Annotated in this window: 112 protein-coding genes (2 of these 112 running past the window's edge); 53 read left to right on the top strand and 59 right to left on the bottom strand. The window is 62.6% G+C overall.

Features of this window, described 5'->3' with window-relative positions; translation table 11 throughout:
* Together tcuA and NY023_RS11895 are read right to left on the bottom strand one after the other, a co-directional pair.
* A protein-coding gene (tcuA, locus tag NY023_RS11900) for an FAD-dependent tricarballylate dehydrogenase TcuA (RefSeq protein ID WP_044046969.1) crosses the window boundary here: on the bottom strand, positions 1-574 show its 5' portion. 881 nt of this gene lie to the left of the window's left edge; the window shows 574 of its 1,455 coding nt (coding positions 1-574); the start codon lies at positions 572-574; its stop codon lies beyond the left edge, outside the window.
* Positions 575-722: 148 nt separating this feature from the next.
* Positions 723-1,643 (bottom strand): LysR family transcriptional regulator, encoded by a 921-nt coding sequence (locus tag NY023_RS11895; protein WP_013972228.1) that lies wholly within the window; start codon positions 1,641-1,643, stop codon positions 723-725.
* Positions 1,644-2,027: 384 nt separating this feature from the next.
* On the opposite strand from NY023_RS11895, the gene NY023_RS11890 reads away from it, so the two are divergent.
* From NY023_RS11890 to arsJ, 5 genes are all read left to right on the top strand, one after another.
* A complete protein-coding gene (locus NY023_RS11890) occupies positions 2,028-2,384 on the top strand; it encodes a metalloregulator ArsR/SmtB family transcription factor (protein WP_013972227.1) in 357 nt (118 codons plus the stop codon).
* 114 nt (positions 2,385-2,498) lie between these two features.
* Positions 2,499-3,560 carry an ACR3 family arsenite efflux transporter gene (gene arsB, locus NY023_RS11885; RefSeq protein ID WP_013972226.1) on the top strand — a complete coding sequence of 354 codons (1,062 nt, stop codon included), beginning with the start codon at positions 2,499-2,501 and terminating at the stop codon, positions 3,558-3,560.
* A gap of 4 nt (positions 3,561-3,564) precedes the next feature.
* The gene (gene arsH / locus NY023_RS11880; protein ID WP_013972225.1) at positions 3,565-4,281 is read left to right on the top strand and encodes an arsenical resistance protein ArsH; all 717 of its coding nucleotides are present in this window, start codon (positions 3,565-3,567) and stop codon (positions 4,279-4,281) included.
* Between the two features lie 23 nt (positions 4,282-4,304).
* The gene (locus NY023_RS11875) at positions 4,305-5,309 is read left to right on the top strand and encodes an ArsJ-associated glyceraldehyde-3-phosphate dehydrogenase (RefSeq protein ID WP_013972224.1); all 1,005 of its coding nucleotides are present in this window, start codon (positions 4,305-4,307) and stop codon (positions 5,307-5,309) included.
* A 9-nt stretch (positions 5,310-5,318) separates the two neighbouring features.
* Positions 5,319-6,542, top strand: coding sequence for an organoarsenical effux MFS transporter ArsJ (arsJ, locus tag NY023_RS11870; RefSeq protein ID WP_013972223.1), 1,224 nt, complete (start codon positions 5,319-5,321; stop codon positions 6,540-6,542).
* A 123-nt stretch (positions 6,543-6,665) separates the two neighbouring features.
* Here arsJ and NY023_RS11865 read toward each other — a convergent pair whose 3' ends face one another.
* Positions 6,666-7,667 (bottom strand): zinc-dependent alcohol dehydrogenase family protein, encoded by a 1,002-nt coding sequence (locus NY023_RS11865; protein WP_024086847.1) that lies wholly within the window; start codon positions 7,665-7,667, stop codon positions 6,666-6,668.
* Positions 7,668-7,773: 106 nt separating this feature from the next.
* Here NY023_RS11865 and NY023_RS11860 point away from each other — a divergent pair, with 106 nt between their 5' ends.
* Positions 7,774-8,673: a LysR family transcriptional regulator gene (locus NY023_RS11860; protein WP_024086846.1), complete on the top strand. Its 900-nt coding sequence runs from the start codon at positions 7,774-7,776 to the stop codon at positions 8,671-8,673.
* A 99-nt stretch (positions 8,674-8,772) separates the two neighbouring features.
* On the opposite strand, the gene NY023_RS11855 is transcribed toward NY023_RS11860, so the two are convergent.
* Positions 8,773-9,624 carry a LysR family transcriptional regulator gene (locus NY023_RS11855; protein WP_013972220.1) on the bottom strand — a complete coding sequence of 284 codons (852 nt, stop codon included), beginning with the start codon at positions 9,622-9,624 and terminating at the stop codon, positions 8,773-8,775.
* Positions 9,625-9,734: 110 nt separating this feature from the next.
* Here NY023_RS11855 and NY023_RS11850 point away from each other — a divergent pair, with 110 nt between their 5' ends.
* Entirely contained in the window at positions 9,735-10,115 is a 381-nt protein-coding gene (locus NY023_RS11850) for a cupin domain-containing protein (RefSeq protein WP_013972219.1), read from the top strand.
* Between the two features lie 92 nt (positions 10,116-10,207).
* Here NY023_RS11850 and NY023_RS11845 read toward each other — a convergent pair whose 3' ends face one another.
* Both NY023_RS11845 and NY023_RS11840 read right to left on the bottom strand, forming a co-directional pair.
* Entirely contained in the window at positions 10,208-11,419 is a 1,212-nt protein-coding gene (locus tag NY023_RS11845; protein WP_013972218.1) for a M24 family metallopeptidase, read from the bottom strand.
* A gap of 199 nt (positions 11,420-11,618) precedes the next feature.
* Entirely contained in the window at positions 11,619-12,164 is a 546-nt protein-coding gene (locus NY023_RS11840; RefSeq protein ID WP_169775148.1) for a hypothetical protein, read from the bottom strand.
* 349 nt (positions 12,165-12,513) lie between these two features.
* Here NY023_RS11840 and NY023_RS11835 point away from each other — a divergent pair, with 349 nt between their 5' ends.
* The 3 genes from NY023_RS11835 to NY023_RS11825 all read left to right on the top strand — a co-directional run bounded on the left by NY023_RS11835 (position 12,514) and on the right by NY023_RS11825 (position 15,996).
* A complete protein-coding gene (locus NY023_RS11835) occupies positions 12,514-13,287 on the top strand; it encodes a creatininase (protein WP_013972216.1) in 774 nt (257 codons plus the stop codon).
* Positions 13,288-13,370: 83 nt separating this feature from the next.
* Positions 13,371-14,756, top strand: coding sequence for a GABA permease (gene gabP, locus NY023_RS11830; RefSeq protein WP_013972215.1), 1,386 nt, complete (start codon positions 13,371-13,373; stop codon positions 14,754-14,756).
* Between the two features lie 223 nt (positions 14,757-14,979).
* A complete protein-coding gene (locus tag NY023_RS11825) occupies positions 14,980-15,996 on the top strand; it encodes a GlxA family transcriptional regulator (protein ID WP_023660545.1) in 1,017 nt (338 codons plus the stop codon).
* 120 nt (positions 15,997-16,116) lie between these two features.
* On the opposite strand, the gene grxC is transcribed toward NY023_RS11825, so the two are convergent.
* The gene (grxC, locus tag NY023_RS11820; RefSeq protein ID WP_024086844.1) at positions 16,117-16,371 is read right to left on the bottom strand and encodes a glutaredoxin 3; all 255 of its coding nucleotides are present in this window, start codon (positions 16,369-16,371) and stop codon (positions 16,117-16,119) included.
* Between the two features lie 13 nt (positions 16,372-16,384).
* Positions 16,385-16,903, bottom strand: a complete 519-nt coding sequence (locus tag NY023_RS11815; RefSeq protein WP_013972212.1) for a carboxymuconolactone decarboxylase family protein — start codon at positions 16,901-16,903, stop codon at positions 16,385-16,387.
* Between the two features lie 130 nt (positions 16,904-17,033).
* Between NY023_RS11815 and NY023_RS11810 the strand changes: the two genes are divergently transcribed.
* Positions 17,034-17,864 carry an AraC family transcriptional regulator gene (locus NY023_RS11810; protein ID WP_013972211.1) on the top strand — a complete coding sequence of 277 codons (831 nt, stop codon included), beginning with the start codon at positions 17,034-17,036 and terminating at the stop codon, positions 17,862-17,864.
* Positions 17,865-17,912: 48 nt separating this feature from the next.
* Here the strand turns inward: NY023_RS11810 and NY023_RS11805 are convergent, their stop codons facing one another.
* Both NY023_RS11805 and NY023_RS11800 read right to left on the bottom strand, forming a co-directional pair.
* Entirely contained in the window at positions 17,913-18,398 is a 486-nt protein-coding gene (locus NY023_RS11805) for a glycine zipper domain-containing protein (RefSeq protein ID WP_013972210.1), read from the bottom strand.
* Positions 18,399-18,598: 200 nt separating this feature from the next.
* On the bottom strand, positions 18,599-19,294 hold the full coding sequence (locus NY023_RS11800; protein ID WP_013972209.1) for a DUF2238 domain-containing protein: 696 nt from the start codon (positions 19,292-19,294) through the stop codon (positions 18,599-18,601).
* 218 nt (positions 19,295-19,512) lie between these two features.
* Between NY023_RS11800 and NY023_RS11795 the strand changes: the two genes are divergently transcribed.
* Positions 19,513-20,712, top strand: coding sequence for a zinc-dependent alcohol dehydrogenase (locus NY023_RS11795; RefSeq protein WP_013972208.1), 1,200 nt, complete (start codon positions 19,513-19,515; stop codon positions 20,710-20,712).
* 297 nt (positions 20,713-21,009) lie between these two features.
* On the opposite strand, the gene NY023_RS11790 is transcribed toward NY023_RS11795, so the two are convergent.
* A complete protein-coding gene (locus NY023_RS11790; protein WP_004376302.1) occupies positions 21,010-21,243 on the bottom strand; it encodes a PLDc N-terminal domain-containing protein in 234 nt (77 codons plus the stop codon).
* A gap of 186 nt (positions 21,244-21,429) precedes the next feature.
* On the opposite strand from NY023_RS11790, the gene NY023_RS11785 reads away from it, so the two are divergent.
* From NY023_RS11785 to NY023_RS11750, 8 genes are all read left to right on the top strand, one after another.
* Positions 21,430-21,933 carry a CinA family protein gene (locus NY023_RS11785; protein ID WP_013972207.1) on the top strand — a complete coding sequence of 168 codons (504 nt, stop codon included), beginning with the start codon at positions 21,430-21,432 and terminating at the stop codon, positions 21,931-21,933.
* Positions 21,934-21,955: 22 nt separating this feature from the next.
* Entirely contained in the window at positions 21,956-22,462 is a 507-nt protein-coding gene (locus tag NY023_RS11780) for a hypothetical protein (protein ID WP_013972206.1), read from the top strand.
* A 9-nt stretch (positions 22,463-22,471) separates the two neighbouring features.
* Entirely contained in the window at positions 22,472-22,915 is a 444-nt protein-coding gene (locus tag NY023_RS11775; RefSeq protein WP_004376294.1) for a DUF421 domain-containing protein, read from the top strand.
* A gap of 148 nt (positions 22,916-23,063) precedes the next feature.
* Positions 23,064-23,528, top strand: coding sequence for a hemerythrin domain-containing protein (locus NY023_RS11770; protein WP_004376291.1), 465 nt, complete (start codon positions 23,064-23,066; stop codon positions 23,526-23,528).
* Complete coding sequence (locus NY023_RS11765; protein ID WP_013972204.1) at positions 23,528-23,773, top strand: hypothetical protein; 246 nt, start codon at positions 23,528-23,530, stop codon at positions 23,771-23,773. Before NY023_RS11770 ends, NY023_RS11765 begins: the two co-directional genes overlap by 1 nt.
* Positions 23,774-23,818: 45 nt before the next feature.
* On the top strand, positions 23,819-23,962 hold the full coding sequence (locus NY023_RS11760; protein WP_024086842.1) for a hypothetical protein: 144 nt from the start codon (positions 23,819-23,821) through the stop codon (positions 23,960-23,962).
* 86 nt (positions 23,963-24,048) lie between these two features.
* The gene (locus NY023_RS11755) at positions 24,049-25,158 is read left to right on the top strand and encodes a mechanosensitive ion channel family protein (protein WP_013972203.1); all 1,110 of its coding nucleotides are present in this window, start codon (positions 24,049-24,051) and stop codon (positions 25,156-25,158) included.
* A 26-nt stretch (positions 25,159-25,184) separates the two neighbouring features.
* Positions 25,185-25,613 carry a hypothetical protein gene (locus NY023_RS11750; RefSeq protein WP_013972202.1) on the top strand — a complete coding sequence of 143 codons (429 nt, stop codon included), beginning with the start codon at positions 25,185-25,187 and terminating at the stop codon, positions 25,611-25,613.
* Between the two features lie 18 nt (positions 25,614-25,631).
* On the opposite strand, the gene xth is transcribed toward NY023_RS11750, so the two are convergent.
* Together xth and NY023_RS11740 are read right to left on the bottom strand one after the other, a co-directional pair.
* Positions 25,632-26,426: an exodeoxyribonuclease III gene (xth, locus tag NY023_RS11745; RefSeq protein ID WP_013972201.1), complete on the bottom strand. Its 795-nt coding sequence runs from the start codon at positions 26,424-26,426 to the stop codon at positions 25,632-25,634.
* Complete coding sequence (locus NY023_RS11740) at positions 26,423-26,665, bottom strand: hypothetical protein (RefSeq protein WP_003257678.1); 243 nt, start codon at positions 26,663-26,665, stop codon at positions 26,423-26,425. The genes xth and NY023_RS11740 overlap by 4 nt, the downstream gene beginning before the upstream one ends.
* Positions 26,666-26,957: 292 nt before the next feature.
* On the opposite strand from NY023_RS11740, the gene NY023_RS11735 reads away from it, so the two are divergent.
* Positions 26,958-27,188: a hypothetical protein gene (locus NY023_RS11735; protein WP_003257675.1), complete on the top strand. Its 231-nt coding sequence runs from the start codon at positions 26,958-26,960 to the stop codon at positions 27,186-27,188.
* 472 nt (positions 27,189-27,660) lie between these two features.
* Here NY023_RS11735 and NY023_RS11730 read toward each other — a convergent pair whose 3' ends face one another.
* Complete coding sequence (locus NY023_RS11730; protein WP_038409376.1) at positions 27,661-28,275, bottom strand: hypothetical protein; 615 nt, start codon at positions 28,273-28,275, stop codon at positions 27,661-27,663.
* A 912-nt stretch (positions 28,276-29,187) separates the two neighbouring features.
* Here NY023_RS11730 and NY023_RS11725 point away from each other — a divergent pair.
* The gene (locus tag NY023_RS11725; protein ID WP_013972199.1) at positions 29,188-29,976 is read left to right on the top strand and encodes a formate/nitrite transporter family protein; all 789 of its coding nucleotides are present in this window, start codon (positions 29,188-29,190) and stop codon (positions 29,974-29,976) included.
* 171 nt (positions 29,977-30,147) lie between these two features.
* On the opposite strand, the gene NY023_RS11720 is transcribed toward NY023_RS11725, so the two are convergent.
* From NY023_RS11720 to NY023_RS11685, 8 genes are all read right to left on the bottom strand, one after another.
* Positions 30,148-30,825, bottom strand: coding sequence for a GntR family transcriptional regulator (locus NY023_RS11720; RefSeq protein WP_013972198.1), 678 nt, complete (start codon positions 30,823-30,825; stop codon positions 30,148-30,150).
* A gap of 118 nt (positions 30,826-30,943) precedes the next feature.
* On the bottom strand, positions 30,944-31,984 hold the full coding sequence (locus tag NY023_RS11715; RefSeq protein ID WP_013972197.1) for an ABC transporter permease: 1,041 nt from the start codon (positions 31,982-31,984) through the stop codon (positions 30,944-30,946).
* Positions 31,977-33,488: a sugar ABC transporter ATP-binding protein gene (locus NY023_RS11710; RefSeq protein WP_013972196.1), complete on the bottom strand. Its 1,512-nt coding sequence runs from the start codon at positions 33,486-33,488 to the stop codon at positions 31,977-31,979. The genes NY023_RS11715 and NY023_RS11710 overlap by 8 nt, the downstream gene beginning before the upstream one ends.
* 53 nt (positions 33,489-33,541) lie before the next feature.
* On the bottom strand, positions 33,542-34,783 hold the full coding sequence (locus NY023_RS11705) for a sugar ABC transporter substrate-binding protein (protein WP_038410395.1): 1,242 nt from the start codon (positions 34,781-34,783) through the stop codon (positions 33,542-33,544).
* A 32-nt stretch (positions 34,784-34,815) separates the two neighbouring features.
* Positions 34,816-36,324: an aldehyde dehydrogenase gene (locus NY023_RS11700; protein WP_128637201.1), complete on the bottom strand. Its 1,509-nt coding sequence runs from the start codon at positions 36,322-36,324 to the stop codon at positions 34,816-34,818.
* 68 nt (positions 36,325-36,392) lie between these two features.
* Positions 36,393-37,667: a carbohydrate porin gene (locus NY023_RS11695; RefSeq protein ID WP_013972193.1), complete on the bottom strand. Its 1,275-nt coding sequence runs from the start codon at positions 37,665-37,667 to the stop codon at positions 36,393-36,395.
* Between the two features lie 121 nt (positions 37,668-37,788).
* Positions 37,789-38,961: an iron-containing alcohol dehydrogenase gene (locus NY023_RS11690; protein WP_013972192.1), complete on the bottom strand. Its 1,173-nt coding sequence runs from the start codon at positions 38,959-38,961 to the stop codon at positions 37,789-37,791.
* A 4-nt stretch (positions 38,962-38,965) separates the two neighbouring features.
* On the bottom strand, positions 38,966-40,162 hold the full coding sequence (locus tag NY023_RS11685) for a glycerol dehydrogenase (protein WP_003257662.1): 1,197 nt from the start codon (positions 40,160-40,162) through the stop codon (positions 38,966-38,968).
* A gap of 306 nt (positions 40,163-40,468) precedes the next feature.
* Here NY023_RS11685 and NY023_RS11680 point away from each other — a divergent pair, with 306 nt between their 5' ends.
* The 6 genes from NY023_RS11680 to NY023_RS11655 all read left to right on the top strand — a co-directional run bounded on the left by NY023_RS11680 (position 40,469) and on the right by NY023_RS11655 (position 46,578).
* On the top strand, positions 40,469-41,272 hold the full coding sequence (locus tag NY023_RS11680) for a shikimate dehydrogenase family protein (RefSeq protein ID WP_013972191.1): 804 nt from the start codon (positions 40,469-40,471) through the stop codon (positions 41,270-41,272).
* Positions 41,273-41,356: 84 nt separating this feature from the next.
* Complete coding sequence (locus NY023_RS11675) at positions 41,357-42,049, top strand: SDR family NAD(P)-dependent oxidoreductase (RefSeq protein ID WP_013972190.1); 693 nt, start codon at positions 41,357-41,359, stop codon at positions 42,047-42,049.
* A 142-nt stretch (positions 42,050-42,191) separates the two neighbouring features.
* The gene (locus NY023_RS11670) at positions 42,192-43,283 is read left to right on the top strand and encodes a glycerol dehydrogenase (RefSeq protein WP_013972189.1); all 1,092 of its coding nucleotides are present in this window, start codon (positions 42,192-42,194) and stop codon (positions 43,281-43,283) included.
* 48 nt (positions 43,284-43,331) lie between these two features.
* Positions 43,332-44,219 carry a transketolase gene (locus NY023_RS11665; RefSeq protein ID WP_003257657.1) on the top strand — a complete coding sequence of 296 codons (888 nt, stop codon included), beginning with the start codon at positions 43,332-43,334 and terminating at the stop codon, positions 44,217-44,219.
* Positions 44,220-44,222: 3 nt separating this feature from the next.
* Positions 44,223-45,203 (top strand): transketolase family protein, encoded by a 981-nt coding sequence (locus NY023_RS11660; protein WP_003257656.1) that lies wholly within the window; start codon positions 44,223-44,225, stop codon positions 45,201-45,203.
* A 64-nt stretch (positions 45,204-45,267) separates the two neighbouring features.
* Positions 45,268-46,578: an MFS transporter gene (locus NY023_RS11655; protein WP_013972187.1), complete on the top strand. Its 1,311-nt coding sequence runs from the start codon at positions 45,268-45,270 to the stop codon at positions 46,576-46,578.
* 39 nt (positions 46,579-46,617) lie between these two features.
* Here the strand turns inward: NY023_RS11655 and NY023_RS11650 are convergent, their stop codons facing one another.
* From NY023_RS11650 to NY023_RS11635, 4 genes are read right to left on the bottom strand one after another with little or no spacing between them, the layout of a single operon-like run.
* The gene (locus NY023_RS11650; RefSeq protein WP_013972186.1) at positions 46,618-48,000 is read right to left on the bottom strand and encodes an efflux transporter outer membrane subunit; all 1,383 of its coding nucleotides are present in this window, start codon (positions 47,998-48,000) and stop codon (positions 46,618-46,620) included.
* Positions 47,997-51,170, bottom strand: coding sequence for an efflux RND transporter permease subunit (locus NY023_RS11645; protein ID WP_013972185.1), 3,174 nt, complete (start codon positions 51,168-51,170; stop codon positions 47,997-47,999). Before NY023_RS11645 ends, NY023_RS11650 begins: the two co-directional genes overlap by 4 nt.
* Positions 51,167-52,336: an efflux RND transporter periplasmic adaptor subunit gene (locus tag NY023_RS11640; RefSeq protein WP_038410393.1), complete on the bottom strand. Its 1,170-nt coding sequence runs from the start codon at positions 52,334-52,336 to the stop codon at positions 51,167-51,169. Before NY023_RS11640 ends, NY023_RS11645 begins: the two co-directional genes overlap by 4 nt.
* Before the next feature lie 17 nt (positions 52,337-52,353).
* A complete protein-coding gene (locus NY023_RS11635) occupies positions 52,354-52,491 on the bottom strand; it encodes a hypothetical protein (RefSeq protein ID WP_023662445.1) in 138 nt (45 codons plus the stop codon).
* A gap of 234 nt (positions 52,492-52,725) precedes the next feature.
* On the opposite strand from NY023_RS11635, the gene NY023_RS11630 reads away from it, so the two are divergent.
* Positions 52,726-54,378 carry a SulP family inorganic anion transporter gene (locus NY023_RS11630; protein WP_024086836.1) on the top strand — a complete coding sequence of 551 codons (1,653 nt, stop codon included), beginning with the start codon at positions 52,726-52,728 and terminating at the stop codon, positions 54,376-54,378.
* A gap of 211 nt (positions 54,379-54,589) precedes the next feature.
* On the opposite strand, the gene NY023_RS11625 is transcribed toward NY023_RS11630, so the two are convergent.
* The 10 genes from NY023_RS11625 to pedF all read right to left on the bottom strand — a co-directional run bounded on the left by NY023_RS11625 (position 54,590) and on the right by pedF (position 65,118).
* A complete protein-coding gene (locus tag NY023_RS11625) occupies positions 54,590-56,317 on the bottom strand; it encodes a NahK/ErcS family hybrid sensor histidine kinase/response regulator (protein ID WP_013972182.1) in 1,728 nt (575 codons plus the stop codon).
* On the bottom strand, positions 56,301-57,464 hold the full coding sequence (gene ercA, locus NY023_RS11620) for an alcohol dehydrogenase-like regulatory protein ErcA (RefSeq protein ID WP_013972181.1): 1,164 nt from the start codon (positions 57,462-57,464) through the stop codon (positions 56,301-56,303). The genes NY023_RS11625 and ercA overlap by 17 nt, the downstream gene beginning before the upstream one ends.
* Before the next feature lie 89 nt (positions 57,465-57,553).
* Positions 57,554-57,826 (bottom strand): pyrroloquinoline quinone biosynthesis peptide chaperone PqqD, encoded by a 273-nt coding sequence (gene pqqD / locus NY023_RS11615; protein ID WP_003257646.1) that lies wholly within the window; start codon positions 57,824-57,826, stop codon positions 57,554-57,556.
* Between the two features lie 52 nt (positions 57,827-57,878).
* The gene (gene pqqA, locus NY023_RS11610) at positions 57,879-57,950 is read right to left on the bottom strand and encodes a pyrroloquinoline quinone precursor peptide PqqA (protein ID WP_003253598.1); all 72 of its coding nucleotides are present in this window, start codon (positions 57,948-57,950) and stop codon (positions 57,879-57,881) included.
* 271 nt (positions 57,951-58,221) lie between these two features.
* Positions 58,222-59,742: an aldehyde dehydrogenase family protein gene (locus NY023_RS11605; RefSeq protein WP_024086835.1), complete on the bottom strand. Its 1,521-nt coding sequence runs from the start codon at positions 59,740-59,742 to the stop codon at positions 58,222-58,224.
* 162 nt (positions 59,743-59,904) lie between these two features.
* On the bottom strand, positions 59,905-61,689 hold the full coding sequence (gene pedH / locus NY023_RS11600) for a PQQ-dependent alcohol dehydrogenase PedH (RefSeq protein ID WP_024086834.1): 1,785 nt from the start codon (positions 61,687-61,689) through the stop codon (positions 59,905-59,907).
* A gap of 162 nt (positions 61,690-61,851) precedes the next feature.
* Positions 61,852-62,790 (bottom strand): quinoprotein relay system zinc metallohydrolase 1, encoded by a 939-nt coding sequence (locus NY023_RS11595; RefSeq protein WP_013972178.1) that lies wholly within the window; start codon positions 62,788-62,790, stop codon positions 61,852-61,854.
* Positions 62,791-62,829: 39 nt separating this feature from the next.
* Positions 62,830-63,597, bottom strand: a complete 768-nt coding sequence (locus tag NY023_RS11590; RefSeq protein WP_024086833.1) for a quinoprotein dehydrogenase-associated SoxYZ-like carrier — start codon at positions 63,595-63,597, stop codon at positions 62,830-62,832.
* A gap of 178 nt (positions 63,598-63,775) precedes the next feature.
* Positions 63,776-64,651, bottom strand: a complete 876-nt coding sequence (locus NY023_RS11585; protein WP_015270051.1) for a substrate-binding periplasmic protein — start codon at positions 64,649-64,651, stop codon at positions 63,776-63,778.
* Positions 64,652-64,656: 5 nt separating this feature from the next.
* Positions 64,657-65,118 (bottom strand): cytochrome c-550 PedF, encoded by a 462-nt coding sequence (gene pedF, locus NY023_RS11580; protein WP_013972175.1) that lies wholly within the window; start codon positions 65,116-65,118, stop codon positions 64,657-64,659.
* Positions 65,119-65,372: 254 nt separating this feature from the next.
* On the opposite strand from pedF, the gene exaA reads away from it, so the two are divergent.
* Together exaA and NY023_RS11570 are read left to right on the top strand one after the other, a co-directional pair.
* On the top strand, positions 65,373-67,268 hold the full coding sequence (gene exaA / locus NY023_RS11575; protein WP_013972174.1) for a quinoprotein ethanol dehydrogenase: 1,896 nt from the start codon (positions 65,373-65,375) through the stop codon (positions 67,266-67,268).
* Positions 67,269-67,335: 67 nt separating this feature from the next.
* Positions 67,336-67,995 (top strand): pentapeptide repeat-containing protein, encoded by a 660-nt coding sequence (locus NY023_RS11570; RefSeq protein WP_013972173.1) that lies wholly within the window; start codon positions 67,336-67,338, stop codon positions 67,993-67,995.
* Between the two features lie 161 nt (positions 67,996-68,156).
* Here the strand turns inward: NY023_RS11570 and NY023_RS11565 are convergent, their stop codons facing one another.
* Both NY023_RS11565 and NY023_RS11560 read right to left on the bottom strand, forming a co-directional pair.
* On the bottom strand, positions 68,157-68,795 hold the full coding sequence (locus NY023_RS11565) for a response regulator transcription factor (protein WP_003257635.1): 639 nt from the start codon (positions 68,793-68,795) through the stop codon (positions 68,157-68,159).
* A complete protein-coding gene (locus NY023_RS11560; protein WP_015270048.1) occupies positions 68,795-70,069 on the bottom strand; it encodes a histidine kinase in 1,275 nt (424 codons plus the stop codon). The genes NY023_RS11565 and NY023_RS11560 overlap by 1 nt, the downstream gene beginning before the upstream one ends.
* Before the next feature lie 151 nt (positions 70,070-70,220).
* Between NY023_RS11560 and NY023_RS11555 the strand changes: the two genes are divergently transcribed.
* The 6 genes from NY023_RS11555 (at position 70,221) to NY023_RS11530 (ending at position 75,536) form a co-directional block, all read left to right on the top strand.
* Positions 70,221-71,414, top strand: coding sequence for an ABC transporter substrate-binding protein (locus tag NY023_RS11555; protein ID WP_013972170.1), 1,194 nt, complete (start codon positions 70,221-70,223; stop codon positions 71,412-71,414).
* A 31-nt stretch (positions 71,415-71,445) separates the two neighbouring features.
* On the top strand, positions 71,446-72,435 hold the full coding sequence (locus tag NY023_RS11550; RefSeq protein WP_013972169.1) for a YVTN family beta-propeller repeat protein: 990 nt from the start codon (positions 71,446-71,448) through the stop codon (positions 72,433-72,435).
* Positions 72,432-73,172, top strand: a complete 741-nt coding sequence (locus NY023_RS11545; protein ID WP_013972168.1) for an ABC transporter ATP-binding protein — start codon at positions 72,432-72,434, stop codon at positions 73,170-73,172. The genes NY023_RS11550 and NY023_RS11545 overlap by 4 nt, the downstream gene beginning before the upstream one ends.
* Complete coding sequence (locus NY023_RS11540; protein ID WP_013972167.1) at positions 73,169-73,960, top strand: ABC transporter permease; 792 nt, start codon at positions 73,169-73,171, stop codon at positions 73,958-73,960. Before NY023_RS11545 ends, NY023_RS11540 begins: the two co-directional genes overlap by 4 nt.
* Positions 73,961-74,252: 292 nt before the next feature.
* Complete coding sequence (locus NY023_RS11535; protein ID WP_013972166.1) at positions 74,253-74,813, top strand: PQQ-dependent catabolism-associated CXXCW motif protein; 561 nt, start codon at positions 74,253-74,255, stop codon at positions 74,811-74,813.
* Positions 74,814-74,870: 57 nt separating this feature from the next.
* On the top strand, positions 74,871-75,536 hold the full coding sequence (locus NY023_RS11530; protein ID WP_013972165.1) for a response regulator transcription factor: 666 nt from the start codon (positions 74,871-74,873) through the stop codon (positions 75,534-75,536).
* A gap of 45 nt (positions 75,537-75,581) precedes the next feature.
* Here the strand turns inward: NY023_RS11530 and NY023_RS11525 are convergent, their stop codons facing one another.
* From NY023_RS11525 to NY023_RS11510, 4 genes are all read right to left on the bottom strand, one after another.
* The gene (locus NY023_RS11525) at positions 75,582-77,480 is read right to left on the bottom strand and encodes a NahK/ErcS family hybrid sensor histidine kinase/response regulator (RefSeq protein ID WP_003257629.1); all 1,899 of its coding nucleotides are present in this window, start codon (positions 77,478-77,480) and stop codon (positions 75,582-75,584) included.
* Complete coding sequence (gene nosP, locus NY023_RS11520) at positions 77,449-78,612, bottom strand: nitric oxide-sensing protein NosP (protein WP_013972164.1); 1,164 nt, start codon at positions 78,610-78,612, stop codon at positions 77,449-77,451. Before nosP ends, NY023_RS11525 begins: the two co-directional genes overlap by 32 nt.
* A gap of 252 nt (positions 78,613-78,864) precedes the next feature.
* A complete protein-coding gene (locus NY023_RS11515) occupies positions 78,865-80,049 on the bottom strand; it encodes a porin (protein WP_003257627.1) in 1,185 nt (394 codons plus the stop codon).
* 217 nt (positions 80,050-80,266) lie between these two features.
* Positions 80,267-81,154, bottom strand: a complete 888-nt coding sequence (locus tag NY023_RS11510; protein ID WP_013972163.1) for a MerR family transcriptional regulator — start codon at positions 81,152-81,154, stop codon at positions 80,267-80,269.
* A 154-nt stretch (positions 81,155-81,308) separates the two neighbouring features.
* Here NY023_RS11510 and NY023_RS11505 point away from each other — a divergent pair, with 154 nt between their 5' ends.
* The 7 genes from NY023_RS11505 to NY023_RS11475 all read left to right on the top strand — a co-directional run bounded on the left by NY023_RS11505 (position 81,309) and on the right by NY023_RS11475 (position 86,814).
* Positions 81,309-81,755, top strand: coding sequence for a PAS domain S-box protein (locus tag NY023_RS11505; RefSeq protein ID WP_013972162.1), 447 nt, complete (start codon positions 81,309-81,311; stop codon positions 81,753-81,755).
* Positions 81,756-81,857: 102 nt separating this feature from the next.
* On the top strand, positions 81,858-82,280 hold the full coding sequence (locus tag NY023_RS11500; protein WP_013972161.1) for a nuclear transport factor 2 family protein: 423 nt from the start codon (positions 81,858-81,860) through the stop codon (positions 82,278-82,280).
* On the top strand, positions 82,277-83,029 hold the full coding sequence (locus tag NY023_RS11495) for an SDR family NAD(P)-dependent oxidoreductase (RefSeq protein ID WP_013972160.1): 753 nt from the start codon (positions 82,277-82,279) through the stop codon (positions 83,027-83,029). The genes NY023_RS11500 and NY023_RS11495 overlap by 4 nt, the downstream gene beginning before the upstream one ends.
* 6 nt (positions 83,030-83,035) lie before the next feature.
* On the top strand, positions 83,036-84,283 hold the full coding sequence (locus NY023_RS11490; RefSeq protein WP_013972159.1) for an NAD(P)/FAD-dependent oxidoreductase: 1,248 nt from the start codon (positions 83,036-83,038) through the stop codon (positions 84,281-84,283).
* A complete protein-coding gene (locus NY023_RS11485; protein WP_013972158.1) occupies positions 84,280-85,089 on the top strand; it encodes a DUF1365 domain-containing protein in 810 nt (269 codons plus the stop codon). Before NY023_RS11490 ends, NY023_RS11485 begins: the two co-directional genes overlap by 4 nt.
* Positions 85,064-86,326: an SAM-dependent methyltransferase gene (locus tag NY023_RS11480; RefSeq protein ID WP_024086828.1), complete on the top strand. Its 1,263-nt coding sequence runs from the start codon at positions 85,064-85,066 to the stop codon at positions 86,324-86,326. The genes NY023_RS11485 and NY023_RS11480 overlap by 26 nt, the downstream gene beginning before the upstream one ends.
* Positions 86,326-86,814, top strand: coding sequence for a DUF2878 domain-containing protein (locus NY023_RS11475; protein WP_013972156.1), 489 nt, complete (start codon positions 86,326-86,328; stop codon positions 86,812-86,814). Before NY023_RS11480 ends, NY023_RS11475 begins: the two co-directional genes overlap by 1 nt.
* On the opposite strand, the gene NY023_RS11470 is transcribed toward NY023_RS11475, so the two are convergent.
* From NY023_RS11470 to NY023_RS11460, 3 genes are read right to left on the bottom strand one after another with little or no spacing between them, the layout of a single operon-like run.
* Positions 86,752-86,934 (bottom strand): DUF2256 domain-containing protein, encoded by a 183-nt coding sequence (locus tag NY023_RS11470; protein ID WP_003257620.1) that lies wholly within the window; start codon positions 86,932-86,934, stop codon positions 86,752-86,754. The genes NY023_RS11475 and NY023_RS11470 overlap by 63 nt on opposite strands.
* Positions 86,931-88,457, bottom strand: coding sequence for a cryptochrome/photolyase family protein (locus NY023_RS11465; protein WP_013972155.1), 1,527 nt, complete (start codon positions 88,455-88,457; stop codon positions 86,931-86,933). The genes NY023_RS11470 and NY023_RS11465 overlap by 4 nt, the downstream gene beginning before the upstream one ends.
* A 43-nt stretch (positions 88,458-88,500) precedes the next feature.
* Positions 88,501-89,022, bottom strand: coding sequence for a chalcone isomerase family protein (locus tag NY023_RS11460; protein ID WP_023661871.1), 522 nt, complete (start codon positions 89,020-89,022; stop codon positions 88,501-88,503).
* Between the two features lie 159 nt (positions 89,023-89,181).
* Between NY023_RS11460 and NY023_RS11455 the strand changes: the two genes are divergently transcribed.
* The gene (locus NY023_RS11455; protein ID WP_013972153.1) at positions 89,182-89,952 is read left to right on the top strand and encodes an SDR family NAD(P)-dependent oxidoreductase; all 771 of its coding nucleotides are present in this window, start codon (positions 89,182-89,184) and stop codon (positions 89,950-89,952) included.
* A gap of 26 nt (positions 89,953-89,978) precedes the next feature.
* Here NY023_RS11455 and NY023_RS11450 read toward each other — a convergent pair whose 3' ends face one another.
* The 11 genes from NY023_RS11450 to pstS form a co-directional block, all read right to left on the bottom strand.
* Positions 89,979-90,533 carry a helix-turn-helix domain-containing protein gene (locus tag NY023_RS11450; RefSeq protein ID WP_013972152.1) on the bottom strand — a complete coding sequence of 185 codons (555 nt, stop codon included), beginning with the start codon at positions 90,531-90,533 and terminating at the stop codon, positions 89,979-89,981.
* A gap of 253 nt (positions 90,534-90,786) precedes the next feature.
* On the bottom strand, positions 90,787-92,145 hold the full coding sequence (locus NY023_RS11445; RefSeq protein ID WP_023661869.1) for an aspartate aminotransferase family protein: 1,359 nt from the start codon (positions 92,143-92,145) through the stop codon (positions 90,787-90,789).
* Between the two features lie 70 nt (positions 92,146-92,215).
* Positions 92,216-92,989, bottom strand: a complete 774-nt coding sequence (locus NY023_RS11440; protein WP_015270028.1) for a gamma-glutamyl-gamma-aminobutyrate hydrolase family protein — start codon at positions 92,987-92,989, stop codon at positions 92,216-92,218.
* An 84-nt stretch (positions 92,990-93,073) separates the two neighbouring features.
* Positions 93,074-94,420 (bottom strand): glutamine synthetase family protein, encoded by a 1,347-nt coding sequence (locus NY023_RS11435; RefSeq protein WP_013972149.1) that lies wholly within the window; start codon positions 94,418-94,420, stop codon positions 93,074-93,076.
* Between the two features lie 27 nt (positions 94,421-94,447).
* Positions 94,448-95,002 (bottom strand): helix-turn-helix domain-containing protein, encoded by a 555-nt coding sequence (locus tag NY023_RS11430; RefSeq protein ID WP_013972148.1) that lies wholly within the window; start codon positions 95,000-95,002, stop codon positions 94,448-94,450.
* Positions 95,003-95,161: 159 nt separating this feature from the next.
* A complete protein-coding gene (locus NY023_RS11425; RefSeq protein WP_039613292.1) occupies positions 95,162-95,761 on the bottom strand; it encodes a hypothetical protein in 600 nt (199 codons plus the stop codon).
* A complete protein-coding gene (locus NY023_RS11420) occupies positions 95,761-96,459 on the bottom strand; it encodes a hypothetical protein (protein ID WP_013972147.1) in 699 nt (232 codons plus the stop codon). The genes NY023_RS11425 and NY023_RS11420 overlap by 1 nt, the downstream gene beginning before the upstream one ends.
* 93 nt (positions 96,460-96,552) lie before the next feature.
* Positions 96,553-97,314 carry a phosphate ABC transporter ATP-binding protein PstB gene (pstB, locus tag NY023_RS11415; protein WP_031324478.1) on the bottom strand — a complete coding sequence of 254 codons (762 nt, stop codon included), beginning with the start codon at positions 97,312-97,314 and terminating at the stop codon, positions 96,553-96,555.
* Positions 97,315-97,389: 75 nt separating this feature from the next.
* Positions 97,390-98,283, bottom strand: coding sequence for a phosphate ABC transporter permease PstA (gene pstA, locus NY023_RS11410; RefSeq protein WP_023661149.1), 894 nt, complete (start codon positions 98,281-98,283; stop codon positions 97,390-97,392).
* Complete coding sequence (gene pstC, locus NY023_RS11405) at positions 98,283-99,248, bottom strand: phosphate ABC transporter permease subunit PstC (RefSeq protein WP_013972145.1); 966 nt, start codon at positions 99,246-99,248, stop codon at positions 98,283-98,285. Before pstC ends, pstA begins: the two co-directional genes overlap by 1 nt.
* A 72-nt stretch (positions 99,249-99,320) precedes the next feature.
* Entirely contained in the window at positions 99,321-100,352 is a 1,032-nt protein-coding gene (gene pstS / locus NY023_RS11400; RefSeq protein ID WP_003259756.1) for a phosphate ABC transporter substrate-binding protein PstS, read from the bottom strand.
* Positions 100,353-100,641: 289 nt separating this feature from the next.
* Here pstS and NY023_RS11395 point away from each other — a divergent pair, with 289 nt between their 5' ends.
* Positions 100,642-101,019, top strand: coding sequence for a hypothetical protein (locus tag NY023_RS11395; RefSeq protein WP_024086821.1), 378 nt, complete (start codon positions 100,642-100,644; stop codon positions 101,017-101,019).
* Between the two features lie 101 nt (positions 101,020-101,120).
* Here the strand turns inward: NY023_RS11395 and NY023_RS11390 are convergent, their stop codons facing one another.
* Positions 101,121-101,354 carry a hypothetical protein gene (locus NY023_RS11390; protein ID WP_013972143.1) on the bottom strand — a complete coding sequence of 78 codons (234 nt, stop codon included), beginning with the start codon at positions 101,352-101,354 and terminating at the stop codon, positions 101,121-101,123.
* Positions 101,355-101,599: 245 nt separating this feature from the next.
* Between NY023_RS11390 and NY023_RS11385 the strand changes: the two genes are divergently transcribed.
* From NY023_RS11385 to NY023_RS11360, 6 genes are all read left to right on the top strand, one after another.
* Positions 101,600-102,475, top strand: coding sequence for a universal stress protein (locus NY023_RS11385; RefSeq protein WP_044046968.1), 876 nt, complete (start codon positions 101,600-101,602; stop codon positions 102,473-102,475).
* 343 nt (positions 102,476-102,818) lie between these two features.
* Positions 102,819-104,045 (top strand): MFS transporter, encoded by a 1,227-nt coding sequence (locus tag NY023_RS11380; RefSeq protein ID WP_013972141.1) that lies wholly within the window; start codon positions 102,819-102,821, stop codon positions 104,043-104,045.
* 230 nt (positions 104,046-104,275) lie between these two features.
* Positions 104,276-105,223 carry an IS110 family transposase gene (locus tag NY023_RS11375; protein ID WP_038408539.1) on the top strand — a complete coding sequence of 316 codons (948 nt, stop codon included), beginning with the start codon at positions 104,276-104,278 and terminating at the stop codon, positions 105,221-105,223.
* Between the two features lie 304 nt (positions 105,224-105,527).
* Positions 105,528-107,369, top strand: coding sequence for a potassium transporter Kup (locus NY023_RS11370; RefSeq protein WP_049798440.1), 1,842 nt, complete (start codon positions 105,528-105,530; stop codon positions 107,367-107,369).
* A 105-nt stretch (positions 107,370-107,474) separates the two neighbouring features.
* Positions 107,475-107,930 carry a hypothetical protein gene (locus NY023_RS11365; protein WP_238531273.1) on the top strand — a complete coding sequence of 152 codons (456 nt, stop codon included), beginning with the start codon at positions 107,475-107,477 and terminating at the stop codon, positions 107,928-107,930.
* Between the two features lie 135 nt (positions 107,931-108,065).
* On the top strand, positions 108,066-108,386 hold the full coding sequence (locus NY023_RS11360) for a hypothetical protein (RefSeq protein ID WP_013972138.1): 321 nt from the start codon (positions 108,066-108,068) through the stop codon (positions 108,384-108,386).
* A 344-nt stretch (positions 108,387-108,730) separates the two neighbouring features.
* Here NY023_RS11360 and NY023_RS11355 read toward each other — a convergent pair whose 3' ends face one another.
* A complete protein-coding gene (locus NY023_RS11355; RefSeq protein ID WP_024088018.1) occupies positions 108,731-110,356 on the bottom strand; it encodes a methyl-accepting chemotaxis protein in 1,626 nt (541 codons plus the stop codon).
* Positions 110,357-110,608: 252 nt separating this feature from the next.
* Here NY023_RS11355 and NY023_RS11350 point away from each other — a divergent pair, with 252 nt between their 5' ends.
* Positions 110,609-111,007 carry a tetratricopeptide repeat protein gene (locus NY023_RS11350; RefSeq protein ID WP_024086815.1) on the top strand — a complete coding sequence of 133 codons (399 nt, stop codon included), beginning with the start codon at positions 110,609-110,611 and terminating at the stop codon, positions 111,005-111,007.
* A 95-nt stretch (positions 111,008-111,102) separates the two neighbouring features.
* On the opposite strand, the gene NY023_RS11345 is transcribed toward NY023_RS11350, so the two are convergent.
* Positions 111,103-111,578, bottom strand: the end of a protein-coding gene (locus NY023_RS11345; RefSeq protein WP_013972135.1) for a PLP-dependent aminotransferase family protein. Its footprint extends 1,015 nt past the window's final position; 476 of the gene's 1,491 nt are visible here — the last part of the coding sequence; its start codon lies beyond the right edge, outside the window — the gene reads right to left on this strand; it ends in the stop codon at positions 111,103-111,105.

Below are 111,578 nucleotides of genomic sequence, written 5' to 3'. Positions count from 1 at the left end.
CGCCGGCGGCAAGCACACAGGTACGCGCCTCGATGCGCTCGGCAGGCAGGTGTCGCCCCTGAACCTCACGCGCCGGCACATGGGCCGCGACGAAGCGTCCGCCCTGCAGTTCGATGTCGGCTACTGGCGTGTCGTAGCGTATCTGTACGCCAAGGTTTTCGGCGCTGCGAAAGTAGGCATTGACCAGTGCCTTGCCGCCGCCCATGAAGAAGGCGTTGGTCCTTGCTGTGTGCAGCGCACCCGACAACGAGGGCTGAAAATGCACGCCATGGCGGCGCATCCACCCGCGACAACTGGAGGACGCGCGAATCACCAGCCGCGCAAGCTTTTCGTCGGTCTGGCCACCGGTTACCTTCAGCAGGTCCTGCCAGAATTCTTCTTCCGGGTACGCCTCGACCAGCACATCCTGCGGTGCATCATGCATGCACCTCAAGTTGCGCGTGTGTTGTGAGTTGCCACCACGCCAGGCGCGGGGTGCGGCCTCGAGCAGCAGCACGCTGGCTCCGGCCTCTCGCGCCATCAGCGCGGCACAGAGGGCGGCATTGCCCCCTCCGATGACTAGCACATCGATCATTTCGCCTCCAGATCACGAAGAGCCGAATGTTCGGCTGCTCCTCGTGACCGGGGACTTTAATGAGCGCCCGCAGACCGCGAAACGCGATGGTCGGGGGGAGGCATTCAGTTTTTCTAAAGGGTCGGAACAAGCGCACCCGGCGCCTGGGTCAAAGCAGCCGTGCGCCTGGCCATCGGCCCTGCTCCACCAGCTCCCGGGCAACGTCCTGCAGTACGATCCGCGTAGCCAGCGCCGCCGGTGAGAGCTCGTCATCAGTCAGGCTGACAATCACATTGCGACGCTGCGCCAGGGCTTCGTCGACAGCAAACACGCGCAGGCCCGCCTGATGCGCCCGGGCCACTGTCGCGCCAGGTTGGATGGTGGCGGCATGGCCCGCACAGACGCAATCCATCAACAGCGACAGGCCATCGACTTCCATGACGATGCTGGCCTCCAGCCCTGCCCGCTCGAAAATCGAGCGCAACGTCGTGCGCAATCCATGCTGGTTGCTGGGCATCACCAACGGCAACGTCGCGATCTGTTGCAACGTGAGCGACTCGCCCCAGCCGTCCTTGACCAGCGGTGCGGGAACCAGCACGAACAGCCGCTCCGTCAGCAGCCCCCGCACCTCCAGGCGCGGCCCCGTCTCTGCCTGGAACAGCACCGCCAGGTCAAGGTGCCTGGCATTGAGTTGGTTCATCAGATAACCAGACAGCATCTCCACCAGGTGCAGCCGGATGTCGGGATAGCGTTCGCGCATCCTGTCGATCAACGCCAAGCCAAGGATCGATGCAGTGGTCGGTGCCAGCCCCACACTGGCATAGCCGCTCATGCGGCCACTTTGAGCTGCCAGCACAGCATGTTCCGCCTGACGAAGCGCAAGACGCGCATGGTATTCGAAGGCCAGCCCGGCCGCGGTCGGCGCTACGCCGGTGCTCGAACGCGTCAAAAGCCGGGTACTCACCTCGCTCTCCAGCTTCGACAACTGCTGGCTCAAAGCCGAGGCGCCAACCCCTAGCTCGACCGCAGCCCTGCCAAGGCTGCCGTACTCCAGAACACTCAGGAAATAGCGAAGCTGACGTAACTCCATACAACTCTCTTTCAACGATGAGGGCGGGCCTGGAGCATGTTAAACGTATTTGCACAGCCTGGATCGACAGAACGCCACTGTGCCTCATCAAGTTGACAGGGACCTTGTGGGAGCGGCCTTGTGTCGCGAAAGGGCTGCATAGCAGCCCCAGCAATTTCAACTGTTGCACATCAAACCTGGGGCCGCTTTGCGGCCCTTTCGCGACACAAGGCCGCTCCCACAGGGATCGCGCCAGCTTTGGGAATTGAGCAAGGCCGTTGCTTTCACATGGTGCGCAGAACAGATCCGGCGGCCTTGCAATACATTCGAAAATCCGTATATTCGAAAAAACATATACATTGAATACCCCGCCATAGGCACCAGCTGCCCGCCCCGAGAACGCCCATGACTGACTCGCTGACCCCGACCCAGGTCTTCAAATGCCTCGCCGACGAGAACCGCATTCGGATGATGCTGCTGATCGCTCGCGAGGAAGAGCTGTGCGTCTGTGAACTGATCTGTGCCCTGGAAGAAAGCCAACCCAAGGTTTCCCGCCACCTCGCACAATTGCGCACCTGCGGCCTGCTTGAAGACCGCAGGCAGGGCCAATGGGTTTACTACCGCCTGCATCCAGAGCTTCCCGCCTGGGTACGCGATGTTCTGGTAACCACACTGGAAGCCAATCGCGAATGGTTGAGCACCAGCGCCAAACGACTGGACACCATGGGTGACCGCCCTCAGCGCGTCGCTGCCTGCTGCTGACCACTGCCGAGAAAAAAGGCATTTCTCGCATTGCCTTTCGAACAACTGGATGCCGCCGGGCTCAAGGCCGAGCTGGCGATCATCGGAACGCACTGACGTTCAGGGAGATACACCATGAGCAAAAGCCGGCTTTCCTTCCTCGACCGCTACCTGACGGTCTGGATCTTCCTGGCCATGGGCCTGGGGATCGCTCTCGGCAGCCTGTTCCAGGGGTTGCCAGCGTGGCTGAACGGGCTGTCGGTGGGCTCGACGAACATCCCCATCGCAATCGGCCTGATCGTCATGATGTACCCGCCATTGGCGAAGGTGAAATACGAGGAGTTGCCACAGGTCTTCAAGGACAAGCGCATCCTCGCCCTGTCGCTGATCCAGAACTGGGTGATCGGCCCGGTGCTGATGTTCGGGCTGGCAGTAGTGTTCCTTTCCGACAAGCCCGAGTACATGACCGGCCTGATACTCATCGGCCTGGCGCGTTGCATCGCCATGGTGCTGGTATGGAACCAGATCGCCGGCGGCAATAACCAGTACGTGGCCGGACTGGTCGCCTTCAACAGCATTTTCCAGATCCTGTTCTTCAGCGTGTACGCCTGGATCTTCCTGGGCCTGCTACCGCCACTGTTCGGCCTGGAAGGTAGCGTCATCGAGACCAGCTTCCTCGATATAGCCCAATCGGTGTTGATCTACCTGGGCATCCCGTTCCTGGCCGGTTTCCTGACCCGCAAGACCCTGATCAGCCGGAAAGGTGCCACCTGGTACCAGGAGCACTTCATTCCGAAAATCAGCCCGCTGACGCTCGTGGCGTTGCTGCTGACCATCGTTGCCATGTTCAGCCTGAAAGGCGACATGGTGCTGCAACTGCCGCTGGACGTGCTGCGCATCGCCATCCCGCTGACCATCTATTTCGTGGTGATGTTCTTCTTCAGCTTCTGGATGGGCAAGCTGCTGGAGGCCGACTACCCCCGCACCACTGCGCTGGCCTTCACCGCGGCAAGCAACAATTTCGAACTGGCCATTGCTGTGGCCATCGCCACCTTCGGCCTCGCCTCGCCGGTCGCGTTTGCCACCGTCATCGGGCCCTTGGTGGAAGTGCCGGTACTGATCTCGCTGGTTGGCGTGGCCTGGTGGCTCAAGCGTCGCTGGTTCGATCAGCCATCTGGCGCCTTGTCTCAGGAGTGAAACCATGACCGAACACCACATTCCCAACATCGACAACGACTTGGTCGATGTGCCGACAGCCGAGAAACTGGCGATCGCGCAGCAGTCCACCCACAAGCCTCGCATCCTGCTGCTGTACGGATCGACCCGCGAACGCTCGTTCAGCCGCCTGCTGACGGAAGAAGCGGCGCGCCTGCTGGAGCACTTCGGTGCCGAGACGCGCATCTTCAATCCGACCGGGCTGCCACTGGCGGATGACGTGCCCGATGACCACCCCATGGTCAAGGAACTGCGCGATCTGGTGTTGTGGTCCGAAGGCATGGTCTGGTGCTCGCCGGAACGCCACGGTGCAATGACCGGCGTGTTCAAGTCGCAGATCGACTGGATCCCCCTGAGCATGGGCGCCGTACGGCCGACCCAGGGCAAGACCCTTGCGGTCATGCAGGTATGTGGCGGTTCGCAGTCGTTCAACGTGGTCAACCAGTTGCGCGTGCTTGGCCGCTGGATGCGCATGTTCACCATCCCTAACCAGTCGTCCGTGCCCAAGGCCTACCTGGAGTTCGACGAAACGGGCCGCATGAAACCGTCCCCGTACTACGACCGTGTCGTCGATGTCATGGAGGAGCTGGTGAAGTTCACCCTGCTGTTACGCGACCGCGCCGACTACCTCGTCGACCGCTACTCCGAGCGCAAGGAGTCGGCCGAGGAATTATCCAGGCGTGTCAATCAACGATCCATCTGAAGTCACAACTCGAGAACAAGACCATGGCAATCAAAGTAGGCATCAATGGGTTTGGCCGTATCGGTCGCCTGGCGCTACGCGCGTCCTGGGGCTGGCCGGAATTCGAATTCGTCCAGATCAATGACCCGGCTGGCGACGCCGAAACCCACGCCCACCTGATCAATTTCGATTCGGTCCACGGCCGCTGGGATCGTGAAGCCGGGGCAGATGGCGACTCGGTGGTGATCGAGGGCAAGCGCATCAAGGTCACTGCGAACAAGACGATCGCCGACACCGACTGGTCGGGCTGTGACCTGGTCATCGAAGCCAGCGGCAAGATGAAGTCGGTGGCCGTGCTCCAGGCCTACCTGGACCAGGGCGTCAAACGCGTGGTGGTCTGCGCGCCAGTGAAGGAGAAAGGCGCGCTGAACGTGGTGATGGGCGTCAACCAGCACCTGTTCGACCCGACGCAGCACCGTATCGTCACCGCCGCTTCCTGCACCACCAACTGCCTGGCCCCGGTGATCAAGGTGATTCACGAGAACCTGGGCATCCGCCACGGCTCGATCACCACCATCCACGACCTGACCAATACCCAGAGCATCCTCGATACACCGCACAAGGACCTGCGTCGCGCCCGCGCCTCGGGCATGAGCCTGATCCCGACCACCACGGGCTCGGCTACCGCAATCGCCGAGATCTTTCCTGAACTGCGCGGCAAACTGAATGGGCACGCCGTACGTGTACCGCTGGCCAACGCCTCGCTGACCGACTGCGTGTTCGAAGTGGCACGCGAGACCACGGCCGAAGAGGTAAATGCGTTGTTGAAGGCGGCTGCCGAAGGCCCGTTGAAGGGTATTCTGGGCTACGAACAGCGACCGCTGGTGTCCATCGACTACCGCACCGACCCGCGGTCCTCCATCATCGATGCGCTATCGACCCTGGTGGTCAATGGTACCCAGGTGAAGATCTACGCCTGGTACGACAACGAGTGGGGCTACGCCAACCGCGCAGCGGAACTGGCCCGAATGGTCGGCACGGCGGAGTAACCGGCAATCATGAAGGCGTTGTCAGCCCTGCCTGCACACGTGCGTCAGTACCTGCTGGTTACCGGCAACTACTGGGCCTTCACCCTCACCGACGGTGCGTTGCGCATGTTGGTGGTACTGCATTTCCATACGCTGGGCTACACGCCGCTGCAGATCGCGGCGCTGTTCCTGTTCTATGAAGTGTTCGGCGTGATCACCAACCTGGTGGGCGGCTACCTCGGAGCCCGCCTGGGGCTCAACCGCACCATGAACATCGGCCTGGGCATGCAGGTGCTGGCCTTGCTGATGCTCACGGTACCAGCAGCCTGGCTGACAGTGCCCTGGGTGATGGCGGCACAGGCGCTGTCCGGCATCGCAAAGGACCTGAACAAGATGAGTGCCAAGAGCTCCATCAAGCTCCTGGTGCCGGATAGCCAGCAAGGCACCCTCTACAAGTGGGTAGCCATCCTCACGGGCTCGAAAAATGCACTCAAGGGAGTGGGCTTCTTCCTCGGCGGAGCACTGCTCGCACTGCTCGGGTTTACCTTGGCGGTGCTGGCCATGGCGACGGTACTGGCATTGATCTGGGTCGGCAGCCTGATCCTGCTGAAGAAGGACCTCGGCAAGGCCAAGGCCAAGCCGAAGTTCCGCGACATGCTGTCCAAGAGCCGGGCCATCAACATTCTTTCGGCCGCACGGCTGTTTCTCTTTGGCGCCCGTGACGTCTGGTTCGTCGTGGCATTGCCGGTGTACCTGACCACGGCTTTTGGCTGGGACTTCTGGCTGGTCGGCGGCTTCCTGGCTGCATGGATAATCGGCTACGGCATCGTCCAGTCGCTTGCCCCCCACATCACTGGCAAGAAACGCGGCCAGGTGCCCGACGGTCGCGCGGCTTTCATCTGGGCGATCGCCCTTGCCGGGCTGCCGGCGCTCATCGCCGTGGGCCTGTCGGCGGGCTGGTCGGCCCAGGTGATGGTGCTTGGCGGGCTGATGCTGTTCGGCGTGCTGTTCGCCGTTAATTCGTCACTGCATAGCTACCTGATCGTCAGCTATGCCAAGGAAGACGGGGTATCGCTGGATGTGGGCTTCTACTACATGTCCAACGCGCTAGGGCGGCTGGTCGGTACGCTGCTTTCCGGCTGGGTATTCCAGGCTTACGGGTTGGAGGCCTGCCTGTGGATCTCCACAGTATTTGTTCTGCTGGCAGCACTGATATCGAGTGCATTGCCAAGGCATGCCAGCGATTGCAATTGACCCACTCAGTGTGTGCCATAGAATCGCGTCCCCCGAAACCTGCTCTCCAGCACGACAAAGTCAGGGGGCCGCTCGGTAAAGCGGCCCCATCGGCGGATGCCTTGGCGTTCAACGTTCTCGGTTCTATTCGCTCAACAACTGGATGATTGTCTTGCCCTTGGCGCGGCCTTCTGCGACCTGGCGGAAGGCGTCGTTTACCTCGTCCAGTGCGAACCGTTGCCGATCCACCCGGATCGTCAGTTGCCCCGCATCTGCCAGCTCGGCCGCCTCGCGCAGGATTGCGCCATGGTGTTCGCGGCCCTGGCCCGTGAGCAACGGGGCCAGGGTGAACACCCCCGAATAAGTGGCGCTTCTGAACGAGAGCGGCGCAAGACTGTGCTCGCCCCAACCAAGGCAGCTCACCACGTGACCGGTATAGGGCTTCACCGCCTTGAATGACGCATCCAGCGTGCTACCGCCCACAGTGTCATAAACAATGTCGAAACCTGCCCCTGCGGTATGTTGCTCGACGTAGGACTCTACGCTCTGCGCCTGGTAGTCGATCGCCGTAGCACCCAGTGAACGTATGAAATCGAGGCTGCTGGCCGAACCGGTGGCACAGACTTTGGCCCCGCGAGCTTTCGCCAGCTGGATGGCCATCTGGCCTACCCCACCTGCACCACCGTGAACAAGCACGGTGTGGCCAGCCCGGACATTGGCTCGATCAACCAGACCTTCCCAGGCGGTGATGAACACCAAAGGCAAGGCTGCTGCCTCATGCATGCCCAGAGTGTGCGGTTTTGCTGCGATAAGCCGGGCATCCACGGCAATGTATTCGGCCATGGTGCCCTGGGCCCCGCCGATTCCGCCGGCCATGCCGAAAACCTCCTGGCCGAGCGTGAAGCCCTCTACCGCCTCGCCCAGTTCGACGACCGTACCGGCCAGATCCAGACCAAGCACCGCTGGCAGCGCCTGACGGGCGTGCGCCCCTGCACCAGAGGCAATCTTGGTATCGAGCGGGTTTACTCCAGCGGCGTGAACGCTGACAAGGACCTGGCCTCTAGCGGGAACCGGGCGAGGAATGCGGCGAACGACCAGTGGGGCTTGGGCGGACTCGGCGATGGCGGCAAGCATGGTCTGACTCATGACGGATACCTCTGTTCAGTGGATGCATACAGGTTGCGCCCCCTCACCCATTCCGATAAGAAGCTGAATTTGCATATTACTCATTCCCAGTAGAGGCCAGGTGGCAATGGATCTGTTCGACAGCATGCGCATCTTCGTACGCGTCGTGGAGCGTGGGTCTTTCTCGGCAGTGGCCCGGGAGCTGAACATGGGGCAGCCGGCAATCAGCAAGCAGGTCCGTGCGCTGGAGCAATACCTGGGCGGGCCAGTATTCGCCCGCAGCACCCGCCACCTGGCGCTGACCGACCAAGGGCAACGTTTCTACCGCCACTGCCAGGAAATTCTCGGTCAACTCGAAAGTGCCACACGCAGCTTTGCCAGTGGCCAGGAGCAGATAGCGGGGCCCCTGCGCGTCGCCGCACCGGTCAGCTACGGACGCTTGTGCATAGCGCCTCTGATCGGGACTTTTCTGCAGCGCTATCCCGATGTGCGGCTTGACCTCCGGCTGAACGATCACAACGAAGACCTGCTCATGGAGGACATAGATGTGGCGATCCGGATAGGCGTAGTGAAAAACGAGGGCCTGGTGGCGGTACCGCTCGGCAACACCCTGCGGCAGGTATACGCCTCGCCTGCCTATCTGGAACGCCACGGCCTGCCACTGGAGCCTGGCGAACTGGCAAACCACAACTGCATCGGCTTCACGTTGCTGGAGCAATACGATCGCTGGCGCTTCACACGGGGGTCGGACGCGTTCGATATCGCCATCACAGGCAACGTCACCAGCAACAGCAGCGAGGCCATTCGGGAAATGGTGCTGTGCGGTTTGGGCATCTCCCTCTCCCCACAATGGCTTTTCAAAGCAGACGTTGAACGCGGCAGCGTGCTAAGCGTGCTTGACGATTACAAAGCCACGGCACTGCCCGTCAGCGCGGTGTTCAGCCGCGAGCGGCGACATTCGGCACGGGCGATGGCCTTCATCGACTTTCTGCGCGAGCACCTGCACGGTCTTGCGCAAGAGCCGTAGGCCTGCGTCAGTCGGGTGCACAGGCGTGGAGCAACGTCAACAAACAATCTGGCACTGCTCATTTGGACCGGCTTCGCAGTGATGAGAAACGCAGCCGTCTCAGCGCTTGAAATGTTCCCGGATAATGTCCGCGAGGCCAGAAACGGAACGACTGGCATCCTCGACCGTCTGCAACCGCACGGCGAACGCGGGCAGTGTCGGTAACCCACATTCAGGTGCAGCCAGGCTGATATCTTCAGGAACGAGACTTTGCAGCCATGGCGTAACCGCCAGCCCGTTGCGAACCATGGTCAACGTGGTATCGACCGACGCATTTTCAAATACCACCTTTGCCACGATACCTGCTTCGCCAAGACACCGGAAAACGGTGTCGCGAAAGGCGCAATTCGCCGTCAGGAAGCACAGAGCCAATGGGCGCCGTGCCGATGCAGTCTCGTTGCCCAGCCACACCAGCTGATCAACAGCCAGGCGTTCGCCCAACTCGACATCAACCGGGCCTTGGCTGAGCACCAGATCGAGTTCGCCCGTGGCGAACACCTGGTCGAGGTCCACGGACGAAGCACTGAAGATCTTTACCTCGGCCTTGGGGAAGGCATCACCGAACGCCTTCAGCACGGGAGCAAGCGGCGCGCCGGCCATATCGAACGGGAGCCCGAGACGCACCGGGGCGTCTGATTCCCTGGCCCCGACACTGGCGCAAAATGCATCATGCATCCGCAGCAGGCGACGAGCGTCGGGCAACAACGACCTCCCCTGCCAGGTCAGGCTACTGCCTTGAGTGTCACGCATCAGCAATGGGCAGCCGAGGAATGCCTCCAGCCGCTTGATTCGCTGGCTGACAGCCCCTTGTGTCAGGTGCAGCCCTACCGATGCAACACTCATGCTTCCGGTATCCGCCACTTCGACAAAGGCCCTGAGCAGCGCCAGATCAAGGGTGTGGTTCTTGTTCATGCCAGGCCATTAGCAGTGTTAATACCGGTATTGTAATTCGTCGCTACGCAAAAGCCACGCGCCGCTCTAGATTGCAAGCCTCAGACTGAGTTGCAGAAGGAAGTACGCGCATGATCAACACGGTGGACAGCATCAACCTGCAACATGAACTGGATACGCTGACCGGATACTGGAAGCCCAAGGTCATCGGCCGCGTCAACAACCAATTCATCAAGATTGCGAAATTGAAAGGCGCGTTCGTCTGGCATGCCCATGAACATGAAGACGAAATGTTTACGGTGGTCTCTGGCACGCTTCGCATCGAGCTCGAAAGCCGCACCATTGTCCTGAACGCAGGAGAATTCTGCGTGATTCCAAAGCAAATGCGACACCGGCCGATTGCCGAGGAAGAATGTGCGGTCATGCTGATCGAAACGGATACCACCCTCCACACCGGCGCAGAGACTTCATCACTCACGGTTTCGATAGAGGAGCAGTTATATCCGGCGTAATTCAGTCAACCGCGGTTCACGCCTTCAGGCGCACCGCGCAAATCGCCGGTGCAGGGAGAAAGCCGCACAGGGTGACTGTGCGGCGGGTTCAATCACTTTTTGATGATGTTGTGTTCCGGACCGTACGGGAACTTGGTGATGTTTTCACTGCCGTGCTCATTGACGATCAGGATGTCGTGTTCACGGTAACCGCCAGCTCCCGGCAGGCCTTCGGGCAGCATGATCATCGGCTCGATCGACACCACCATACCCGGCTCGAGTACGGTGTCGATGTCCTCACGCAACTCCAGGCCTGCCTCGCGACCATAGTAATGGCTAAGCGTACCGAACGAGTGGCCGTAACCGAACGTACGGTATTGCAGCAGATCGTGCTCCAGGAAGATCTCGTTCAGCTGCAGCGCGATGTCGCTGCAACGCATGCCGGGCTTGACCAGTTCAAGGCCAGCCTCATGCACCTTGACGTTGACCTCCCACAGGCGCAGGTGCTCATCGGAACAGTGGTCCAGGAAAAGCGTACGCTCCAGTGCGGTGTAATAACCCGCGATCATTGGGAAGCAGTTGAGGCTGAGGATGTCGCCCTTGTTGACCTTGCGCGAGGTCACCGGGTTGTGGGCGCCGTCGGTATTGATGCCCGACTGGAACCAGGTCCAGGTATCCATCAGCTCGGAGTCCGGGTAGGTGCGGGCGATCTCACGCACCATCGCCTGGGTAGCGTGCAATGCCACTTCGTACTCAGGTACCTGGTCACGCAGGGCCTCCACCACTGCAGCGCCACCGATGTCGGCTACCCGGGCGCCCTGGCGGATGATCGCGTGTTCTTCAGCCGACTTGATCATGCGCATGCGCATGCACGGCGCGGCGATGTCCACCAGCTCGGCCTGCGGGTAACGGCTGGCCAGTTTGTCCCGGTTCATCAGGTTCAGGTGGTCGAACTCGATGCCGATGCGCCCGGCCTTGGGCAGTGCCTGCTGAATCGCGACAAAATAGTTATCACGCTGCCAGTCGGTGTAGATGATGTTGTCGGTACCGACCGTACGGCGCCATGGCTGGCCACCATCGATGTTGGCACTGATCGACACGACGGCTTCCTGAGTGACAACCAGTGCATAGGGGCGGCCAAACGAGCAGTACAGGAAGTCGCTGTAGTAGTTGATATTGTGGTAGGAGGTAAAGACCGCAGCATCGATATTGTTTTGTGCCAGGTAAGTGCGCAACTTGGACTGACGGTTGGCATATTCCTGTTGCGAGAACGTCGGTTTGACTTTTTCGCCGTTCTTGATCTGAATGGTTTTTGGCATTTGCATGTTTTTTATTCCTTGTAGTTAACAGCGGAGAAACTTGTTTATCGGTGCCACTGGTGACCATTCGACCAGATAAGCCGAATGCTTTTTTGCGCGAATCCGACCCGTAAATGACCAGATCCGTCGCCGTGCAAACGAGGCCAAACACCGCAAAGGCGACGCAGAATCCGAGGCACCAGCGCAATCAACCGATAGTGAGGATTCAGTGGGGTCGGTGCGCGAACAAGCGCTCGAGAAGCTGCCGCGAAACGCCGATCAGCGTTGCCAGTTCGCTGACTCCAAGCAGGTGGGATGTAGACGGCGGGAACAAAGCCAGGGTCTTCTTGACCTGTTCCGAAACACTGGCCGGTGCATGCACACATTTGATCTGGCCGACAGGCAGGTCTGCGTGATCGTCAACGGTGGGCAACCACCACGTCATCTGTTTTGCCGCACAGCGCACCTTCGGCCCCGATACACGGTGGCGCAGATGCGGGGTGCCTGTGCGTGAACGCATTTCATCACCCGGGCAGACAATGAGTATATCCAGCGGTTTTGCCTGGCTCAGTTCCACGGTGGCCGTGGAAATGCCGTTGCTGGCCTTCAACGGCCGGCCGCCAAGGCTGATGATCTGCCACTGGCACACTTCGCACCGGGCAATTTCATTGGCGATGCGCAACGGCTCCAATGCGGCGGCCAACGCATAGAAATCAAACCCTTCACTCAACAGGAAACCAATGCGCACTGTGCTTGCCAATGGCTGGCCCACTTCGGTCAATTGCTGCATGTACTACCTCCAACTTTACCCACGCAGCGTCTACTGCGAACAGTAATATTGTCCCGGTAGTTGCCTGGCCAGATATGTCAGATTTCGACCCCTAATTGCCAGGCAGAATGGGCAAGCAAATCAGTTCGTCCGACATGAACGTTTTCGCCGCCCCTGAACTCGTGAATCAACTCATGCCGTGACCTACGGGATAGAGCCACGGCAGCTTTTGTCAATTCCAGGTCGGAAACTGACAATTCCAGCCGATGGCGATCTGATCAAATTGGGACATCTGCTACTGCTGCAAACCGGACGAGCTTTTGCAATTACAAGAACATAGAGAGACCACCCGATGAACGATAGCGTTGTAATTGGCGAACTCACCTGGCCCGAGTACGCCCGGCGTGTTGCATCCGGCAGCCCGATATTCTTGCCTGTAGGCGCCCTGGAGCAACACGGCCACCACATGTGCATGGAAGTGGATGTACTGCTACCGACCGCGCTGTGCAAGGCCGTAGCGCGCAATGTCGACGGCCTGGTGCTCCCCGCATTGGCCTACGGCTACAAGTCGCAGCAAAAATCGGGCGGCGGAAACCACTTTCCCGGCACCACCAGCCTGGATGGCGCAACACTGACACATACCATCCAGGACATCATCAGGGAGCTGGCCCGGCACGGCGCGCGTCAGCTGGTGATGATGAACGGGCACTACGAGAACTCCATGTTCATCGTGGAAGGCATCGACCTGGCGCTGCGCGAACTCCGTTATGCCGGCATCACCGATTTCAAGGTCGTGGTCCTGTCCTACTGGGACTTCGTCAACGCGCCTGAGGTCATCCAGGAACTCTACCCTGACGGATTCCTCGGCTGGGACATTGAACACGGTGGCGTCTTCGAGACTTCGTTGATGCTGGCCCTGCACCCCGAGAAAGTCGACCTGACCCGTGCCGTCGATCATCCGCCAGCCACCTTCCCCCCCTACGATGTGTTCCCGATCATTGCCGAGCGCACGCCGGCGTGTGGAACCTTGTCATCGCCAAAAGGCGCCAGCCGCGAGAAAGGCGAACTGATTCTGCGTGTCTGCACCGAAGGCATCAGCAACGCTGTCCGCGAGGCATTCAGTTAAGCGCCGCAACACCGCATTGATCTACCAGAGCACGATTCGCATTAGCTGTTAACCCGCCATCTATAACAACAAGGGTAATGATAATGTCCAGCCATTCAACTCTGGCCCCCGGCCTCAAGCAGCGCCACGTCACCATGCTCTCGATAGCCGGCGCTATCGGTGCCGGCCTTTTCATCGGATCGGGGCATGCAATTGCAGCGGCCGGCCCAGCGGCCATCCTGGCCTACATCATGTCCGGCACACTGGTTGTGCTGGTCATGCGCATGCTCGGTGAAATGGCAGTTGCTTCCCCTGATACCGGTTCGTTTTCCACCTATGCCGAACGCGCAATGGGTCGTTCGGCCGGTTTTACCATTGGATGGTTGTACTGGTGGTTCTGGGTGCTGGTCATTCCCATCGAGGCAATTGCCGCAGCGGCAATCCTGCATGCCTGGTTCCCCGCGATCGAAACCTGGGAATTCGCACTGGCCGTTACTGCCCTGCTCACCTTGACCAACTTGTTCAGCGTTGCGCGCTACGGGGAGTTCGAGTTCTGGTTCGCCATGCTCAAGGTCATCGCCGTACTGGCCTTCATCGCCCTGGGTGCGCTGGCCCTGACCGGCGTGGTGCCAAACCTCAGCGTCAGTGGCGTGGCCAAGCTGAGCAACGACTTCGGCGGTTTCATGCCCAACGGCATGGCAGCGGTGATTGGCGCCATGCTGACCACGGTGTTCAGTTTCATGGGCACCGAAATCGTCACCATCGCCGCCGCAGAATCCAAGGACCCCTCCAGACAGATCACCCGCGCTACCAACTCGGTCGTGTGGCGCATGGGCATCTTCTACATCGTCTCGGTGTTCCTGATCGTCTCGATCGTGCCCTGGAACGACCCCATGCTGGTGCAGGTCGGCTCCTATCAGAGGGCCCTTGAGCTGATGAACATCCCTCACGCCAAGATGATCGTGGATGTCGTCGTGCTGATTGCCGTGGCCAGCTGCCTCAACTCGGCAATCTACACCGCATCGCGCATGGTCTACTCGCTGAGCAGACGTGGCGACGGCCCTGCCGTTCTCCAGCGCACCTCATCGGCCGGTGTGCCATTCGTCGCGGTCATGGCCAGCACCGCTGTAGGCTTCCTCACCACCGCGTTGAACTACTTTGCGCCGGACGAGGTGTTCTCCTTCCTGCTGGCGAGTTCCGGTGCCGTGGCACTGCTGGTCTACCTGGCCATCGCGGTATCGCAACTGATCCTGCGCAAGCAGATGGCTCGTCGAGGTGAGGTCATGGCCTTCAAGATGTGGTTGTTCCCCTGGCTGAGCTACTTGGTCGTCGCCTCCATCATCGGGATTCTGGCAATGATGCTGATCATGCCCGGCCACCGCATGGAAGTAATGACAACCGGCGCGCTGGCAATTGCCATCGTGTGCATGAGTTCGATCTTCTCGCCCAGGAAGCGCCCACTACCCCGTGTCGCAACCAAATCGGCCTGAGGCTGGCTCAGCCGCTTCGCCCTGCGAAGGCTATGCGTTCGCAGGGTGTCGCCTTTTTGCGTCAAACCGAAAACAGAGGGCGAATATCGGCCAGTGCGCACCCTGTAGCCTGATTGCTGCGTGTAGTATGCCGCCGCAGGCTTGGAGCCCTTTTACACAAAAAATTGCCTGTATCGGGAGACAGGCGCTGAACACGTCATCTTGCATTGTAGGAGTCGTATTGATGGCTACGCCGAGATCCTCCCCGCTGGCCACGGGTTACCCTGTCGATGCCCCCACACCCAAGATCGTCGGGTTTCTGGTGATCCCCAATTTCACCACCATCGGGTTCGCTTCTGCGGTGGAGACCTTGCGCATGGCTAACCTTGCTGCGCGCAGGGCCATGTTCCAGACACTCATCATCGCCGCCGACATGGAGCCGGTGAGCGCCAGCAACGGCATGCGCATCCTGCCTGAATACACCATCAAGGATGCGCCCAAGCTGGACATGCTGTTTGTGGTAGGGCCAAACCCCATCGTCTCCGACCACAATACCCGCGCCATCGTGAACTGGCTGCGCAAGCTGGCCCATGACCAAGTGGCATTGGGTGGCATTTGCACGGGTAGCCATTTGTTGGCGCGTGCCAATCTGCTCACGGGTTACCGTTGCACCATCCACTGGGAAGATATCGAAGCGCTGAAAGAGCGCTTTCCCGGGATCATCATTTCCAGCCAGTTGTTTGAACTTGACCGTGACCGGTACACCAGCTCGGGTGGGGTGGCATCAATGGACATGTGCCTGCAACTGATCGCACGCGAACCCGGCGGGCGAGAGATTGCCGAACATGCGGCCGAATTGCTGTTGTGCGACCGCGTTCGCAGTTCGCAGGAACGCCAGCGCGTGCCCCTGCGACAGCGGCTAGGGACGTCCCAACCCAAGCTCAGCCAGGTAGTCAGCATCATGGAGGCCAATCTCGAAGACCCTGTGACCCTGGAGGAACTGGCGCAGTTGAACGACATCTCAGTTCGGCAGTTGGAGCGCCTGTTCCACAAGCATCTGCAAAGTACCCCTAGCCAGTACTACCTTGAATTACGCCTGTCGCGCGCCCGACAACTGTTACTGCACAGCGAATCGCAAGTACGGGATATCGCCCTTGCCTGTGGTTTCGTTTCGCCGGCGCATTTCTCCAAATGCTACAGCCGTTTCTTCGGCGTCTCTCCCATGGGTGAACGCAAGCAGGTTGCCGCGGCTCAGTGCTGATCATCGACGAATGCAACAAAGCGTCGGTGAAACAGGGATCGCAAGTGACCGCTTTGAACCGTTAGCTGCCCTTGCCAAGGGCGGCTAACGGCCAAAGGCAAATATCGCTGAATCAGCCCTTCAGGCACTGAGCAATACTTCGAGCTCGCCCTTTTGATCGAGGCGTTTCAGATCATCAAAACCTCCCACATGGACACTCCCCACAAAGACCTGCGGCACGGTCCTGCGCCTGGATCGCAGCAGCATCTCGGCCAGATGGTTCGGCGAAGCCTCGATATCGATTTCCACGGCACTGACCCCCTTGTGCGCCAGCAGTCGCTTGGCGCTCACGCAGTAAGGGCAGTGTTGGGTGGTATAGATTGTCACTTGGCTCATGTCGGTTGCCCTCCTAGTGTGCCAACGGCGGGAAGTCGATATCGGTGGTGGCGATGTTGTTCAGGTAGTTGGTCAGGGTCAACAGCGTGACCTGTGCCACCACCTCCACGATCTTGCCATCGCTGAGACCAGCCTCGCGTGCTGCGGCGACCTGATCGTCATTCAATTGGCCGCGGCTTTCGGTGATCTGATGCGCCAGCGCGGCGACCGCGCTGAGCGTGCCACTACGCGCCTGGCTAATGGCCTCATCGCTCAAGCCGGCTTTGGCACCAAAAAAGCTGTGTGCGGCCAGGCAATAGTCGCAACCATTGATTTCCGAGGTGGCAAGCGCAACCACTTCACGCTCCGCGGCGCTCAGTGAGCTCTTGCCCAGAGCCTGGGCGAGGCCCAGGTACCCATTGAGAGCGGCTGGGGAGTGAGCCAGGGTCTTGAAGGCGTTGGGTATGAAACCAAGGCCTTTCTGAATGCCTTCAAGGGCAGTGCGCGAGCCAGCAGGGGCCTGGTCCAGCGAGAGAGCAGCGATACGAGTCATGGTAGTTTCTCCAGTAGGGTGATTAACCAGCTTGTCGATCAAGCCTGGAGTCAATACTAGGGAAGACGACTATCCTTTCGGCTTCAGATCGTCGAATCTATGCAACCGATCGTCCAAACCTGAGCGCCCCATGGACCGACTATCGACACTGCTCAAGCACTTCAACCTGCATGCGTCTACCTTCCACCACGGTGGTTTTTGTGGAACGACCCGCTTTCATGGGCAGCAAAGTTCCGGCCACGCGCACCTGCTTCGTTCGGGTCGCCTGACCTTCAGTGACAAACGTGGTCAGCTCATGGAGCTGGCGGAGCCAAGCCTGATACTTGCGGTACGTCCGCAGGAGCATCAGTTGCTGGCGATCGAAGCAGACGAAGCGGAGTTGGTGTGCGCCACCTTGCAGTTCGATGGTGGCGCCAACAATCCGCTGACCCAGGCCTTGCCGGACTTCATCATCAAGCCGTTGCGCGAATTGCAGGGCCTCGATGGCACCCTCGAATGGCTGTTCGAAGAAGCCTTCGGCGACGAGTGTGGACGGGATGTCATTCTCAATCGGCTGTTCGAGTTGATGGTGATTCAGCTACTTCGCCATCTGATCGCCAGCCGCAGCATTGCTTCGGGGATGATGGCCGGGCTGGCCAATGCACAGCTGTCCCGTGCGCTCGTGGGTATCCATAACGAGCCACAGCACAATTGGACCGTGGCAGAGTTGGCTGACCGCTCAGGCATGTCGCGCGCGAGCTTTGCTGCGCACTTTCGCGAGACCGTGGGCATCACCCCTGCCGATTACCTGGCGAACTGGCGAATCAGCCTTGCCCAGAAACGGCTGCGCGAAGGCCGCCCCATCGCCCTGATTGCCGATGAGGTCGGCTACGAAAGCCCGTCTGCGTTGGCCCGCACCTTTCGCCGCAAGGTGGGTGCAAGCCCGAGGGAGTGGCTACAGCAGAGCACGCATGATGCCTAGCCGAGTGACAGCTGCAGCCAACCCGGCGATGGGCCAGTAACGCGGGGATCAGTCGTCGTAGCGGTGATTGTTGCGCCAGCCATAATGATGGCCACGGTCGTGGCGGTGACGGCGCCAGCCCCGGTCGTCGTCATCGTCGTCATAATCCCGGTAGCGATGCCCGCTCTCGTCATCGTATTCCCGGCCCATGTGGTTGCCCAAGGCACCACCCACACCGCCACCGGCTGCTGCGCCAATCATGCTGCCAGTGGTGCCGCCCATCTTGCGACCCACCACGTTGCCGCCAGCTGCACCCAGTGCGCCGCCAATGGCCGCCTCGCCACGGCTGTGCTTGTCGGCACCCACCGCACCACCGGCCGCGCCACCCAGGCCGGCGCCGATTGCCGAGCCGGTGCTGCCGCCGATCGACTGGCCGACTACCGAGCCCAATACTCCACCCAATGCGCCACCTATACCTGCTCCGGTATTGCCGCCTGCCGACGCAACGCCGCTCAGCAGGCCAAGTGACAACAAGAGAATCGAGGAGTACTTCATTTGTGAAAGCCTCAGAGGGATACGGAGGCGATCCTGAGGCTCTGGACAGGGCCTTACAATGGAAATCCGACGAGTGACACGACTTGGAAAAATTCTCCAAGTTATTGTTTTCCCGATGGAAACTTAAGGGATTTTCAACGGTCACAGGCTGATTGCGAAAAGCCTTTCCAGTGGTAAAAAAGCGTTTTTATTTCTACCCGTCACCCGTGCTCCCCCTCCAAACTCACTACCCTTCTGCCCCAGACCCTGCTTGCCCCAAACCGCTGGATCAACAAGGTGACAAGTGCACCAAGCAAAGCCAGGGCCATGTCCTTTTGTGCATCCCAAGGGTCTTGCTGGGTCGCGAGAAAGGCTTGTGCCTGGTCATCACCCAGGTATTGGCCACCTATCCACTCCAGCAGCTCGTACAGCGCCGATGTGGCAAGGACGAAGGAAACGGTACACAACGCCAACCAACCACCTCGCAACCGGGCCTGGCGCTGGAGCAGCTCCCTGATCGGCAGGACGAACAAAAGGCCGTAACTCAGATGCACCAGACGATCGAACTGGTTGCGCTGCCAGCCCATCCAGGCATTCAGAGAGTGGTCGGTAAGCGCACGCAGCCAAGCGTCATAGGGGACTTTGGCATAGGTAAAATGCGCTCCTAGCTCGTGAATCGCCAGCATCACCACGATTGCCAGGTAAGCATGCCGAGAAAAGCGCCAATAACGGCTGGTCGCAGCCAAGGTGAGCAGAAGCGCCAGCGGCAAAACGTTTTCGAGCCACCAATCCGCACGATCAAGCGGCGCAACCCCCGAGGCAAGCATCAGCAACATGGCAGATGTCAGCAAGCCCGCGGCTTGGCGTGGCGTAGCCGAAGGGGCAAAGCTTGTTTGCAATGCTGGATTCCTGTTCATGGTTTTACGCTCGGCTTGAGCACGGTTGAGCCTCGCAGGGCAGCTAAAGTTTCCTCCGGGCGCCGGCTTCACCTGTTGCCATGTCACCTCAACGACAGTTCTTCATGATGTTGGTGGGGCCAGTAGCACTGAAAATTACCGATGGATGATTCCACCTGAACTTTACCTCCCTCCTTGGCTTCCCCTGCATAGACCACCCGGCCCCAGGAGATGAACCAATGAGAGCACTGACATACCACGGAACCCAGGACGTCAGGGTCGACAATGTCCCCGACCCACTTATCCAGGACGAGGACGATATAATCCTCCGGGTCACCGCTACCGCCATCTGCGGCTCCGACCTGCACCTCTACCATGGCAAGATTCCACAGACCGAGCCGGGAGATATCTTCGGCCACGAGTTCATGGGTATCGTCGAGGATACCGGCCGCGGGGTAACCAACCTGCAGGTCGGTGACCGCGTGGTGATTCCCTTCGTGATCGCCTGCGGCAGCTGTTTCTTCTGCCAACTCGACCAGTTCGCCGCTTGCGAAACGACCAACACCGGCCGGGGTGCAATCATCAACAAGAAAGGCATCCCGCCAGGGGCCGCGCTATTCGGATATAGCCATCTGTATGGCGGCGTGCCCGGTGGCCAGGCGGATTTCGTGCGGGTGCCCAAGGCCAACGTCGGCCCATTCAAGGTGCCTACCGCCCTGCCGGACGACAAGGTGCTGTTCCTCTCGGATATCCTGCCCACAGCCTGGCAGGCCGTCACCAATGCGCAGGTCGGCTCAGGCTCGACAGTTGCGATTTATGGCGCCGGGCCGGTCGGCCTGCTGAGCGCAGCCTGCGCGCGCATGCTGGGCGCCCAGACGATCTTCATGGTCGACGACAATGACTACCGCCTGGCGTTCGCCCGCGATGCCTACGGCGTGGTGCCGATCAACTTCGAGCAGGATGACGACCCGGCCGACACCATCATCCGCCTGACCCCCGGCATGCGCGGCGTGGACGCCGTCATCGATGCGGTCGGTTTCGAGGCCAAGGGCAGTACCACCGAAACGGTACTGACCACTCTGAAGATCGAGAGCAGCAGCGGCAAGGCGCTGCGCCAGAGTATCGCCGCGGTGCGCCGGGGCGGCGTGGTCAGCGTGCCTGGGGTCTATGCGGGTTTTATCCACGCCTTCATGTTTGGTGATGCCTTCGACAAGGGCCTGACGTTCAAGATGGGCCAGACCCACGTGCAGAAGTTCCTTCCTGAACTGCTCGAACATATCGAGGCCGGGCGTCTGGAGCCGGAACTCATCGTCACCCACCGTCTGGCCCTGGAAGAAGCGGCTTTGGGTTACAAGTTGTTCGACCAGAAACAGGACGACTGTCGCAAGGTCATCCTCGTGCCGGGCGCTGCTGCCGGTACATTGGGACCTGACCATTAGCAGGGACCCTGTGGGAGCGGCTTTAGCCGCGAACACCGGCGCAGCCGGTGCCATGCACCGCGTTGGATTCTTCGCGGCTAAAGCCGCTCCCACAGGCTATGCGGACCGCTTGCGAATTCAGTTCTTCACACCGACCTGCTCAACGCTTGCGTTGCGTTTCATCACGAGCTGTTTTCTGCGCAGTGGAATCATGGGACGTGCCAGTTGACCCATCAGGACGCTGCGCATCATTGTCCCGTTCCTCTTCACCTCGGGTTCCGCTACGAGGTGTCTCCGATCCTTTCTTCATCTACCCTCCTACCCCTTGCTATGTTCAGGCGACGACGGCCCGGTACCGCGTTTGATTCCACGCGGCCCAAGCACGCCCCAGATGGCCAGGCCGACGATGGGCAACGCCAACAGCAACAGTGCCCACATCGCCTTCGTCACGTCGCTCTTGTCACTGCGGAAAACACTGACGATGGCCCACAGATCGAGCAACACGATGATCGCTGCAACAGCGATCCAGAAATATGTCACAGGCTCGGTCATGATCGCTTCTCCTCTGTTAGTCCGGCCGCAGCGCGAGGCCCGCACCGCCGCCCTCCTACCTAGAGGAAGCCGGCAAACGGAGCAAAGTTCAGGAAGCTTTCTCCACCATTGATGGGTGGCACACAAGCAATGAACCAATCCCGCAGGAAACACGTCCACCAAAAAACAACGCACGAGTGACCGGCCATGACGACCGACCCCGTACTCGAGGCCCTTGATTACCTCAAGGCCCACAAGCTGGTACTGACCACCGCAGAATCCTGCACGGCCGGTGCCATGGTTGCGCTGTTGGCAGCAGTGCCGGGGACAGGAGAGGTTCTGGAAAGCGGCTACGTGGTGTACTCGCCAAGCGCCAAGAAACGCCTGCTCGGCGTCAGCCCACAGACTATCGAACGCTACGGCCTGACCAGCGAGGCGGTAGCCTGGGAGATGGCCCTCGGCGCATTGAAAGACAGCGACGCCACCGTCGCCATCGCCAGCACGGGTGTCGCCGGGCCACAGCCGCAGGATGGCATCGCCCCGGGCACTGTGTGCTTTGCCTGGGCCTTTGCCGGCGAGCCTTTGGCGGTATTCACACGCAGCCAGCGCTTTTTTGGCGAGCGCGCGGATGTAATCCGCCAAGGCGCGCTCTACGGCTTGTCGCACCTGGCCCATTACCACCAACGCTGGCTGCGCGGTGAGCGCGCCTGAGGGCTACGTGAGGGCTAGGTGCATGGACGAAGACGAGCTGGCTTCAAGGCACCATCCCGTCGAGGAAGACATGCGGATGCAGCAGCGGGTCTGGCGTTTCGAACGTGTGGGATGGTACGCGCTGGTGCTGGTCATGCTGCTGGGCCTGGCCGGGCTGTTCGGCAACGGTCCGCTCAGTGACGCCCAGGTCATGAGCGACGACGGCCGGGTGCATGTGGAGTATCAGCGCCTCAGCCGCAGCGGCACCACCGACAACCTGCGCATCACGGTTCGCGGCAATGCCGGGGAGCCTGTGATGTTGCTGCTCGGGGGGACCTTGCTACGCGAAGCCAGCATCGAAACGCTGCAGCCAGAGCCGCAAGTATCGCTTTCCCATGGCAGGTCGCTCCTGCTCCAGCTTGGCACCAGCAAAGAGGGTATCGCCACCCTCTACCTGACCCTGCGCAGCGAACATGTCGGCACTCTCGAAGGTATTGTCAGCGCCGGCCCAGGCAGCGCAGTGCGTTTCTCCACCTTTCTCTACCCGTAGGAGCGCGACATGGACTCCATTCTTCGTGCGACCGGCATGTACATCGCGCTGATGCTGCTGTTTCGCGTGGCTGGCAGGCGCTCGCTGGCAGACCTCACCACCTTCGACTTCGTCCTGCTGCTGATCATCGGCGAAGCAACCCAGCAGGCATTGCTCGGCGAGGACTTCTCGTTCACCAACGCCATGCTGGTGATCGCCACGCTGATCGTCCTGGATGTCGGCCTGTCGCTGGCCAAGCTCAACTCCAAGCGCCTGGCCCGGCTGGTCGACGGCCACGCGACACTCGTCGTGGATCACGGGCGCTTTCTCCACCACCGAATGCGGCGGGCGCGGCTGACCGAAGACGACATTCTCGAGTCCGCCCGGGACAGCCAGGGAATCGAAAGCGTCGGGCAGATCAAGTTCGCCATCGTCGAGCGCAACGGCAAGATCTCGATCATTCCGCAGGAGTGACCCTGCCTGGCCGGCGCAACCCGCGCGGATTCCGGTGAGAGCCGCCTTTCGCGACAGCAGTACGCTGATCATCCGCTTTGAACCTTGGCGCGCGGCCCCTACTCCATCGAAGGCAATCGTGATTTTTTCAGCCCCGAAGAGGTGTCGCATGAACGCTATCGATTTGTTGATCCAGGACCATGAGCTGGTGAAGAAGCTGCTGGAGGAACTCTCCTCCACCACTGAGCGCGCGGTGAAAAAGCGCGCCGAGTTGCTCGAACGCATCAAGCAGGAGGTGAGCATTCATACCGCCCTGGAAGAAGAAATCCTGTATCCGGCCATCAAGCAGGCCGGCGGCAAGGAAGAAGCGAAGATGTACTACGAAGCCAAGGAGGAACACCGCACCGTGGACTCCCTGGTGCTGCCGGACCTGCTGCAAACCGAGACCGGCACCGTCGAGTTCGCCGGGCGGGTCAAAGTGATGAAGGAACTGCTGGAACACCATATCGAGGAAGAAGAAAGCGAGCTGTTTCCGACCGCCCGCAAGTTGCTGGGCAAGCAGCAACTGGATGAGCTCGGCCAGGCCATGGAAGCGCAGAAAAAACTGCTCAAGGGCGAACAGCGTGCTGCGTGATGGAAGCCTGGATCGACTTTCTTGAATGGCCTGCCATGGCCCTGACGGTACTTGCCGCCTGGTGCATCGGCTCACGGCGCCCAGGCCGGCGCAAGCTGGGTTTCTGCTGCTTCATTGCCAGCAACGTGCTGTGGGCCGCCTGGGGGTGGCAGGCGCAAGCCTGGGCGCTGATCATCCTGCAGGGTTGCCTGTGCGCCATGAACCTGCGGGGCTGGAAGAAAAACACTGCCGCGGAGTCGGGCTGAACGCCCGGACACATGCCTGAAAGCCCAACGGCGAGGAGCCAGACCATGATCGACCCCAACCAACCCGACCCGTACGTGGACGAAGTACCCCACAACCCGGGCGAACCTGTGCCTGAACAGGAACAGGAGAAGGAAGCACCCGACTGGCCCGAAGGCCAGGTGCCGCCAGAGGAGCAGTCCGACGGCTGAGGCTCACCTGGCGAGCGGCATTGCCTGCTTCGCCGGCAATGCCGCTCCACCAGTCACCCAATCCTATGGAAGGAGGCAAGTGTCTCATGAGTGATCGCATCATCGCCTTGTTCACCGATACCACACTGTTCGGAGTTTCCGTTCTCAATTTGTTGCTGGCACTGACGGTAGCGCTGTTGACATTCCTCGTGGCGCGGGCGGCCATCAGTTTCATGCTGCATCGGGTCAGGCGCTGGTCCGAGCATGACGGCGCGCTAAGCCAGGTGCTGGCCAAGGTGCTCGCCGGGACCAGCAATTTTCTGCTGTTCCTTGCCTCGCTGCTGGTGGGCCTGAGCATGCTCGACCTGCCCGAGCGCTGGCTGACCCGGGTCGGTAGCCTGTGGTTCGTGGTCGCGGCATTGCAGATCGGGCTGTGGGCCAACCGCGCCATCGGCCTGGGCCTGAGTCGCTACTTCGCCCGGCATCGCACCGACGGCTTGAACCAGGGCAGCGCGCTGGCCACGCTGTCGGCATGGGGTGCGCGGGTACTGTTGTGGTCAGTGGTGCTGCTGGCGATGCTGTCCAACCTGGGCGTGAACATCACCGCCTTCGTCGCCAGCCTTGGGGTAGGCGGTATCGCTGTTGCACTGGCCGTGCAGAACATCCTCGGCGACCTGTTCGCCTCGTTGTCCATCGCCGTCGACAAGCCGTTCGAGGTGGGCGACTTCATCGTCATCGGCCCGCTGGCCGGCACGGTGGAGCACGTAGGGCTGAAGACCACACGCATCCGCAGCCTGGGCGGCGAGCAGATCGTCATGGCCAATGCCAGCATGATCAGCAGCACCATCCAGAACTACAAGCGCCTGCAGGAACGACGGATCGTGTTCGAGTTCGGCCTGTCGTACGACACGCCAACCGAGGCCGTGAAAAAGGCACCCGCCATCGTCGAGGAAGCGATCAAGGCACAACAGCAGGTGCGCTTCGACCGTGCCCACCTACGCGGCTTCGGCAAGGAGGCGCTGGAATTCGAGTGCGTGTATATCGTCAAGGACCCGGGCTACAACCTGTACATGGACATCCAGCAAGCCATCAATTTCCACCTGCTCGAGCGCTTCTCGAAGGTAGGTGCAAAATTCGCCGTACCGGTACGCGCGATCAAGGTCACGGCCTTGCCAGAGGAATCGAAGCGCGGGCCTCAAAGTATTCACGTGGGGTAACCCGTCCCCGTGCATGTCTGCGCTCCATGCATTCCGTCGATTTCACGGCACGCCCGTGGGTGATGCAGGCCGAACAGAAGGTGACCAACCCGCAACGGAGTATCGCCATGAAGATCATGAAGCCTCATTCGTTACTGCTCGCGCTGTGCCTGGGGCTCAGCGCACCTGTGGTGCTGGCAGCCACCGACCTGAACGATCAGCGTGCTCCTGGCACGCAGCCGCATGACAGCGGGCACATGAACAACCAAGGCGGAGCGACCGGCTCCGGCACGCCTGCGGATGCCATGGGGACAGGTTCCGGCGGAACCGATGGCAATGACACTGACAATACCGGTGGCGATGGCACCACCGACCGATCCGGTAGTGACCGCAGTGGATCGGAACGCGGCACCGGGACGGGTAGCGGGACCGGAGGCTCTGGTGGTTCGGGCTCCAGCGGTGGTTCCGGTAGTTGAAGGTTCGCTCGAACTGCCCTATGGCCGGCGACGCGTGCCCAGCTCGATCCAGACGGGCGCATGGTCGCTGGCCTTGGGTTCGTTACGCACCCAGGCATCGACACCAGCCCGCTTCAGGTAAGGCGCGAGCTCGGGGTTGAGCAGCAGGTGGTCGATACGCAACCCGGCGTTGCGTGCCCAGTGGTTGCGGAAATAATCCCAGAAGGTGTAAATGCGCTCGTCCGGATACAGATGGCGAATGGCGTCGAGCCAGCCTTGCTGGAGCAGTTTCTGGTAGCACGCGCGTGATTCGGGCTGCAGCAGCGCGTCCTTCATCCAGGAGCGCGTGTTGTAGATATCCATGTCGGTAGGCACCACATTGAAATCACCCGCCAGCACCGCGGGATGGCCACTGTCATGCAGCCCTTTCACATGGGCGATCAGGCTTTCGAACCAGCGGAGCTTGTAATCGAATTTCGGCCCCGGTTGCGGGTTGCCGTTCGGCAGATACAGGCAAGCCACCAGCACTCCCTGTACCGCTGCCTCGAGGTAGCGGCTCTGGTTGTCGTCCTCCATGCCAGGCAGGCCACGACGTACTTCCAGCGGTTCGCTGCCCCGTGCCAGAATGGCCACGCCATTCCACGAAGGCTGCCCTTGGTAGAGGCAACCATAACCCGCCGTTTCTAGCGCCTGGCGAGGAAACTGCTGATCCGCCGCCTTGAGTTCCTGCAGGCAGGCGATGTCGGGCTTTTCCCGCTCCAGCCAAGCCAGCAGTGCCGGCAGCCGGCTACGAATGCCGTTGATGTTGAACGTGGCAATCTTCAGCGCTTTCATGCGTCGGGGTCGCTGACATGGGCCTGCACGGCATCTTCCAGGGCGCGCACATGGGCGTCATCGGCCAATGCTTTGAGTGCCAGCCAGTCGTCCCAGTCGATGGCACCATCGTCACGCAGCGCCTCGGCCGTGCGTAGCAGTTCATGGTGGTAGGCATCCGGCGACTCACGGCGGTAACTGATGTCGTCGTATTGGGCGTACCAGGCTTCGAGCTCAGGGATGCTGCGTTCAATGCTCATAAGGGAGCCCTCACGGTGTCCTTTGCATTAAGAACCTCAACCATGCAGCGACGTTCAAATCCAACGCTGATCGCTACGTTCAATGATCAAGCGGATCGATATCCTGGATCACTGAGCATCGTTTTTCATTGAATCACCGCGCCGTCACCATTAGCTCCACAAGCAACATCTGGAGCGGGTACATGGCCTCCCCCATTTTCAACTCAATGAGACAAGGCGCTGATGTAGCGGACCTTGGCGATAGCGTTTCCATCGTTTCGTGCGCAGCCATCGACGCCCTGGGGCTTGCACCATGAACTGCGGCCCATTCTGGGTGATCGTTTTCTTCGTGCTCATCAACAACGGCTGCTCGCTGCTGGGCTTCGGTGAAGGCTCGGTGGGAGGTGTGGCGCGGAGTATCGAGTCGCGAACGGAAATCACCATCGCCACCACGCTGCAACGAGCGCAAAAAACCAATGCAGGCGGCCTGCCGCCTGACGATGGGCAGCTGCTACCGGCGATATTTCTATTGGTTCGCGCCTGACCCGTCAGCGGATGGGGCTGGTTCGCAATCTTGGTAGAAGTGAAAGTCCTGAAATTTCTCGACTGCCTGTTCCGGCCCTTTCGCGGGCACGCCCGCTCCCACAGAACTGCACATAACTCATTGAATTAACCGGGACTCTGTGGGAGCGGCTTTAGCCGCGAACACCGGCGCAGCCGGTGCCATGTACCGCGTTGGATTCTTCGCGGCTAAAGCCGCTCCCACAGGGTACGCGCACTGTTTGCGGATTCAGTTCCCTACGCGACAGCGCAGCCCAAAGGACTGGGCGATCTCCCACAGAACTGCGCGGGACCTTGTGGGAGCGGGCGCGCCCGCGAAGAGGCCAGATCAGGCGACACATCACTTCAGGCCTTTACCAACCGCCAGCCGAACCGCCCAGAGGCTGCGCATGAAACGAGCTCGCCGCGAACCAGGTTTCCCGGTTCGCGGCGTAATTGAAGCGTTACTCAGGCAATCAGGTAGGAATACCAGCCAGTCGCCAGACAGGCGCCGGAACCGGTTCGGCCTGGCTGCGTTTGCGTGCCCACTGGGTCAGGGCAGCCATCATGGCAAAGCCCAGCAAGATCAGTACCGGATAAGCCAGCAGCAACTCGGTCAGCGAGTATTTCCAGGCCAGTGGCCGGCCAACGCCCAGCATCGCCGCATACAACCAGGACACACCCGACAGTGCGCCGGAGAACAGTGCGAACATCCGCACGCCAAAATTAAGGTCGAGCAAGTTGCCCGCTTTGAGCAGGGCAGGCAATACATAACGATGCAACAGCATGCCATTGAAGGTCAGCAACATGACAATAATGACCTTCGCTTGAAGTTTCGGATTGGCAAAATAGTTCATACCTTTATCAAGGTAGTCAATTCCAATCACTGCGGCGCCCGTGAGCCACAAGAATATCAGGGCATTGGCCACGGACTTCTGCAAGCTCGTCATATGCTTACTGTCATGCCCGGCTTCTTTATGACCTTTCAACAAGTTCCTGACCATCTCGGCGTCACTGGCGAATACCAGGCCGATGGCAATGCAACAGGCCAATAAATGAACGTAAATCACCGACAACCGCACCAGCTCCATGGATTCTTTCTGCCCGAACAGGCTAATAATTGTATTAATCTCCACGACGTTTTCTCCACGTAATGCGTTAGCGCTAGATGACCTTGCAATAGGCGTGCGAACGATTTAATCGCAGTGGCAAAGCCAAATTCGAATCGTTAAATGAAAAAGCAGATAATTATTCAATACACACGGTGGCTCACCCGAAGAGCCTCGGTTGGGCATGGCGTTGCTCCACTATTCAGGAAAAAAAGCCCCATGAGCATCCCTGCGATGCTAATGAGGTTGAACGTCCATAAGTTCTGGGGGAAAGGCGCGAGTTGCAATCACATTGAAGGCACCTGCTGGCAAATAGGAGTCAGCGTCACCCAAATCGTTCATTTCTCGAGCAAAATGACCGACAGGCGGTACACTAAATCAAGTTAGTTAGTTTGCTAAGTTGTTGTAATTTGACCGAGCGGAAAGTTTTATCGACAACTGGATCCAAACTTCGCAAATGACTTTGAATGCTCTATTCCGCTGTTTCGCAGATCTCGTTTTCCAGGTGACCGTGCCTAAAGTGCCATCAGTCAGGCCCGGCAAGCTACATTCCGATCATAACGGGCGGTCGGCAACCCGTCTGTCATCTTCAGCCTGCCAGCGGGCTCAATTTGCCCTGGGTGAACCCCCAAGTGATGTTCCAGGCCTGGTTTGCCGGGAAGCAGATCCATGCGCGCAGACCTGCAAGCCTCATCGACGCGGTCTATCAGATCATCCATTCCATCGATTTGACCGCGTCAAATTGACTCATGTAGCTTGCCGCCCTCTTCGCCGCTGGCTCAAAGGTGCGCGTTACACCTTTGCACCAGTTGCGTAGCCTACCCCCGTACTGATCAAGCCCCACCACGGCGTGCGCGCCAGTCGCGTCGCCGTCACCGTGTTCGAGTTTCCGAAATGTCCGTCAATAGCCCCACCCGTATCACCGAGCTCGTCATCGAGAGCGGCGTCAAGAAAGCCCACCTATCCACCCATGCGACACTGGTCCTGGGGTTCCTCGCAGGTGCATTCATTTCGCTAGGGTTTCTCCTGGCTATCCACGTCAGCACCATGATCCCGGTACAGTGGGCCTCGTTCGGCACGCTGCTGGGCGCCGCGGTATTTCCCATCGGCCTGATCCTGGTGATCCTGGCCGGTGGCGAACTGCTCACCGGCAACATGATGAGCTTGCCGTTGGCGATGTTCGCCCGGCGTATCGGCCCAGGCGCCGTGGCGCGCAACTGGCTGCTGGTGACCGTCGCCAATCTGTTCGGTGCACTGTTCGTTGCCGGGTGCTTCGGTCACCTGCTGGGCCTGACCGAGGGGGCCTACCTGAACAAGGTGTTGGCGGCTGCGACCAGCAAGACCAACGCCGACTTCCTCCACGCCTTCGTGTCCGGAATCGGCTGCAACTGGCTGGTGTGCCTGGCAGTGTGGCTGTCGTATGCCAGCCGTGAAATGAGCGGCAAGATTCTCGGCATCTGGTTCCCGATCATGGCGTTCGTCGCCATCGGTTTCCAGCATGTGGTAGCCAACATGTTCCTGATTCCGGCAGCGATCTTTGCCGGCTACCTGAGCTGGGGGCAGTTGGTGGAGAACCTGATGGCCGTGTTCCTGGGGAATGCGGTGGGTGGGGCGATCTTCGTGGGGTTGGCGTACTACGTGTCCTACGGTGTGCCTTCGCAGGAAGCGTGCGAGGTGCAGTGAGGCATTGCGGTCAGGCACGCTTGTGCAGGTGATGTGCCCTGCACAAGCCTGCTTGACCGTTCGTCACTATCCTTGGGCCACGCTGGGCGACACGATGTTCGGCCGGATGCTGACGGCGGTCATGTCATCGCCGACTCACTGGGGACCGGACGGCGATCAAGGCATCCGCCATCAACCTTGGGCCAGCGACTTGCGCTCCAACCACTCCACCATCAACTCCCCCCATGCAATATCCGCTTGCAGGGCCGCCTTGGCCTTTGCCGAATCGCGCTTGCGCAAGGCTTCGAGTACTTCGAAGTGCTTGTGCTTGGCGCTGGCCAGTTCCGCTTTGGGCACTTCGGCATGGAAGGTGCTGAGCAGCGGCCCCATCATCACCCACATGTTCTCCAGGGTCTTGAAGATCACCGGCATGCGTGCGGCGGCAATCAGACCGAAGTGGAACTCGCGGTTGAGCAGCGAAGCCTGTTTGTAGTCGGTGCTGACAGCCGCCTGGAAGGCCGTTTGCACCTCTTCCAGATGCTTCAGCTCGGCGGCGGAAATTCGCTCGGCCGCCATGCCCGCCGCCTCGCCCTCCAGCAGATGGCGGATCAGCTGGATTTCCCGTAGTTGGCTGACGGTCAGCTCCGGCACATAGATGGAGGTAGCGGCCTTCATGTCCAGTGCATGATCACTGACAAGGCGGAAGATCGCCTCACGCACCGGCGTGATCGACACACCAAACTCCTCGGCCAAGGCACTGATGCGCAGGCGGTCACCCGGTTGATACTGGCCGTCCATCAATGCCGTGCGGATGATGCTGTAGACCCGCTCGCTCAGGTTGCCTTTATCCAGTGGCTTGTGAACTGTCACGCTTGTTCTCTCTTGTCTGATGAATAGCACAGGGCCAACCGCCGGAGGAAACACTGGGCGACATGGCGAAGACGCATGATACATCATCGCCCATGCCGTGCCATCTCGTGCGAACGGTTCAGATCCGCGTGTCGCGTCGACCCACCCCTTGCAGCAGCACCGCCACCACGATGATCGCGCCCTTGATGATCTGTTGCGGGTACGCCGGGACGCTGAGCAGGTTCATGATGTTGCCGATCAAACCAAGCACCAGCACCCCGACCACGGTGTAGAACAAACTACCCTTGCCGCCGGACAACAGCGCACCACCTATCACGCAGGCGGCAATGGCATCCAGTTCCAGGGCCATGCCGGCACTGGGCGTGGCGACCCCGGAACGCGAGGCGATGACCACCCCGGCAAGGGCGCTGAGCCCGCCGCAAATCGCATAGGCCGCCAGCTTGTAGCGCTCCACTGCAATCCCCGCCAGGCGCACGGCAGTCTCGTTGCTGCCGCTGGCGATGATCAACCGGCCAAAAGCGTTGTAGCGCAGGATCAGGGCGAACATGCCAATCACCAGCACCGCCAGCCACACCGGCCAAGGCACCCCGAACACTCCATCGGCCTGACGACCGAAGTCTCGCAACAGGCTGGCAGCCGATTGGCTGTCGGCCAGCCGCTGTGGCTGGCCGTTGGAGAGGATAAACGCCAGCCCTCGGGCAATGGTCATCATCGCCAGGGTGGAAATGAACGGGGCCATGCGAAAGTAGGCCACGAAGCTGCCGGTGACCAGGCCCATCAACACCCCTGCCCCCACCGCGATGGCCACCGCCAGCAACAACCCGAGGCTGTCCTCCAGCGGCAGCAGATTCAGGCTCATCGCCACGACCACCCCGCCCACCGCTGCCACCGAGGCAACCGACAAGTCGATACCCGCGGTGAGGATGACGATCAGCATGCCAATGCTGACCAGTATCAGCGGCGTCAGTTGCCGCAGCAGGTTACCCAGGTTCTGCCAGGTGAAAAAGTCCGCCGACAGGCTGCTGGCCACGGCCACCAGCACCAGCAGCATCACCAGTGCGTTGTGTTGCAGAAAAAGCCGGCGCACAACGCGCCCCAGCGGCTGCCTGGACTCGCCCGACAGCGAGGGGGCGGCCAGTTTGCTCAAGTTGTTATCCATGGTGTTCGACTCCCATCGCCAGACAAATCATTGCGTGTTCTTCGATTGCATCACCGCCAAGCTCGCCGGCGATGGCACCATCGCGCATCACCAGCACCCGGTCGCACATGCCGATCAGCTCGGTCATTTCCGAGGACACCAGGATGATCGCCACCCCGGCCTCGGCCAGTTCGTTGATGACCCGGTAGATCTCGGTCTTGGCGCCGATATCTACACCACGGGTCGGCTCGTCGAGGATCAGCACCCGGCAGCCGGCGTCGATCCACTTCATCAGCGCCACCTTCTGCTGATTACCCCCGGACAGATCGCCCACCGCCTGCTCGATCGAGCCGGTCTTCAGACGCAACTGCTGACGTAGCGCCTCGACCCCGGCGCGCTCGCGGGCACCATCGATCCAGCCAAAGCGACTGGTGTAGGGCGAGCCGGGCCGTAAAGCTGCGTTGACGCGGATCGACATCTCCAGCAGCACGCCTTGCTGCTTGCGGTCTTCGGGCAGCAGCCCGATGCCATTGCCGATCGCTTCGCGCGGGCTGCGGTTGCGCAGTTGGCGGCCATCCAGGTGAACAGTGCCGGCGCTGCTGCGCTCGGCGCCGAACAGCGCGCGCATGGTTTCGGTGCGCCCCGAGCCGACCAGTCCGCTGAAGCCCAGCACCTCACCGGCGTGTACCTGAAAACTCACATTGCGTACCAGTGGCCCGGCGCTCAGCCCCTCGACCCGCAGGCGGGCCTCGCCGATGCTTGCCTGGCGTGGCGGGAACAGGTCGCTCAGCTCACGGCCGATCATCATCTGCACCAGCCCGCGCTCGTCGATGGCTGACAGCGGCAGGGTGCCGACGGTACGGCCATCCTTGAGCACCGTGGCGCGGTCACAGATGCGGAAGATCTCGTCCATGCGATGCGAGACATAGATGATGCACACGCCCTTGCGCCGCAATTCCGCCAGGATGCGAAACAACTGCTCGGTCTCGTGGGTGGTGAGCACCGCGGTCGGTTCGTCGAACACCAGCACCGAGGCGTTGCGCGACAGGGCCTTGGCGATTTCCACCGCCTGTTGATGGGCCACCGGCAACTCGCCCACTGCACGGCGTTCGTCGATGTTGGCAAACCCCAGCTCATCGAGTATGCACCGCGCCTTGTCACGCAGCATCGGCCACTGCACCCGCCACCTGTTCGCGCCCAGGTCGTCGATGCAGATGTTTTCCGCCACCGACAGGTGCGGCGCCAGGGCAAACTCCTGGTAGATCACCGATACGCCAAGGCGAAGCGCATCGGCCGGCTTGCCGATACTCGCCGGCTGCTCGTGCAACAGCACCTCGCCAGCATCGCGCACGTAGGCGCCGGCGAGGATCTTCATCAGGGTCGATTTGCCCGCGCCGTTCTCACCCATCAGCGCATGCACTTCACCCACGTTGGCACTGAAGCTCGCACCACTGAGCGCACTGATGCCGCCGAACGCCTTGTGAATGTCGCGCAACTCGACGGCGGTCTTGTGTATTGCATTCATCGGTCTTACCTCTGCAAGCGGCGCGTTGCCAGGCAGGCGCCGCAACCTTCGGATCAGCGCATGGCTGCCTTGAGCTGGTCGATTGAGCGGAATGCGGGTAGCCGCTCGACCGTGGCCGGGCCCTGTTCGAGCTGGATGAAGTGGTCGACGTTGCCAGGGGTTATCAGCTCCACCGGGAAGTACGACGCCAACGGCAGGTTGTTGGCCTGCAGCCGGCCGTCAAGTATCTGGTGGATCAGCTCGATGGCCGCCACCCCGGTCTGCGAACCACTGTTACTGGCGCTAACCAGCAGCTTGCCCTGCTTGATCAGATCCAGCGCAACCTTGAAGCTGCCAGCTGCCGCAGCGACCCGTACCTGCCCGGCCTTGCCGGCATTGTCCACAGCGTTGATGGCGCCGATGGCGATGAAGTCGTTCTCCGCCAGGATCAGGTTCAGGCGCTCGCCATGGGCACTGAGGATGTCCTCGGTGGCGGCCAGGCCGCCCTCCTCGGTCCATTCGCCACGGCCCCAGGCCAGCACGTTGAAGCCCCCTTCAGGCCAGCTGAAACTGCCCTTGGCTTTGACCTGCTGGAACAGCTCGAACCCCTTAAGCAGCGCATCCTCCTTCGACAGGCCGAGCTGGCGCTGCTCGGCACGGGCCTGGACGATCCCCGAGATCATGCCGTTGAGGCGGCTCTCGGAGGTCGAGTTGCCCATTACACCGATGACCATGGCAGCGTTGATTTCGCTGCCCGGGTCAGTGTGCTCGACCACATAGCGCCCGGCCTCGACACCGCTGCCGTAGGGGTTTCCGGTGCTGGTGGTGATCACCGGCGCTCGCGCGTCGGGTGCAGTGCCGACGGTGATTACCGGGATCCCGGCCGCCACCGCTCGCTCGACATCGGCAACGGAACCGAGGATGTCGGTGGGGTCGATGACGATCACATCCACCCCAAGGGTGATGAAGTTGTCGACCTGGGCGCTCTGGCGGGCCACATCGCCGTCGGCCACCTGCACCTGCATGTCATAGCCGTAACGCTCGGCCAGGCTGCGCGCGTCGTCGATCATCGAGACGAACCAGGGGTTACCCAGGGTGATGTCGGTCCAGCCAATGCGTAACCGTTCCCCCTTCTGCTTCAAGGGCAAGCCCTTGTCGATGTCGGTACGATCGGCCATTTGCGGGTCCACCAGGCCGGACAACGCCGTGTTGGGTATCAGCTGGTACAGTGGGTGGCGCGCCTCGGCGGCGGTCGGCCCGGCGAGCAGCGTGGCAAGGCCGAAGGTGGCCAGGGTACGGGCAACTGTGCTTTTCATATTGTTGTTCTCCAGGGTTGCCAGGCAAAAGGTCACAACTCGATCCAGGTGGACTTGAGCTCCGAATACTTGTCCAGGGCATGCAACGAGCGGTCGCGACCGTTGCCGGACTGCTTGAAGCCACCGAACGGCATGCTGATGTCGCCCCCATCGAAGCAGTTGACCCACACGCTGCCGGCACGCAGGCCCCGGGCCATTTGGTGGGCCCGCGAGAGGTCGCGGGTCCACAGGCTGGCGGCCAGGCCATACGGGGTATCGTTGGCGATGCGCAGAGCATCGAGGTGGTCACGGGCGGTGATGACCGAAAGTACCGGGCCGAAGATCTCCTCTCGGGCGATGGTCATGTCGTTGCTGACGTTGTCGAAAATGGTCGGCGGGATGTAAAAGCCCTCGGCGCCCAGGCCGTGCTTGACCCGTTCACCACCGAGGATCAGCTGTGCGCCCTCCTGCACGCCTTTGTCGATATAACCCAATACCCGTTGCAACTGGCTGGCATCGACGATAGCGCCAAGCTGGGTGGTTGGGTCCAGTGGATCTCCGACGGCGATGGTGCGTGCCACCTTGAGCACCTCGGCAACGAACTCGGCGCGGATGCCAGCTTCGACAATCAGCCGCGAGGGCGCCACGCAGACTTCGCCCTGGTTGAAGAACATCGAGCGCGCCGCAGTGGTCGCGGCCTTCTCCAGGTCACGGCAGTCATCGAGAATGATGTTCGGGGTCTTCCCGCCGCACTCCAGCCACACCCGCTTCATGTTCGACTGCCCCGCGTACTGCAGGAACAGCTTGCCGACCTCGCCGGAGCCGGTGAACACCAGGGTATCAACGTCCATGTGCAGGCCCAGCGCCTTGCCCGCGGTGGGGCCAAAGCCCGGCAACACGTTGAACACACCGGCCGGGATACCGGCTTCGGCGGCCAACTGGGCAATGCGCAGGGCAGTCAGCGGTGATTGCTCGGCGGGCTTGAGGACCACCGAGTTGCCCATGGCCAGGGCGGGTGCGACCTTCCACATGGCCATCAGCATCGGGAAGTTCCAGGGGGTGACCGCCGCCACCACGCCGATCGCTTCGCGGGTCACCAAGCCCACGGCCGAGGGCCCCGACGGCGCGACTTCGTCATACAGCTTGTCGCAGCTTTCGGCGTACCACTGCAGGCAATCGAGCACCGCGTGCACATCGAACCCGGCGCTCTCGCTGATGGGCTTACCCATGTCGAGGGTTTCCAGTAACGCCAACTCTTCCATGTGCTGCTCGAACAAGGCAGCGAAGCGCAGCATGACGCGCTTGCGCTCCTTCGGTGTGCGCTGCGACCACACACCACTGTCGAAGGCACGCCGCGCGGCCTTCACGGCCATCTCCACATCCTCGGCCTGGCACGAGGCAACCTGGTTGAGCACGCGCCCGTCGCGCGGCGAAATGTTGGCGAAGGTCTCGCCACTCAAGGCATCGACAAAGCGGCCGTCGATGAAGGCCTGGCCGAGCAGCTGGAGTTCGCTGGCACGCTGCTGCACGGTGGTAAGGTCAATGAAACTGGCAAGGCTCATGGGATTCTCCATTGGATACATGATGCATCATAAAAACAGCGAGACGTCGGCCTGACGCCGGCACTGCACTAGAAGCTGATTTCGGTCTTCAGGCCCCAGACCACCACACTGCGGTCATGCTCGAAGCCGCCGGGGTTGCGTACGTACTGCAGGTTGGGGCGCAGGGTCAGTGCCGGTGTCAGCTGCAACCCGTAATAGAGTTCGACCGGGTACTCGACATCGGCCCGCCGGGGCACGCCGCTGGCCTGCTGCACACGCCGCGCCGAACGCGGGTTGACCTCCAGGCGGCCCAACGCCAGCCCGATCTCGTCCTGCGGGCGCTGGGCCAGGGGCCCACGGATGAACGCGCCCAGGTGCCAGAGCCGCTCGACACTGGAAACGTCCCGGTCGGACTGGATGAAGTTGGTGAAAAGCGTCAGGCCACGCGCAGCATTGTCCGGGTTGCGGTAGACCTGCTGTTCGGCCATGGCGTAGTAGCCGCTTGCCTGGTCGTGTTGCGCGGGTGCCGCGCCGGTCAAGCCGATGGGTTGCCCATCGATGTCCTGGTACAGGTCATCAAAGTCGCCAGTATTGCGCCATACGCCAACCCGGTAGCTGCCAGGCAGGCCACCAAGCACCGGCTTCCAGGCCAGTTCGCCAACCGCCAGGTAACCGGTGGTGCCCGAGGGGCTGCCGAAGTTCAACCCTTGGCTGTTCTCGGTAAAGTGCGGGTTGACCTGGTACACGGAGGTGTTCAGCCACCAGTCATCGGCCAACTGCGCCGCCAGGCTCGCGCCCCATTGGCTGACCGGCCAGGTGAACCAGTTGGGGGTGATGTAGCCAGGCACCGTTCCACAGAAGGTCAGGTTCTGGAACGTGCAGGAAAACGGAAATACATCGCCACTCATGGGCAGCCGGCCGATCTTGAACAGCAAACGCTCATCGAGCAGTGCCTGCTGGTAATAGAACTGCACCAGCCGGGTAACACTGCCATAGCCGTAGATTTCCTGGGCGGCCAGCAGGGTGCCGGTGTCGGCTTCGCGGGTCAGGCTTTCACCGTTGCGGTTGGTGAAAGTGATGCGAAACGCGGCCCCCTGCCAACCCAACAGGCGCTGCAGGTCGAAGCGGGCATCGGCCATCAGCTGGTCGCTGTAGGTGCCCTTGTGCTGCGCCCCTCCCTGGGTGTTGTAGGCCAGTTCATTGACATAGGTGAACTGCAGGTCTACCCCCTTCTCATGCAGACGGGTGCGCTGCCCCTGCCAGTCACCGAACAGGAAATTGCCGGGTGAGTAGTTGTCGGCCTGGGCCTGCTGCAAGGCGCATACGCCCAGCAACCCGACCCCGATCAAGGTGGATCTTGTCATTGCGATCTGTTCCCGAAACTGTTTTCTTGTGGTTTTTGTTCAGCTTTGCGAGCGTGCAACGAGGGCGCCTGGCGTCACTGACCTGGCCGCGCGCAAGGCGGCCAGGGCTGGGTGACGCGAACTACAGGCATTGGCGGACGATTTCGGCCACCTCCTGCTGGTCACGAATGGGTTTGGGGTGGCAGGCCAGGTCCTGGTTGAAGCTGGTCCACACCACCTGAGCGAACTCATCGACCTGCTCGGGCTTGAGGCCATAGCTGCCGAACGTGTCCCGTACGCCCAGGCGGGTGAAGTGGGCGCTGACGATGTCAGGCAGGCGCGCGGCGCGCTCGCTTAGCGGCAAGGTATGAGTGCCCGGGTCGAGGATCTCGGCCACCCGGGCAAACTTGTCCTCGGCCACCGGTAGGGTCCAGCGGATCACCTGCGGCGTACTGGCTGCCACCGTGCCGCCATGGGGCGCATCGGTCATGGCGCCCAATGGCTGGCCCAGCGCATGGGATACGGTGACCCCGGCGCCGGCAATGGCCATGCCGCCGAGGGTCGACGCAAAGGCCATGCGCGCCCTCGCCTCCAGGTCGTCCCCATGCTCCACGCAGCGCAGGGCATTGGCGGCAAAGAGGCGGATCGACTCCAGCGCGACCATTTCCACCCAGGGTGTGGCATGGATGCTGATGAATGCTTCCAGTGCGTGGCAGAAAGTATCCACGGCAGTCAGCGCCGTCAGCCGTGGCGGCTTGGAAACCAGGATTTGCGGGTCGATCAACGCCACATCCGGGTAGATGTGCGGGTTGACAATGGCACACTTGAGGCCCAGCTCAGGATTGTTGATCACCGCGAATGGTGTCGCCTCGGTCCCGGTCCCAGAGGTGGTCGGCACCACCAGCAGCGGCAGACCACGGGACTGCGGCCTCGTCACCGGCTCACCGAGACGCTCGGTGTAGTCCCAACAGCGGCCGCCATGTACAGCGACGAACGCCACGGCCTTGGCCGAGTCGATGGCGCTGCCGCCGCCGATCGCCACCACAGCCTGGCAGCCGCTGTCACGCACCAGCGCCACTGCGCGGTCAATGGTGGTATGGCGCGGGTTGGGCACGATGTCGTAGAACTCGAGGACAGTGATGCCACGCTCGGCGAAACTGCCGAGCACCTGGGCGACCAGCTCGCTGCCTTCAAGGAACGGGTCGACCATCAACAGCACCTTGTTGCCGAACGGCGCGACCTTTTCACCCATGCGGCGGATTGCACCGGCCTCGAAGTCCAGTTTGACCGGCAGGCTTGCCTGAAATGCTTTCATCTACTTACCTCTGTTCGTGGCGAATGACTGATGGCAAACGCGGGCTGGCCGAACTTGCCAGAACCGATCCGCCTTTCTTGTAGAACTCCCCCAGGTCGCTGGCGGCAAGCAGCGCTGCGCGCATCTCCCACTCAGTGACGTCGAAGGGCTCGACGCGGCTGGTCTGCTGCGGCGAGGCCGCCACCTGCACCACCCGTTGCAGCTCCTGCTCGCTGAGGTCCGCCAGGCCCAGGTCGGCGAAACACACCGGCAGGCCAACCGCCAGGCACAGTCGCAGCAGGCCATCCAGTTCACCGGCCGGCGCACCCTCGAGCACCAGCATCACCAGGGTGCCAAAGGCAACGTATTCGCCGTGGTAGGCCGTGGCCCGTGGACCCAGCTCACTGAAGCCGCAATACACGGCATGAGCGGTGGCCACCCCGTTGCTCTCGAAACCGATGCCGCTCATCAGTGCGTTGGCCTCGATCACCCGGTTCAGCGCCTTGGTCACCTGCTGCTGCGCACAGGCCCGCACGGCTTGCACCGCATCGGCTTGCAAAACCTGGTGGCACAGTTGGGCGATGGCCATCGATGTGAGGGTCGGCTTGCCGCCGCCCGCGCTCGATTGCAGGCCACCGCCGGCCAGGCCAAGGAAGTTGTCGTGGTCGCCCTGCACGCAGGTGCGTGCCTCGTAGTAGGTCGCCAGAGCATCGCCGATGCCAGCCACCAACAGGCGCACCGGCGCTTGGGCGATGATCCAGGTGTCCACCACCACCACGTCCGGGCTGCGCTCGTGGAACAGTACATCGTCGAAGGCACCGTCCGGGTGGTAGAGCACCGACAAGGCGCTGGTGGGGGCATCGTTGGAGACCACCGTGGGCACGATACACAGCGGCAGCCGGCCCTGCTGGGCAACCGCCTTGGCAGCGTCGAGCACCTTGCCACCACCCACCCCGACCACCCCGTCACAGCCCAGTCGCTCGCGCAACGCACACAGCCGCTGCACCTCGGCTCGGGTGACTTCGCCTTCGAATACGGCGTAACGCAGGGCATGTTCAGGTTTGTCGAAGCTGATGGCCAGGGTCTGCTGCAGGCTATCCAGACGGCCCTGGCTGGTGATGATCAGGAAGCGCTGGCCAAACCAGGCGATATGCCGGTAAAGGCGTTCAAGTTCCTTGTAGCCCTGAATGTAGCGACCGGGCGCGGCGAATATCTGGGTCATTCGCACCTCCCGTCACGCAGGGCCGGCAATGCATGAAGCATTCCGTGCATGAGGTCATCCTCGCCTTTCGTAGAAGGCCTTGTTGTTTTTGATATCAGGACGTTCAGCGGCCGCAGCCGACTGGAGGTATGATATATCATGTTTGATTTTTAAATCGCAAGATCAAGTCTTTTGACTTTCATGCAAAAGACTTTTGCGGCCAGGATGGGGATTGACTAATGATATATGATGCATTTATGAATCTAATAACGAACGCGGCGCTGGCCCGCGCTCTGCCTTTTCACGCCAGCTTTCAAGGAAACAGCCATGCCTGTCACCGGCACTACCCGGGTGGTGGTACATCTCACCTACCCAGCCAAGCACCTGCGAACACCGTCCTTGTTCAACCCGCTTCTTGAACGCCTGGGGCATGACGGGGTGCTGGTCCCCTGGGAGGTTTCGCCCGACAACCTGGCCTCGGCCTGGGCTGGCCTGCGTGGTATCGAAAACCTCGCCGGGGTGATCGTGACCGTGCCGCACAAGATCGAAGTGGCCCACCTGTGCGACGAGCTGCTGGGCATCGCCGAAGTGCTCAAGGTGTGCAACGTCGCGCGTCGTCTGCCCGATGGCCGCTTCGTCGGGCGCATGTTCGATGGCGAAGGCTTCGTACGTGGCCTGAAGAACCAGGGCCATGACCTGGGCGGCCGGCGTGTGCTGCTGCTCGGCGCCGGTGGTGCCGCCACCGGTATCGCCCATGCCCTGCTCAGTGAGCCGATCACCCGGCTGGTGGTCGCCAACCGTTCGCTGGCCAAGGCTGAAGCACTCGCCGCGCAGTTGCGCACGCTGATGCCTGGTCGAGATATCGCTGCGGGTGCGGCCGATGCACGCGGCTTCGATGTGGTGATCAACGCCACCGCACTGGGCCTGAAGGCGGACGATCCGCTGCCGCTGGCGGCCGATACCCTGCAGCCAGGCACGCTGGTGGGCGAGGTGGTGATGAATCCTGATGTCACCCCGTTGCTCGAAGCGGCCCAGGCCCGTGGCTGCCCCATCCACAAGGGCGTGCACATGCTCACCGGGCAGCTCGAGCTGCTGGCCGATTACCTGTTTGGCGCAGCGCCCGGTCGCTGACGCGCCCTGTGCCTTTGTCGGCCTGTTCGCGGGGCGCCTGGGTCAGGCCCCACCCATGTACACATCCCGAAAGGAGCTACACCCATGAGCAAGATTGCAATCATCACCGGCGGCGGCTCGGGCATCGGCCTGGCAACCGCGCAGCGCCTGCTTGCCGATGGCTATCAGGTGCACACCCTGGGCCTGGGCGAACCTGAAGCACGGGTCGAAGGCATCCACTATCAGGTGCTGGACGTGACCAGCGATGCCGAGGTCAATGGCTTCTTCAGCCGCTTCGAGCGCGTCGATGCCCTGGTCAATGCCGCCGGCGTGATCGACCACAACCGGGAATGGCAAATCGACGGTTTCAACCGCGTGCTCGACGTCAACCTGACCGCCGTCCTGCGCATCAGCAATGCCGCCTTGCCGGGCCTGAAAGTGGCGCGCGGCGCGGTGATCAACTTCGCTTCGATGTGGGGCATCTTCGGCTCGGCCAAGACCCCCGCCTACGCCTCGAGCAAGGCCGCGATCAGCGAGCTGACCCGTTGCCAGGCGGTGGCCTGGGCCGCCGACGGTGTGCGCGCCAATGCCGTGGCCCCGGGCTGGATCCTCACCCAGCTGTCGCGCCGAGCCTATGAAGACCCCACCCGCTCGGCCGGCATTCTGTCACGCATCCCGATGAACGCCTGGGGCCAACCCGAGGACGTGGCCAATGCCATCGCCTTCCTGGCGTCTGACAGCGCCCGCTATATCACCGGCACCACGCTGGCCGTCGATGGCGGCTACTCCATCGCCTGATATCCCATTCGACAGACAGATGGCTACCACTGCCCCCGAACAAGCTTGACGGCCATCACGCATGATATATGATGCATCACAAATGACGCAGATCCCCTGAGGTCTCGCATAACAACAACAAACAGTCATAAAGAGGTGCCGTATGAATCTGGTATTCGGCTCACCCGGGCGCTATGTGCAAGGCCCCGATGTTCTTGACGAGGCAGGCCAGTACCTGGCCCATTGCGGCCGCCGAGCCGTGGTGGTCATCGACAGCTTCGTGATCGGCTTGGTCAAGGAGCGCCTCGACGCCACCTGCGCTCGCGCCGATGTGCAACTGCACTACATCACCTTCGATGGCGAAATCACCGCCAAGGGCATCGCCGGCCTGCGCCAATCGGCCGCGCGCTTCGACTTCGACGTGGTCCTGGCGGTCGGTGGCGGCAAATCGATCGATGCCGGCAAGGCGTTGGCCCACACCTGCGGTGCGGCGCTGGTGAGCATGCCCACGGTTGCCTCCAACGATGCGCCTACTTCGAAAAACTTCGTGGTATACGACGAGCATCACCAACTCAGCGAAGTCGGCCACCTGCTCAGCAGCCCACGCTATGTCCTGGTCGACACCCGCCTGATAGCCCAGGCCCCGCGCCCCTTCCTTCTGGCCGGCATCGCCGACGCACTGACCAAGAAGTTCGAAGCCGAGCAATGCCTCAAAGCCGGCGGCGTGAACATGTTTGGCGCTCGCCCGTCGATTGCCGGGGTCACCCTGGCCCGCGAATGCTATACCGTGCTGCGCGCCCATGCCGAAGAGGGCCTGGCGCTGGCCGGCAGCGGCCAGGTCAACGAAGCGTTCGAACGCCTGATCGAAGCCGTGCTGCTGATGAGCGGCCTGGGCTTCGAGAGTGGCGGCCTGTCCATCGCCCACGCGATGACCCGTGGCCTGTCGAAGATCCCCGGTGCCCGCGACCAGGTGCATGGCTGGCAGGTTGCCTATGGTCTGTTGGTGCAACTGGTACTTGAAGACCGCGAAGCGGCGTTCATGGCCGAATTGCTGGCCTTCTACCGACGCATCGGGCTGCCCTGCAACCTGGCCGAACTGGGTGTGACGGGCGTCGACGACGCCATCTTGCTCAAGGTCGCCGAACCCACCCTGCAAGCCCCCCACGCACGCAACTTCGTGCGTGGCAACGGCCAACCCCTACACAGCGGTGAACTGATCGAAGCCATGCGCGCACTCGAATCCCTGACCCGCTGATTTCCCCCGGCAACACCCACCCTGCTATGCCTGCATTTGGAGGTAGAGATGGCTACACCCCGTAAAACCCTTGAGGCCTGGAAAGCCAGCGATTTCGTGCCCAGCGCCGAGACCGTCGCCCACCTGCGCGAACGGGCGAAATTCGTCCGCCTGGAAACCATTCGCCTGATCGAGATCGCCAAGACCGGCCACTACACCTCGGTGTTCTCCGCTGCCGAACTGTTCTCGGCGCTGTACTACGACGTGATGAACCTGCGCCCCGAGGAGCCGGGCTGGGCCGGGCGCGACCGCTTCCTGATGGGCAAGGGCCACGCGGCCGTTGGCCAGTTCCCGATACTTGCCGACCTCGGCATGTTCCCCAAGGCGTGGCTGGATGACTACACGCGACTGGGTAGCCCTCTGGGTGATCACCCTGATATGCGCAAGGTACCCGGCATCGACTTCTCTTCCGGCTCCATTGGCCACGCCCTTTCCGGGGGCCTGGGCATGTGCCTGGCCCAGCGTTTCACTGGCGAAAGCTACGACGTGTTCGTCATGCTCGGTGACGGCGAAATGCAGGAAGGCCAGGTCTGGGAAGCTGCCATGGGTGCCGCCCACCACAAGGCCAACCGGTTGATCGCGATCGTCGACCGAAACGGCTTCCAGCTCGACGGTAGCGTCGACGACGTGATCGGCGTCGAGCCGCTGGACGAAAAATGGCGCGCCTTCGGCTGGGAAGTGCACGTCATCGATGGCCACGACATCCGCGCGGTTGCCACCACCCTGCGCAAGGTCAAGGCCGACGAAAACCGCGACAAGCCGGTGTGCATCATCGCCAAGACCGTCAAGGGCAAAGGTGTTTCCTATATGGAAACCGAGCCGGGCTGGCACCTGGGCTACCTGGACCCTGAAGACGCCAAACGCGCGATCGCTGAAATCGAAGCCAAGGAGATCTGAAACATGAACGCCCCCCTGTCCCCCAACTCCTGGCAATACCGTGGCCTGAATGCCATGAACCCAGGGCTGTCCTACCTCTCCGATGCCCTGATCGAGCTGGCCCGTGAAGGCCATCCGGTTATGGCAGGCTCGGCAGACCTGCAGTATTCCAATGGCCTGAACAAGTTCGCCACGGCGTTCCCCGACCGCTACATCCAGTTCGGCATCTCCGAGCAGAACATGGTCACCGCTGCCGCCGGCCTGGCCACCTGCGGGGTGATGCCGTTCGTGGCGACCTTCGCCTCGTTCCTGGGCCTGCTGTGCTGCGAACAGATCCGCATGGACGTGGCCTATTCGGCCCAGCCGGTGCGCCTGATCGGCCACCATACTGGGATCTCGCTGGGCTTCTACGGCACCTCGCACCATGCCACCGAGGATATAGCCACCATGCGCTCGATCGCCGACCTGGCGGTGGTCTCGCCCTCCGACGGCCCGCAATTGGCGGCAGCGATCAAGGCCTCGGCCAGCTACGACAAACCGGTGTACTTCCGTATCGGTCGCGGCCGCGACCCGATCATCTACGAGCACGGCACAACCTTCGAGTTCGGCAAGGCCACCGAGCACTTGCAGGGTGAAGAGCTGACCATCATCGCCTGTGGCATCACCGTACACCCGGCGCTTGCCGCGGCCCGCAAGCTCAATGCCGAAGGCCGTTCGGTGGGCGTGATCGACATGGCCTCGATCAAGCCGATCGACCGCGAGACGATCCTCCAGGCCGCTGCGCGCAGCAAGCGGATGATGACCGTCGAGGAGCATAACGTGCTCGGTGGCCTGGGCGCCGCGGTGGCCGAGGTGCTGGCCGACGAAGGCGTCGGGGTCAAGCTCAAGCGTCATGGCATCTACGACGAATACAGCCTGATCGCGCCGCCGACCCACCTGTACCAGCACTACAAGCTCGATGCCGCCGGTATCGAGGAAGTGGCCCTGGCCCACATGGCGAGCTGACCCGCCCCGCAATACGGGCAGCGCCGTCTTGGGTGCTGCCCGCCCCATTCGCTCGGAGACTACAATGAACAACATGACCGAGACCCTGCCAGGCAGCGTTGCCTACGCTGCACCTGACGCCACGCGCCTGCGTCGCAAGTCCTTGCTTGCTACCGGCGTCGGCAACCTGCTGGAGTGGTTCGACTGGACCCTTTACACCGTTGCCTCCGTCTACATTGCCAGTGCCTTGTTCGACAAGAGCAACCCCACCTCGGCGCTGCTCGCCACCCTGGCGGTGTTCGCCGCAGGTTTCCTGTTGCGGCCATTGGGCGGCATCGTCTTCGGTATCCTCGCCGACCGCCTCGGCCGACGCACCGTGCTGCTCAGCACCATGCTGCTGATGGCCGGCGCCAGCCTGCTGATCGCGTTCATCCCTTCCTATGAATCGATCGGCAGCTGGGCTTCCGGATTGCTGCTCTGTGCGCGCTTGGTCCAGGGCTTCGCCCACGGTGGAGAGACCACCACGTCCTACGCCTACATCGCCGAGATCGCCCCGCCAAAGCGCCGGGGGTTGTGGTCGAGCACGGTGTTCTTCGCGGTGGGCAGCGGCTCGCTGCTGGCAACCTTCTACATGGCCCTGCTGACCTCGATGCTGAGCACCGAGCAGATGCAGGACTGGGGCTGGCGCATCCCCTTCGCCACCGGTGGCCTGCTGGCGGTGGTTGCCCTGTGGCTGCGCCGCAACATGATGGAAAGCGACCACAGCCCTAGCACCGCCAGCGCAACGCAGCACACTACTTGCTGGAGCCGCGGGCAGGTACTGCAACATGGTGTGCGGTTGTTCCTGTATGAAGCAGGCGCCACCCTGACCTACTACACCTGGGTCACGTCGGCATCGATCTATGCCATGAGCGTGAAGGGCATGGACCCGCACAACGCCTTCATGATGAGCTGCGTCGCCCAGGTCATCTATCTCGCCTTCCTGCCGGTCTGCGGCTGGGTTTCGGACCAGGTGGGGCGCAAGGTCTGTGCACTGATTTCGCTGCTGGGTATCGCGGCAACCCTGTTCCCTCTGTGGGGCATGATCTCCAGCGAGCCGTGGACCCTGATGGTGGCGCAGACTGCCGGCCTGATGCTGGTGGCCTTCATCACCGGCTGCAAGCCCGCATCGATTTCCGAGCAAGTCCCTACCCGTTATCGCACGCGGATGTTCGGTGTGTGCATTTCGTTGGGTGTGGCGGTATTCGGGGGAACTGCGTCGTATGTGACAACCTGGCTTTACTCGGAGCAGATTGGCTGGGTGTTCAACGTCTACCTGATCGTCGTGGCGCTGATTGCCAGTGGCGTGGTACTGATGTGGAAGAACAACCACGGCATTCCGATCGATCAGGTTTGAGTCGTAGACGCTGGGGCTGCCAGGCAGCCCCCATTACGCTTACCCGCCTAACGCACTGACCAGTGCCACCTGGTTCTGCCACTGGGCAGTGCGTACCGTGGCCAGGGCATCCAGGGCACTGAGCTGGTTGCGCTGGGCCTCCAGCACATCAAGGAACGGCGCCTCGCCAGCCTGCCACGAACGGCGGATCTGCTCGAAGGCCGAGGTCGACTGCTCGCTGGCACGTGCCAGCAGTACCTGGCGCTCCGCATTGCGCTGGGCCGCCGCGAGTGCCGATTCCACCTCCGACACCGCCACCAGTACCGTGCGCCGGTAACTCAGCAACGCCTCCCGCGCCTCGGCATCCCGGACCTGCACCTGCGCCTTGCGCCGGCCACCATCGAATAATGGCGCGCTGGCATTGACGCCGGCCAGCCAGAAGGTCGAGTTGGCCAGCGTGGCCGCGCTCATGCCATTGATCAACGAACCCAACGCCGCCGACAGGCTCAGACGTGGCATCAGCTCTGCCTTGGCCACGCCAACCCGCGCATAGGCGGCAACCACCCGTGCCTCGGCAGCCTTCACGTCAGGACGCCGACGCAGCAGGTCCGCAGGCGTGCCAGCATCCTGCAAGGCCACCTCACGCACACTCGCCGGGTTGGCATGCATCTGCCCGTACAACTCGGCACTGGACATGGCCAGCAGCACCGAAAGCCGGTGCACGGTGCGCTGCCACTCCAGGCGCAGCGCCGGCACCCGGGCCGCAGTGCGGTCGGCCTGGGCGCGGGCCCGCAGCAGGTCGGCCTCCGGGCTGCTGCCCGCCGCGTACAACTGCTCGCTCAACTGCAAGGTCTCGGCCTGGCTCTGGGCACTCTGGCGGACGATCTCCAGGCGCTGCTCCAGGCCTCGGGCCTGGGCATAGGCCTGGACCACTTCACCCACTAGCGCAACCTTTACTGCATGGGCTTGCTCTTCACTTGCCGTCACCTCGGCGTCAGCAGCGCGGACGCCTTCACGGATGCGGCCAAACAGGTCAAGCTCCCAGCTGGCGCCCAGGCCCAACGAGATCGGCGCATCGATCAGTGCCTCGCTGTAGCCGGTCTGGTAAGCCGAGGTACGCTGGCGTGCGGCACTGGCGCCGAAGTCCAGGGCCGGGCTGCCGGCCGCAGCGCTGACTGCCCTCAGAGCCCGGGCTGCATCGATGCGCGCCAGGGCAACCTGCAGATCGAGGTTATCATCCAATGCCCGCTGCACCAGGCGGTCGAGCAGCGGATCGTGATAGCCGCGCCACCACTGTTCGGTCACAGCCAGCGGTGCTTCGGAGCGGGCATTGAGGTAATGCTGCACAGGTGCAGCGCTGGGCGGCGGCAAGCTCGGGGCAGCGCATGCAGCCAGCAGCGCCGCAGTAAAACCCAGTACGGGGAAACGAAGACGCATGTTCATTGCTGGAAGTCCTGTTCGACAGCCGAAGGCTGTGACGATACCTGCCGTTCGCCGCCGGCAAGGCGACGAACCAGCACATAGAAAATCGGTGTGAACACCAGGCCGAACAGGGTTACCCCGATCATCCCGAAGAACACCGCAGCCCCCACCGCCAGGCGCATCTCGGAACCGGCCCCCTCGGACAGCACCAGCGGCAAGACGCCAAGGATGAACGCCAGCGAGGTCATCAGGATCGGCCGCAGGCGCAGGCGACAGGCTTCCACCACCGCCTCGACCGTACCCTGCCCTTCCTTCTCCAGCTGCCGGGCCACTTCGACGATGAGGATGGCGTTCTTTGCCGCCAGGCCCACCAGAACGATGAAACCGATCTGGGTGAGGATGTTGATGTCCTGGCCCATCAGGCGCACGCCACCGGCCGCGGCCAGCAGGCACATCGGCACGATCAGCAGGATCGCCAGCGGCAGGCTCCAGCTGCCGTATTGCGCCGCCAGCACCAGGTAGACGAACACCACACAGAGCGGGAAGACCAGCAGGCCCATGTTGCCGGCGGTGGTCTGCTGGTAGCTCAGGTCGGTCCACTGGTAGCTGATGCCCGCCGGCAGATTCACCTTGGCCAGGCGCTCCATGGTCTCGATGGCATAGGTCGAACCCAGGCCTGGCAAGGTGTCACCGTTGATCTCGGCAGTAGGGAAAAGGTTGTAACGCGGGAAGCGCTCTACCCCCAGGGCCTCGTGCAGCTGCGTCACGCTGGCCAGCGGAACCATCTGCCCGGCCTGATTGCGCACCTTGACCCGCGCCAGGTCCTCTGGCGTGACCCGGTAAGGCAGGTCGGCCTGGGCAGTGACACGGTAGGTGCGGCCGACCAGGTTGAAGTCGTTGATGTAGGTCGAGCCGAAGTAGGTCTCTATGGCCTGGTTGATCTGGCTGCTTGGCACGCCCAGCATCTCGGCGCGCTCACGGTCGAGCTCGACGAACACCTGCGGAGTGCTGGCCGAAAACGGCGAATACACACCCGTCATGCCCGGTGTGGCGTTGGCGGCGGCAATCAGCTGCGCCGTGGCCTTGGCCAGCGCGTCACTGCCTAGCCCGGCACGGTCCTGCAGACGCAGGGAGAAACCACCGGTACTGCCCAGCCCCTGCACCGGCGGCGGCGTGGCGACAATCACCGACGCACCGCTGACCGCTTTCAGGCGTTCGCGCAAGTCGGCCGCGATCACGTCCGATGTGCGGCCCTTCAGCTTGCGCTTGGACCAGGGTTCGAACACCGGGGCCAGGCCCGCCGAATTGGACGAGTTGGTCCCGGTGACCATCGAGAAGCCCGAGAAGGTCGGCACCCTGTCCACACCCGGCACCTGCAGGGCGATGGCTTCGATCTGCTGGGAAATCGCATTGGTACGCTCCAGCGATGCGCCGTCGGGCAATTGCACGATCACCACCAGGTAGCCACGGTCCTGGGCCGGGATGAAGCCCTTGGGCGTGGACACCATCAGGTAGGCGGTAGCGGCGATCAGTACGGCATACACGGCCAGCATCAGCGGCGTCCTGGCAACCAGGCCGCGGACGCTGCCGGCATAACCATTGGACAGCCGGGCAAAGCCCCGGTTGAACGCTTCGGCAGCGCGCCGCGGCAGGCCCGGCAGACCGGCACGCAGCGGCGCATGGCCACCGTGACGGCGCAGGATCATCGCCGCCAGCGCCGGCGACAGGGTCAGCGAGTTGAACAGCGAAATGGCCGTGGCCACCGCGATGGTCACGCCGAACTGGCGGAAGAACTCGCCGGAAATCCCCGGGATGAACGCCGTGGGAATGAACACCGCACAGAGCACCAGGGTGATCGCCACCAGCGCACCGCCAATCTCCTGCATGGTGACGATGGTCGCCTGGAGCGGGCTCTTGCCCTCGCCCAGGTGGCGCTCGACGTTCTCCACCACGACAATGGCGTTGTCGACCACGATCCCTACCGCCAGCACCAGGCCGAACAGGGTCAGGTTGTTGATCGAGAAACCCAGCAGCGCCATCACTGCGAAGGTACCCACCAGTGACACCGGGATGGCCAGGATCGGAATGATCGACGGCCGCCAGCCCTGGAGGAACAACAGCACCACCAGCACCACGAGGATTACCGCCTCGTAGATGGTCTTGCCCAGCTCACCGATACTGTCTGCGATGAACGCCGTGGGGTTGTAGCCAATGCTGTATTCGATGCCCTCCGGGAAGTCCTTGCTAAGTTGCTGCATGGTCTGCTCCACCACCTGCATGGTCGCCAGGGCATTGGCGCCCGGACGCTGCAGCACCTGCAGGCCGATGGCCGGGTTGCGCAGGTAGTAGGTGTTGTTGACGTAGGCCAGCCCGGCGATCTCGGTACGCGCCACGTCCTTCAGGCGCACCAGGCGGCCCGCCTCGCCGGACTTGAGCACGATGTTGTCGAAGTCAGCCGGCTCCTTGAGCCGCCCTTCGAAGATCAGGTTCGGCTGAAACGCCTGGGAGGCCACCGGTGGTTGGGCGATGACGCCGCCGGCCACCTGGGTGTTCTGCGCACGCACGGCGGCGATGATGTCGCCCGGGGTCAGGTCGAAGGCGGCGACGCGCTCCGGGTCCAGCCAGATGCGCATCGAATACTCACGCGCGCCCAGCGGGTTTATGTCGCCAACGCCGTCGATGCGCTTGAGGGTATCGGCCACGGTGCGAATGGCGAAGTTCGACACGTACAGCTGGTCATAGGTGCCCTTGGGCGAGGAAATGAAAATGGTCGACAGCTGGGTCGGCGAGGACTTGCGCACCGACACACCGCTGCGCTGCACCGGTTCGGGCAGGCGTGGTGTGGCCAGGGCCACGCGGTTCTGCACCAGCACCTGGGCCTTGTCGACGTCGGTGCCGCCCTTGAAGGTCACGGTCAGGTTCAGGCTGCCATCGGAGGTGGCCTGGCTGTACATGTAGAGCATGTCCTCGACACCGTTGACCTCCTGCTCCAGCGGGATCGCCAGAGTCTCGGCGACGGTCTGCGCCGAGGCCCCCGGATAGGTGGCCTGGACCACTACCGTGGGTGGCGCGATGTCGGGATACTCGGCAGTCGGCAGCACCAGGTAGGCCAGGCCGCCGACGATCATCAGCACCACCGAGAGGACTATCGCCAGCACCGGCTGGTCGATCGAGGTGCGTCCCAGGTTCATAGCGTCGCCTCCTGGGCCGGGTTGGCGGCGGCAACCCGGGTCAGGCTGCGCTGTTCACCGATCGCAGTATCCCCGGCGCGTACCCGTTGCAGGCCATCGACAATGACCCGGTCGTCGGCCTGCAGGCCGCTGACCACTTCGCGCAGGCCGTCATGCAGCTTGCCCAGCTGTACCGGGCGCAGTTCGACGCGGTTCTGTGCATCGAGCACATACAGCACCTTGCGCGTGGCATCGATGCCTACGGCGGTATCCGGCACCAGCAAGGCCTCATAGGCCGGGCGCGCGGAAAACTGCACGCGGCCGAACTGGCCCGGGCTCAACGCCAGGTCCGGGTTGCTGACCCGCGCGCGCTGGCGCAGGGTGCCGGTGGATGGGTCCAGGCGGTTGTCGATGAAATCCATGCGCCCGCTCAGCGATGCCTGGAGCTCGCCTGGCAGGGCGATGCGCACCTGGCTCCCGGCAATGTTGCCGGCCGACTGACGGCGGTACTTCAGGTAGCTCTGCTCGTCGATGTCGAAGTAGATGTCGATGGGATCGAGCGAGACGATGGTGGTCAGCAGGGTGGCATCGTTGCTGCCACCGTTGACCAGGTTGCCTTCGCTGATCAATTTGCGGCTGATACGCCCGCTCATGGGCGCGGTGATACGGGTGAACTCGAGGTCCAGACGAGCGCTGGCCAGCGCGCCTTCGGCGCTGAGCACTTCGGCGCGGGCCGCCTCGCGCGCTTGCAGGCGCTGGTCGTACAAGCTCTGCGCAATGGTCCTGGAATCGATCAGCACCTTGGCGCGGGCATACTCCTGTTCGGCCAGAGCCTGTTGCGAACGGGCCTGGGCCAGTTTGCCCTGGGCCTGGGTCACCGCCGCCTGGAAGCTGCGCGAATCAATGACGAACAGCAGATCGCCCTTCTTCACGATTGCACCGTCCCGGAAGGCTACCTTCTCCAGGTAGCCGCTGACGCGCGAGCGTACCTCTACCGAATCGGTTGCCTCGAACCGGCCGGTAAAGCTGTCCCAGTCACTGATGGTCGACTTCAACGGTTGGCTCACCACCACACTCGGCGCCGCCGGAGCACTCTCCTGCGCCTGCGGGCCACAGCCGACCAGCAATGCCGCCAGCGACAAGGCGAACAGCGCCCTTTTGCCCGTTACGGGCAGTTTCACGTTCATGATCTCCATAACCGGCGTCATTTCCTGAAGGCGTGGGCGTTGAGGGAATGGTTGCGCTCGACGAATGCCGACGACTCCTCGGCGTGAACAGCCAGGGTGGACGACAGGGTGACCAGGGTGGCGAACGCGAGCAGGGCGTGCTTGATGGCGGTCATGGGGAAAGCCTCGGTATTTGAAAGTGAGGCGAATTCTTGGGAATTGCGGGGGCAAGAGAAATAGCGCCGCGAACAAATCAATATTGTGCACTGTTCACGAATATGAACGCTTGAGGGTGCAGATGCCGCGCCTGCCCTGCTCCGCCTCGTTCAGCTCGATCAGTTCGCTCAGAGGCACAACAGGCCCATGGCATGCTAAATACTATGTGCATGCACCTTATCAAGGAGCCTGCAATGATCGCGGTTCGCGAAGCCTGGAACGCCGGCCTGTTCAAGCGTGAACACTGGATGCGCAACCTTGTCTCCGGCCTCATCGTCGGGGTTGTTGCGCTGCCCCTCGCCATGGCCTTCGCCATCGCTTCCGGGGTCAAGCCGGAGCAAGGCATCTACACGGCGATCATAGGCGGGCTGCTGGTTTCCTTGCTGGGCGGCAGTCGATTGCAGATCGCCGGACCGACCGGGGCCTTCATCGTGATCCTCGCAGGGGTGACGGCGAAGTACGGAGTGGAAGGCCTTCAACTGGCCACGATGATGGCTGGCGCCATACTGCTGGTGCTTGGCATTACCCGCCTGGGTGCAGTCATCAAGTTCATTCCCGACCCGGTGATCGTGGGTTTCACCGCCGGCATCGGCATCATCATCTGGGTTGGGCAATGGCGTGACTTCTTCGGCCTGCCCGAAATCGAAGGTGGGCACTTCCACGAAAAACTGTGGCATCTGTTGCTAGCCCTGCCGGACCTCCACATTGCCACGACGCTGCTCGCGACATGCAGCCTTGCTTTGCTGATCCTGGCCCCAAGGCTGCCCGTGCTGAAACGCCTGCCCGGGCCACTGGTAGCCATGGTGTTCGCGACGCTGGTCCAATCCCTGTTTCATTTTGACGGTGTGGCTACCATCGGCACCGCCTTCGGGGCTATCCCACAAGGTTTGCCGTCACTGACCTGGCCCGAAGTCTTCCTGGCGCGGGTGATCGAACTGATCGGGCCAGCCTTTGCGATCGCCATGCTGGGGGCCATCGAATCGTTGCTCTCTGCTGTTGTCGCCGACGGCATGGCAGGGACCAGGCACGACTCGAACCAGGAACTGATCGGCCAAGGGGTCGCCAACCTGGTAGTGCCGCTGTTCGGGGGCTTTGCCGCCACAGGTGCCATTGCCCGGACAGCGACCAACATCCGCAATGGTGCTACCGGGCCGTTGGCCGGCATCATCCATGCGCTGACACTGGTACTGATCATTCTGTTCCTGGCGCCACTGGCGTCGAACATTCCACTCTGCGCACTGGCAGCGATCCTGTTCGTCGTCGCCTACAACATGAGCGAGCTGAAGCATTTCAAGCGCATGCTGCAGCGCGCACCGCGAGCCGACATCGCCATCCTGCTCGTCACCTTCACCTTGACGGTGTTCAGCGACCTGGTGATCGCCGTGAATATCGGCGTCATCCTCGCCATGCTTCAGTTCATGCGCCGCATGGCATCGTCCGTCGAAGTCCAGCAGGTGGTCGAAGAGGAACTGGCCAATGAACTGCACAGCAACGGCCAGAAATCGCTGCCCCCCGGCGTGCTGGTGTACACCATCGAAGGCCCGCTGTTCTTTGGCGCCGCTGAAACCTTCGAGCGCGCTCTGTCACAAACGCATACCGACCCTGAACTGCTGGTAATTTGCCTGAAGCGGGTGCCCTTCATGGACATCACCGGGCTGCAGACCCTGGAGGAAGTGATCCAGCAACTGCATGAACGCCAGATCGTTGTGAAACTGTGCGAAGCCAACGGCAAGGTGCTTGGCAAGCTCGAAAAGGCCGGAATCTTGCGCCTGCTTGGCCCCGGGCACTATCACCAAACGCTCGGTACCGCCCTGCTGGAGGCAAAGGCACCGGTGGCACACAACTGACTTGTGATCCACCAGGGCCATACAGAGTCCCATTTCAGGAACAGCCACCTGGCACTGCGCCCCCCCTGTAGGAGCGGCTTTAGCCGCGAACACCGGCGCAGCCGGTGCCATGCACCGCGTTGGATTCTTCGCGGCTAAAGCCGCTCCCACAGGGTACGAGGATCGCTTGCGAATTCAGTTATCTGTCACGCAAGGCCATGGGGTTGAGGCTTCAGCCCAGCAACTGGCTCAATACCGCACGCAACTTCCCCGGTTTGACGGGCTTGTTCAGCAACGGCGCACCGAGCTTGTTCAAGGAGCGTCGGCACTGATCGCTGCGGTCGGCAGTGATGATCACCGCAGGAATGGCGGCGCCGAAATGTTCACGCAAGTGCCTGACCACCTCGCAGCCGACAACACCGTGGTCCAGGTGAAAGTCCGCCAGGATCAATTCCGGTGCCCGCCCCTGCAAGGCCAGCAAGGCCCCGGCCTGGTCGGTCGCGGTGACCACTTCGCAGCCCCACTGTCCGAGCAGCGCGCCCATGCTCTCTAGAATGCTCACTTCGTTGTCCAGTACCAGCAGGCGGCGGCCCGGCAACGGGTTGCCGGCGCCAGGCTGCGGCGCGGCCTGGTGGATAGGCAACGGCATGGCTTCGCCGATCGGCACGTCGATACTGAACATCGAGCCACGCCCCGGCCATGAACGCACCTCGACGCGATAGCCGAGAATCTTGGCGATCCGCTCGACGATCGCCAGCCCCAGCCCCACACCCTTGCGATCGGCGGCACGGCCTACGTCAAGTTGGTTGAACTCGAGGAAAATGGCCTGCAGCCGATCGGCCGCGATGCCCCGCCCGGTATCCCACACCTCCAGGCGCAAGTGATCGCCGCGGCGCCTGGCGCCCAGCAGAATCCTGCCCTCATCGGTATAACGACAGGCGTTGCTGAGAAAGTTGCGCAGGATACGCGTCATCAGCCGCAGGTCGGTGCTGATGGCGTAGTCGGCAATGCGCGCACGCAACTTCAGGCCTGCCGCATCGGCCACCGTGCGGAACTCCGAGACCAGTGGCCCGAACAGCTCGTCGAGGCGGTACAGCGCCACGTCCGGCTTGACCGCCGCCTGGTCGAGCCGGGAAATGTCCAGCAGGTCGGTCAACAGGTCTTCAGCGCCCTCCAGCGCCTGATGGGTACGCTCCACCAGCCCTTTTTCCGCTTCTGGCAGCGGTCTTTCGCGCAAGGTCGAGATCAGCAGCCGCGCTGCATTCAGCGGTTGCAGCAGGTCATGGCTGGCGGCAGCGAGGTACTTGTCCTTGCTGCGGTTGGCGGTTTCCGCGGCGTCGCGGGCATCGCGCAGGGCGCGGGCGATCTGTTTGCGCTCGGCGATCTGCTGTTGCAGGTTGCGGTTGGCCTCCAGCAGTTCATCGGTACGGGCAGCCACCCGTTGCTCGAGCTCGTCATTCAGTTGCTGCAGGCGCTGCTGGGCCAGCTTGCGTTCGGTGATGTCGGCGACAAACCCTTCCACCAGCCCTTCCTGACCTGGCTTGAGCAACAGGTTCATCAACACATCAAGGTGGCTGCCGTCCTTGCGCCGCAAGCGGGTTTCATAACCGTGCAGGCTGCGTTCACGGGCGAGGGTCGCGGTGATGGCGTGCAACTCTTCGGCCCCGCCGACAAACAGGTTGGCGGCAAGGTCCGTCAGCGGAAACAGCAACGCTTGCGGGTTGTCGTAACCGAGCATGCGTGCCAACGCCGGGTTGGCGGCACGCATGCCGTCTTGCAGGCTGGCCTGGAAAATCCCGTGCACGGCGTTTTCGAACAACCATTTGTAGCGGTTGCGCTCGGCCTCCAGTTCGTCCAGGCGCGCCGCCAGCTCCGGGTAATGGCTCTTGCGCGCCGAGTGGTCGCCCAGCCCCAGCAGCCCGGCCAGCGCCCGTTGCTGCTCGTCAGAGGGCCTCGCCATAGACCACCTCGACATCACGCTGGCTCGACGCACGCGGGTTGGTGAGGATGCACGGGTCGTCCATCGCATGTTGCGACAGGAACGGGATATCGGCCGTGCGCACCCCATGCAGGCCCAGGGTTTCATGGAAGCCGATGGCACGCTTGAGCGCGATCAGGTGCTCCACCAGGCGCGCGCAGATCTGCCGGTGGTTGAGGCCGCGGCAGTCGATACCCAGCACTTCGGCAATCACCTTGAAACGCTCCGGTGCCGAGCTGTAGTTGAACGCCACCACGTGCTCCACCAGCACCGCATTGCACAGGCCATGCGGCAGGTCGAGGAACCCGCCCAGGCTGTGCGACATGGCGTGGACCGCACCCAGGATCGCATTGGAAAACGCCAGCCCCGCCTGCATGCTGCCCAGCATGATCTTCTCGCGCAGGGCGATATCGGTGGGGTTGGCGATCATCTCCACCAGGTTGCCGTTGATCAGGCGCATGGCCTCCAGCGCATGGGGGTCGGTCAGCGGGCCGTGGCCGGTGGAAACGAAGGCTTCGATGGCGTGCACCAGCGCATCGATACCGGTGCAGGCCGACAGGAACGGGTCCATGCTCAGGGTGGTTTGCGGGTCGATCAGCGACACGTCCGGCACCACCGCCTTGCTGACGATGGAGAACTTCATGCGCTCCTGCTGGTTGGAAATGATCACGAACTGCGACACGTCCGCCGAGGTGCCGGCCGTGGTCGGGATCAGGATCAGCGGCGGGCTGGGCACGCGGATCATGTCCACGCCTTCGAATTCGAGGATGCTGCGCCCGTGGGCGACCACGATGCCGATGGCCTTGCCGCAATCCATCGGGCTGCCGCCGCCGACCGCGACGATCACATCACAGTGGTTTTGCCGGTAGATCTCGGCGCCAAGCATCACCTCTTCCACACGCGGGTTGGGCGATACGGCGCTGTACAGGCAGTAGTCGATGCCCTGGGCCTGCAGGCTGGCCTCCACGTCCGCCACCCAACCGGCGGCAATCACACCGGGGTCGCTGACCACCAGCACCTTGCGCGCACCGAAGGTCTTGGCGTAATTGGCGACATTATGCCGGCAGCCGGCACCAAAGATGATCTCGGGCGAAACGAACTTGCGAAGCGGGCTGAAACTCTGGCTCATCGGGAAGCCTGTTCTTATTGTTCTGGAAGGTAACCGCCAGCGTAAAGCATCCCGCAGCGAAAGCAACCAGACCAAAGCCTGGCCACGGCTCATTCGATCCAGTACTTGGCACGGGCCACCTCCAGGAACGCCAGGATGTCCTCGTCCAGCCCCGGCACCCCGGGGAAGCGCTGTGCAAGGCGGTCGATGACCGCCGCCACGCTGCGCCGGCCGTCCAGCAACTCGAGCACCCAGCCGGCACTGGCATTGAGTTCGATGGTGCCCTCCGGGTACAGCAGCACATGGCAGGCCCGGCAGGGCTCCCAGCGCAGGCGGAAGCCCTTGCGCAAGGCCAGGGCTTGTTCGCGATCGATCAGGTTCACAACGGGCATGCTCAATGAAGAACCGGCCATCGCGCTGATGGCCGGACAGGCATCAACGATTGGCGAAGTACATCGTCACTTCGAAGCCGATGCGCAGGTCGGTAAAGGCGGGTTTAGTCCACATGGGGCATTCCTCTTCTTGGTGCCGGGCGATTCCGGTAGAGGCATTAATGCACGAGGGGCGACGGGGCCGAATGCTACTTTGGGACAGGTTTGCGGGGTGCGTTGGTAGGGGTAACACGGAGCAGCTGTGGTTTGTGCATGGCAGTGCCGGCCTCTTCGCGGGCTCGCCCGCTCCCACAGGGATTGCGCAAGATCCATGGCCTGCGCGGTCCCTGTAGGAGCTGGCTTGCCTGCGATGGGCTGCAAGGCAGCCCCCGAGGCCAGCTCAGGCTTTAGAAGAAGCCCAACGGGTTGATGTCGTAGCTCACCAGCAGGTTCTTGGTCTGCTGGTAGTGATCAAGCATCATCTTGTGCGTCTCGCGGCCCACCCCGGACTTCTTGTAGCCACCGAACGCGGCATGCGCCGGGTACAGGTGGTAGCAGTTGGTCCACACGCGCCCGGCCTTGATCCCGCGGCCCATGCGGTAGGCACGGTTGATGTCACGGGTCCACAGCCCCGCGCCCAGGCCAAACTCGCTGTCGTTGGCGATCGCCAGCGCTTCGGCTTCGTCCTTGAAGGTGGTCACGCCCACCACCGGGCCGAAGATCTCCTCCTGGAACACGCGCATCTTGTTGTTGCCCTTGAGCAAGGTCGGCTGGATGTAGTAACCGCTGGCCAGGTCGCCGTCGAGCCGCTCGGCAGCGCCACCGGTGAGCAGCTGCGCGCCCTCCTCCCGGGCAATCTGCAAGTAGGAAAGAATCTTGTCGTATTGCTGCTCCGAGGCCTGGGCGCCGACCATGGTCGCGGTGTCCAGCGGGTTGCCACGGGTGATCTTGGCGATCTTCTTCATCACCTCGGCCATGAACGGCTCGTAGATCGATTCCTGGATCAGCGCCCGCGACGGGCAGGTGCACACTTCGCCCTGGTTGAAGAACGCCAGCACCAGGCCTTCGGCTGCCTTTTCGATGAACGCGGGCTCGGCCTGCATGATGTCTTCGAAGAAGATGTTCGGCGACTTGCCACCCAGTTCGACGGTGGACGGGATGATGTTCTCGGCCGCGCACTTCATGATGTGCGAGCCCACCGGGGTGGAACCGGTGAAGGCGATCTTGGCGATGCGCTTGCTGGTGGCCAGTGCCTCACCGGCTTCGCGACCAAAGCCCTGGACGATGTTCAGCACGCCTGCTGGCAGCAGGTCGGCGATCAGCTCGGCGAAAATGGTGATCGACAACGGCGTCTGCTCCGCCGGTTTGAGCACCACGCAGTTGCCGGCTGCCAGCGCCGGGGCGAGTTTCCAGGCGGCCATCAGCAGCGGGAAGTTCCATGGAATGATCTGCCCGACCACGCCCAATGGCTCGTGGATGTGGTAGGCCACGGTGCCCTCGTTGATTTCGGCGGCGCCGCCTTCCTGGGCACGGATGCAGCCGGCGAAGTAGCGGAAGTGGTCCGCCGCCAGCGGCACGTCGGCGTTGAGGGTTTCGCGCACGGCCTTGCCGTTGTCCCAGCTCTCGGTAACGGCCAGTACTTCGAGATTCTGTTCGATGCGGTCGGCGATCTTCAGCAGTACCAGGGCGCGGTCCTGCACCGAGGTCTTGCCCCAGGCCTCGGCAGCGGCATGCGCGGCGTCCAGGGCCTGCTCGATGTCCTGGGCGCCGGAGCGCGGGAACTCGGCAATCGGCTGGCCATTGACCGGCGAGCTGTTGGTGAAGTACTGGCCGCCCAGCGGCGGCACGAATTCACCGTTGATGAAGTTGCCGTAGCGTGGTTTGAAGGACACGACGGCGCCTGGGGTTCCGGGTTGTGCGTAGATCATGCTGAGCCTCTGTGGGTCGATGCCTGTCCGGCGACAGGCGATGAGCCGATGGTAAAAAGCCCCGCCTGCCGGGCGAATGCATCGTTGGCAGCGGGGCTCTCGTCATTTGGTAGTAGGGCCGCTTGCCACAGGGTCCCTGGCAGCAAGCGGCAGGTTGCAGGCTTAGCGACTGGCGCTTGCCGTTTGCAGTTGCTTGGGCAGCTTGAAGGTCCAGAGCATGCCGCCCTGGTTGAAGTCCTTGACCCGCTTGGCCACTTCACCGCCCCACAGCGGCACCGCGCCGCCCCAACCGGAAACCACCGAAACGTACTGCTCGCCGTCCATTTCCCAGGTCACTGGCGAACCGAGCACGCCGGAACCGGTCTGGAACTCCCAGACCTTGTCGCCGGTCTTGGCGTTGAAGGCCTGCAGGAAGCCTTCCGGCGTGCCGGTGAACACCAGGTTGCCCTTGGTGGTCAGCACCCCGCCCCACAGTGGCGCATAGTTCTTGTGGCGCCACACTTCCTTGCCGCTGACCGGGTCGATGGCGCGCAACACGCCAATGTAGTCTTCGTTGAGCGGCTTGATGGTGAAGCCGGCACCGAGGAACGCCGCGCCCTTCTTGTAGGCGATGCCTTCGTTCCAGATGTCCATGCCCCACTCGTTGGACGGCACATAGAACAGCCCGGTGTCCTTGTTGTAGGCCATCGGCATCCAGTTCTTGGCCCCGAGGAACGCCGGGGCGACGAACACCGAGCTGCCCTTGGCCTCGCTACCCGGCGCCCCCGGCCGGCTGGCCTCGTTGTAGATTGGCCGGCCGTCCTTGTCCAGGCCGGTGGCCCAGGTGATCTTGTCGACGAAGGGGAAGCCGCGGATGAACTTGCCGTTGGTGCGGTCCAGCACGTAGAAGAAGCCGTTGCGGTCAGCGGTAGCGGCGGCCTTGACCTCCTTGCCGCCGTCCTTGTAGTTGAACGAGATCAGCTCGTTGACGCCGTCGAAGTCCCAGCCGTCATGCGGCGTGCTCTGGAAGTGCCACTTGATGGTGCCATCGTCGGGGTTCAGGGCCAGGCGCGACGAGGAATACAGGTTGTCGCCCGGGCGCAGGTGCGAGTTCCACGGCGCCGGGTTGCCGGTGCCGAACAGGATCAGGTTGGTTTCCGGGTCGTAGTAGCCACCCAGCCAAGGCGCCGCACCACCGGTCTTCCACAGGTCGCCGGGCCAGGTCTTGCCCGCCTCGCCGCCGGAAATGCCGTTTTCGATCGCCTTGCCGTCCTTGTACACGTAGCCCATGTGCCCTTCCACGGTCGGGCGCATCCACAGCAGCTCGCCGTTTTCCGGGTTGTAGGCCTGGATCTTGCCCACCACGCCAAACTCGCCGCCGGCGACGCCGGTGATCAGCTTGCCGTTGACGATCATCGGCGCCGCGCTGATGGAGTAGCCTTCCTTGTGGTCGGCCACTTTCTTGCTCCATACCACCTTGCCGGTGTCCTTGTTCAGCGCCACCAGCTTGGCATCGAGGGTGCCGAAGAACACCAGGTTGCCGTACAGCGCCACGCCGCGGTTGATCACGTCGCAGCACGGGCGGATGTCATCGGGCAGGCGCGCATCGTATTGCCACAGCTTCTTGCCGGTACGGGCGTCCACGGCGAACACCCGTGAGTAGGAGCCGGTCAGGTACATCACCCCGTCCTTGACCAGCGGCTGGGCCTGCTGGCCGCGCTGCTTCTCACCACCGAAGGAAAATGCCCAGACCGGCCGCAGGTCCTTGACGTTGTCGGTATTGAGCAGGTTCAGCGGGCTGTAGCGCTGGCCCTGCACGCCCAGGCCATTGGTCACGATCTGCTGCGGGTTCTTCGGGTCCTGGAGAATTTCTTCATTGCTGACAGCGGCGTGGGCTGCACCGGCAAGCAGCATGGCGCTGAGCACCAGGCTCAAGGCGAACACGGGACGACGTGTGGATCGGGTCATGACGGCTACCTTTGGTTTTTTTGTTGTATCCGGGAAAACTTCCCGGTGTGTCGGGAATTCTTGGTCCCGACCTGCTTGCCAACAATTGCCCGCAGTGCTGAGTTTTCTAGTTCCTTGGTAGCAGTGAACTTGCGCGGTCCCACAGGGGGCCGCGTTACACCCTCAGATTGGGGGCTTGGCGTCGACACGCCGCAGCTGCTGGCGTTCGTAACGGGGGTACAAGTGGCTGACACTGCGAATCAGCTCGTAACGGGTCAGGCTGATAGCAGCAAACCGTTCGGGTATGGGGCTGCGGATCATCTCGGCCATGTCATCGCCACGCGCCGCGCCGTCGCGCATCAGTCCGTCCAGCCAGCCCAGGTAATCACGCATCTGGGCAAACGGCCGGGCATCGCTGGCGAGCGGGCCATGACCAGGCACCAGCTGCTTCCAGGGCAGCGCTTGCAAGGTGTCCAGGTCCTTCAGCCACACCTCCAGCCCCGGGCTGTTGGGCGTGGTCAATGCGCGCTCGTAGAACACCAGGTCGCCGGCGAACAGCACACCGGTGCTTTCATCCAGAATCGCCAGGTCGGCACCGGTGTGCCCGCCCAGCGCCAGCAGCCGCAGGCGGTGCCCACCCACCTCGTGAATACCTGGCTCCAGCACGCGGGTCGGCAGCACCACCTCGGTACCGCGCATCCAGTCGCCAACCAGGCGGTACATGTTCTCGGCCATGGCCTCCCCCTGCTGGCGCAACAGCTCGCCGGTACCGGCCAGGGCGCCGATGGGCACATCGGCAAAGGCCTGGTTGCCCAGCACATGGTCGGGGTGATGATGGGTCAGCAGCACTTCGACTACCGGCTTGTCGGTGGTGGCGGCAATGGCCTGGCGCAAGGCTTCGCCGTAGCGTTTCGACGGCCCGCTGTCGATCACCACCACCCCGCTGTCGGTGACGATGAACGCGGTGTTGACGATATTGCCGCCGTTATCCTTGGCGAAATTGTCGGTGCTGCCCTCCAGCAGCCAGGTGCCTTCGGCGATCTGCCGGGGCTTGAGCCGATAGTCCAGGTCTGCCCAGGCCGGCAGGCCCAGGCACAGTAGCAACAGCAGAATGCAACGCATGACGGGCGCCTCTGGTCAGGGATGGAGTCGGCAACGCGTTCAGGGCACTGCCGCCTCGAACTGGTTGCCGCTGTTGTCCTGCAACAACAGCCGGGTCGGCCCGGAGCCCTGGATGTCGAAGCCCAGGTTGGGGTTTTCGCTGACCGCCGGGTACAGTTCCAGGCTGGCCAGGCGCTGGCCGTCCGCGCCTTGCAACTCGGCATGGTTGAGGAAGAATTCGGGAATGCCGCTGACCAGGCCGTTGTCCATGGGGTGAGCCACCTGCAGGCGCAAGCGGCTGCTGTCGCCGCGCGGGTAGCGTCCGCCCAGGACTTCGCCAAGGTGTTCCTCCCAGCCGGGCTGAGTGCGTACCACGCTGGGCGCGGTACAACCGCCGCCGGCAGCATCGATCAGGGTCGAGCCGACATGCCACAGGCCGTCGCGGGTCAGCACCGCGGCACGCAGCGGTGTGGCCTGTTCGACGCGGATGCGGATCGACAACCAGGGCAGCACGCGCTCGCCAGGCTGGAAGTCGACGATACGCGGCAGCGGGTTGAGTTCGGCCCAGGCGATGATCCGCACCACCTGGCCGCTGAACGCCCGAGCGTCGATCTCCAACGGCACCTGGCGTGCGTCCTCGGCAAAGGGTGGCGCCAGCAGCTTGACCCGATCATCGAACACGAATGCGGCCTGGCCCAGCAGCTGCTTGTGGTAGAAGTCCCACATCACCGACGGCACCGGGTCCTTTTGGCTACCTGGCTCGCTGGCCAGGGCTTGTGCGGCCCAGAGCACCCAGCAGGCCAGCAGGAAAGTCGCTCGCCAGTTCATCGCCCACTCCTTTTGATCAACGCAAACCTGGCTGACAGTGCACGGTCCTTGTGGGAGCGGGTTCACCCGCGAACACCGGCGAGGCCGGTGCCATATACCGCGTCGCATTCTTCGCGGGTGAACCCGCTCCCACAGGGGTATGTGTTGCTTTTACAAACTCACAAGCCTGCGAAGCCTGTTACTGATACATCTCCGGCACCTGGTAACGCAGGCCATAACTGGCATAAATCGCCTTCATCCGCCCATCACGAATCAGCGTCTCAAGCGCTTCCTCCACCGCATAGGCCAGCTGCCGGTTGCTTTCATGCACCGCCATGCCGATCTCCCAGGCCTGCTTGCCAAGGTTCGGGTAGGCGTTTTCCGCCAGGGCCAGCTGCGGGTCGGCGGCTTGATGCAGTTGCCAGTCAACTTCGCCGCGCATCGCCATCACCGCGTCCACCTGGCCGGCCTGCATGGCGCCGAAAGCTTGCTGCACATTGGGGTAGTGATGGGTCCTGGCACTGAGCATGCCGTTGAACACAGAAGTCAGATAGAACGACGGTACGCTGTCCACCTCGACCCCGATCGGGTGCTGCTGGAACACCGCGACACTGGCCACCGAGGGCAGGCGGCGGCGATCATAGGCGACCTGCCAGCGCTCCTCCTGATAAGGGCCGAACATGACCACCTGGGCGTTTTCCAGCTCGCCTACCTCGTTGCGTCGCTGCGCATAGGCATGGTCGTATGGCACCCGCATCATCAGGTCGGCCAGTTGCTGGTGGCGCAACGGGCTGCCGCGCCAGATGTAGTCGCGCAGATCGTCGTCGAGCTTTTCCCCGGGTGGCGCCCAGATCAGCTGCAAGCGCACCCCCAACGCCGTGGCCAGGGCCTGCGCCAGCTCCACGTCGACACCTCGCGGCTGGCCGTGGTCCTCGAAACTGTAGGGCGCAAAGTCCTTGTACACAGCCACCTTCAATTCGCCGGCGGCGATGATCGCGTCGTAGTTGCGCACCTGCGCCTGCGCCGCCGCGCAGCACAGCAGCAAGCCACTGAACAGCACCGCCAACAGACGCATGGCCGTCATTCCTCGACGTGCACGCTGTCCAGGTAGGTGCGCACCGCCCACAGGGCCTCCTGGCTCAGGTAGTCGGCCATTTTCGGCATGTACACCCGGCCGTCGCGGACCGCACCGTGGCGTACCCGCTCGACGAACCACTCATCCCCGGCCTCGCCGGCATCGAGCATGCGCAGATCCGGGGCGATGCCCCCCGACTTGGCCTCCAGGCCATGGCAGGCGGCGCAGTTCTGGTTGTAGGCCGAGGCACCGATCTCCACGGCCTTGTCGTGCTCGGGAGAGCTGCGGTACGGGTTGACCGCTGCCCAGCCATCGCCGTCCAGGGTTACGCCAGCGTCCTTGATCGGGGTCAGGCCCTTGGTTTCCACGGCCTGGGGCACCACATTGCCATGTGCCCAGGCAGTGCCGGTCAGCACTGCACTGGCAAGCAGCCCGGCAGCCAGCAAGACGTTGCGTTTTGTTGTCATTTTTATGCCCTCACGATTGCACGCAAGGCCTCAACCACAGAGGCCGTGTCGCCATCTTAGAAACAGCCCGCAGGCGGCCGAATGCTGCTTTGGTGGCCGCGCCTTACTCCCTTGGTAGTAGGGCTTGTGGCGAAGGGCCAAATGAGGTGCCCCGTGGGAACTATTCCCGGCAAGGGCGGGATTTTTTCCGTATCCCGCAAGGCCCGCCCCGTCCCACCCTGTGCAGGCCAAAACCTCCACTGGGAACTGCAACCATGACAACAAGAACGCTACCCGCCCTTTCCCCTCTGGCCCTGAGCGTGCGGGCCTTGCTGCTGGCCGGTAGCCTGGCCCTGGGCAGCGTGGCCACGGCAGCCACCACCCCTGCGGCACCTGCCAGCAAGAACGTGACGTGGGAAGACATCGCCAACGACCACCTGACCACCCAGGATGTGCTGCAGTACGGCATGGGTACCAACGCCCAGCGCTGGAGCCCATTGGCCCAGGTCAATGACAAGAACGTGTTCAAGCTGACCCCGGCGTGGTCCTATTCCTTCGGCGACGAGAAACAACGCGGCCAGGAATCCCAGGCCATCGTCAGCGACGGTGTGGTCTACGTTACCGGCTCATATTCGCGGGTGTTCGCCCTCGATGCGAAAACCGGCAAACGCCTGTGGACCTACAACCACCGCCTGCCGGACAACATTCGCCCCTGCTGCGATGTGGTCAACCGCGGCGCGGCGATCTACGGCGACAAGATCTACTTCGGCACCCTCGACGCGCGGGTCATCGCCCTCGACAAGCGCACCGGCAAAGTGGTGTGGAACAAGAAGTTCGGCGACCACGCCGCCGGCTACACCATGACCGGTGCCCCGGTGCTGATCAAGGACAAGACCAGCGGCAAGGTACTGCTGATCCACGGCAGCTCCGGCGATGAATTCGGCGTGGTCGGCCAACTGTTCGCCCGCGACCCGGACACCGGTGAAGAGGTGTGGATGCGGCCCTTCGTCGAGGGCCACATGGGCCGCCTGAACGGCAAGGACAGCACGCCGACCGGTGACGTCAAGGCGCCGTCCTGGCCGGACGACCCCACTACCGAAACCGGCAAGGTCGAAGCCTGGAGCCACGGCGGCGGCGCGCCTTGGCAAAGCGCCAGCTTCGACCCCGAGACCAACACCATCATTGTCGGCGCCGGCAACCCTGGCCCCTGGAACACCTGGGCGCGCACCTCGAAGGACGGCAACCCGCATGACTTCGACAGCCTGTATACCTCAGGGCAGGTCGGCGTCGACCCGAGCACCGGTGAAGTGAAGTGGTTCTACCAGCACACGCCCAACGATGCCTGGGATTTCTCCGGCAACAACGAGCTGGTGCTGTTCGACTACAAGGGCAAGGACGGCAAGCTGGTCAAGGCCACCGGCCACGCCGACCGCAACGGCTTCTTCTACGTGGTGGACCGCAGCAACGGCAAACTGCAGAACGCTTTCCCCTTCGTCGACAACATCACCTGGGCCAGCCACATCGACCTCAAGACCGGGCGCCCGGTGGAAAACCCTGGGCAGCGCCCGGCCAAACCGCTGCCGGGAGAAACCAAGGGCAAGCCGGTGGAGGTCTCGCCACCCTTCCTTGGCGGCAAGAACTGGAACCCCATGGCCTACAGCCAGGACACCGGCCTGTTCTACATCCCCGGCAACCAGTGGAAGGAGGAGTACTGGACCGAGGAAGTGAACTACAAGAAGGGCTCGGCCTACCTGGGCATGGGCTTCCGCATCAAGCGCATGTACGACGACCACGTCGGCACCCTGCGCGCCATGGACCCGACCACCGGCAAGCTGGTTTGGGAGCACAAGGAGCACCTGCCGCTGTGGGCCGGCGTGCTGGCGACCAAGGGCAACCTGGTGTTCACCGGCACCGGCGACGGCTTCTTCAAGGCCTTCGACGCCAAGACGGGCAAGGAGCTGTGGAAGTTCCAGACCGGCAGCGGCATCGTCTCGCCGCCGATCACCTGGGAACAGGACGGCGAGCAGTACATCGGCGTGACCGTGGGCTACGGCGGCGCGGTACCGCTGTGGGGCGGCGACATGGCCGAACTGACCAAGCCGGTGGCCCAGGGTGGTTCGTTCTGGGTGTTCAAGATCCCAAGCTGGGACAACAAGACTGCACAGCGTTGACTTGCAGCGGGGAGCGGGCCTGCGCCCCTCCCCGCTTCTGCCTTTCTCCTGCCAAGAGCCTTTCGCCATGAACTACCTGCCACTTGCCTTGTTGATCGTGCTGACGCCTGCCATGGCCGAGAATGCCGACGACGCTGGCAACGATACCCCCCTGACCATCAACGGCTGCGTGATTGCCGAAGCCAGCCAGTGCCCGGGGGCCGACCTGCGGGGCGCCAACCTGGCCAACCAGGACCTGCGCAAGATGAACCTGGCCGGCGCCGACCTGCGCGATGCCGACCTGCGCCATGCCCGGCTGGACCTGGCCAACCTGGAAAAGGCCAACCTGCAAGGCGCCAACCTGACCCGCGCCAGCCTGCAGCAGAGCAACCTGCGCCTGGCCGACCTGAGCCAAAGCCGGCTCGTTGCGATTCAGGGCTGGGGCCTGTTTGCCCAGGGTGCGCAATTTGCCAAGGCCGACCTCAGCGCGGCCTACCTGCAGTTCGCAAGGTTGTCAGGGGCGAAGATGCAGCAGGCCAACCTGCGCGCGGCGGACCTGGAAATGGCCTGGCTGAGCAAGGCTGATCTGCAAGGGGCCGACCTTGGCGATGCCAACCTGCAGGAGGCCAAGTTTGGCCAGAGCAACCTGGCCCGCGCCGACTTGCGCGGGGCGCGGCAGCATTACGGGAATTTTCAAGAGGCCAACATGGAGGGGTGCAAGGGGTGCCCCGAGACCTGGGACAATTGAGCAAAGCGTGCTTGGGCACATTGTTCCCCTGTGGGAGCGGGTTCACCCGCGAACACCGGCGAAGCCGGTGCCATATACCGAGCCGCCTCATTCGCGGGTGAACCCGCTCCCACAGAGTCACTGCTAAATCCATCAGTCATATGTTGGCCTTCAAAGAAACCTCACCCCGCCACCCGCACCACCCCCAGATCAATCCCCAGATGCACCAGCTCCGCATGGGAGCTGACCTGCAACTTGCTCTTGAGCAAGGTCAGGTGGTTGGACACGGTCTTGGCACTGATGCACAACTGCTCGGCAATCCCTCGCACCGGGGTGCCCTTGGCCAGCATCACGAAGATTTCCAGCTCACGCTGGGTCATGCGCTGCAGGCGCGGGTCGCTGGCATTCTGCTGTGACGTGCAGGCCAACTGGGTGGCCAAGGGCTGTTCGATATAGGCATGCCCGGCCAACACCCGCTGCACCGCCTCGATCAGCACTTCGGGCGCCGAGTTCTTGGTCAGGTATCCTGAGGCACCAGCATCCAGCGCCTGGCGCACCAGCGGCAGTTCGTCATGCATGCTGAAGAACAGCACCCGCAACTGCGGCAGGCGCTGACGCAGGCGCCGGGTGGTTTCCAGCCCGCTGATGCCTGGCAGGCCAAAGTCCATGATCACCAGGTTGGGCACCTGTTCCTGAACCCGCGCCAGCGCCTCTTCGCCACTGGCAGCCTCACGCACCTGTACCTTCGGCAGCACCGCTCGCAGCAGGCTGGCATAGCCCTGGCGGACCACGGCGTGGTCATCGACCAACACGATATTCATCACACCTCCATGGGAATGTTCAGGGCCAGCGCCCAGCCGGCACCCGGTCGGCTGAGGATGCGCAGTTCACCGCCCAGGCTGCGGGCGCGCTCGGCCATCGAGTGCAGGCCTACCCCGGGGCGCTGGGGCTGGCTGGCACCGCAACCGTTGTCGCGAACCAGCAGGCGCAAGCCCTTGGCGCTGCGTTGCAGGCGCACCCGCACCTGGCTTGCGCCGGCGTGACGGGCGACGTTGGTCAACGCCTCCTGCAGCAAACGATACAAATGCGTGCGACTCGGCCCGGGTAGTGCCGGCAAATGCTCGCCTACCCGCAGGCGGCAATCGATACCCTGGCTGGCCTGCCATTGGCTCACCAGCAGGCCGAAGGCTTCGGCCAGCGGCATGTGCTGCAACGCCAGCGGGTACAGGTCATGTACCAGGGCGCGGAAACCTTGCTGCAGGCGTTCACAATCGAGCTCCAGGGTGCGTGTCGTCTGCGCCACCGCGGTTGGCTGGTCGGCGACCATGCGCAGCAGGCAGAGCTGGGCCCGAATACCCGCCAGGTATTGCCCGAGGTCGTCGTGCAGGGTCTGCGCCAACTGGGTGCGTTCCTGCTCCTGCACCGCCAGCAGGGCCTGGGTAAGTTGGGTATTGTCGCAGCGGGCCTGCTCCAGAGACGCGGTCATGCGGTTGAAGTGCTCCGCCAATTGGCGCGCCTCCGGCAGGCCGGCCTCGCGCAGGCGTGCGGTCAATTGCCCACCCGAGACCTGGCGCAAGGCCTGCAGCAGATCGTCCAGCAAGCCCATGCCCCGCCGCACCGCCCAACGGATGGTCAACAAGCTCAGCAGCAACGCAAGGCCGCACAAGACCAACAACTGCTGCAGGGAGTCACGCACCTCGTCGATTTCATCTCGTGCATCCACGGCGATCATTACCCGGCGACCATCCCCCAGCTCCAGCAGCCGGCTGCTGTCGTGGCGCTGCCCAAGCAGTTGGCGGCCCAACCAGGCATCCAGGCCGGTTGCTTGCGGCAGCCGCGCAGGTTCATCCGCCGCCAGCCAGTGCACCCGCACATGGCGCAGGCTTTGCGTCAGCCGTGGTTGCAGGCTCTGCGGGTCGCGCTCGGCAGTGTCGCCGAGGTATGCCACCACGGCTTGCGCCGACTGCAGCTCCCGCTCCACGTCAGCCACCGCCTGGCGCAACAGCACCACGGCACAGGCCAGCGTCAACATCGCGAAGCAACAAGTGACCCAGAGGTTGATCCGCCACAGGGCCGAAAGGTTGACAAGGCGCATGGGCAGTTCTCCTCGGGGTTGCTGCGGCCATCGTAAAACCCGCGCCCATGTGGTGAATTACTACCTTGGTACCGGGCGAGCGCTACTTTCTGCATATTCCCCCCTCCCGGCGCGCTTCCTATGCTGGCGCCATCTGCCGTGGAGTTGCCTTATGCGCCTGCCTGCCCACCTTGCCATGACCTGCCTGCTGGCCCTGGCCGCGACGTTTTCTGCAAGCCCGGCACCCGCCGCGCAGGCCCCGGGCGGGGAACCGTTGCAAGTGCGCATCGGCTATCTCGGCTATCGCCCCGCTCCCGGCCCGCTGCTGTCCAACATCATTCCCGAACCCACCGATGCCGGGCTGCAGGGCGCCGAACTGGCGATTGTCGACAGCAACAGCAGCGGGCGTTTTCTCAAACAGGAATTCCACCTGGCCAATGCCACGGTCGAAAGCCCCGAAGCCCTGCTGCAGGCTGCCAAGGCCCAGCATGACCAGGGCCTGCGGCTGTTCGTGGTAAATGCCCCCGCCGCCAGCCTGCGCGCGCTATCTGCCGCCCTGCCCGACAGCCTGCTGTTCAACGCCGGCAGCCCGGACGACAGCCTGCGCAGCAGCCAGTGCCTGGGCAATGTGCTGCACAGCCTGCCCAGCCGCGCCATGCTGGCCGATGCCCTGGCGCAGTTCCTGGTAATGCGCAAATGGCAACGGGCGCTGTTGGTCGTCGGCCAGACCGACGATGACCGGGCCTATGCGGCGGCCCTGCGCCGCGCCATGAAGCGCTTCGGCATGCAGCTGGTCGCGGAGAAAGCCTGGACATTCGACAACGACCAGCGCCGCAGCGCCCAGGCCGACATGCCGCTGTTCACCCAAACCGCCGAGTACGACGTGGTGCTGGTGGCCGACGAACGCGGCGACTTCGGCGAGTACCTGCCCTACCAGACCTGGTATCCGCGGCCGGTAGCCGGCACCCAGGGCCTGACCCCCACCGGCTGGCACAAGACCGTTGAAACCTTCGGCGCGGCGCAGTTGCAAAAGCGCTTCGAAGCCCAGGCCGGGCGCTGGATGAACGACCGCGACTTCGCCGCCTGGATGGCCGTGCGCAGCGTCGCCAGCGCAGTGAGCAAACTGCGCCAGGCCGAGCCCCGCGCCCTGCAGCAACTGCTGCTCAGCGAGCAGTTGCCGCTGGACGGCTTCAAGGGCCGCAAGCTCAGCTACCGCCCGTGGAACGGCGAGCTGCGCCAGCCGATCCCGCTGGTGCAGCCGCGGGCCCTGGTCAGTACCTCACCGCAGGAGGGCTTCCTGCACCCGTTCAACGAAATGGACAGCCTGGGCTACGACAGGCCCGAAGTGACCTGCGGCTACCCCTGACCCGATAACCACAACAAAAAAGGATTTCGCCATGCGTCGCTCCCCTTTTCACCGGGCACTGCTTTACCCCAGCCTGCTGTCCGGCGCCCTGGCCCTTGCCAGCGGGCACGCCGTGGCCGCCACCGCCTGGGTATCGAACGAGAAGGACAACAGCCTCAGCCTGATCGACATGCAGACCCTGCAAGTCACCGAGACCCTGCCAGTGGGCCAGCGCCCGCGCGGCCTGCTGCTGTCCCACGACAACACGCTGCTGTACATCTGCGCCAGCGATTCGGACCGGGTGCAAGTGATGGATGTGGCTACCCGCAAGATCATCAAGGAACTGCCCTCCGGCAAGGACCCCGAGCAGTTCGCCCTGCACCCCAACGACCGCTGGTTGTACGTGTCCAACGAGGACGACGCGCTGGTGACGGTAATCGATACCCAGACCGACAAGGTGCTCGGGCAAATCGACGTCGGCATCGAGCCCGAAGGCATGGCGGTGAGCCCGGATGGCAAATGGGCGGTCAACACCAGCGAAACCACCAACATGCTGCACTGGATCGACACCAGCACCCAGACACTGGCGGACAGCACCCCGGTGGACCAGCGGCCGCGCTTCGTCGAGTTCAGCCAGGACGGCTCGCGGCTGTGGGCCTCGGCAGAAATCGGCGGCACGGTGACCATCCTCGACGTGGCCAGCCGCCAGGTGCTGAAAACCCTGAACTTCCAGATCAAGGGCGTGCACCCGGACAAGGTCCAGCCGGTAGGCATCAAGCTCAGCGCCGATGGCAAGTACGCGTTCGTCGCCCTGGGCCCGGCCAACCATGTGGCGGTGGTCGATGCCAAGACCTACGAAGTACTCGACTACCTGCTGGTGGGCCGGCGGGTCTGGCAATTGGCGTTCACCCCGGACCAGAGCCATTTGCTGGCCACCAACGGGGTCAGTGGCGACGTTTCGGTGATCGATGCAAAAAACCTCAAGGTGCTCAAGTCGGTGAAGGTCGGCCGCTACCCCTGGGGCGTGGTGGTGACGCCATGAATACACTCGAAGTCAGTGACGTGAGCTTTGCCTACGGCCAGCGCGAGGCGCTCAGGCAAGTCGGCTTCAGCCTGGCACCCGGGCGCTTTGCCGCCTTGCTGGGCCCCAATGGCGCCGGCAAGTCGACCTTGATCGCCCTGCTCACCCGCTTGTACGACCTGCAGCATGGCGACATCCGCGTGTGCGGCTGCTCGCTGCGCAACGCCACACGCCCGGCCTTGCGCCAGCTGGGCGTGGTGTTCCAGCAAAGCACCCTCGACCTGGACCTGAGCGTGGAGCAGAACCTGCGCTACCACGCCTCGCTGCACGGCCTGTCGCGGCGCCAGGGCAATGTTCGGGTCGATGCCGAGTTGGCCCGCCAGGGCCTCGATGAGCGGCGGCGCGAACCGGTCCGGGCGCTGAACATCGGCCATCGGCGCCGGGTGGAGATTGCCCGCGCGCTGCTGCATGAGCCGCGTTTGCTGTTGCTCGACGAGGCCAGCGTCGGCCTCGACCCGGCCAGCCGCCTGGCGCTCAACCAGCACCTGCGGCTGCTGTGCCGCGAGCAGCGCCTCAGTGTGCTGTGGACCACCCATCTGCTGGACGAAGTGCAGCCCAGCGATGACCTGCTGATCCTGCATCAAGGGCGCCTGGTGGCCAGCGGCACGGCCGATGCCCTGAGCCTGGAGCACGGCGGTGACCTCGACCATGCCTTTGCCCGCCTGACCAGCGCCCCCACAGGAGCCAATGCCCGATGAACGCTTACTGGCAGTGCTTCAACGGCATTCTCCTGCGCGAATGCCTGCGTTTCGTCCTGCAACGCACCCGTTTTCTCAGCGCCCTGGTGCGCCCGCTGCTGTGGCTGCTGGTGTTCGCCGCCGGCTTTCGCGCGGCCCTGGGCATTGCGATCATCGAGCCCTACGACACCTACATCCCCTACGAGGTGTACATCATTCCGGGCCTTGCCTGCATGATCCTGCTGTTCAACGGCATGCAGGGCTCGCTGTCGATGGTCTATGACCGGGAGATGGGCAGCATGCGCGTGTTGCTGACCAGCCCGTTGCCGCGGCCCTTCCTGCTCGGCAGCAAGCTGCTGGCGACCTCGTTGATCTCCCTGCTGCAGGTGTACGCCTTCCTTGCCATCGCCTGGTTGTATGGTGTGCAGCCACCGGCTGCGGGCCTGTTGCTGGCGCTGCCAGCGTTGTTGCTGGTGGCGCTGATGCTCAGCGCCCTGGGCCTGTTGCTATCGAATGCGATTCGTCAGCTGGAGAACTTTGCCGGGGTGATGAACTTCGTGATATTCCCGCTGTTCTTCCTGTCCTCGGCGCTGTACCCGTTGTGGAAGATGCGCGAGGCCAGCCAGTGGCTGTACTGGCTGTGTGCAGTGAACCCGTTCACCCATGCCGTGGAGCTGGTGCGCTTTGCCTTGTATGAGCGCTTCAACCCGCTGGCGCTGGCGGTATGCCTGGGGCTGACCGTGCTGTTCACCCTGCTGGCGATCCTCACCTTCAACCCCCAGCATGCGGCGCTGCGCAAGCCGCGCTGAGCGGCAGCTGTCTCCCATCGGACCTTTCGCCGAACCCGTTGAAGGAACACGGTCCGTGTGGGAGCGGGTTCACCCGCGAAGAAGGCGACGCGGTGCATGGCACCGGCTACGCCGGTGTTCGCGGGTAAACCCGCTCCTACAGGGATCGCGCCTGCATTCAGATATTGGGCAGGATCAGGCCAGAGGCGCCCGGCTTTCTACTACTTTGGTACTGCCTTTGCTGTCTGATCGTCGCATTCACAATGCACCGCCACTGGCATGTAATGGGCCTATAACAAAAAGGACAACCCCCATGCCACGTGCCCTGCCCCGGCTGCCACGCCCATTGCTGGCGGCGCTTTCCCTGAGCCTGACGCTAGGCGCTGCCCAGGCGGATACCACGCCGCTATTCTCTGCCGACGGCTACCGCACCACCCTCTACCGCAGCCCGACCCCACAGCAGGTCGAGGGCGGCCAGGTCATCGACACCGCCATGCTGCAAGACCTGCTGGGGCACACCCCCACGCCGGTGCTGATCGACGTCTATCGCCGCCAATGGCTGCAAGGCCGCTTCATCGAAGATGAACCCCACGCCAACATCCCCGGCAGCCGCTGGCTGGCCAACACCGGCGACGGCGAGCTGAGCCCGGCGTGGCACGATTACTTCGTGCGCAACCTGCAACAAGCCACCGCCGGGCGCACGGAGCAACCGCTGGTCTTTTACTGTCGCTCCGATTGCTGGTTAAGCTGGAACGCGGTAAAACGCGCGAAAGCCCTGGGCTATAAGAATCTGTATTGGTACCGCGATGGCCTGGACGCCTGGCAACAGGCCAACCTGCCGCTGCAGCCAGCGCAGCCGGAACCCTTCCCCTGAATTCATCGCCTGCAAACGCGTGCCCGCTCCATCCAATAAAAACGAGGTGAAAAGGCCATGTACAAAATTCTGATTGCCGACGATCACCCCCTGTTTCGCGAAGCCATCCACAACGTTATCAGCGATGGCTTCCAGGGCAGCGAAGTCATGGAAACTGCCGACCTGGACAGCGCCCTGGCGCTGACCCACGAACATGACGACCTCGACCTGATCCTGCTCGACCTGAACATGCCCGGCATGCATGGCCTCAATGGCCTGATCACCCTGCGCAACGAGGCACCGACCACGCCGGTGGTGATCGTCTCGGCCGAGCAGGAAAAGCAGATCGTGCTGCAGGCCATCACTTATGGCGCGGTGGGCTTCATCACCAAGTCCTCGCCACGTTCACAGATGATCGAAGCGATCGAGCAGATCCTCAACGGCAATGTCTACCTGCCGCCCGACATCATCCGAGCCCAGAAAAGCAGCACCAGCCGGCGCCTGAACGATGCCCCGAGCTTCCCGCCGGAGATGCTCCAGGCCCTGACCCGCAAGCAGCTGCTGGTGCTCGAGCGCATGACCAAGGGCGAGTCGAACAAACAGATCGCCTACACCCTGGATATCGCCGAGACCACGGTCAAGGCCCACGTTTCGGCGATCCTGCGCAAGCTCAACGTACACAACCGGGTACAGGCCATCCTCAGTGCCGGTGATATCGATTTCGGTGATTACCTGCGGCGTTGACCTATTCCGGCCTCTTCGCGGGCTTGCCCGCGAAGAGGCCGGCGGCTATGCCACACTGCTGCCCAGCAAATGGCTCATCGCCGCCTTAAGCTTCATCGGCCGCACCGGCTTGTGCATCAGGGTGTGGCCCTGCTCGCGGATCTGTTGCTTGAGCTCGTTGCTGTAGTTGGCGGTGATCATCATCGCCGGCAAGGGCTGGGTACGGCGGGCATTGATCCGCGCCACGGCGTCGACGCCATTGCAGTCGTTGTCCAGGTGGTAGTCGGCGATCAGCAGGTCGGCCTCGGCATGGTAGTTGTCCACCTGGCGCGCAAGGTCTTCCTCCGACAGCGCGGTGACCACCCGGCAGCCCCACCCCTCCAGCAGGGTACGCATGCCGGCGCAAATCGCCGCATCGTTATCCAGTACCCACACCCGCGCCCCGCGCAGGCGTTCGAGCATCGGCTCGCTGATTGCCTGGCTCGGCTGGGCCTTGGGCGCGGTGGTGCTCAGCGGCACTTCGACAGCGAACACCGAGCCTTTGCCAAGCCATGACCGCACCCGAATCCGGTGGCCAAGAATGCCGGCGATCTTTTCCACGATCGCCAGGCCCAGACCCAACCCTCGGTCCTGGTCCGGGCGCTGCACATCGCCGCGCCTGAACTCCTGGAACATTTCTTCCAGGTGCTCTTCGGCGATACCGATCCCGCTGTCCCATACTTCGATCCGCAAGCCGCCACGCTGGCGCCGGCAGCCCAGCACCACGCGCCCACTGCGGGTATAGCGAATGGCATTGCTGAGCAGGTTGCGCAGGATCCGCGCCAGCAGCTGGATGTCACTGCGCACCACGGCGGAACAGCCCACGAAATGCAGTTCAAGCCCTTCGCTGCGCGCCACCTGGGCGTATTCGGCAGCGAGGTTGTCCATCAGTTCGCGCAGGGCGAACGGGGCGACATCGGCCTTGATCACGCCAGCATCGAGCTTGGAAATATCCACCAGGGTACCTAGCAGGTTCTCCACATCCTCCAGCGAGTTGCTGACATTACGCACCAAATGGGCACTGTTGTGCGGCTCGCGGTGTTCGAGCAAGGCGCTGGTGAACAGCCGTGCCGCGTTCAGTGGCTGCAGCAGGTCATGGCTGACGGCGGCAAGGAACTTGGTTTTCGACAGGTTGGCCTGCTCGGCCTCGCGCTTGGCCTCGCGCAGGCGCGATTCCACCCGGCTGCGCTCCTCGATTTCGCGCAGCAGCTGCTCGTTGAGGCTGGTCAGCTCGGCCGTGCGCTCGCGTACCCGTTGCTCCAGGTGCTGATATGCCTGGTGCAGCGCCTGTGCGGTATTGCGTCGCTCGGTGATGTCGCGGATCAACACGAAGATGCCCACCACTTCGCCATTGGCCAGGCGGTTCGGCACATAGGAGCGCAGCATGTAGCGTTCCTGGCCGTTGATGTTGGTTTCGGCAAACTCGAAGGTTACGCTCTCCCCCGCCAGCGCCCGCGCCACGTAGGCCTCCAGGCGCTGGTAATGCTGCTCGCTGTGGGCTTCGCGCAGGCTCTGGCCCAGCATCACGCCGCGAGGCCAGCAATACCATTCTTCATAGACCTTGTTGGTGAATTCGTAGACCAGGTCGGCATTCAGGTAAGCGATCAGCGCCGGTACATGGTCGGTGATCAGGCGAATCTGGTGCTGGTGTGCCGTCTCGGCCCGCTGCCGGGCCTCGCTGAGCAGGTGGTTGACGGCCTTGAGCTCGGCCATGGCCTGGTTCAGCGCTTCGGTGCGTTCGCGCACCTGCTCGGCCAGCACCACCGAATGCTGGAACGCGGCATAAGGGTCATTGCCACGCGTGACGCCGGACTCGATACGCTCGATCAGGGCGCCGTTGATACGCTGCAGCTTGTGGTTCTGGTGCTGCAGCCGGGCGACCTCGGCCTGCAGTTCAGCGACCGACAGGAGGCCGGTTGCGGGCAATGGCGACTCCGGTGAAGGTCTGGTTGATGTGCATGCCATCGAACTGTTCTCCGTAGGTGTTGAAGCCGATCACCCGCTGCTCGCGCAGGAACGCACCGACCGCTTCCAGCCCGTCCCGGGCTTCCAGCTCCAGCCGCCGCAGGAAGCAATCGCAACCGATGGTCAGCAGCAGCGGGCCGAGGCGCTGCTGCAAGCCGTCGAACAACTGGTGCAGGTTTGGCAACAGCGGGCCCGGGGTCATGGCGGTAAGCACGATGCCGTTTTCCACAGCGCAGTAGAAACTCAGGCTCAGGTCCGGGTGCACCTGCTGTATCGCCCGCACGTAATACTGGTCGTGGATGCGCACGGCCAGCGGATGGGCAGCGAACACACGATGATCGAGCTCGGCCACCGGCACGCCGATGTGCCGGGCGTATTCCTCGGCAGCTGGCTCGGCATTCAGTTCGAAGACCCGGCGCTGGGCACTGTCGGCGCCGGTGACCACCAGCTTTTCCTGGCGCGGCAGGATGTGGTGGGTGGTGAACACTTCGAAGTCGAGCCAGGTATTGACCAGCACCACCACCGCCGCGCCGTGGTGGAACGCGCCGCCGAAATACACATGGGTGCGGGTCAGGTAGTTGTCGTCGCCGGCCGAGCCGCCGAAATGCGGGATGTCGCCCAGGGCCGCACTGAGGGCGGCAAGCACCATTTCCTCGCGGCTGGACAAGCCGTCGAGCAGGGTCAGGGCAAAGCTGTGGCCCTTGATCGGCGCCAGGTTATTGCTGCGGCAGGTGCCGACCAGGCGCTCGACCATCTGCTGGGCGTCGATCAGGCTGAAGCGCTCCATTTCGTCGATCAGCTCGGTAGCGATGGAAAAGTGCCGATGATCGAACCCCACTGCCGTTATGCAGTTGCGACCATAGCCCTGCGGGGTGATTTCCCCGGCGCTGGTGCAACCGACCAGGCGGATGCCGCCAAAGCCCTGCTCCAGGGCTTCGCCCAGGGCCTGCAGGTCGTATTCGGCGGAGCAGAAGAACAGCACGAAGCCCAGGTGCGGGTGCAGCAACTGCGCCGCCAGCTCCTGGGCTGCCTGCCGGGCATCGGTTGCCTGGGACATGGCGCTGACCACACCGTCGTTGTGAGCCTGCTGCATCGTGGTCTCCGGCGCGGGGTGGCTGAGTGATGAGTGTACGAAGGCGATCATCGAGGACGAATGCTACTTGGGTAGCGGGTGGGCGGTTCCATGGTTGTAATAGCTTTTCCTGAAGATTGCCGGGGCCGCTGCGCGGCCCTTTCGCGACGCAAGGCCGCTCCCACATGGGCTTGCGCGGTCGATGTGGGAGCGGCCTTGCGTCGCGAAAGGGCTGCACAGCAGCCCCAGCAGTCTTGAGTCGAGGCCGAGGGCTTACCAGGTCAACACCGCCCCCACCGCAAAGGTATCGGTGTCTTCGTTCTGGTCACTGGTTTCATGGCCGTCGATGGAAAACTGGTTGTACTCGGCAACCAGCTTGAGGTTGTCGTTGACGTCATGGAACAGCGCCACGCCACGGGTTTCATAATCCGCACCACTGCCCACCGCACCGTTGCCATCGTCCTTGGTCTTGCCATACGACAGCGCCACCCGGTTCTTGCCGACCTTGTAGGAGCCCTGCAGCAGGTAGCCGTCGCTGTCGACATTGCGCAAGGTCGGTTCGCCAGCGTTGTTGGTGAAGAACGGGTTGATGCCCTTGGCCTGGAACCCCGAGCCGGTCAGCGACAGCCCCCCCATCTTCGCCTGCACACCGTAGCCGACACCTTTGGAGGTGACCGACTGCACCGCCGGGTCGGTGTTGTCGGAGGTCTGGTAGCTGCCGTTGAGCCAGCTGTAGATCTGCGCCCCACCCAGGTCGAACTGGTAGGTGATCTCGCTTTCGGTACGCGGGTTTTCCTGGTAGGCCTTGCCGGTCGGGCTGCTGTCGTTGGTGTCCACCGGGTCCATGATGCCCACCGCCACCCGCAGGCCGTCCATCACTGGGGTGCGATAGGTGATCTGCGAGGTGGGGAACGGGTACGGGTAGCCGCTACCGATGTTGCCGAACGAGACCCCGCCGCCGTCAACCAGCCCCAGGGTGTCACTGACCTGGCCATAACCGGCCAGCAGTTCGTCGAGCAGGATATTGGAACGGGCGAACAGCCCGAAGTCCTTGCCGATCAGCACCTCACCCCACTCGGGGTTGGCCACGGTGCCGTAGAACTGGCGCACGTCGATGGCGGTGTCGGTACCGTTGGTTTCGCTGTCGTTGATGGTCACCCAGAACGAGGCTCGCGCGCCGAGCTTCAGGTCATCCACCTGCTTGCCCATGTTGAAGCCCAGGTAGTTGGGCAGAAAGCCCATCTTCACCCGTGACTGGCGGCGATCGAACTGCTCGCCCTGCCGATCGACATCGCTGTTGACGTAGAAGGCGTTGATATAGCCGTCGGTGGAAAACGTCGTCTGGTCCTTGTCGTACAGCATGATCTCGGCCTGGGCCAGGCTGCTCAGGCAAAGGGTCGACAGGCTGACGGTAACAGCCGCCAGCAAACGTGGGGACAGATTCTTATTGTTGTACATGGCGCGCTCCGAAACGGGGACGGGATGTCGGAGGCGATTATCAGAAGCTGGCAAACAGCCAGAAACGCTGCCTTGGAGGGGGCTGCCAGATGCTTTGGGCCTGCGCGCGCGGCGTGATGATTCCGGCCCAGGACCGGGTTACGCCCAGAGGCAAGACTTCTGGCGTAACCCACAGGAGCAGGCGAGGATCAGTACGGCAGACTACGGCGGGCCCCTGTCAAAGGTCCAGGGCACCACTGAGCAAGGCGTTCAGCATGGGTGCGACGTCAGCGCGCTGCTCGTCCAGCAGACACAGCGGGAGGCCTTGCCAGGCTGGTTGTAAATCGGCCAATCCCTCGCCAATCAAGGCCAGCGGACAAACGATTGCCATTTGCAGCGAACGCAGCCGCCTGGCCAAGGCAGGGTCCACCGGCACCTGGACCTTGATCACCACTGCCGCGGGCTGCATTGCTGCACACAGCATGGGTATTTCTTCCAGCGGCTGCCCGCAACCGAGCACTTCGATGCGTTGCTGCTCGCTGCTCAACAGCAGCCCGGTGCACAACACCTGCAGTTCGGCTTGCCCCTCGGTGCCTGCCAGCAGCACGCGCGGTGCATCGGCCTGGTTCATCTGCAGGCGCATCAGCAGGCGGGCGCGCAGGAACATGTCCAGAAACAGCCATTGGCTACGCTGGCCCGGCGCAATGCCTGAGGCCAGGCCATGCCAGACTGGCATCAGCACATCACGCAGCACGGTGGCCTTGGGCAGGACGGTGAACAACTGCCCATGGATGCTTTCCAGCGCTTGTGTATCGAATGCCTTGGTTGCACGCTCCACGGCAGCGCGCCAGTCGTCGAACGCCGAGTGCTGCTGCACCGGCGCATCCGGCTGGCCTGCGAGCATGCCGCCTACCTTGCTGATGGGCACCCCATTGCCGGTCCAGCGCAAGATGTCGCGTATGCGCTGGACATCGCGAGCGCTATAAAGGCGATGGCCGCCCTCGGTGCGCTGCGGGCTTATCAACCCATGGCGCCGCTCCCATGCCCGCAAGGTCACCGGATTGATGCCGGTCAGGCTGACCACATCGCGCATGGGTAGCAAATCGGCTGGGGTGGCGTCAGTCATGATGAGGGTTTATCTGGGGGGTGGCACATTCTAAACCCATATGCACCTTCTGCGGCGAGCCTCCTTGGGTCATCATGCAACAAACGGCGCCGAGGCCTTCTGCACGCAGGCCAGGCTACGCACTTCGCATCCTAAATGCCTGTAGGTGGGCCCCATGATCAACGCGAAACTCATGCAACTGATGGTCGAGCATTCCAACGATGGCATCGTCGTCGCAGAGCAGGAGGGCGACGACAGCATCCTTATCTACGCCAACCCCGCCTTCGAGCGCCTGACCGGCTATCGCGCCGAGGACATCCTGTATCAGGACTGCCGTTTTCTGCAGGGCGACGATCATGACCAGGCCGGCCTTGCCAACATCCGCGAGGCGATCCGTGGAGGCCTGCCGTGCTGCCAGGTGCTGCGCAATTACCGCAAGGACGGAAGCTTGTTCTGGAACGAGTTGTCCGTCACGCCGGTGTACAACGAGGCGGACCAGTTGACGTACTACATCGGCATCCAGCGCGATGTCACAGCGCAGATTTTCGCTGAGGAGAAACTACGCGAGCTGGAGGCCGAGGTGGCTGAATTGCGCCGACAACTGGGCCAGGCGGAGCGCTGAACAAAACCTATACAAGATCGTTGACTTGTATAGATTTACGCTTAGACTTCAGATATACCTGTACAACAAGCCATTTCTGTACAGGATTTCCTGGAGTCCAGCATGTCAGCGTATCTGCAGCAATTCGCCGAGCACTTCAGCAGACTCGACGGGGGCAACCTCGGCCCCCTTGAAAAGCTGTACAGCGACGATGTCACCTTTCGCGATCCGTTGCATCAGATCCAGGGGCTGCGGGCTCTGCGAACCTATTTCGCGCAGTTGTACGCCAACGCTCATGACATTCGCTATGCCTTTTCCAGCATCGACGAAGTGATGCCCGGGCAAGGTTACCTGCGCTGGACCCTGCAGTTTCGCCACCCACGCCTGGCCCGCGGTCAGCAGATCAGCTTGCAGGGATGCAGTTACCTGCAATGGCATGACCGGGTCCATTTTCACCAGGACTATTTCGACGCAGCAGCCCTGCTCTACGAACATGTTCCGGTCATGGGCGGTGCGATTCGATGGCTCAAAGGCCGGATGGCATGAGCCGCTGCTGGCTGACAGGCGCAAGCAGCGGTATCGGTGCCGCACTTGCACAATGCCTGCTGGAGCAAGGCCACCAGGTCGCCTTGGGCGCACGGCATGCAGATCGTCTGGCCCCGTTGGCTGAACGTTTTCCCGGGCAGGTGCTGCTGGCCATTGGCGACCTGGACGACCCCGTACAGGTCGCCGGGATCGCAACCCGTATCGAGCAGGCCTGGGGAGCGCTGGACAGGGTGATCCTCAATGCAGGCACCTGCGAGTACCTGGAGCCGGACCATTTCGACCCTGCCTTGGTCGAGCGTGTGGTCCGTACCAATTTCCTTGCTGTCAGCTACTGCCTGGCAGCGGCCCTGCCCTTGCTTCGCGCCGGTCAACGCCCTCATCTGGTGGTCATGGGCAGTTCGGTGACCTGGCTGGCCTTGCCCCGTGCCGGCGCCTATGGCGCGTCCAAGGCAGCCGTGCGTTATCTGGTGGAATCGCAGCGCATCGACCTGGCCCGCGAAGGCATCGCCGTCACCCTCGTCAACCCGGGCTTTGTCGACACGCCATTGACCCGTCGCAACGATTTCCCCATGCCGCAGCTGTGGTCGGCGCAGCGCGCAGCCAGCCATATTGCCAAACGCCTTCCCGAGCGCCCGCTGGAAATCAACTTCCCCCGGCTTTTCATCCTGGTATTGCGCCTGCTTGGCGCACTGCCCGCGCGCCTGCGCCTGGGGCTTGGGCAACGCCTTGCCCGTCATGAACAGGAATGATGATCCATGCGTATAGCAATCATCGGCAGCGGCATTGCAGGGCTGTCCTGCGCTCATCTGCTGTCACGCAAGCATGAGGTGACGGTTTTCGAAGCCGAGAAATGGATCGGGGGCCACACGCATACCCTCGATGTGATCTGGCAGGGTGAACGCCATGCAATAGATACCGGCTTCATCGTCTTCAATGACTGGACCTACCCGCACTTCATCCGCTTGCTCGACCACCTGAAGGTCGCCTCACGGCCGACCGAAATGAGTTTCTCGGTGCATGATCCGGTCACTGGCCTGGAATACAACGGGCACGACCTGAATACCCTGTTCGCCCAACGCCGCAACCTGGTGTCCCCGGGGTTCTGGGGGATGCTACGGGATATTCTGCGTTTCAATCGTCAGGCACTCGCCGACCTGGATAACCAGCGTATCGATGCCAACGCGACCCTGGGCGCCTACCTCCGGGCTCAGCGCTATGGACAGCGCTTCATCGACCATTACATCGTACCGATGGGGTCGGCGATCTGGTCGATGTCCCGCGCGGACATGCTCGGCTTCCCACTTGCGTTCTTTGTGCGGTTTTGTCGCAACCACGGCTTGTTGTCGGTCAACCAACGTCCACAGTGGCGCGTGATCGAAGGGGGTTCGCGCAGCTATGTCAGTCCGCTGTGCCGGCCGTTTGCCGGGCGCATCCGCCTCGACTGCAAGGTTTTCCGGGTCAGCCGCGACGAAGGTGGCGTCACCCTGACGAGCGCTGCCGGTACCGAGCGTTTCGACAATGTGGTGTTCGCCTGCCACAGCGACCAGGCCCTGGCTTTGCTCGAAGCGCCGAGCGTGCAGGAACGGGAAGTGCTCGGCGCCATCGGTTATGCCAGCAACGATGTGGTGCTGCACACCGATACCCGTCTGCTACCCCGCCGCAAGCGCGCCTGGGCCAGCTGGAACTACCGTCTCGGCGGGCCGCAGCAGGCGCCTGCCGCGCTGACCTACAACATGAACATTCTGCAAGGTATCCAGGCACCGACGACCTTCTGCGTGAGCCTCAACCAGACCGCGCTGGTGGATCCGGCGCAGATCATTGCCCGCTTCCAGTACGACCATCCGCAATACAGCCTTGCGGCGTGCGCCGCGCAGGCGCGCCAGGCGCAGCTGCAGGGCCAGCGCCACAGTTACTTCTGCGGCGCCTACTGGGGCAACGGCTTTCACGAGGATGGCGTAGTCAGTGCGTTGAAGGTGGCCGCGCATTTCGGAGAGCACCTGTGAACAGCAGCCTTTGCGTGGGCTGGGTCAGCCACCGGCGCCTGGCGCCGCGCCCCCACGCCTTCCGCTACAGGATCGGCATGTTCTACCTGGACCTGGACGAGCAAGCCTTGCTGACAGGCCTGTCACGCTGGCTGTGGCGCTGGCGCCTGGCGCCGCTGAGCTGGAACCAGGCAGATTACCTGCCAGCCCGGACCCGCCGGGGCGAGACCCTGGCCCAGGCCGCACGTTTGCTGGTGCGCAGCGCGACGGGAGAAATGCCTGAGGGGCCGGTGCACCTGCTCACGCAATTGCGTTGCTGGGGGCTGTCGTTCAACCCGGTCAGTTTCTATTTCTGCCATGACCGCGACGGACGGCTGACGGCAATCCTGCTGGAGGTGCGAAACACACCATGGCGTGAACGCTTCCATTACGTGCTGCCGGTGCGCGGAAACCTTGCCGGACCCTTCACCGTCGCCAAGGCCTTCCATGTGTCGCCGTTCATGCCACTGCACATGGACTATCGCTTGCGCTTCGCCCTGGACGCTGAACATGTGCGCATCCACATGGAGAACTGGCAAGGCGATAGCAAGGTGTTCGAGGCCGACCTGGCCTTGCAACGCCAGGCGCTGGATAGAGCCGCTGTGCACCGATACGTACTGGCCTTCCCATGGATGAGCCTGCGCACCGTCTCGGCCATTTACTGGCAGGCATTGCGCCTGCTGTTCAAACGCACACCCGTCCATGACCACACGGCCAGCCAGCGTGACCTGGCGCTCGGCCATTCCTGCGAGGACCCTGATGATGTCGAACCCCACCCTGAGCGTTAGCAAGTTCGCAGGCCTCGGGCCATTGTTCGGCGGGCTGGCACGAAATGCCGTGCTCGCCCGGCTGGGCAGGCTGCGCCATGGCCACCTGCGCTTGCTCAGCCACGGGCAGCAGTGGAGTTTCGGTGACGCCCACAGCCCGTTGCAGGCCGAGGTGGAGATCCTTGATGACATCACCTGGGGCCTGATAGCCGGCAATGGCTCGATCGGTGCTGGCGAAGCCTACATTCACGGCTATTGGCGCAGTCCCGACCTGGCACTGGTGACTCGTCTGTTCGTCGCAAACCTTGAGGTACTTGACGCGCTCGAGGGGGGCCTGGCCCGCTTCGGCCGCCCTGCCCTGCGGTTGCAGCACAAACTCAACCGCAACAACAGGCGCGGTGCCCGCCGCAATATTCTGGCGCACTACGATCTGGGCAATGCCCTGTTCGAGCGGCTGCTCGACCCCACCATGATGTATTCGGCAGCTCAGTTCGAACACCCGGGGCAGACACTGGAGCAAGCACAGCTGCACAAGCTGGAGCGCATCTGCCAGAAGCTGGAGCTGAGCCCTGCCGACCACCTGCTGGAGATCGGCTGCGGGTGGGGCAGCCTGGCGATCCACGCCGCCACCCGATATGGCTGCAAGGTCACCACCACCACGCTTTCCGAGGCGCAGTACAGCCATACCCTGCAACGCGTTCAGGCCCTGGGGCTGGAGCAGCGGGTGAAAGTGCTTCGCGAAGACTACCGCGATCTTCAAGGCACCTTCGACAAACTGGTCTCGATCGAGATGATCGAGGCTGTCGGCCACCGTTACCTGCCGGTGTATTTCCGCCAGTGCGCCTCGCTACTCAAGGCCGACGGCCTGATGCTGTTGCAAGCGATCACCATACGCGACCAGCGCTATGAGCAGGCGCGGCGGTCGGTCGATTTCATCCAGCGCTACATCTTCCCCGGTGGCGCCCTGCCTTCGTTGAGCGTGATGCTGGAAACTGCCAGCCGGCACACCGCACTCAACCTCTTGCACATGGAAGATTTCGGCCAGGACTATGCCCACACATTGCGGCATTGGCGAGAAAATCTGCGCCAGGCACGCGCAGCGCTGACGGATCTGGGCTACGACGACATGTTCCAGCGCCTGTGGGAGTTCTACCTGTGTTACTGCCAAGGCGGTTTCGAGGAGCGCACCATCGGTGTCGCGCATCTGCTCTGGGCAGCGCCCCAGGCACGGCGCGCGCCCTTGCCTGGCAGTGCCTGATGAGCCGTGGCTGGCTGCTCGCCAATGCCTTGTGGCTACAGGCTGGCTGGTGGCTATGCGTACTGGGGGCCGAAAAGCCCTTCCTGTCGATGCTGGTGATTGCTGGCCTGGCCGTGCATCTGAGCCTGTGCCCGGCCGTCCACGCAGAGGTCAAGGCGCTGTTGCTGGTAACGCCGGTCGGGTGTGTGCTGGATAGCGTGCTGGGCGCGCTGGGCGTGTTCAGCTTCGACACCTGGCCATTGCCGCTGTGGCTTGTGCTGCTGTGGCTGGTACTGGCCAGCGGCATGCGCCATAGCCTGGCATGGGCCGACAGGCACTGGCAGCTCGGTGCACTGCTGGGTGCAGTTGGCGGCCCGCTGGCCTATGTAGGCGGAGCGGGGCTGGCAAATGTCGACTTGCCCATGGGCCCACTGGTAACCGGCCTGCTACTGATGCCGATATGGGCCGTTACCCTCCCCCTGCTCGTGCGCCTTGCGGTGCGGTGCTGACTTGCGGCATCGTTCGGAGCAGTAGCGCACCTGCTCCCAGCAACGTGACCAGCGCTTGCGCCAGCTGAACGGCCGCCCACACACCACGCAGACCTTGCTGGGCAAAAGACCCTTTTTCATATCGGTTGCGCCGCATCGAGTCGCGCCAAAAGTGACTGGCCACGCTGCCAGATGGCATCGCGACGGTCAGCCGACATGCCATCGAGGTTTCGATAGACCAGCGCCAGACGCGGGTTGGCCGAAAGCAGGTGGCGATGACGGATGAGAAAATGCCAGTACAGGGCATTGAACGGGCAGGCACCTTCCTCGGCCACCTGGTCAACCCTGTAACTGCAGGCCTTGCAATGATCGGACATGCGCTGGATGTAGCGACCGCTGGCGCAGTAAGGCTTGGAGCCCAGGTAGCCGCCGTCGGCGTACATCACCATACCAAGCGTGTTGGGCAGTTCGACCCAGTCGAAGGCATCCATGTAGACAGCCAGGTACCACTCACAGATTGCGGTGGGCGCGATACCGGCCAACAAGGCGAAGTTGCCGGTGACCATCAGGCGCTGGATATGGTGAGCGTAACCCAAGCGAAGGGTTTGCCCGATGGCCTGCTCCATGCAGCGCATGCGGGTGCGACCGGTCCAGTAGAATTCCGGCAACGCTCGCTCGTTACCCAGGTAATTGAGCGCGGCATACTCCGGCATGCGCAGCCAATAGATGCCGCGTACATACTCACGCCAGCCGATCAGCTGGCGGATGAAGCCCTCTGCTGCATTGAGCGGCACTCGCCCCTCGCGCCAGGCCTTGTCGACCCCTTCGCATAGAAAACGCACATCGAGAAGCCCGATGTTGAGTGCTGCACTGATGCGCGCATGGAACAGGTACGGCTCGCCCTCGGCCATCGCATCCTGGTAGTCACCGAAAGCCGCCAGGCCGAAATCCAGAAAGTGTTGCCAGAGCTGCCGTGCCTCGGCATGGGTCACCGGGTAGTCGAAACCGTCGATGGCGCCGTAGTGGTCGCTGAAGCGTTGCCGTACCAGGGCTATTACTGCAGCTGTGATGTCGTCCTGTGCGAAATGTGCGGCGAAGGGGCCACGTAGCTGGCGAGGCAAGGCCTTGCGGTTGTCGCCATCGAGATTCCAGGTTCCACCTGCCGGGCTGCCGTCAGGCTCCAGCAGCAGGCCGGTGCGTTTGCGCATGCCACGGTAGAAGTGTTCCATGCGCAGTTGGCCGCGCTCCCGGGCCCAGCGCGCGAAAGCTTCGCGAGAGCATAGAAACCGCGTGTCGCGATGCCACACAAGCGGCAGTGCGGCATCGCGCAACGCCTGCTCCAGGCGCCACTCTCCGCACTCGGTCAGGTGAATATGCGTGGCTCCCAGGGCCTGCTGCCAGCGCCGCAACTCGCCAACGATGGTTCCGCTGTTGCCGTCATCATCGAGTTGCACATAATGCACCTGCCAACCGCGCTCGCGCAGTGCCAGTGCGAAGTGCCGCATGGCGCTGAAGATCAGGACGATCTTCAGCGGATGATGCGGCACGTACCTGGCCTCCCCTTCCACTTCCGCCATCAGCACAGCATCGCGGGCAGGATCGAGGGCGTTGAGGCTTGCCAGGTCGAAGGACAGCTGATCACCCAGTACCAGACCCAGGCGCATCTTCAGGCTACCCCTGGCTGGTCAGCGTTACCGTTATGCAGATTCATGGCATGCCCCCCAGCAGACGCTGACGCAGTTGTTGATCCCTGGCCCGCGGATCGAGCCAGATGGCGAAGAACGCCCGTGCAAAAACGGGGTCGGCGACCGCCCGGCTGAGTTTGCCATCGACGTAGAAGCGGCAGCCCTGCCCCGGCATGTACAAGCCGGTGATGCGCATGCCTGGCTGTACATCCACAAACGCCTGCTGCATGGCTTGGGACCACGCCGCGCGCCGCTGCGGCGTCACGTTTTCAGGTGCCAGGCGGTACATTTCCTCGAGGCTGGCCTGTACCAGCGTGTCCCTGGACAGGCTTCGGTGATAGGCCAGCTCAAGGGCAAAAGGCCGGCTCCAGTCCTGGACCGGACCTGCCGCCCAGAGCTGTGCGGTGTAAAGGCGCAAGCCAAACCAGCTGAACTCACCGACGCCCAGCCGTTGCGCTGCCGGCAGCTCCGCTCGCCAGTCCGCCGCCTCCGACAGGGCAGTCAATAGCAGGCAAAGCCAGGCCCAACGAGTTGTGTGCCCCATACTGACCTCGAGCACGTGAAATACCTATACAATATTAGAAACTATGTACAGTTTTTTTATGAGGTTGTACAACTTTTACTTGCGGGTCTCAGGGCCTTGTTTCGGCAGAGCCAGTGACAGTGGCATACCAGCGTCGGCGCCGGCAAAGGAGGCAGTTCAGTGAGCCTTATCAATGACCTTCATACCCCCGCCAACGTGCTGGTCTGCGGAGCCAGCCAGGGGATCGGCCTTGCACTGTGCACCCAGCTGCTGGCGCGCGACGACATCGGACGGGTGTTTGCCGTCTCGCGACATGCCACCAGCAGCCCTGCGCTGGATGCTTTGTTCGCCGAGCACCCACGACAGTTGGTTCGCATCGACTGCGACGCGTGTTCCGAAGTGGCACTGCAAACACTGGCGGCGCGGGTGGGAGCCTGCTGCAACCACTTGAACCTTGTATTTTGCACGCTTGGGGTGCTGCAAGCGCCGCCCGCGCGGGCCGAAAAAGCGCTGACACAGGTAGATATGGCGGGGCTGCTGGCCAGCTTCACGACCAACTGTTTCGCCCCTGTCCTGCTGCTCAGGCACTTGCTGCCCTTGTTGCGACAGCAACCGATGACCTATGTGGCGCTGTCGGCGCGGGTCGGGTCGATCAGCGACAATCATCTTGGCGGGTGGTACAGCTATCGCGCCAGCAAGGCCGCGCTCAACCAGCTTATGCGTACCGCGAGCATCGAGTTCAAGCGACTGAACCCTGCTTCCACGGTACTGTTGCTGCATCCCGGGACCACCGACACCCGCCTTTCCCAACCCTTTCAGGGCAATGTGGCGCCAGGAAAACTGTTCTCGCCGGCGTTTGCAGCGACATGCATCCTAGCGCTGGTGAGCCGACACGGCCCGGAACAGAGCGGTACATTCTGGGCGTGGGACGGGACACCGATTGCCTGGTGACTCCAGAGCCAGCCTGGATTCCCCTCTCAGCTGAATACCCAGAGCACGCGGGTGAGCTTGTCTGTCAGGTTGGCGTAACGAAAGCTCGCGTGGGGTTGCAGCTGAAAACTGTCATTGGCGCGCAGCGTTACCGGCTCGCCGCCATCCAGCCAGACGGTCAGTTCGCCTTCGAGCACGAAGCAGCCCTGCTCCGAGCTGTCATCCAGGTACTCCTCGCCACTGCTGGCCCCCGGCTCCAGGTGGCTGTCGAGCATGGAGAACGCGCCCGTTATCGTGGGGGATGCCAGCACATCGGTGATGCCACCGGCCAGGTGAAGGGTACGACGCTCGTGAGGGCGGGTGACCCAGTCGAGCTCGCGGGGCTGGTCCAGCTTGTAGAAATAGGCCGTGGAGACGCCGAGCTCTTCGCTGATAGCCGTGAGGTCGGCCACGGTTGGGCGGGATACGCCCCGTTCGACCTGGGACAGAAAGCCCACCGAACGGCCGATGCGCTGGGCCAGTTCGCCCAGTGTCAGGCCCTTGAACTTGCGCAGGTCGCGAATCAGTACGGCCAGGCCTTCGATCTCTTCGTGCACTTTCATGGTTGAATCGCGACTTTCGGATGGGAAAATTGATGCCCTGAAAAGTACATGATTCATTTCACAAAGCAAGATGCTTCGCGGCATTGCAAGATGCCGGCGACGATATGCCTGCGACTGTCTAGCCCAGACTCCAGAAGTTTGTGCGATCCCTGTGGGAGCGGGTTTACCCGCGAACACGGACGAAGTCCGTGCCATCCACCGCGGCGCCTGCTTCGCGGGTAAACCCGCTCCTACAGGTATCAGACCCAGACGCTCAGCGAACAGCCTCGTACGTCAGGTCCAGGCACTTGCGGGCTTTTTCCACCAGTTCGTCGATCTCCTCGATGCTGATAACCAGCGGCGGCGCGATGATCATGGTGTCGCCCACGGCACGCATGATCAGGCCGTTGTCGAAGCAGTGCTGGCGACAGATCATGCCGACACCTTTGCCTTCATAGCGCGCGCGGGTGGCCTTGTCCTTCACCAGCTCGATCGCACCGAGCATGCCCAGGCCGCGTACCTCGCCTACCAGCGGGTGGTCCGCCAGCTCGCGCAGGCGTCGTTGCAGGTAAGGCGCGGTCTTGTCGTGCACCTGCTCGATGATCTTTTCGTCACGCAGGATCCGCAGGTTCTCAAGGCCGACCGCAGCCGCCACCGGGTGGCCGGAATAGGTGAAGCCGTGGTTGAAGTCGCCGCCTTCGCTGATGACTTTGGCCACTTCATCTCGCACGATCACGCCGCCCATGGGGATATAGCCGGAGGTAAGGCCCTTGGCGATGGTCATCAGGTCGGGCTTGAGGTCGTAGTAGTCGCTACCGAACCACTCGCCTGTACGGCCGAAGCCGCAGATCACTTCGTCAGCGACGAAGAGGATGTCGTACCTGGCCAGGATCTCCTTCACCTTCGGCCAGTAGGTCTGCGGTGGAATGATCACCCCGCCAGCGCCCTGGATCGGTTCGGCGATGAAGGCGGCAACGTTGTCCACGCCAACTTCGAGGATCTTTTTCTCCAGCTGTTCGGCCGCCCACACGCCGAAGTCGGCCTCGGTCATGTCGCCGCCTTCGCCATACCAGTATGGCTGCGGGATATGCACGATATCCGGGATCAGCCCGCCCTGCTGGTGCATGCCGCTCATGCCGCCCAGGCCCGCGCCGGCCACGGTGGAGCCGTGGTAACCGTTGATGCGGCCGATGATGACCTTCTTGTTCTTCTGGCCCTTTAGCGCCCAGTAATGGCGGACCATGCGCAGCACGGTGTCGTTGCCTTCGGAGCCAGAGCCGGTGAAGAACACGTGAGTCATGCCTTGCGGGGCCACATCGGCGATCGCCTTGGCCAGTTCCAGCGCGGGCGGGTGCGCGGTCTGGAAGAACAGGTTGTAGTACGGCAGCTGCTTCATCTGCTGGCTGGCGACATCGGCCAGCTCATCGCGCCCATAGCCCACCGCCACACACCACAGGCCCGCCATGCCATCGAGAATCTTGTGGCCCTCGCTGTCCCAGAGGTACACACCTTTGGCCGAGGTGATGATGCGCGGACCTTTCTCGGCCAGCTGCCGAACATCGCTGAACGGGGCCAGGTGGTGGTCGCGGCTCATGGCTTGCCAGGCAAGGGTCTGCGAATTCTGCTCACTCATTGACTTCACTCCATCAAGTTGCGCAGCCGTGCTGCGCAGGTACTTTTTTTGTAATTGGGAAAGATCGCTGTCAGGCGGTCTTCAACAGCATCTGGCGCAGTACCGAGCGATGCCGGCAGGCCTTGCCAAAGGACTGGAAGATGGTCAGGTAATGCGGGTTGTCCATGACCTGGTACTCGGGGTGCCATTGCACGGCCAGGGCAAAGCCTTTGCTGTTCTCGACCGAAACAGCTTCCACCAGGCCATCGGGTGCCAGCGCCTCCACCCTCAGCCCGGGGGCCAGTACATCGATGCCCTGGCCGTGGATGGAATTGACATCGATAACCGCTGGCAAACCCATGCGGTCGAGCATGCCGCCGGGCTCTATATGCAGGGCGTGACGCGGGCCGTATTGCTTTTCGATGGGCTCACCCTTGCTTTCGCGGTGGTCCATGAACATACCGGTCTCATGCACTTTCTGGTGCAAGGTGCCACCCAGCGCCACGTTCATTTCCTGGAAACCACGGCAGATGCCCAGCACCGGCACTCCGGCGGCGATGGCCGCACGCATCAGTGGCAGTGTGGTGGCATCACGCAGCGGATCGTGATGGGTGCCCGCTGCACTGGCCGGTCCGTTGTAGTGGAACGGTTCGATGTTGGACGGCGAACCGGTGAAGATCAGCCCATCCACCACGTCGAGAATATCGGCGCTGTCCATCAGGTCTGCGAGGCTGGGTATCACGATGGGCAGCCCACACGCTGCCTTGGCCGCCGCGCGCGCGTACTTCTCGCTGATGGTCTGGGTTGCATGCAGCTCGATCATGCTGGTGCATGCGGTAATGCCGATAACGGGCACACGTGGCATATCTTCCTCCGGCAAATCCATATTGCGCGTTGTATTGAAACGGTAGAAAGGCAGGGTGCAGCGGCGCTGCCCCGACCCCGGCAGCTACAGGAACCAGCGGTATTCGCGGGCATCGATGTGGCGCATGAAGTCCAGTTGCTCCTGGTATTTGTTTTCGCAGTAGACCATCACGAATTCACTGCCCAGGCCCTCGTTCACCTCCGGGTGGTGACGCATGGCCGCCAGGGCACTGAAGGCATCCTTGGGGAACTCGATGCCGCTCTGGCGGTTGTCGTTCAGCGGGGCAATGGGCTCGACGCCACGCTCCAGGCCATGCTCCATCCCGGTCAGGATGGCCGCCAGCACCAGGTACGGGTTGGCATCGGCACCGGCGAGGCGGTGTTCGATGCGCAGGTTGCGGGGGTCGGACTCGGGGATGCGAATACACGCATCGCGATCTTCGAAACCCCAGCTGGCCTTGCTCGCCGCGTTTACCATGGCGCCGTAACGGCGGTAGGCATTGTGGTTCGGGGCGAAGATCGGCATGCAGTGGGGCAGCAACTCCAGGCACCCTGCCACCGCATGGCGCAGCTTGCGCTGGTCATCGCCGGCGAGGATGTTGTTGCCGGCGTTGTCGTACAGGCTGACGTGCACATGCATGCCGCTGCCCGGCGCATCGAGGTACGGCTTGCTCATGAAGCTGGCTCGGTAGCCGTGCTTCATCGCGATACCGCGGGTACTGCGGCAGAACAGCGCCGACCAGTCCGCCGCGCTCATGGCATCGTCGCTGTGCGAGAAGTTGATCTCGAACTGGCCGGGGCCCAGCTCCGCGGTGATCACGTTCGCCGGCACGCCCTGCTCGTTGGCGCCATCGACCATCTCGTGCAGCACCGGTGCAAAGCGCGACAGCCGCTCGATGTGCATGTTCGGCTGGTCGTCGTGGTCGTCGGTCGCCTTGTCGCGTGGGTACTGTGGCAGGCCGTTATCGAGCTTGCGGTCGAACAGGTAGAACTCCAGCTCGAAGGCCACCACCGGGCGAATGCCGCGCCTGGCCAGGCGCTGGATCACCCGGGCCAGCACTTCACGGGGCTCGAACTCGATGGGGTTGGCGGTGCCGTCAGAGGTGATGAGCATCTGCGCGATCGGTTCCTTTTCCCAGCGCACCGGCCTGAGGGTACCCGGCACCAGGCGGCGGGCGGCATCCGGGTCGCCGTCGGCGAAGCAGTAGTCACCGATCGGGTAGAGCCCCCCCTGGGTGCCCAGCAACACGCAGTTCTGCGGCAACTTCAGCGGCGCGCCGGCTGCGACTTTTTCCAGCATGTCCATGGGGTAGCGCTTGCCGTAGAAGTGCCCGGGGATATCCAGCGCAATCAGGTCGACATAACGTATTTCTGGGTGTTTCGCTCGGAACGAGCGCACTTCAGTCAGCAGATCCGGAAAGACGACACTCATCTTCTTGTCCTTGTGAGGTGAACGAATTCAGTTGAAGACCCAGAGCACGCGGGTGGTTTTTTCCGTCAGGTTGGCGTAACGGAACTGCGCGTGGGGGTGCAGCTGGAAGCAGTCGTTGGCCTGCAGGGTCACGGCGTCGCCGTGGTCCAGCCAGACCGTGAGTTCGCCTTCGAGCACGAAACAGCCCTGCTCGGATCGGTCGGTCAGGTACAGCTCGCCACTGCTGGCGCCTGGCTCGAGATGGCTGTCGAGCATGGAGAACGCGCCGCCGATGGTGGGCGAAGCCAGCACATCGGTGATGCCCGACTCGAGGTACAGCGTGCGCCGCTCGTGGGGGCGCGTGACCCAGCTGACGCTGCGGGGCTTGCTCAGGTTGTAGAAGTACGCGGTAGATACGCCGAGCGCTTCACTGATGGCGGTGAGATCGGCCACGGTAGGGCGCGAAACACCGCGCTCGACCTGGGACAAGAAGCCCACCGAGCGGTTGATGCGCTCGGCCAGTTCGCCAAGGGTCAGGTTCTTGAATTTGCGCAGGTCGTGAATAAGGATCGCGAGGGCTTCAACCTCTTCGTGCATCTTCATCGTTTGAGACTGCCGTGAAATTTTTAGAGTTATTTTTCATGAAAAATTACATGAAAAATTTCACGAGTCAAGCCGAAGCTGAAAATGGGAAGCCGCAAAGGGAGATGTGGGGGGCAACAAGTAGCGAAGAGGCGTAACGAGAAAAGTACCTTGAGGCCCTCAGGAAGCGAGGGCCTGCGAACGCTGCCGTACCGGCATTTCATAGCGGTGCGGTTGCTGCCAGGCCAGCTGTGCCTGGACATCGACCGCCGCATCCATCACTTTCTGCGCCCAGTTCTCATCCTTGGGGCACACCACCACCACGCGAAAACCGTGGTCGACGCCTTCCAGCCGCACGCCCTCGGAATCATCGACATGCAGGTCGATATCGAAGGCCGACGGCAATTTGGAAGGCGCATTCTCAAGCCCGTTCACGGCCAGGATATGCTGGTGCCGGTCACTGTTGACCACGCCATCGACGCGGATACCGTAGAGCATCAGCCAACGGCGGATGTAGGACGGCGTGCGCCCCGACGAGGTGTAGATCCAGATGCTGCAGCCCTGGCGGCGCAGGTCGCGGATCAGCGAGCGCGTGCCACTGCGCAGGGGTTCACCCAACCAGCGGTGGACGAACGCAGGCAGCTTGCTGTCCTCGGCGGCGGCATGGTCGGCCTGGCAGGCGAGCGTGTCGTCGATATCGAACGAAATGCGTATCTGCGGGCGGTTGAACGTGCGCTCGATGGCTTGCCGCCCGCGTTGGAACAGAGAAGAGCTTTGCATCAGCGGCACCTCTCGCGCGCAGGCATGGATGTGACGCCCAGGAAGAACTTGCCGGGCTCAGGCGCGTGCGCTTCAAGGAAAGCTGCATACTTTTTCTTGATCTTGGGTAGTTCGTACAAAGCCTTGACACCATGCTTGGCAGAGTTGCGTATGACCGAGGATGGGTTGAAGTAACCCTCGGCATTGTCCAGCGACAACACGAATGGCGGTAACCCCGCGCGCATCAGCAGGTAGCTGACAATGAGCGACCCTGTGCGGTTGTTGCCTTCGATGAACAGCTGCGGCTTGCTCAGAATTCGAACGTAGACACCCGCCGCGCGCTTCCAGATCGAATCGCTGCCATACGAGCAATACCAGTTGTAGAGGTCCTTGATGCCGCCCTCCACGTTGTTGAAAAAGTGCGCCTCGGTCGCCGCCAGGTGCGGGGCAAACTCCTGCCTGCGTGCCGGGTCGCTGCCGCACAGCACGGTGGCGTTGATCTCCAGCATCAGGTTCAGTTGCTGAAGGTCGAAAAGGTCGACACCCCGGGCGACATAGTCGTCAATCAGGGCATAGCCTTCAACCACATTCAGCAGCACCTCGTCGGTAAACGGATCGCGCGGTTCGGTGAAATGCTGGCTGAGTTCGGCAAAGCGGGCCTGCACCTCACGCAGTGCGCGCTCTACCGCTGGCAGATCAAGACGACGCGTCGCTGGCATTGGAAATCCCTGGTAACACTTGACGGAAGGTAATGCGGCCGGGTGTTGCAGCCTTCCTGACTGCAACACCCGGCCACCTTGGCACGTGCGGCCTCAGCTGAACTTGCCGCTGATGTAGTCAGCAGTCAGCTGCTCACGCGGGTTCTGGAAAATCTGCGTGGTCGGGCCCATCTCGACTAGGTAACCGGTACGGGTGCCCTTGGAGATATCGACCGAGAAGAACGCGGTGGTGTCGGCCACACGAATCGCCTGCTGCATGTTGTGGGTCACCAGGGCGATGGTGTAGTCCTTCTTCAACTCGACCATCAGCTCCTCCACCCGGCGGGTGGCAATCGGGTCGAGTGCCGAGCAGGGTTCGTCCAGCAGCAGCACTTCCGGCTCGGTGGCGATGGCGCGGGCGATGCACAGACGCTGTTGCTGGCCACCGGACAGTGCCAGGCCGCTGACCTTGAGCTTGTCCTTCACCTCGTCCCACAGCGCGGCGCCCTGCAGCGCGTGCTTGACGCGGTCACCGATGTCGCCCTTGTAGCGGTTCAGGCGCAGGCCGAAGGCGACGTTGTCGAAGATGCTCATGGAGAACGGGTTGGGCTGCTGGAACACCATGCCGATGTAGCGGCGCACCACCACAGGGTCGACGCCCTTGCCGTAGACGTCCTGGCCCAGGAAGTGCACATGGCCTTCGAAACGGAAGCCCTTCACCAGGTCGTTCATGCGGTTGAGGCTACGCAGGACGGTACTCTTGCCGCAGCCAGACGGCCCGATGAAACCGGTGATCTCGTTCTTGCGGATCGGCACATGGCTGTCGCGAACGGCCATGAAATTGCCGTAGAAGATCTTGTCCAGCTTGCAGTCCATGACGATGGGGGCTTCGCTGACCACGGGAGCGGCTTTTGGCGCAGTGGATACGTTCAAGGTCGGATGCTCCCTTTCTCAATACTTGGGCTTGCCGAATACTCGGCTCAGAATGTTGATTACCAGCACGATCATCACCAGTACCAGCGAGGCCGCCCAGGCGAGCTCGAGCTGGTTGTCGAATGGCATGCCGGAGAAGTTGTAGATCAGTACAGCCAGCGAGGCCGTCGGGTTCATGACCGCCAGGTCGCCGTCATGCAGGATCCAGTAGTTGCTGAACAGCGCGGTGAACAGCAGCGGCGCGGTCTCGCCGGCGGCACGGGCCACGGCCAGCATGACGCCGGTCAGGATGGCCGGCAGGCCGGTGGGCAGGACGATTTTCCAGATCACCTGGGCACGGGTGCAGCCCATGCCGTAGGCAGCATCCTTCATGATCTTGGGCACCATCTTCATCGACTCTTCAGCGGTCAGCACGACGATGGGCAGCATCAGTACCGCCAGGGCCACACCACCTGCCGGCGCGGAGTAGGTGCCGGTGGTCATCACCACCAGGGCATAGGCGAATACGCCAGCCAGGATCGACGGCAGGCCGGTGAGCATCTTGGCGGCAAAGCGCGCGGCGTTGGCCAGCTTGCTGTCCGGGCCGAGTTCGGCCAGGAACACCGCGGCCAGGATACCGACCGGGACGGCGATGGCAGCAGCAATGCCGACCATGACGAAAGTACCGGCCATGGCGTTGCCAAAGCCCCCGCCCATCTCGAAGCCGGTGGGTGGCAGCTCGGTGAACACCTCCAGGTTGAGGCGTGCGCCACCGCGAGTGATCAGCATGTACAGCACGGAGATCAGCGGCACGCTGGCAACCAGTGCCGCGAACCATGCCAGCGTGGTCAACAACAGGCTGCGCAGGGAACGGCCTTCCAGCTTGCGCTGCAGGCTGGGCAACGCGTTTGCAGGGGTGGTGAGGTTGGTCATCATTTGTTACCCCGCTGGGCGTAGAGCATGATCATCGAGCCGAGCACGTTCACCAGCAGGGTGATGAACATCAGCACCAGTGCGGCGTACATCAGCACCTCGACCTCGTTCGGGCCGGCCTCCGGGAAGTTCAGGGCCAGCAAGGCCGCCAGCGTGTTGGCCGGGGCGAACAAGGACAGGGAAATGTTGTTGGCATTGCCCACCAGCATGGCCAGCGCCATGGTTTCACCCAGCGCACGGCCCAGGCCGAGCACCAGCGAACCAAAGATACCGGTAGCTGCCGATGGCACCATTACCTTGAGAATGGCCTCCCAGTGGGTGGCGCCCAGGCCGTAGGCGGCCTGCTTGGTCTTCATCGGCACGCTGGTCAGGGCGTCCTGCGAAACGGCGGCGATGGTCGGCAGAATCATGATCGCCAGCACCAGCGCGGCAGGCAGCAGCCCTGGGCCGCTCAGGGAAGTACCAAAAAAGGGAATCCAGCCCAGCTCGCTGTTTAGCCAGGTGGTCAGCGGGCGAATGGCCGGGATGACCACATAGATCCCCCACAGGCCGTAGACGACGCTGGGGATGGCAGCGAGCAGCTCGACGATGGTGCGGAACACCGCCGCCAGCCGGGCCGGGAGGAAGTCCTGGGTCAGGAAGATGGCCATGCTGACGCCGAAGAAACCGGCGATCAACAGGGCGATCAGGGCGCTGTAGAGCGTGCCCCAGATCGCTGGCAGAATACCGTACTTGCCTTGGTTGACGTCCCAGACACTGCCGAACAGCACGTCAAAGCCGTGCTTCTCGATGCCTGGCAGTGCCTTGCGGCCCACTTCGTAGACCAGCGCGAAGACCAGCGCCAGCACCAGCACCACACCGATGCGTGCAAGCGCACGGAAGGTGCGATCAACCAGGAAGTCTTTCGCAGACGGTGGCTGGCACGCGGAGTCGGGGTTAGCCGGGATGGCAAAAGGAGTGTTCATGGGCAAGTTCCGGGACAGAGGGCAAACACACCCGGCATGGCCGCCAGACCACACCGGGAGCGCCTGGGCGTGTTACTGGATGTTGGCGGACGCTTTGCGTACCTGGTCGACAACCGACGCTGGCAGCGGGATGTAGCCCATCGAGTCGGCGATCTTCTGGCCTTCGGTCAGGCTGTATTCGACCATTTCGCGCATGGCCTTGGCCTTGGCCGGGTTACCGTTGTCCTTGCGGAAGATCATCCAGGTGTAGGAGGTGATCGGGTAGGACTTGGCACCGTCCGGGTCAGGCAGCCAGGCCACCAGGTTCTCCGGCATCTTCACCGCAGCCAGCGCCTCGGCACCGCTCTCGGCGTTCGGCACTACGTATTGGCCGGCCTTGTTCTGCAGCTGGGCGAAGTCGACCTTGGCCAGCTTGGCAAAGCCGTATTCGATGTAGCCGATGGCGCCTGGGGTCTGGCGGACGGTGGCGGTTACGCCATCGTTCTTCGGCGACTTGATGAACTTGTCGCTGGCCGGCCAGTTGACGGTGTTGCCTTCACCCAGCGCTTGCTTGAAGTCAGCATTGATGGCCGACAGGTGCTTGGTGAATACCGCAGTGGTGCCGCTGGAGTCGGCACGCACGACCACGGTGATCGGGGTAGCTGGCAGTTTCAGCTCAGGGTTGGCCGCGACGATCTGCGGGTCGTTCCACTGGGTGATCTTGCCGAGGAAGATGTTGGAGTACACATCGCGTGGCAGCTTCAGCCCTTTGGGGTTGCCTGGCAGGTTGTAAGCCAGGACGATTTCACCGGCGGTCATTGGCAGCAACTGCACGCCTTCGCCGACCTTGGCGATTTCTTCGGCTTTCATTGCCGAGTCGCTGGCGGCAAAGTCGACGGTCTTGTTCAGAAAGTCCTGAACACCCGCCCCGCTCCCCTTGGACTGGTAGTCAACGGTGACACCGTCGGTTTCCTTGCTGAAGGCCTTGAACCAGGTCAGGTAGATCGGTGCCGGGAAACTTGCGCCGGAACCGGTCAGGCGGATGTTCTCTGCGGCAAAGGATGCCGAAGTGGCGCAAAGAGAAACGGCAACGGCGAGTGCAGCAGATTTCATCAGGCGTATCATCGAAAAGCGCTCCGTGTGATGGCCGGCACACTTTGCAGCAGCAATGTTACAGCTTTGTGACCGATGAATGGCAGGCCGCACGGTAGAGCCGTCTGGCGGCGCCATCACGGCAACATCAGGGGCCAGAGCCCTGGAGCGGTTCCTGTCTGAACCCTACGGCTTCGATGTGTCGGTTGAATGACTGTTTAGAGAGGGCAACCGGTTTGCTGGCACCGCTGGTCGATTACCGGGCACTCTGGCGTTGCCGCGGCATTCAACCGCTCATGTAAACCAGACGGGAGTGAATGCCATGCCACGCGGCGACAAGGACAAATACACCGACAAGCAGAAGCGCAAGGCCGAACATATCGAGGAAAGCTACGAGCACAAAGGCGTGCCGAAAGACCAGGCCGAAGCGCGTGCCTGGGCCACCGTGAACAAACAGTCCGGTGGAGGCGAGAAGAAAGGTGGCTCGGGTAAGGCTACATCCTCCAGCGAGAAGAAAACTGCCCGGTCGGACTCGGCCAAACGGGCGGCGAAGTCGCGCCAAGGTCATTCCCGCACATCGGGCAGCTCCCTGGAAACCCAGAGCAAGCAAAGCCTGATGAAGGAAGCGCGCAGCAAAAACATCAAAGGGCGCTCCACCATGACCAAGGCACAGTTGGTGGAAGCGCTCAAGCACGCATGACCGCAAGCCCTGAACCGGGCGCAATCCCTGTGGGAGCGGGCGTGCCCGCGAAGAACGCAATGTGATGCATGGCACCGGCTACGCCGGTGTCCGCCACAGCATCAACCATTCCCGGCGATATCCGCCGTGTCGGCATCCCGGCAACTGTTGCGGGATGCGCATACGAATTCCGCCTCGGCACGTGTGGGGTAGTTGAGGGTCAGGCGCAGCTTTTCCTGTGTGTCATAAAGGTCATAGCCCTCCCCTAACGTTGCGGGAAAGCCAATACTACGCGGGTAAATCTCTTTCTTGAGCGGCACAGCGGGAACCACAACAAAGCGCATCTGCATGATCATCCCCCTCCCGGCAGTCTCTTAGTATTAGTACTGCTACGGGAAAGCATCAAGTTGACTCATGCAAACAATCGCAATAGCCCTGCGAGCCTATCAGCCGAAGTGCTCCCTTGACGCACGTCAAGCCGCTGGGCCGGGTTCGCGCGACGATGGCTGTCAGCAAGGAACGAATCGAAAACCGCCATGCGCATTGTGCTCAAGGCCATCGCCATCGATCACTGTGCGCGGCCTTGGATAAGGAGTCCCACATGAGCCACCTGAACCACGTACTGGTAGCAACCGACCTGTCCACCTCCGCCCGCAACGCGGCAGAGCGCGCTGCGCACCTGAGCAAGGCGCAGCAGGCATCGCTGGACCTGCTGTACGTTGCCAACCCGGCCCCCTTCGAGCGCTTGAAGCAGCTGGTCGCACCTGGTGATGATCTGCTGAAGCGCGTGCTGGATACCGCTGGCGAAAAAATCCGCGCACTGGCTGCAATGCTGTTCCAGCGCCATGACATCGCCGCTGGCGTGCAGGTAGCGCATGGCTCGGTGACCACGGAGATCACCCGTGTGGTGCAGGATAAACGCAGCGACCTGCTGGTATGCGGGGCGAAGGGCCAGAGCGTAGCGCGGCGCCTGCTGCTGGGCTCCACGGTGCAGAAGATGCTGAACCGCATGCCCTGCCCTTTGCTGGTGGTCAAGCAGGCGCCACGCGATGCCTACCGGACCTTGCTGGTTGCAGTTGATTTTTCGCCTTCGTCACTGCGCTCCATCGAACTGGCAAAAGCCATTGCCCCACAGGCCGAGATCATTCTGTTGCATGTTTACGAAGCGCCGTTCGAAGGCAGCATGCGTTTCGCCCACATCGACCATGACACCCTTGCACACTACCGCAATGTCATCCGCAAGGATGCGGTCCAGCAGCTCGCGGCCTTGAGCGAAACCGCCGGAGTGGCAGATGCTCGGCAAATCTTGGTGCATGGCGACCCTGCCTGGCGGATTGCCGAGCAGGAACAAGAACTGGAATGCGACCTGATCGTGGTTGGCAAGCAAGGGGAAAGCGCGCTTGAAGAGCTGCTGATAGGCAGCGTCACCAAGCATGTGCTGAACGAATCCCAGTGCGATGTGCTGGTATCGCCATAGGATGCAAGTGATGTGGAGGACGCTTGCGTGTCCTCCACCGAAGCACCCGTCATCCACCGCGGCGCCTGCTTCGCGGGTAAACCCGCTCCCACATGGATCGCGCTGGCCTTCAGGTTGTGGGCACGACCGTAGCGCCCTCAGTTTTTTCTGGCTTCAGGCACCAAAGCATTTCTCCCCTCCAACAGCGGGCGCTCTGCGCAAGGCGTTTCATCGATTGCGCTGATGATTACTATCGAGCGACCCGCATGTTGGCCAGGCGAAACCGCCCCCTATAATCCCCGGCAAATTTCCCCCGCTCCTTGCGCCTGCTTCAGGCGACATCCCTATCTTGGAATCCAATACCATGCCAAGTGCCAGCCAGGCCCCTCGTGGCCTCCCCGAACATGATCAACAAAGCGTCAGCCAGCAGTGGCTGGCAATCCTTTCGGTCGCCGTCGGCGCTTTCGCCCTGGTGACCAGCGAGTTCCTGCCGGTGGGCGTACTCAACGATGTTGCCAGCGACCTTGGCATCAGTGCAGGCCACGCCGGCCTGATGGTCACCCTGCCCGGCATCATGGCCGCCCTCGCCGCCCCGCTACTGTCGGTGGGCATTGGCGCCCTGGACCGTCGCTACCTGCTGATCGGCCTGACGCTGATCATGATCATCGCCAATGCGGTGGTGGCCTACGCCAGCGACTTCAACCTGCTGCTGTTCGGCCGCGTGCTGCTGGGCGTGAGTATCGGCGGCTTCTGGGCAACGGCCATTGCCCTCAGCGGCCGCCTGGCGCCAAAGGGCGTGGGCGTAGCCCAGGCCACCTCGATCATCATGGTCGGCGTAACCCTTGCCACCGTGCTGGGCGTGCCGGTAGGCACCTGGTTGAGTGGCCTGATGGGCTGGCGCATGACCTTCCTGATAACCGCGCTACTGGGCATACCGGTGCTGCTGGCGCAGATCCTGTTGCTCCCGCGGCTCAACCCGGACAAAGCCATTCGCATCAGCGACCTGCCGGCCCTGTTCATCAACCCACAGGCGCGGGTTGGCCTGATTGCCGTGTTGCTGATCGGCCTGGCGCACTTTGCCGCGTACACCTATGTCGCGCCCTTCTTCAAACAAAGCTCCGGCTTCGATGGGCCTACCATTGGCTCGTTGCTGCTGCTTTATGGCGTGGCCGGGGTATTCGGCAATATCTTCGCCGGTTTCGCCGCCAACCGCAGCGTACGTCACACCCTGCTGCTGGTAGCGCTGATGATCGGCACCAGCACTGCCCTGTTCCCTCACTTCGCCACCGGCATGACCGGTGCCGCGATGCTGATCGGGTTGTGGGGCTTCGCCTTCGGCGCGTTCCCGGCCTGCGCCAGTATCTGGATGTTCGTCGTCGCGCCCAAGGATGTCGAACGTGGCATGCCGCTGTTCGTTGCCATGTTTCAGGTGATCATTGCACTGGGCTCGTTCTTCGGCGGTCGGATCGTCGACCAGCTGGGCAGCTCGGTGTTGCTGAGCCTGGCCACGGCCCTGGTGGGTTGCGGTTTCGCTACGGTGCTGGTGCTGGGGCGTAACGTCAGCAACAGCCTGGCGGCGCAACCTGGCTGACCAAACCATCGCCGGCAGGCCAGCTTGTATGGTTAGACTTGAAGGGAGGAGGAGGGACAAAGCCAGCTTCTGACTGTTAGCGCAGTACAGACCGTGGGAGATCTCGCCCCTCCTCCCTTTTCACCCAAGCGCCGATAAAGAATGCTTCCGGGCTCAGACCGACGAAAGACACAAGCCAGCGCCTCTGGGTGACCCTTCAAGTGCTTCAACACTATCGAGGAGAGTTGCTCATGGCAATGGTGGTTGCTGATTCAAAGCGGCTGATTGGCGTGGATGTGGCCAAAGCGGAACTGGTCATCTGGGACGATGAATCAGCAGAGCTCATAGCAATCCCCAATACCAAAGCAGCTATTAAGAAATGGCTCAAAGGCCTCTCGGGTGCGATGTCCGTGGCCATCGAGGCGACCAACATCTATCACGTTCTGTTTACGGATCTGGCCTTTGAGTTTGGGCATACGATCTACGTGGTAGATGGTTACGCCCTGAGCCATTACCGCAAAGGCGTCAACGTACGCGCTAAGACAGATGCAATTGATGCCCAGCTGTTGGCCCGCTATCTGAAGAACGAAGGACAGGACCTTACGCCTTGGGCGCCGCCACCGGCTATCTATCGACAACTTCTGAGCCTGTTTCGGCGACGTGCGGGACTGGTCCAGGCACGAACCAGCCTGTCTCAGGGATGGGCTAATGAACCGCTACTTAGAGCCGCCTTCAAGACACATCTGCGTGCGATGCAGCGGCTTGAGCTGCTGGTGGAGAAGATGATCAAGGGTCTGCTGGAAAAGGCCGGACTGATGCCTCAGGTAAAGCGCTGCATGAAGGTCGAGGGGATTGGTTTTCTAACGGCTGCACGCCTGACTGCGACGTTTCAGCGTGGCAACTTCAGCGGGGGTGATGCGTTTATCGCCTTTTTGGGTATGGATCTGAGGATTGCGCAGTCGGGGCAGAAAAAAGGGCAATCCAAGCTCACGAAGCGAGGAGACCCCGAAGCTCGACGCCTCCTTCACAACGCAGCCATGTCGGCATGCCGCACGGCAGTATGGAAATCGTACTACGAAGAGCGCCTGGCACGTGGTTTTAGCACGACAGCATCGCTTGTCATGCTCGCACGCAAATTGGCGCGAGTAGTATTTGCCCTACTGAAAAGCGGAGATGAGTATCGGTCAAAAGCCGCTTAAAAAACTTCCCTAAAACCATAGAATCTCCCACAGGGACCACGTAAACTCTTGAAGTCTGCGCTGTACCTGTGGGAGCTGGCCGGGCCGCAAAGCGGCCCCGAATTGCTTAACTGACAAAATATTGGGGCGCTGGCTGATTTTTTACGCTCTTTTTACGACTGAGCCGGCAGACAGAAGGAATACTGGGGCGCGCGATGCTCAGGGATGGCATGCATTTATACCCGCCAGTCCAGAGAAACCTTTCGTGAGCCAGCCCACCGTCATCGCAAATCAATCCCTTCCCGCCAAGTCCAACCCTGTCGGCATGCTCGTCGCCGCTGTCGGCGTGGTGTATGGCGACATCGGCACCAGCCCGCTGTACACCCTCAAGGAGGTGTTCGCCGGGCACTATGGCGTACAGGCCAACACCGCTGGCGTACTCGGAGTGCTGTCGCTGGTGTTCTGGTCGTTGCTCTGGGTGGTATCGCTCAAGTACGTACTGTTCATCCTGCGTGCCGACAACCAGGGCGAAGGTGGCATCATGGCCCTGACCGCCCTGGCGCATCGGGCGGCGGCGCCCTACCAACGCCTGGGCAGGATACTGGTGCTGCTCGGCTTGTTCGGCGCCGCGCTGTTCTACGGCGACAGCATGATCACGCCGGCGATTTCCGTGCTATCGGCCGTCGAGGGCCTGCAACTGGCCTTCGACGGTATCGAGCATTGGGTCGTGCCACTGTCGGTGGTGGTGCTGGTGGCCCTGTTCCTGATCCAGAAGCATGGCACCGCGCGCATCGGCATCCTCTTCGGGCCGATCATGGTGCTGTGGTTCGTCGTGCTGGGTGCACTGGGCCTGCACTGCATCGTCCAGCGCCCGGAGGTGCTGCAGGCACTCAACCCGCTCTGGGCGGTGAAGTTCTTCGTGCTGCACCCGGGCATGGGCGTGGCGATCCTGGGCGCGGTGGTGCTGGCGCTGACCGGCGCCGAAGCGCTCTACGCCGATATGGGGCACTTCGGCCGCAAACCCATCGCCCGGGCCTGGTTCCTGCTGGTGCTGCCCGGCCTGGTACTGAACTACTTCGGCCAGGGCGCACTGATCCTCGGCGACCCGCAGGCAGTGCGCAACCCGTTTTACCTGCTGGCGCCCGAATGGGCCCTGCTGCCCATGGTCGGGCTGGCCACGCTGGCCACCATCATCGCGTCCCAGGCCGTGATTTCCGGTGCGTTCTCGCTGACGCGCCAGGCCATCCAGCTGGGCTACGTACCGCGCATGTTCATCCAGCACACCTCCAGCGAGGAACAGGGGCAGATCTATATCGGTATGGTGAACTGGGCACTGATGGTTGGCGTGGTGCTGCTGGTGGTCGGCTTCGAGTCGTCCGGGGCGCTTGCAGCAGCCTATGGCGTAGCCGTGACCGGGACCATGCTGATCACCACACTGCTGGCTTCGGCAGTGGTGCTGTTGCTGTGGAAGGCACCACGCTGGCTGGCGGTGCCGATGCTGCTGGCATTCCTGCTGGTCGACAGCCTGTATTTCGCCGCCAACGCGCCGAAGATCCTCCAGGGCGGTGCATTTCCGGTGATTGCCGGCCTTGCACTGTTCACCCTGATGACTACCTGGAAGCGCGGGCGACGGATGATCGTCGAGCGGCTGGACGAAAGTTCGCTGCCGCTGGACCTGTTCATTACCAGCCTCAGGGCCCAGCCGCCTCACCGCGTGGGCGGTACTGCCGTATTCCTGTCCGCCAGGCCCGAGGCGGTGCCTCACGCCTTGCTGCACAACCTGCTGCATAACCAGGTACTGCATGAACAGGTGGTGCTGTTGACCGTCGTGTTCGAGGACGAGCCACGGGTCAACGCTGGCAAGCGCTTTGAGGTCGAGGAGTTTGGTGACGGCTTCTTCCGCGTGAGCCTGCATTTCGGCTTCATGGAGGAGCCCGACGTGCCGTTGGCGTTAAGCCGCTGTCAGCGTGCGGACCTTGAGTTCGGCCCCATGCGCACCACTTATTTCCTCAGCCGGGAGACGGTCATTGCAGGCAGGCAGATGGGCATGGCCCGCTGGCGTGAGCACCTGTTTGCCTTCCTGCTGAAGAATGCCAACAGCAACCTGAAGTACTTCAAACTGCCGCTGAACCGGGTGATCGAGCTTGGCACTCAGGTCGAGATCTGAGCAGTCATGGACCACGATCCTTTTGTCAGGACGACAGAACTTGCAAAGCCGCTGCTTGTCTTACCAGCACCTGAGCTCTACCTGCGCCGTTGGAGGCGAAACAACATGAGAAAAACCCTGGTGGCCGTCTTTGCGTGTGCTCTGGCATTCGGCGCGACGGCAATGTTACCTGCCGATATCTCGCCGATGGGTTCCGCGTATGCCAAAGGCGGTGGCGGTGGCGGTGGCGGTGGCGGCCACGGTGGTGGTGGTGGCCACGGCGGCGGCAATGGCGGTGGACGTGGCGCCGGCATGGGTGGGCACAATGGTACTGGCAATGGTGCGGGTCTCGCGGGTGATCATGCCGGCAAGGCTACGCGCGATCATGGTGTGAGCGGCAATCATTATGGAAGCTCACGTAACCAGGACAACGGCCATGGGACCACCACCTCAGGCATTGCCCAGTCCAAGGATACTCGCGGCTTGACGAAATCTACCGCTATCTCGGGGACTACGCCCGGTGATCACAATGCCAAGGGGCTGAGCGGCGCGGTACAAAACTCCTCCAAGAATGATCGATGAGCTTAAGGCTGCCAGGTACTGAAAGGGCCTGGCAGCCGCTTCGTCGAAAGGCTGCGCACTGCGGAACTTAAAAGGCAACCTTATGTCGTATCCGCACTCAAATTTCCCCCCTGCGCCTTTTGGAAGCGAACAAACATGAAAAAAACCCTGGTAGCCGTCTTTACCTGTGCGCTGGCGCTCGGCGTAACTGCATTGTTGCCTGCCGATGTCTCGCCGATTGGTTCCGCATATGCCAAAGGTAATGGCAATGGCGGTGGCAAAGGTGGGTTCAACGGTAATGGCGCCGGCTACGAGAGTGATCATGCAGGCAAGGCCACCCGCAACCATGGCGAGAGCGGCAATCACTATGGAAGCCTGCGCAATGATGACAACGGCCGTGGCACTACCCGGTCCGGCATTGCCCATTCCAAGGAACACAACAAGGCCGGGCGCTCCTCTTCGAAGCACGATCGATAACTGAAAGCGCAGATGGCGTGCCCTCGAACCGGGCGATGCGGTTGATGGCACCGGCTGCGCCGGTGTTCGCGGGTAAACCCGCTCCCACAGGTACGGCGCATTTCTTCAGCTGATGGGCTCCCTGTGGGAGCGGGCATGCCCGCGAAGCAGGCGACGCCGTGGATGGCACCGGCTGCGCCGGTGTTCGCGGGCGCGCCCGCTCCCACAGGTATGGCGCATTCCTTCAGCTGGTGGGGTCCCTGTGGGAGCGGGTTTACCCGCGAAGCAGGCGACGCGGTGGAAGGCACCGGCTACGCCGGTGTTCGCGGGCGCGCCCACTGCCACAGTCTGGTGCCCGCCAAACCTCAAACCCTGAACCGCGCCACCAACGCCGCCATCTCCCCCACCAACCCCGACAACGCCTTGCTCGCCTCACTGGTCTGCTGCGCCCCCGCAGCCGAGGATGTCGACAACTCGCGAATGTTCAGCAGGTTGCGGTCTACCTCTCGCGCCACCTGGGCCTGCTCTTCGGCTGCGCTGGCAATCACCAGGTTACGCTCGTTGATCTCGCCGATCGCACTGTAGATACCCTCAAGCACCTGCCCCGAGGCCAGGGTCACGTCCAGCGTCGACTGGGCGCGGCTGGTACTGGCCTGCATCGAGGTCATGGCCGCTTCGGTACCCGCCTGCACGCGCCCGATCATCTGTTCGATTTCCTGGGTCGACTGCTGCGTGCGGTAAGCCAGTGTACGCACTTCATCAGCCACCACCGCAAAGCCGCGCCCGGCCTCGCCCGCACGGGCGGCCTCGATGGCGGCATTGAGTGCCAGCAGGTTGGTTTGCTCGGACACCGAGCGAATCACTTCCAGCACTTTGCCGATGTCCCGCACCTGCCCGACCAGTTGCTCCAGATGCGCGCTGCTGGCCTGGATCTCCCGAGTCATGGCCTCGGTGCCGTCGATGTTGTCGTTGACTTGCCGGCGGCTTTGCGCCGCCAGCTGGTTGGATTCGCTGGTGGTCTGCGAGGTGGTGATGGCATTGCGCGCAACCTCCTCAACGGCCGTGGTCATTTCGGTAACGGCGGTAGCGGCCTGCTCCAGCTCCTGGCCCTGCTGGCGCAGGTTGTTGGCGCTTTCCTCGGTGACCATATTCAGCGCCGTGGCGGCTGCGTCCAGCTGCCTGGCACAGTTGCTGATCTGCCCCAGGGTGTCGCGCTGGCTCTGCTGCATGCGCTCAAGTTCATGGAACAGCTGGCCGATCTCGTTACTGCCCTGCCCCTGCACCGGCACGCTCAGGTCGCCGCCGGCAATGCGCTGGAAGTGCCGGCCAGCTTCGCGCAGCGGGTGCAGCACGCGCTGGGCAATAAAGGCCCAGCACAGCACCGCCAACACCAACGTCACGCCCAGCAGCCCCAGACTCAGCAGTTGGGCGCGCGCCAGGCGCCGGTCGGATTCCAGCATGATCTGCTGACCGCGCTCACTCAATGCGCCAACCAGCTGCTGGCGCAGCGCCTGCAGCCGGCCCATGGCGTTGCCGGCGTCGGTGTTGACCTTGAAATACTGCTCGAGTGAACGTTGACGGGTTGCCTCACGCTGCCCGGCGACCGCCTTGGCATACTCGCCGTAGGTGGCCTGCAGTGCCGTTGCCAGTGCGTGCAGCGCAGGCTCGCGGGCGTTTTCGACAAACTCGTCCACCAGCTTCTGGCTCTTGTCGTTCAGCTCGACCGACAGCGCCATGCGCTTGTTGGCGCTTTCCTCATGACCACCCAGCTGCTCGATGAAGCCCGAGGACACATTGGCACTGGCGCGAATCGCCATCAGCAACGCATTGTTCAACCGGTCCGACTGGTGCGCGGTCTGGTCCAGTTCGGTGATCTGCTGGTCGCTGCCCACCGCCGCCCGCCAGGCACTGACGGTGGAAAACAGCAGGGTCACGCTGAACAGCGACAGCACCCAGAACATTCCGGTGCGGATCTTCAGGTTGGCAAGCATGGGGGCAGTACTCCTTGTTGGCACCACTTCTGGTCGATGATTCGACGGTGGGTGTGCTGCTATCGGAGGTACTACCCCAGGCTTGAGGCGCCGGAGTGCGGTTATGGGCGGTAACCGAACAGATGTTGTCGAGGCACATACCGGCAACGGGCAACAAGCCGACCAGGCGGGAACTTCAACGCTCCAATTCGGTCGATAGCATCCCCTCGCCCTCCAACCTGGCCCGCCCAAGCCCTGCCGAGTCTTCCGCCGATGCCCAGCACACCTGTTCTGTCAGCCCTGCTCCTGTTGTTCAGCGCAATCACGGCACAGGGAGCACTGGCCGGCGAACGCTACGCGCCCACACGCAGCAACAATGCTTCGACGGTGCTGATCGAAACCGCCTCGCAACAGTATGCCGACGGCCAGCTGGACCAGGCGGCGGCCACCCTGGAGCGTGCGCTGCACATTCAGCCGAACAACCCGGCAACATTGCACTACCTTGGTGTTTTGCGCCTTCAGCAAGGGCAGTATGAACAGGCCGAAACCCTGGCGCTTCGCTCCAACCTGCGTGTTGGCAACAATCACGCCCTGCGCAGCCGCAACCTGCAGCTGATAGAAGCCGCGCACAAGGCCCAGGGCTCGGGCATGCTGCCGACGGCTGCGCATTGACGGCGGCAAGACGCTGCGCGCGACGCTATTGTTCTGCCCGGTGATATAGGCAACTTCGTCGCTGGTCAGGACTGCCAGGCAGGCTGTCCATTCTACTACCCGGTAATCGCCTTCGCCGCCTGCGCCAAACGTTGTGTAGCCAGCCGGATTTCATCCATGTCCAGCGAGGCGAACCCGAGGCGCAAGGCATTTTCCGCATGACCAAACGGCGAAAACTGCCGGCCACTGCGTACCACCAGGTCCAACTCCAACGCCTTGCCAACCAACTGATCCACATTGATCTCGTCAGCAAACCTCACCCACAGCGCCAGCCCACCTTCCGGCTCGCGCACGGTTACCTGCTCGCCAAAGGCATCGCGCAAGCAAACCAACAGTGTCTCTCGACGTCGGCGATACTCCCGGGTGACCCGACGCAAGTGCTTCTTCAGTTCGCCATCATTGATCAAGTCCGCCAGCATCTGCTGCATCACCGCATCGCCCTGCCCCAGGGTCAGCGTCGCCCTGCGTTCGAGCGCTGCGGCCACCTCCGCCGGCGCCACGATGAAACTGCAACGGAACGTACTGCCCAAGG

Origin of the sequence: Pseudomonas sp. NBB, from assembly GCF_032701105.1 — a bacterium.
GTDB classification, from domain to species: Bacteria; Pseudomonadota; Gammaproteobacteria; order Pseudomonadales; family Pseudomonadaceae; genus Aquipseudomonas; species Aquipseudomonas asiatica.
The sequence above is the reverse complement of the archived record's forward strand: the minus strand, read 5'-3'. Positions and strand labels throughout refer to the sequence as shown.

Bases quoted from the DNA above. Each gene is read 5' to 3' on its own strand.
- NY023_RS11895 (WP_013972228.1), bottom strand. From the start codon at position 1,643: ATGGAGTTACGTCAGCTTCGCTATTTCCTGAGTGTTCTGGAGTACGGC.
- NY023_RS11890 (WP_013972227.1), top strand. From the start codon at position 2,028: ATGACTGACTCGCTGACCCCGACCCAGGTCTTCAAATGCCTCGCCGAC.
- arsB (WP_013972226.1), top strand. From the start codon at position 2,499: ATGAGCAAAAGCCGGCTTTCCTTCCTCGACCGCTACCTGACGGTCTGG.
- arsH (WP_013972225.1), top strand. From the start codon at position 3,565: ATGACCGAACACCACATTCCCAACATCGACAACGACTTGGTCGATGTG.
- NY023_RS11875 (WP_013972224.1), top strand. From the start codon at position 4,305: ATGGCAATCAAAGTAGGCATCAATGGGTTTGGCCGTATCGGTCGCCTG.
- arsJ (WP_013972223.1), top strand. From the start codon at position 5,319: ATGAAGGCGTTGTCAGCCCTGCCTGCACACGTGCGTCAGTACCTGCTG.
- NY023_RS11865 (WP_024086847.1), bottom strand. From the start codon at position 7,667: ATGAGTCAGACCATGCTTGCCGCCATCGCCGAGTCCGCCCAAGCCCCA.
- NY023_RS11860 (WP_024086846.1), top strand. From the start codon at position 7,774: ATGGATCTGTTCGACAGCATGCGCATCTTCGTACGCGTCGTGGAGCGT.
- NY023_RS11855 (WP_013972220.1), bottom strand. From the start codon at position 9,624: ATGAACAAGAACCACACCCTTGATCTGGCGCTGCTCAGGGCCTTTGTC.
- NY023_RS11850 (WP_013972219.1), top strand. From the start codon at position 9,735: ATGATCAACACGGTGGACAGCATCAACCTGCAACATGAACTGGATACG.
- NY023_RS11845 (WP_013972218.1), bottom strand. From the start codon at position 11,419: ATGCAAATGCCAAAAACCATTCAGATCAAGAACGGCGAAAAAGTCAAA.
- NY023_RS11835 (WP_013972216.1), top strand. From the start codon at position 12,514: ATGAACGATAGCGTTGTAATTGGCGAACTCACCTGGCCCGAGTACGCC.
- gabP (WP_013972215.1), top strand. From the start codon at position 13,371: ATGTCCAGCCATTCAACTCTGGCCCCCGGCCTCAAGCAGCGCCACGTC.
- NY023_RS11825 (WP_023660545.1), top strand. From the start codon at position 14,980: ATGGCTACGCCGAGATCCTCCCCGCTGGCCACGGGTTACCCTGTCGAT.
- grxC (WP_024086844.1), bottom strand. From the start codon at position 16,371: ATGAGCCAAGTGACAATCTATACCACCCAACACTGCCCTTACTGCGTG.
- NY023_RS11815 (WP_013972212.1), bottom strand. From the start codon at position 16,903: ATGACTCGTATCGCTGCTCTCTCGCTGGACCAGGCCCCTGCTGGCTCG.
- NY023_RS11810 (WP_013972211.1), top strand. From the start codon at position 17,034: ATGGACCGACTATCGACACTGCTCAAGCACTTCAACCTGCATGCGTCT.
- NY023_RS11805 (WP_013972210.1), bottom strand. From the start codon at position 18,398: ATGAAGTACTCCTCGATTCTCTTGTTGTCACTTGGCCTGCTGAGCGGC.
- NY023_RS11800 (WP_013972209.1), bottom strand. From the start codon at position 19,294: ATGAACAGGAATCCAGCATTGCAAACAAGCTTTGCCCCTTCGGCTACG.
- NY023_RS11795 (WP_013972208.1), top strand. From the start codon at position 19,513: ATGAGAGCACTGACATACCACGGAACCCAGGACGTCAGGGTCGACAAT.
- NY023_RS11790 (WP_004376302.1), bottom strand. From the start codon at position 21,243: ATGACCGAGCCTGTGACATATTTCTGGATCGCTGTTGCAGCGATCATC.
- NY023_RS11785 (WP_013972207.1), top strand. From the start codon at position 21,430: ATGACGACCGACCCCGTACTCGAGGCCCTTGATTACCTCAAGGCCCAC.
- NY023_RS11780 (WP_013972206.1), top strand. From the start codon at position 21,956: ATGGACGAAGACGAGCTGGCTTCAAGGCACCATCCCGTCGAGGAAGAC.
- NY023_RS11775 (WP_004376294.1), top strand. From the start codon at position 22,472: ATGGACTCCATTCTTCGTGCGACCGGCATGTACATCGCGCTGATGCTG.
- NY023_RS11770 (WP_004376291.1), top strand. From the start codon at position 23,064: ATGAACGCTATCGATTTGTTGATCCAGGACCATGAGCTGGTGAAGAAG.
- NY023_RS11765 (WP_013972204.1), top strand. From the start codon at position 23,528: ATGGAAGCCTGGATCGACTTTCTTGAATGGCCTGCCATGGCCCTGACG.
- NY023_RS11760 (WP_024086842.1), top strand. From the start codon at position 23,819: ATGATCGACCCCAACCAACCCGACCCGTACGTGGACGAAGTACCCCAC.
- NY023_RS11755 (WP_013972203.1), top strand. From the start codon at position 24,049: ATGAGTGATCGCATCATCGCCTTGTTCACCGATACCACACTGTTCGGA.
- NY023_RS11750 (WP_013972202.1), top strand. From the start codon at position 25,185: ATGCATTCCGTCGATTTCACGGCACGCCCGTGGGTGATGCAGGCCGAA.
- xth (WP_013972201.1), bottom strand. From the start codon at position 26,426: ATGAAAGCGCTGAAGATTGCCACGTTCAACATCAACGGCATTCGTAGC.
- NY023_RS11740 (WP_003257678.1), bottom strand. From the start codon at position 26,665: ATGAGCATTGAACGCAGCATCCCTGAGCTCGAAGCCTGGTACGCCCAA.
- NY023_RS11735 (WP_003257675.1), top strand. From the start codon at position 26,958: ATGAACTGCGGCCCATTCTGGGTGATCGTTTTCTTCGTGCTCATCAAC.
- NY023_RS11730 (WP_038409376.1), bottom strand. From the start codon at position 28,275: ATGGAGCTGGTGCGGTTGTCGGTGATTTACGTTCATTTATTGGCCTGT.
- NY023_RS11725 (WP_013972199.1), top strand. From the start codon at position 29,188: ATGTCCGTCAATAGCCCCACCCGTATCACCGAGCTCGTCATCGAGAGC.
- NY023_RS11715 (WP_013972197.1), bottom strand. From the start codon at position 31,984: ATGGATAACAACTTGAGCAAACTGGCCGCCCCCTCGCTGTCGGGCGAG.
- NY023_RS11710 (WP_013972196.1), bottom strand. From the start codon at position 33,488: ATGAATGCAATACACAAGACCGCCGTCGAGTTGCGCGACATTCACAAG.
- NY023_RS11705 (WP_038410395.1), bottom strand. From the start codon at position 34,783: ATGAAAAGCACAGTTGCCCGTACCCTGGCCACCTTCGGCCTTGCCACG.
- NY023_RS11700 (WP_128637201.1), bottom strand. From the start codon at position 36,324: ATGAGCCTTGCCAGTTTCATTGACCTTACCACCGTGCAGCAGCGTGCC.
- NY023_RS11695 (WP_013972193.1), bottom strand. From the start codon at position 37,667: ATGACAAGATCCACCTTGATCGGGGTCGGGTTGCTGGGCGTATGCGCC.
- NY023_RS11690 (WP_013972192.1), bottom strand. From the start codon at position 38,961: ATGAAAGCATTTCAGGCAAGCCTGCCGGTCAAACTGGACTTCGAGGCC.
- NY023_RS11685 (WP_003257662.1), bottom strand. From the start codon at position 40,162: ATGACCCAGATATTCGCCGCGCCCGGTCGCTACATTCAGGGCTACAAG.
- NY023_RS11680 (WP_013972191.1), top strand. From the start codon at position 40,469: ATGCCTGTCACCGGCACTACCCGGGTGGTGGTACATCTCACCTACCCA.
- NY023_RS11675 (WP_013972190.1), top strand. From the start codon at position 41,357: ATGAGCAAGATTGCAATCATCACCGGCGGCGGCTCGGGCATCGGCCTG.
- NY023_RS11670 (WP_013972189.1), top strand. From the start codon at position 42,192: ATGAATCTGGTATTCGGCTCACCCGGGCGCTATGTGCAAGGCCCCGAT.
- NY023_RS11665 (WP_003257657.1), top strand. From the start codon at position 43,332: ATGGCTACACCCCGTAAAACCCTTGAGGCCTGGAAAGCCAGCGATTTC.
- NY023_RS11660 (WP_003257656.1), top strand. From the start codon at position 44,223: ATGAACGCCCCCCTGTCCCCCAACTCCTGGCAATACCGTGGCCTGAAT.
- NY023_RS11655 (WP_013972187.1), top strand. From the start codon at position 45,268: ATGAACAACATGACCGAGACCCTGCCAGGCAGCGTTGCCTACGCTGCA.
- NY023_RS11650 (WP_013972186.1), bottom strand. From the start codon at position 48,000: ATGAACATGCGTCTTCGTTTCCCCGTACTGGGTTTTACTGCGGCGCTG.
- NY023_RS11645 (WP_013972185.1), bottom strand. From the start codon at position 51,170: ATGAACCTGGGACGCACCTCGATCGACCAGCCGGTGCTGGCGATAGTC.
- NY023_RS11640 (WP_038410393.1), bottom strand. From the start codon at position 52,336: ATGAACGTGAAACTGCCCGTAACGGGCAAAAGGGCGCTGTTCGCCTTG.
- NY023_RS11635 (WP_023662445.1), bottom strand. From the start codon at position 52,491: ATGACCGCCATCAAGCACGCCCTGCTCGCGTTCGCCACCCTGGTCACC.
- NY023_RS11630 (WP_024086836.1), top strand. From the start codon at position 52,726: ATGATCGCGGTTCGCGAAGCCTGGAACGCCGGCCTGTTCAAGCGTGAA.
- NY023_RS11625 (WP_013972182.1), bottom strand. From the start codon at position 56,317: ATGGCGAGGCCCTCTGACGAGCAGCAACGGGCGCTGGCCGGGCTGCTG.
- ercA (WP_013972181.1), bottom strand. From the start codon at position 57,464: ATGAGCCAGAGTTTCAGCCCGCTTCGCAAGTTCGTTTCGCCCGAGATC.
- NY023_RS11605 (WP_024086835.1), bottom strand. From the start codon at position 59,742: ATGATCTACGCACAACCCGGAACCCCAGGCGCCGTCGTGTCCTTCAAA.
- pedH (WP_024086834.1), bottom strand. From the start codon at position 61,689: ATGACCCGATCCACACGTCGTCCCGTGTTCGCCTTGAGCCTGGTGCTC.
- NY023_RS11595 (WP_013972178.1), bottom strand. From the start codon at position 62,790: ATGCGTTGCATTCTGCTGTTGCTACTGTGCCTGGGCCTGCCGGCCTGG.
- NY023_RS11590 (WP_024086833.1), bottom strand. From the start codon at position 63,597: ATGAACTGGCGAGCGACTTTCCTGCTGGCCTGCTGGGTGCTCTGGGCC.
- NY023_RS11585 (WP_015270051.1), bottom strand. From the start codon at position 64,651: ATGCGTCTGTTGGCGGTGCTGTTCAGTGGCTTGCTGCTGTGCTGCGCG.
- pedF (WP_013972175.1), bottom strand. From the start codon at position 65,118: ATGACAACAAAACGCAACGTCTTGCTGGCTGCCGGGCTGCTTGCCAGT.
- exaA (WP_013972174.1), top strand. From the start codon at position 65,373: ATGACAACAAGAACGCTACCCGCCCTTTCCCCTCTGGCCCTGAGCGTG.
- NY023_RS11570 (WP_013972173.1), top strand. From the start codon at position 67,336: ATGAACTACCTGCCACTTGCCTTGTTGATCGTGCTGACGCCTGCCATG.
- NY023_RS11565 (WP_003257635.1), bottom strand. From the start codon at position 68,795: ATGAATATCGTGTTGGTCGATGACCACGCCGTGGTCCGCCAGGGCTAT.
- NY023_RS11560 (WP_015270048.1), bottom strand. From the start codon at position 70,069: ATGCGCCTTGTCAACCTTTCGGCCCTGTGGCGGATCAACCTCTGGGTC.
- NY023_RS11555 (WP_013972170.1), top strand. From the start codon at position 70,221: ATGCGCCTGCCTGCCCACCTTGCCATGACCTGCCTGCTGGCCCTGGCC.
- NY023_RS11550 (WP_013972169.1), top strand. From the start codon at position 71,446: ATGCGTCGCTCCCCTTTTCACCGGGCACTGCTTTACCCCAGCCTGCTG.
- NY023_RS11545 (WP_013972168.1), top strand. From the start codon at position 72,432: ATGAATACACTCGAAGTCAGTGACGTGAGCTTTGCCTACGGCCAGCGC.
- NY023_RS11540 (WP_013972167.1), top strand. From the start codon at position 73,169: ATGAACGCTTACTGGCAGTGCTTCAACGGCATTCTCCTGCGCGAATGC.
- NY023_RS11535 (WP_013972166.1), top strand. From the start codon at position 74,253: ATGCCACGTGCCCTGCCCCGGCTGCCACGCCCATTGCTGGCGGCGCTT.
- NY023_RS11530 (WP_013972165.1), top strand. From the start codon at position 74,871: ATGTACAAAATTCTGATTGCCGACGATCACCCCCTGTTTCGCGAAGCC.
- nosP (WP_013972164.1), bottom strand. From the start codon at position 78,612: ATGCAGCAGGCTCACAACGACGGTGTGGTCAGCGCCATGTCCCAGGCA.
- NY023_RS11515 (WP_003257627.1), bottom strand. From the start codon at position 80,049: ATGTACAACAATAAGAATCTGTCCCCACGTTTGCTGGCGGCTGTTACC.
- NY023_RS11510 (WP_013972163.1), bottom strand. From the start codon at position 81,154: ATGACTGACGCCACCCCAGCCGATTTGCTACCCATGCGCGATGTGGTC.
- NY023_RS11505 (WP_013972162.1), top strand. From the start codon at position 81,309: ATGATCAACGCGAAACTCATGCAACTGATGGTCGAGCATTCCAACGAT.
- NY023_RS11500 (WP_013972161.1), top strand. From the start codon at position 81,858: ATGTCAGCGTATCTGCAGCAATTCGCCGAGCACTTCAGCAGACTCGAC.
- NY023_RS11495 (WP_013972160.1), top strand. From the start codon at position 82,277: ATGAGCCGCTGCTGGCTGACAGGCGCAAGCAGCGGTATCGGTGCCGCA.
- NY023_RS11490 (WP_013972159.1), top strand. From the start codon at position 83,036: ATGCGTATAGCAATCATCGGCAGCGGCATTGCAGGGCTGTCCTGCGCT.
- NY023_RS11480 (WP_024086828.1), top strand. From the start codon at position 85,064: ATGTCGAACCCCACCCTGAGCGTTAGCAAGTTCGCAGGCCTCGGGCCA.
- NY023_RS11475 (WP_013972156.1), top strand. From the start codon at position 86,326: ATGAGCCGTGGCTGGCTGCTCGCCAATGCCTTGTGGCTACAGGCTGGC.
- NY023_RS11470 (WP_003257620.1), bottom strand. From the start codon at position 86,934: ATGAAAAAGGGTCTTTTGCCCAGCAAGGTCTGCGTGGTGTGTGGGCGG.
- NY023_RS11465 (WP_013972155.1), bottom strand. From the start codon at position 88,457: ATGCGCCTGGGTCTGGTACTGGGTGATCAGCTGTCCTTCGACCTGGCA.
- NY023_RS11460 (WP_023661871.1), bottom strand. From the start codon at position 89,022: ATGGGGCACACAACTCGTTGGGCCTGGCTTTGCCTGCTATTGACTGCC.
- NY023_RS11450 (WP_013972152.1), bottom strand. From the start codon at position 90,533: ATGAAAGTGCACGAAGAGATCGAAGGCCTGGCCGTACTGATTCGCGAC.
- NY023_RS11445 (WP_023661869.1), bottom strand. From the start codon at position 92,145: ATGAGTGAGCAGAATTCGCAGACCCTTGCCTGGCAAGCCATGAGCCGC.
- NY023_RS11440 (WP_015270028.1), bottom strand. From the start codon at position 92,989: ATGCCACGTGTGCCCGTTATCGGCATTACCGCATGCACCAGCATGATC.
- NY023_RS11435 (WP_013972149.1), bottom strand. From the start codon at position 94,420: ATGAGTGTCGTCTTTCCGGATCTGCTGACTGAAGTGCGCTCGTTCCGA.
- NY023_RS11430 (WP_013972148.1), bottom strand. From the start codon at position 95,002: ATGAAGATGCACGAAGAGGTTGAAGCCCTCGCGATCCTTATTCACGAC.
- NY023_RS11425 (WP_039613292.1), bottom strand. From the start codon at position 95,761: ATGCAAAGCTCTTCTCTGTTCCAACGCGGGCGGCAAGCCATCGAGCGC.
- NY023_RS11420 (WP_013972147.1), bottom strand. From the start codon at position 96,459: ATGCCAGCGACGCGTCGTCTTGATCTGCCAGCGGTAGAGCGCGCACTG.
- pstB (WP_031324478.1), bottom strand. From the start codon at position 97,314: ATGGACTGCAAGCTGGACAAGATCTTCTACGGCAATTTCATGGCCGTT.
- pstA (WP_023661149.1), bottom strand. From the start codon at position 98,283: ATGACCAACCTCACCACCCCTGCAAACGCGTTGCCCAGCCTGCAGCGC.
- pstC (WP_013972145.1), bottom strand. From the start codon at position 99,248: ATGAACACTCCTTTTGCCATCCCGGCTAACCCCGACTCCGCGTGCCAG.
- pstS (WP_003259756.1), bottom strand. From the start codon at position 100,352: ATGATACGCCTGATGAAATCTGCTGCACTCGCCGTTGCCGTTTCTCTT.
- NY023_RS11395 (WP_024086821.1), top strand. From the start codon at position 100,642: ATGCCACGCGGCGACAAGGACAAATACACCGACAAGCAGAAGCGCAAG.
- NY023_RS11390 (WP_013972143.1), bottom strand. From the start codon at position 101,354: ATGATCATGCAGATGCGCTTTGTTGTGGTTCCCGCTGTGCCGCTCAAG.
- NY023_RS11385 (WP_044046968.1), top strand. From the start codon at position 101,600: ATGAGCCACCTGAACCACGTACTGGTAGCAACCGACCTGTCCACCTCC.
- NY023_RS11380 (WP_013972141.1), top strand. From the start codon at position 102,819: ATGCCAAGTGCCAGCCAGGCCCCTCGTGGCCTCCCCGAACATGATCAA.
- NY023_RS11375 (WP_038408539.1), top strand. From the start codon at position 104,276: ATGGCAATGGTGGTTGCTGATTCAAAGCGGCTGATTGGCGTGGATGTG.
- NY023_RS11370 (WP_049798440.1), top strand. From the start codon at position 105,528: ATGCTCGTCGCCGCTGTCGGCGTGGTGTATGGCGACATCGGCACCAGC.
- NY023_RS11365 (WP_238531273.1), top strand. From the start codon at position 107,475: ATGAGAAAAACCCTGGTGGCCGTCTTTGCGTGTGCTCTGGCATTCGGC.
- NY023_RS11360 (WP_013972138.1), top strand. From the start codon at position 108,066: ATGAAAAAAACCCTGGTAGCCGTCTTTACCTGTGCGCTGGCGCTCGGC.
- NY023_RS11355 (WP_024088018.1), bottom strand. From the start codon at position 110,356: ATGCTTGCCAACCTGAAGATCCGCACCGGAATGTTCTGGGTGCTGTCG.
- NY023_RS11350 (WP_024086815.1), top strand. From the start codon at position 110,609: ATGCCCAGCACACCTGTTCTGTCAGCCCTGCTCCTGTTGTTCAGCGCA.